Raw genomic sequence first — 115,343 nt, forward strand, 5'->3', positions numbered from 1 at the left:
GCGTATAACAATACTGATGGCTCTGTTTGTTGGTAGGCTACCTGAATAAAGGCTGCTTTACAGGCCGTCCGAAACTCCGTGGGCGTGTATCGGGCCGATAGGGCAGCTACATCGCTTGCCGAGCAACCAGCGTCTGCCAGGGTTAACAGCCGGTAGGGTGAAGACCAGTTGGCAGGCAGGTGATCAGGATCGTCGGCCAGACCGATTACAAACTGGCGGTCGGGATTATGCTGAGTGAAACTGGCCCCCAGCGTTAATGCCTGAGGTAATTGGGCGATGGTACAGACGGTAAGCAGCATTATTCTAAAAGATCGCCGGCGGCGGCTACGTAAGGTGCAAGCCGATTCGCATCTGCGTCGGCATAACGGTGATAACGTCCAGTAAGTAAATGTTGCATCACAGGCAACAGACGCAATAACCGGGCGTCGGGAAGCGCAGCCCGCATGGCCACGTGATTTATACGATGTTGAAGTTGTGGCAGTTCAATTGCCTGTGGACCAACGCGTGCAACGAGCATAGATAGCAACGTCTGCCAACAGGCCTGTTGCTGCTTGAAAGGCGCCAGTTTTAGTTGCCGATCCCGGTTGAAGCGGTCGCGTAACCGTACGGGCGGACCAGCATCGGGTGGGAGAACGCCAATCTGTTGGTGTGGATGAGTTCGGTAAAGCTGGAGTGGTTCAGCCACAAACCCGATCTGATTGGTAGCCGCAGCCACCAGTGCCAGCCAGCCATCATACACATAGCCCCCGGGTACGTTGGCCGGAATGGGCAGTGCCCGTGCCCTGAATGACTGTCTGAACGCCATAGCGCAGCCCATAACCCGGTTTCCGTTGAGCAATACGTGCAGGGCTTCACCGGCCTGCCATGCCTGTTGATCGTGATTGCTGAAGCGAACAACATCCCAAAACTGCCGGTTGGTGGGGGTGAGGTGGGCGTCGGCTACTGTGGCATTGCCAAATACAACGTCATGTTGTGGGTTATTGAGCAGGTAACTGGCCAGCGTGCGTGTTTTGTGGGGCAACCAGGCATCGTCCTGATCGCAGAGAAAAACAAGGTCGCCAGTGCAGGCCGCAATGGCTTTCTCGAAGTTGCCGTTATAACCCAGCGGCTTGTGATTGGTCAGACTGGTTACCCGAAATGGGGCTGTCTGACTTAGCTCCTGAAGTAAGGCGATGGTGCCATCCGTTGAGCCGTCATCGCTGACCACGACTTCGTCGGGAAGCCATTCCTGGGCCAGAAGACTAGCCCATTGCTCGCGCAGGTACGTTGCCCCATTGTAAGTACATAGGGCTACGGATAGGGTAGGGCGCTGGTCAGATGGTGTATCCATACTGCGCAAAGATAGGTCGCCAAAAATCGGTACCATGAATATCCCAGGCATGACAGCCAAAGGGGAGCTTTCCCTTATTGTAGACGGAAATGGCTCGTTCAGGATAGAATTCAACGGAGAACTGCATGGCCGTACGGAAGTCAGGTACGTTCAGATGAGGCCAGTACCGGTTTACTTCAACGCCCCAGAACACATCTTCGTTGAACTGATGCATGGTTACAGCCTCATACTTTGCCAAACGCGACTTCATCCGCCGCAACGTATGTAGCGAATGGTTGACATGGCGCAACGAGAGGCCACCATTGCCAACTCCGTTGAGCGTTACAATTTCGCGGGGTGTAATCCTGTCTTCTTTGCGAAGGTCCATCCAGATGGCTACCTGTTTTTTGGCGTTGAACCAGGCCTCTGCCCAGGGGCTGCTAAAGTCGCAGTCGCGTAGCCAGGGAGCGCCCACATAGTCGTATCCACGCTGGCACCAGTCGGCCAGTTCGTCGCGAAAAACGAAGGCATCCAACTGATAAATGAGTATGTACTCAAAGGCCGCGAAGGCTTCATAAAAAGCGGGCAGCAGCATAAGCCGGTTATAACTTAATACTGATGTAAAGTACTCGTTGCCAAAAGACTGCGTCTGAACGGAAGCTGGTACCGTCTGTAAAATTGGTGTCAGGTCGAGTGAGTCTGGCTTAACGAATGTGATGGGGTAGTGACCCAATACCCGCATGCATTGCGTTAGCGCGACGGTTTCGTAGGGAGTTAGCGTTGCTTTATAGACCGGAATGACAATACAAACGCTCACGAATTGATGGGTTATTTACCTGCAGGAGTAGACTCGATCGTGCTGATGAAGTCTGTTTCAGTAGTAAGACAAAGGTACAGACAGACGGCTTGCTCAGCTAATCCATTGGGTCAGCTTCTGAACAGGTATGTTCATAAGACGGCGTATGCTGGTGTAATAGAGTACCTGCGCCGGCTTGATGTATACGCACGGGTACGTTCGATAGGCATCGTTGCCGTTTTTAATCAGTTGATTGTGATAGAGTTGAAAAAGTGGTAGAACATCAGGTCGTTGATCAAACGTATAGCGGGTCTGGTATTTCGAGATGGCATCGGGCTTCTGAACCCCGTAGCCACTATAATGGAAAAACTGCAGCAGTACGGGTTCGCCGCCTTCTGGATTTTGTATGTACCAGTTATCGTTCTGCTTTACCACAATGCGTTCGTGGATATTCCAGTAGGCTACGTTGTACCCTTTGTGCTTCTCAATCAGAACGTTATCGTGGTAAACAGGCGCGAAATTAACCCAGTGCTGATCTACGAAGAGGCCTTCGCACAGGTCAATCCGGCATTCGTAGGTGAGCCGCTGTTTCCACCAGTCAACAAATTGCCGGGCGGTAGCGTCATTACGCAGGCCAATAAAACCAAGGTTGAAAATACCCGTGTTCAGGTGGTTTTGTTCATTCGGGGTTTCCCAATCCGGGGTGGGCGCAATCGTGTGTGGTGTCAGGACCAGACTGCTTGTTTTCAGACTATCCGCTAATCGGGTAAGTGGTTGAAAGACAATGATGTCGGGGTCGAAATAGATGACGGCCCCGGGGTTAGATTCACTGTTGAAGAAATAGTCGATGAAAAAGGGTTTCACCGCTGTGTTCAACTCGGTGATATCGTAGCGGGAACACATACCGGCAAAATCGGGTATGCCGATCGTGGCTACCTCCAGCATCGGATAATCCGGGAGCAGGTGAGCCGGCAGGTTGGCCGCTTTCAGGTCATCGACCAAGCCAATCACAAACTGCCAGTCGGGGTTGGTTTGCTTTAGTGAGTCGCCAAGCGTACGGGCCTGGGCGAGGTAGTTCACAGAGCAAATAGTAAATGCCAGTGTCATGATCAAATTTATTGGCTGTTGGTTAGGCGATGGTGTTTACTGACCAACGAACGGTATAATCCAGCTACTCTGTCTGTGGTAGTGGTTCGGGTTGTGTGGAAATCGAACTGACAAGCGCCAAAAACTGACTGGTGCTTTGCGCCAGATTATGGCGTTGCTGAATTTTTTGGCGAAGTGCTTTTCCCAGTTGCCGGCGTAGATCAGCGTCAACGACCAACCGCTGAACGGCCTGGGCCATTGAAAGCAAATCCAGGTAAGGTACTGCTATGCCTCCGTCGGTCTCCACCAATTCGGCCGCGCCGCCTGCTCCGTTGAAGCAGACCACCGGTACCCCCGACAAGCCTGCCTCCAGCATCACCAGTGGGTAAGGATCTTCGCGCGAACACAGTAAAAACAGGTCGAACCTGGCCATATACCGAAGTACGGCTGGTGTGGGGGCAACAAATCGTATCCTATCGCCAAGACCTGCTTTGGCGGCGTCGAGTGCCAGGTCGTTGTGTAGCTGTCCCGGTGGCAGGCCAACCCAGACAAAGTAAACGGCGGGTTGCCCGGCCCCTTTTGTGAGGTTGGTAAATAGCCGGGCCAGTGAGACAAACAAATCGGTTCCTTTACGCCACTCAGCGTTACCACAGCCACCTACAATAAGAGCATTGGCCGGAAGGTCGTCTAGCCCGGGTAGCGATCCGGCCTGATGATTGGCCGTATCCAGCGCCTGTTGGATGGCAGGAAGATCAATGTGTGTAAACAGCGTAATGCGGCTGGGCGAAACCTGCCAGGCGGTTTCATAATACTGGGCCGTAGCTCTGGAAACCGCCAGAATACGGGTCGCTCGCTGAAGGAGATACCGCAGGTCGTCGGGGTTGGTATACTGCTGAACCGACATAGCCAGTTCATGCACGAAGGCCAGTACAGGTACGTTGCTGCGTATTGGTAATTGCCGAAACATCTGCCCGCTGGTAACGGTGTTGACCAGAACCAGGTCAAGCGCATCGAGTTGTAATGCGCTATGCAATGCATTGCGTTGGCGAAGTTGCTGCTTGTCGGCCAGTTGTTGCCAAAGGCCGAGTTTGCCCAGTATTTTGTCGGCTGTTTGGCCAACTACATATTTTTCAGAATGGGGCCAGAGGGTAACGGTCGATAGCTGTTGGTAATCGGCCAGTAAAGGCCCGCCGTCGCCCAGGAGCAGATGGAGTGTGAAACCGTTTTCTTTCAGCTGTTGCATTAACTGAAGCAACACCAACTGAGCACCGGCCCGGTTTGCGTCGTGACCTATAAGGAGTATTGTCATGTACGTCGCGTCATGGGGTCATCAATAGTCAGGCACCTTCATGCGCCGACCTGGCGCTATAATTAACGCCTGTCTGGCAAGAGAGCAACTGCTACTTAATAGGTATCGTAGCTGGGTTGGGGTAGTTTTTTAGGCGGATTGCCGATATACACTCCCCACGGATCCGAATTCTTGTACAAGGCTGATGCCATACCCAGCAGCGTGCCTTCGGCCACCGTCAGGTAATCACGGATGGTACTGTTCACGCCGAAAAAGCAGTACGACTGAATATGACAATGCCCCGACATAACCACGTGAGACGTAAAAAAAACGTGATCGTCGATGCGGCCATGATGGCCAATGTGATTACCACTCCACATCACCACATTGTTGCCAATAGTGGTGAAAGGCTGAATGGTGTTGTCTTCCAGAATAAAGCAGTTTTCGCCAATCTGGTTGCCAAACGTAGTTGCCTTTGAGCTAACGTATGATATAAAGGTATACCCTTTTGCCTTGGCCGCCAGATACACTTTCTCGCGGTTGCGATTCATATTTCGCCCGGTCATTGGTGCGAAGAACTGGTAATCGGCGGGTGGAAACAGCGTCTCCACGTCTTCGAAAGCAACAACGGGTAACCCTTTGAACGTGTATTCTTTCAGATACTCCTGATCGACGGTGAACGCTACGACCGTGTGTTCAGAGTCGTTTGTGAGGTAGAAATGGGCTAGTTCAGCCGTATCAAGCACCCCGAAAATGATGATGTTAGCCATTGGTGAATGAGCGGATTAGTGACTGAGTGGATTAGTGGATGGCTGGATTTGACTAAATAGCTGTAATACGATTCTGCTATTTACGACGCGTTCGCTCAATTACTGATCCGCTCATTAGTAGTAAGGTCAAATTCTGTTAACAGGGGGCGGATCGTTTCTGCGTCTAGATTCATCAGCAGGTCTACGATTGACAACCAGGGAACAAATTCGCCGCCGCCGGTTTGTGGGTACGTTACCCGACGGGGCTGAATGAACCGCAACTCGCACCCGATTGGTTCAAACGCCGACTGGCTATACAACTCTGTACCCCCAATTGGGTTGATATACCGTTCGGCACCTTCCTGCCGACAAATATCGACAATTCGTTCCTGTGCTTTCAGGTGACCGTTTTCGTAAACGGTCGAAGAAGCTACTAACCGGGTAGTGATGCCGAGGTGGGTTGTCAATTCGGAGAAGCTATGAAAGATATAATCGGCAATGGTATCGGCCTGGAAATTGATGATTCGCTCGGCCATGGGCATGATTACACCATACTGTGGGGCTTTGCGGTAACTCTGTTCAATTGTTTTTAACAGTTTACCACGCCATTTAGGGTCATTGGCCAGTTCGATTTCACGAATCAACTTGTTCTGGCTCGCATCTTTCAGCGGAATGGTGAACAGATACTCGTTTCCATTGACCAACAGCCGGTTCCGGTTAACCCAGCCCCGGTTAATAAACGCTACATCGTCGTAGAATACGAATGTATCCACGGCGTTCAGCAGTTGTATGTAGCCGATATAGGGCAGCACATACGGCTGCATAATAGCTAGGGTCATGTTCTATGGTTGTTGGATCTCAGACGCCGGAAGAAGCGCAATTGCCAGAAAGGAATGCCGTTCGGGTCAGCGTCTGGCGTCTACAATCCGGTATGATTCATTTAAGCTTACGAAGGTAGTAATCCTCTCCCGGTACCACTACATACGGGGAATGTGCAGCAGCCGTATCAGTACCTAACCTGATATCGCCGGGGCGGGGAGGTATCACGTTTTTCGAGAAAAAGAGGTAAGTCGCTTCTTTCGGAATAGGTTGTACACCCTTCTCGAATGGATTGACGGGAATTAATCGCCGGGTCAGGTGCGCACCGTATAACGGGTATTCATAATCGTCGTTAATGGTGCCGAGGGCCACGGTAGCCGAATCGGGCACCAGTTCATCGAAGCGTTTATAAGGCAGGTACGTGTCGGGCCGACCCACGGTCATGACCCGCATACGATCGGCTTCAAATACGGAGGGGAATCGAGTCCCGTCGGGGGTAGTCCACGCAAAGGGAAGCGCACGAATATTCAGGAAGACGCAGCACAGGGCTGATACGGCACCAATACTCATTGCCAGTGCCACATAGCCTTTCAGCACAGGTTTACCCGCATTAGTCAGATTCAAGCGTGAATCCAAGAAGAGGAGTGGCAGGAAAAGAATGCCAAATAAGCCTGTTTCAGTGAAATACCGACCTTTGAAGGGGTCATAGGGGGCGGTGTAGGAAAGGGCAAGCAGGTGCAGTAGAATGGCTACTCCCAGGTAAACATGTGGGGTAGAGCGAACCACAAACAGCAGCGTCAGTACCAGCAATGGAATGATCAGGCCAAAACCAAGGATACCCCAGTATGGGTTGGCATTATAGAAGACAAACTTCCGTTCGAAGGTAAAGGGAACGATGGAAAAGTCAGTTTCCTCATCAAGGCGCATGTGAAGTTTGTCTTCAAGCCAGATGGCAGGCTTGCGCATGGTTCGGTTGATGCTTTCGCCAGTGGCTGTATTGCGCAGGCCGTCCAGGTTAATATGGTCGTAGGTGTATCGGATAACGTTTCGCGAACCTTGCTCGAACAGGTTGCGTAATGGTCCTGCCCGCTCAATTGATTGGTGGCGCAAGGCAGTGGGCGGGCCAATCGGGTGGCCAAATACTTCGATGTTCTTCAGATAGCCCGTTGGCAGCATCCAGAGGCATACACCTATGGCAATAGAAGCTGCCAGTTTCGCTGTTCGGGCGGCGGTTGTGGCAAAGGAGGATGACCAGAACACGGTATACACCATAATGACGAATACCGATGGGAGCAGCAGTGTAAACGTGACCTTATGGCCATAGGCAACCCCAAATGCGATACCCGCCAGATACAGATAGCGATTGTCTCGCCACGAGCTACGGGAATTTTGAGTTGTCGTTTCTGAGGTATTCTCAGAAGCGCGGTAGGCAAACAACATATACAGCAACACGCTCAGGTAAGCGGTCAGCACAATGTCGGTCTCTGTAGTGACGGCCTGCATCAGGAAATCAGGCAGTAGGCTCATGCCGAGGGCCGCCAGAAAACCAGCCGACAGGGCATTGGCCGACCCCGCCTGACCTCTCAGTTGGCTAATGCGTTGGGTAATACCAAATACCGCAACAATCGTAGTCCAGTAGGATAGATAATGAATGAGTTTAAAGCCATTCTCGAAGCGACCCGTCATCAGGTAGCCGTATATCTGGAGCGTACAGACACTTTTGGGGTACGTGTCGATATTCCAGTTGGTGCCTCCAAAATGGCGCATAGTACCGCGCTGCATGTACTGGACCACCCGGTTCAGGTGGCCAGTCATACTATCCCACTCGTTCGGAACAGTAAAGAGAACGATCGCCAGGTTCGTGATGGTCAGAACGAACAACGTTACGAAGAGGCCCGAAAACAGGAGTTTCAGGTACGTTGGCAGACCGCTAAACCATTGCTTGACCAACCGCCAACGCTCACTAACCAGAGCCAGGGGGCTATAGATAATGGGCTGATTGGCCAATGCTCGTAAGCTAAACCCAGTTACTGATGCGGTGATGAAAACGGCAAAGGCCCACACCCATTCGTGGTTGGTCTGATACAGGGCTGAAAGAACAAACCCAGTAAGAATGATGCTACTGGTGTAGATCAGGAATGAGACCAACAGCCACTCAATCAGTGAAGGGCGGGAGATACCGGCTGATAACCAGCCGGTATAGGCAATGAAGAGCAGAAGAAAAATAATCATATTATACTGCCTCAGCCAGTATGGCCTCATTAACAACCTGGCAAATCGTCTCTACATCGGCTGCTGCCAGACCCGGATATAAAGGCAGGCTAAGCACCCGGCTGGCAATGTCTTCGGAAACAGGGCAGGACTGGGCATTTTTTACAAACGGCAGCGTGTTCAGCGACGGGTAGAAATAGCGGCGCGGAACGATACCTTCGGGTGCCAGTGCGGCCACTACGTTCAGCAATGCCTGCTCAGATGATAGCACGATCGGATAATAGGCGTAGTTGTAGCGCGTCATTCCCGGCGAAAGGACAGGACGGCTAATGCGCGAAAAATCGAGCAGGCTGTTGTACTGCTCTGAAATAGTTTTTCGGGCTTCAATCAGGGCGTCTACCTTAGGCAGCACACATAACCCCATGGCTGCGTGAAACTCTGAGTTTTTAGCATTGATTCCCATGCTGTAATACTCGTCGCCATGATGGCCAAAGGTGCCGTAATGTTGCAACTTCGCTGCCAGCTCGCTATTGTGTGCGATCAGGCAACCTCCTTCTACCGTGTGAAATACTTTGGTGGCGTGGAAACTACACGTGCTGACATCACCATAGTCGAGCACTGCCCTTCCGTTATACTCGGCACCAAAGGCATGGGCTCCATCGTAAATCACTTTGAGATTATACTTCTGTGCCAGCGCCTCAATCTGCTCAATCCTACAGGCGTTTCCATATACGTGTGTGGCCAGAATTGCTTCGGTATTCTCCGTAATGAGGGGTTCTATCAGATCGGCATCGATGCAGAAATCATCGGCCCGGATATCAGCGAAAACAGGTGTGCATCCTTCCCAAAGGAGCACGTTGGTGGTGGCGCAATATGAGAATGGCGTGGTAATGACCTCTTTGGTAATGTTCAGCGCTTTCAGGGCCAACTGAATAACGATGGTGCCATTTGTGGAAAACTGCAGATTCTGAACGCCGAGATACGTCCGCATTTCGGCCTCCAGCCGCCGAACCAGCGGACCGTTGTTGGTTAAATGAACTCGTTCCCAAACACCTTCCAGGAGGCGTGTATACTCGGCAAGATCAGGTAAGTAAGATTTCGTGACATTGATCATCGGCATTGGGCGGCTAGAGACAGGCCATTGATATACGACCCGTATCGCCGTCAAAAGTACGGCGCAATCTGCGTAAAATGCTTACCGTACGTCAATGATCGGCTCCAGTGCCTGCACGCGGAAGGGGAATTGAGGCCGAACGTACCCAGGCCATTTGCCATACCAGGCTACTCCCTCGCGAAAGTCTTCAACATCGAAGGTGATACCTTCTTCCATGTTATAAAGGGGTGTGACGGTGTCCTTGACGATCATCACTGAAATGGTGTACGTGCCATCATTCAGGAAATAACCCGGAATGGTACACTCCCCCTGAATCAGCCCCTTACCGTATGCGGTTGATTCGCTGCCAACATTGAAGATGCATTCGCCAGTCAACGAGTACAGGTGCAGACTTAAATTCAAGTTAGCGCGGTCCATCATACTCCAGAACTCGAACTTAACCCGCATAGGCGTTCTAACGTCGATATGGGTTGTGCCGGCCGGGTAGTCCGGGATCAGTTCCATACGGTGCACTCTGACCAGGTCATTGCCAGGCGCTTCTTCGGGCGTATCCCACTCACGACGTAAGCGGGTGCGAGATACTTTGCTCAGATAGGAGGCCACTACCTGGTTGGTTTCACCCTGCTCAAGCAACTGGCCTTTCTCAAAATAGAGCGTTTTGTTGCATAATGCCTGAACGGCTGTCAGGTTATGGCTAACGAACAGGATCGTACGGCCACTCGCTGAACTATCGCGCATTTTGCCAAGGCTCTTCTTCTGAAAATCAGCATCGCCAACGGCCAGCACCTCATCCACGATCATGATCTCCGGATTCAAGTGGGCTGAGATGGCAAAGCCCAGACGAACGTACATTCCCGACGAATACCGCTTGACAGGTGTATCCAGGAACCGCTCAACACCGGCGAAGGAAACAATTTCGTCGAATGCTTTTCTGATTTCATCGCGCCGCATACCCAGCAGTGAACCATTCAGGTAGATGTTCTCGCGACCGGTCAGCTCCGGATGAAACCCTGTGCCTACTTCGAGCAGGCTGGCCACGCGACCTTTGATACGAACGGAGCCACTGGTGGGCTCAACAATTTTACTCAGGATTTTCAGGAGGGTAGACTTACCGGCACCGTTATGACCAACTATGCCGACCCGATCACCTTGTTCAACGGTGAAATTTACATCACGTAAGGCCCAGAACTCTTCATGCGTTACATCGTCAGTTGCTTCAGAAGAACCAAACCACCCTTTTACTGTACCAGTAATAGCGTCGCGCAGGCTGTTTGTGCCTTTGCCCCGCTTATGGTCAATGATGTAATGTTTACTTATGTTTTCTACCGTGATGACGGACATGACGTTGACAGTTAAATGTCGTCGACGAAAGTACTTTCCCGTTTACGAAAAAAGATGACTGATAAAAGTAGGCAGACTAGACTAATAGCTACCGAATATACTAAACTCTGTGGATTAAGGTGCGTTCTGCCTCCAAGTAGTGACCAGCGGAACCCATCGATAATGCCTACCATCGGGTTCATGATATAGTATTTTTCATACCACGTACCTGACACCTGCGCACTGCTGTAAGCAATTGGACAAGCATAAAAACCTACCTGAACCAGGAATGGAATTAGCTGAGCAACGTCTCGAAAACGAACATTGATAACCGCAAAAAACAGTCCGAAAGCGAAGGCGGCTAACAAGGCCAGCGCAACAAATAAAGGCATCAGCAGAATATGCCAGTCTGGAACGAACTTGTAGACGATGGCAATAACCACGAATAAGAACAGTGCAATCAGAAAATCGACCAGGCTGACGGCTACTGCGCTCAGCGGCATCAGTAAGCGCGGGAAATAGACTTTCGTGACCAGATTAGCGTTGGAGGTAATGCTTGAACTGATCTGCGTAAATGCATTGGAAAAAAACGTCCAGATAGTAATGCCCGCCAGCACCATCAACGAATACGGCACGCCCGGATCTGGCCTGAGCTTGGCCACTACGCTGAAAACGAATGCCATCACCAGCATAGTGGCCAACGGGCGAATCAGGCTCCACGAAGCGCCTAATGCCGTTTGCTTGTATCGAACAGATATGTCACGAACAGATAGTATGTATAGCAGTTCCCGGCTTTGCCAGAGATCCCGCCAGTAATACCGTTCCGGTCTACCTGCCTGAATAGTAACCTCGTGGATTCTCATTACTTAATTGGTCATCGCCGACTTTCGTAGCGTTTCACGGATAAAAATAATTACAATGCTCAATACCAGACCGATAGCGAAACCTGCCTGCATGGCTATTTTGGGTGGCGTTGTGCTATACAACGGCAGAATAACGGGCTCAATAATGGTGAACAGTGGTTGTTCACGAATTAATGACAGCTTCAGGTTATCCAGGCTGGTAACCGCCGTGTAGTACTGCTGATTCAGAAAGCCGGACGTACGGTTGAGGCGGGCTTGCCGTAGCTGACCCTCAGCCACAACCACCTGCTGGTTCTGGTTGATATAACTGGCCAACTGATCTTCGGTGCCACTCAGTCGTCTAAATAACGAATCAACGCGGTGCTCCAGAAACTTCTGCATTTCCTGCGTTTTCTTGGTCTGCTTCAGCCGGTAATCATCTTCGATAGTGACAATGTGGGTTTCAACGAAGGTTTTGGCCAGCGCTACATTTTCCATAGCCGCATTAAGTGCCATGAACGACGACTTACGTTCCAGGGGCTTAATGTACAACTCATCAACAAGCCGTCCATGAATGCCAGCCATCGCTGCAATCTCTAACTCATTATAGTCTTCCCGCTTCTTTGCCTGTTTGAATCTGAATCGGCGAAGTGGTTCGTTTTTCTCCCATTCTTTATCCAGAATGCCACTGTGTTCGATGTAATAATTCACCAATAAGGTTGGCTTTTTATTAATAACCACCGTTTTCATCAGTGTTTTTTCAATGACCGGCACCGACTTCGTGTATAACATGAAGTTTTCACCAGTGAACAGGTTCGCTTCCGGCGCTGCCTGTCCAAGACCGAACGCACTCGCCAGTGCACCTAAATCGGCCATTTGGCTACTGCCGCTTCCTCCGCCCAGATTGAAGACGATTTTGCCCACATAGACTGTCTTCTTTGTTGAGCTTTTATCAATCCAGTAACCAATAGCTCCACTGATAATAATAAGAGCGACGGCAATCTTCCAGTTGCGCTTGGCTATGTACTGAAACTTTTTTGCGCGGGCAATCACCTCGTTTGGTGAAAGCTGGTCGGGGGGGAGATTCGCCGACCCCACCTGCGAATTGATTTGATTTGGCGTGTTCATACGTTACGCTGTTTGATCACTTACCGGCTAGTAATTACCGACAAAGCAAGGAGAGTTGAAATGAGCCCTATCAATCCGCTGGCAATACCAGTCACCGTGCTGATCACCTGTTGAGGCGTCAGTGGGTTGGTCTTGCGCACCGGAATGATAACTTCGGCACCTGGCTCAACGCGAGGGTACACGTTGAAGAACATAAAGCGGCGAGTCCGGTCAACCGATCCATTGGCATACACGATAAATGCCCGTTTGCGCTGCGACCGCTCCGTGAAGCCACCTGACTGTGAAATGTAATCCTGGAACGTTTGGCCAGACCGGTATTTCACCGTTGTTGGTAGCAACACTTCGCCCTGAATACGAACTGTTTCCAGTTTTTTCGGAATTCGTAGTAAATCATCCTCTTGAAGCAGAATATCTTCCGATGAGCCCGGATTGGCCAGTATACGCTCTAGGTTGATACCAATAGACTCTTTCTTGTCAGGGTCAACCGCTTCGATTTCAACCGCTGATTTGCGGTTTACATCATCCGATAATTCGCTAACCGACCGCTGGCGTTGATCCAGTTCTTCAGGGCTAAGTTTTACCCGGCGAACCAGGGTAGCTCCTTTCACATAAGCCTGAGGTGTCAATCCGCCGGCACCAGCCACCAAATCGGAGACTTTCTGATCTTTCGTTCTGATAGGGTACTGACCTGGAAGGATTACCTCACCTTCTACAGTAGCGAACGTCTGAATTTGATAGTTTGGCGACCGACGAACGACAACCTGATCATACGGCTGTAAGTAAAACTTGCTTTCGTTGCTTAGCTCCAAATTACGGTCAATGCTAAAGCGGGAAACCTCGGCAATCTGAGCGGTAGCCGAAGTAGGATCAACGTCTTTCTTACGCCGTATAACCTCTATTTGTGCTACCGCAGCCGATTCGCGCAGACCCCCTACTTTAACTAAGGCATCTTCAAGCGTCATGTTCGAGACGTACCCAATGCTACCAGGTCTGTTCACTTCTCCCTGAATGGTGATATCACCATATTCGGCCAACTCAAACTTAGAGTTCAGAATAACCTGGTCTTCACGCTGAAGTGGCAAATCAGCGTCAGTTCCGTTGAGTATCTTGGTCAGATCAACCGTGATATTTTCGGTTGTCATGTCTTCACGAGTCCGAATGACGTTTACCCGGCCCATCAGCGCTTCACCTCGTGGACCTTCAGCGCTGGTTACCAACTCTTTCAGTGTTTTGTTCTGGTCGAGCGAATACACACCGGGACGGTAGATAGCGCCGCTGATGGTAACCTGGTTTTCGTACCGGTTCAACACCTGCTCGGCCGAAGCAATATCGCCATCCTGCATAACGAATGACTTATATTGGTCGGCCAATACATCGATTACCTTCAGCTCGCGGTTGGTCAGACGAGTAACTTTGATGCGGCTTTTATAGGCATTGGCCGTGAAACCGCCACCGTAGAAGAGTAGCTTGTCCATCGTCTCGCCGGGCAGCATCTCAAAGATGTTATTGCGGCGCGTGGTTCCCAGGAGCTCAACGTGCGATATGTAAGCTGGAATTCTGATGTTATCGTTGTCTTGCAGGCGAATGTTGTTCCGCAGTACACCCGTTAGTAGCAAATCGTATAAATCGATAGTAGCTATAACGCGGTTGTTACGAATCAGCTGAATGTTACGGAATGACCCTAACTCGCTTGGACCGCCCGACGAGTAGATCGCATTCATAGCTGACGATAACGACGAGACAGTATACGTACCTGGCTTGATAGCCTCACCCAGTACCGATACCCGTATGCTGCGTATGTTGCCAAGCGTAACTTCCAGGTACGTGTTCTTTGGTCCATAAGAGCTACTCTTGAGACCGACGTAGATCTTCGAGAGCCGCTCACTGATTCGGGCTTTTGCCGCGTCGATGGTCAGGCCGGCTACGTGAACAGGGCCGATTCCACTCGGCAGGTAGATATTTCCCTCCGGCGTTACAGTCTGCTTGATCGCATCCTGTGAATAACCATAGATATTTATATCCAACTGATCACTGGTACCCAGTACGTAATTGACCGGAGTAGCAATGTTGATATTTGGCTGAAACGTTGACGCTAACGCCGGGTTATTGAACAACTCATAGCCGTATAACTTCCGGCGGGCCGTAGCCCGTTCCTGCGCTTTGAGTGCTTCCTGATCAGATAGCACCTCGGCTTCTTTCTCTGTACCCTGCTCGTTGCTGTTGAGCGGAACATCACCCTGAATTGGCTGGCCGTTGGCATCAAGCGTTACCTGACCATTACCATTCTGGGCATCACCTGCCTGCTGACGGCCCGTGTTGCCAGTAGTGCCATTCGGATTTACATTCGCTCCCTGTTGTGAGGTACGTCCCTGCTGCGTGTTGCGGCCCGGAACCTGACCTCCGGTCTGGACCGTTCCGTTGGGGCCAACCTGCATGCCGTTTGGCAAGCGTGTGCCTGCAGGCACCTGGACCCCGGCGGGTAACTGAATAGTGCCTTGCGAACCTGAAGTTCCTTGTGAAGCGGCAGCGCCCGGGCGGCCTGTTGATACGGGTGCACTAGTGCCAGCTGCCGGAGCAACCTGAGATGAAGCAGTGGTGACCGATCCGAAAAATAACCCGATAAGCGCGATTGTGCGAGTTGTAGAACGAAGAGACTGGTCGGTAAGGCTGGCAAATAAAGAAACCCGGGAATGTTGGAATTTGGGCAATTTTTGCATATTTTTAAGATGTCAACCCCGTCATAATGGGGTTAGCTGGATGGTAATTAGTTAACGACGTTTCTTGTTTTTATGATATTTCAGCACAATCAGCGGGCAAAGTAAACGAACTTTTGCCGGATTCTAAATAGTTTTCTAGCAAGTGGAGGCCTGGACCCCTTTGGTAGCATGGGTATAATTTTTCCAATTTGCTGTAGACGGCCGCAAACCGGTTTACGGCCTGTTTTTTGAAGAACCCTCGATTTCGTTCATTATGGCAGAACAAACGCAGCCAACCGTACAGTACAACGAAGATAGTATCCGCTCGCTCGATTGGCGGGAGCATATCCGACTACGGCCGGGTATGTACATTGGTAAATTAGGCGATGGAGCCGCTGCCGATGATGGAATTTATGTGCTCCTGAAAGAAACGATCGACAATTCCATCGATGAACACGTAATGGGCAATGGTAAGGTTATCGATATCAAGGTAACCGATCATCGCATTGAGGTTCGCGATTACGGCCGGGGTATTCCACTCGGGAAAGTAGTTGAGGTAGTATCGAAAATAAATACCGGCGGCAAATATGATTCAGGGGCTTTTCAAAAGTCAGTTGGATTGAATGGCGTTGGTACGAAAGCAGTAAATGCCCTGTCAAGTTTTTTTCGGATTCAGTCGTTTCGGGAAGGGAAAACCGTTTGGGCTGAATTTGAGCGCGGCGTGCTGGTACGGCAGGGCGAAGAAGTAACGAATCAGCGTAACGGTACATTGTCGGTGTTTGAACCTGATGATACCGTATTTAAAAATTACCACTACCGCGGGCAGTTTGTTTCAGATATGCTCTGGAACTACTGTTACCTGAATGCGGGGCTGGTTATGAATTTCAACGGTCAGAAGTTCATCTCGCAAAATGGGCTGCTCGATCTGTTGCGTAGTAAGCACAAGGAAGACGATCTGCGGTACCCGATCATACACCTGAAAGGGAATGACATTGAACTGGCCGTTAGTCATGGCAGCCAGTATGGTGAAGAATACCACTCGTTCGTAAACGGGCAATACACCACTCAGGGCGGTACACACCAGAATGCCCTGAAGGAAGCCTTCGTGAAAACCATCCGCGATCACTTCGGTAAAGATTATGACGCGGCCGATATCCGGGCGAGTGTTGTCGCTGCCATCAGCATACGGGTGCAGGAGCCCGTTTTTGAGTCGCAAACGAAAACCAAACTGGGTTCTGTGAATATGGCCCCCGATGACAGCGCTCCATCGGTGCGTTCGTTCGTTATGGATTTCCTGAAAGAACGGCTCGATAACTTCCTGCATATGAATGCGGGGGTGAAAGATGCGCTTAAACGGCGGATCGAACAGTCGGAACGGGAGCGGAAAGAACTGGCAGGAATCAAGAAACTGGCTAATGAACGGGCTAAAAAAGCCAGCCTGCATAATAAAAAGCTGCGCGACTGCCGGGTGCATCTGCCCGATCTAAAATCGGAGGATCGTCTGAACACAACGCTGTTCATTACGGAAGGAGACTCGGCCAGTGGTTCGATCACCAAAAGCCGGAACGTACAAACACAGGCCGTGTTTAGTTTGCGTGGTAAACCGCTGAACTGCTTTGGCCTGACCAAAAAGGTCGTGTACGAAAATGAAGAGTTCAACCTGCTTCAACATGCGCTCGACATTGAAGAAGGGCTGGAAACGCTGCGTTACAGCCGCATTGTGATTGCTACCGACGCCGATGTGGATGGAATGCACATTCGGCTGCTGATGTTGACGTTCTTCCTGCAATTCTTCCCCGATCTGGTGCGGAATGGCCACCTGTATATTCTGGAAACGCCGTTGTTCCGGGTACGTAATCCAAAAAACCACAAAGAGACAGCCTATTGCTATTCGGAAGAAGAAAAGCAGACAGCCACGAATAAACTGACAAAAGGGGGCAAGAAAGTCGAGATCACGCGGTTCAAGGGCCTCGGCGAAATATCGCCCGATGAGTTCGGCCTGTTTATTGGCGAAGATATGCGTCTGGAGCCGGTGATTATGGAGAAAGATGCGTCGGTACCTAAACTGCTTAGCTACTACATGGGAAAAAACACGCCCGACCGCCAGCGCTTTATTATCGATAATCTCCGCGTTGAAAAAGATGTTGAAGATGTTGCGCTAGTGTAGAATTAGAAATTGGGAAGTAGGAAAGAGGCTCTGCTGAATACCAAATGGTGGTTGGCAGAGCCTCATTCTTAATTCCCAATTCTTAATTTTACGCCATGACCCTCGAATCACTCCGTACTGACATTGACGCCCTCGACGATCAGGTTCTGGCTTTGCTGAATCAGCGAATGGAACTGGTAAGGCACGTAGGCGAATTGAAACGCTCAACCAACTCGATCATTTATCGCCCCGAACGCGAACGCCAGATCATTGACCGGCTGGTGGCCCAAAACAGCGGCCCGTTGAACGAAGCCGCTATTGAAGCCATATTTCTGGAAGTATTTGCCGTTGCCCGTAATATGGAACTGCCCGAACGGGTGGCCTATCTGGGGCCGGAAGGGAGCTTTACACACCAGTGTGCCGAAGGCCGGTTTGGTGCGTTGAGTGCCTATACCGCTCTGCCAACCATTCGCTCGGTGTTTGAAAGCGTAGAGACTGGCCGGGCGCGGTTTGGCGTGGTGCCGATCGAGAATAACCAGGAAGGTGTCGTAAACGAAACCATCGACCTGCTTAATGAACGGGATATCAGCATTGCGGCAGAAGCCCACATCCCGGTTCATTTCACGTTTGCTACTCAAACAGAAGACCTGTCTGAACTGAAATATATTTACTCGAAAGACATTGCTTTCCGGCAGTGTAGTAAATTTTTGCAGGATACGTTCGACGGCATGAAAGTAGAGCTCGTGCCGGTCGAATCGACGTCGAAAGCGGCGAAGTTGGCAGCCCAGCAACCCCACTCGGCGGCTATTTGCTCACACATTGCCGCCAAACTGTTTGGTGTGCCGGTTTTGTTCGACAACATCGAAGACAGTGACCTGAACCGTACCCGCTTTCTCATTCTGGCCAAAAACTTCCAGAACCAACCGAGCGGTCAGGATAAGACCACGCTGATTGCCCGCCTGCCGGAGACCATGAAGCCGGGTGTGCTGGCTACGTTTCTGCAGGAGTTCAACGAGCGAAGCATCAACATCACCAAAATTGAAAGCAGACCATTACGCAATGGTGCCACGTTTCAGTACTGGTTTTTACTGGAATGCGAAGGACACGCACAGGAACCAGCGCTAAAAGAAATTTTGCGTAAACACGCCACTGAGCTAAAATGTCTGGGTAGCTACGTGCGCGTTTCGTAATGCTGGTAGGGAATAGCACCTTTGTAAAAGACATCGCCAATGGGTTTCATGTTGAAGCGCTCGTAGAACGCTGCCGCCGACAAGCGCGCGTCACAACAGATCGTTTCTGCACCTAACCGCTTCGCTTCCTCGAAGACATGCCGTAGTAGCAACGTACCCAGCCCCTTATTTTGGTGGTTGGGTTGGGTGGCGAACTTGCGAAAACGAGCAGCCGTTCCGGTAACGAAAAGCGAAATCACGGCAACCAGTTCATCGTCCAGGTACGTTCCGTAATGATGACCTGTTTCGTCATTGTCGATACGAACATAATCCAGGGGTTTCTCTGGCCAGAGAACCGAATGACGGAGTGGGTAGGTGTCGGCGGCCGTGATGGGGGAAATGCGACTAAACATTACTCAGAGATGTACTTGATCGTATGGCAAGTACGTTCACAATGGCCAACTAAAAAAGAATGGGGCTGTTAATCAACTATAGCACTTTATAACCTTCAACATGATTGCACTCATCACAGGCGCATCGTCGGGTATTGGCTGGGCCACAGCCGAAGCCCTTGCCAAACTCAAGTACAACCTCATTCTGTGCGGTCGTCGCCAGGAAAAACTTGACGAACTGGCTAAACAGCTATCCGTTGATACGCATACGCTTGTTTTTGATGTTCGCAACAATGAATCCGTAGCCACTGCCCTTACTTCGTTGCCCGAAAATTGGCAGTCGATTGATGTACTGGTCAACAACGCCGGGAATGCATACGGTATGTCGCCCATTCAGGATGGCGATGTGGCCGACTGGGATGCCATGATTGACGGAAATATACAGGGGCTTCTCTACGTATCGAAGGCTATAGTTCCGGGGATGGTGAGTCGCCAGCGGGGGCATATCGTGAATATGAGCAGTATTGCCGGCAAGCAGACCTATGCCAACGGGGCCGTTTATTGTGCCAGTAAGGCAGCAGTTGAAGCCATCAGCACAGGTATGCGGCTCGACCTTACCCAACACGGAATAAAAGTGACCAACATTGCGCCTGGTGCCGTAGAAACCGATTTCTCGACGGTTCGTTTCAAGGGCGATAAAGCCCGCGCTGCGCAGGTATACGCTGGTTTCGACGCCTTGCAGGCTGCCGATATTGCGGATACAGTTGCCTATGCCGTGTCGGCGCCGGCCCACGTAACCATTGCTGACATCACGATCTTAGCGGCTGCCCAATCGGCGGCTACAACCATTCACCGGAAATAGAAGGGTTTTAGCCCCACTAACCATGAATATCAACGGACCGGGTAAAGAACAGCATACGTACGATGCCATCGTTATTGGATCTGGTATCAGTGGAGGTTGGGCCGCTAAGGAACTAACGGGTAAAGGCCTGCGTACGCTTGTGCTGGAGCGGGGCCGCGAGGTGAAGCACATCGACGACTATCCGACGGCGCTGAACAATCCATGGGATTTTCCGCACCGTAACCGGATGCCGCTGGCGTTCGATGAACAAAACCCGATTGCCACAAAATGCTACGCGCTTGACGAAGGCACCCAGCACTTTTTTGTTAAAGACAACGAGCATCCGTATGTTCAGGAAAAGCCGTTCGATTGGATCAAAGGGTATCAGGTGGGTGGTAAATCGCTGATATGGGCCCGACAGACCCAACGCTGGAGTAAATACGATTTTGAAGCCAACGCCCGTGACGGCGCTGCTATTGACTGGCCTATCCGCTACGATGACATTGCCCCCTGGTATAGCCACGTAGAGCGATTTGCGGGAATCAGTGGTAACAAGGATGGCCTTGATACACTTCCTGACGGTGAATTTCTGAAACCCTGGGAGTTGAACTGTGTGGAGAAAGAGGTACAGAAAACGGTAGCGTCACTCTACAAAGACAGGTACGTTATCATTGGTCGTTGTGCGCACCTTACTGAACCACAACAAATTCATTTCGACCAGGGGAGGGCCCAGTGTCAGGCCCGTCATCTTTGCTATAGGGGGTGCCCTTTCGGCGGGTATTTTAGTAGTAATTCGTCAACACTGCCGTGGGCAGCAAAGACCGGTAAATTGACGTTGCGTCCCTTTTCAGTGGTTGAGTCAATCCTATATGATGAATCGAAAGGGAAAGCAACCGGTGTTCGGGTGGTTGACACCAATACAAAGCAGGTAACAGAATACTTTGCGCGTATCATCTTCGTGAATGCCGCTGCCCTCAATACGAATCTGATACTGCTCAACTCCCGATCGCACCGCTTTCCGAATGGCCTTGGCAACGATAATGGCCTGTTGGGTAGGTACGTTGCCTTTCACAATTATCGTGGCTCACTAAACGCCACGCACGAAGGTTTTGCAGACGGCTACTATTATGGTCGCCGGCCAACTACTGCCTTCATGCCGAATTTCCGGAATGTACATCGGCAGGAAACCGACTTCTTGCGGGGTTACATGGTGGCATTCAGCGCTAGTCGGGGGCAAGGTGTTGCAGGTGAGGCTAGTTTCGGAGCCGAGTTAAAGGAAAACATGACAAAGCCGGGTCCGTGGCACACCTACATGATGATGCAGGGCGAAACTGTGCCCCGCTACGATAACCACGTGCGGTTGAGCGCAGACAAAAAAGACCAATGGGGCATTCCGCAACTGGTAACGTCAATCGGGTACACAGAGAACGACGAGAAAATGCTGAACGACTTTCTCGAGCAGGGTACATATATGCTTGAGCAGTCAGGTCATGTGGCTATCCGGCCTTCCGACGACAAGCGAAATCCTGGCCTGGACATTCATGAAATGGGGGGCGTACGCATGGGTCACGATCCTAAAACGTCGCTGCTGAATGCTCATAATCAGCTACATACGGCCAGAAACGTGTTTGTGACCGATGGCGCGGCAATGACTAGTACAAGCACGCAGAACCCATCGATAACATTTATGGCATTAACGGCCCGTGCTGCCAATTTTGCCGTTGCTGAATTGAAGCGGAAGAATTTGTGATCAATCCAGTTTGGTCATGATTTTCGGGTACTCACCCCGATGGTGTTTCCAGCGCTTGTGCGACCAGAGCCAGTTAGATGGCTGTCGGCGGATGGTCTCGGTCAGTTTGTCGCGGTACCGTTCCAGAATCTCACCGTAGGGCAGGTCGGTGTAGGGCGGTGCTGCCAACAGAACAAATGTGGCTTTGTAATAGCCTCGTCTTTCCCGTACCAGATCCAGATAAAAAACGGGTAATTGCTGGCTGCGTGCCAGCCGCTCCGTACCCGGGAAAAAAGGCGTGTCGCGATTGAAAAAGTTGGTCCAGTAAGCCACTTCAGGGATGTTGGGCATCTGGTCAGCAACGAGCGCAATGATCCGTGGTATGCTCCGACGGGCAACCATCTCGCGCGGTAGCCGGTTCATCGGAATCAAATACGCCCCAAACTTGCCGCGAATTTGCTGCATCATCTGCTCTGAGGCGTGATTATGTAGAGGTTTATATACGCAATCAACGGCAATGCCATTAACAAGAGTAGCGGCAGGTACCCACTCCCAGTTACACTGGTGGCCTGCTGCGCCCAATAGGGTCTGTCCTTCTTTCAAATAGTTACGTACCTGCTCGCCATTGACCACCGTTACCCGTTTGCGCATTTCGTCGGCCGACATTGCAGGTAGCTTGATCGTTTCAACGATCAGGTCGCAAAAGTTACGATAAAAGCCCCGCGCCAGTCGACTTATATGGGCTTCCGATTCATCGGGAAATGCATGCCGAAGGTTATCAAGAATAACCCGCCGCCGGTAGCGTATGATGTATGCAGTCAGGATAAACAAGACATCTGACAGGCGATAAAGAATATAAAAAGGCAGGCGGGCAATAAGGTTCAAAATGATCATGATCAGCAAAGATAAGCAGGAGTGAAGCCATCATTGACTGGCAGCATTTAGCCCATCGACCACTTGCCATTAAATAAGTAATGCATATTTTAATGTTATTTTAATCTTTGAGCCAATAGTTATACTTGGGTATAAAATACTTTTGCTGGCTTTCATTTAAAGCTAAGGTTGATTCTACCGGTGTCAAAAAACTGGTCAGCCAGCCTTAAATGGTGTGGATATAGTCGGAAAGCTATTCAGGAATCCTGGGTAGCTTTTTTTAGCCGATCTATTGCTACAGTCTATAGAACAGGATACAGTCAAATTTTTACCGTTTACTCGCTTGAGTTTGTTCGATCCATATTTTTGATTCACTTTAAGTGCCGACTAAAAGCTGTTCTGCAATAAGAGAGCAATTTTTAAGTCCGCTCCAGCGTTAATCCAGTAGAATAGAAGACTAATAGCTGTTACGTTAGATGTCGGGTTCGCGATTGAACTGGTAGTCAGGCAGTTCTGATACTCGGGATGAGCATCATAAATCTGGCGTGGTATCCTTTGCGGCGTGGCTATGCTGAAGAGCAAGATTGCTTTCTGTTAGTCAAAAAAGCGTAGTAGCGATGCTCAGTCACAAATTGTCATACAGTAGGTAATCCTGTGTTAAGCCAGTTACCGATTATGTATATAGATCCTTTACAAAGGGAAGGTTGAACATCAGAGTAAGGTGCAGCGATGTACCTACTCTGTAATGGTGTGGATAGAAGCGGAAAGCCGGCGGAGTTTCTCCGACGGCTTTTTTGTGCCGCATAATCAGTGTGGGATTAAATCTAGAATAATTATAGACTTTGAGCTGTTTTCAACGAAACTATGTATTTTCGTTAGCTGTTTAAGTGTCAGTATACAACAAACCCGTTCTCATGTTTTTAATTACTAAACTTGGCCTCGGCCTCTTATTGTGTTTAGTTGTTACCACTGCCGGTCAGTCAACTGACGCGAGTGCTGACCGGATTTTGGGAAGATGGCTCTTCCCGAAGAAACAGACTTGTGTAGAAATTTACCGTGAGAATGGCCGCTACTTTGGCCGTATGGCTGCCATTAGTGCCAGCTGCGCCAACGATTATGGCAACATTAATAATCAGGTTGTACTGACCAACCTATCCTATGCTGGTAACGAGTGGAAAGGAGGAACTATGATTCATCCATCATCAGGGTCGAAGTTCGACGTGGAGATGCGAATGACCAACGCCAACACCCTGGTTGCTACCGTTTATAAAGGCGTACGCTTTATCAGTAAAGAACTGGTACTGACACGTCAGCAGGTTACTAACTAGGTTTAACCTCCTCTTAAGTTTTCTTCAACTGGTTTTTAACGGCTCGTAAGGGGTTAGTAGGGTAGTTTTGCGCCCTAATAAATTCGACCAGTTATGAAAACAGTTCTAGCTGTTGGGTTGAGTTGGCTGACAATCGCTGGCCGTGCTCAAACTGTACCTTCACCAGCTCTTTCAGCAACTACTGTTACAGACACGCTTCCCGCTCTGCGGGTAGCTCCAGGTCAGACATTACCAGCTGGTCCGAACGTCACAGACGATAAAATACCGAAGAAGCCTGCTGCTGACAAGAACGAGCTCAGGTATACTCTGAACGAGTCTGGCTCGCACTTCTTCAGAATTACGTTCCTGAATCAAACCTGGGTACGTTTCAATCAAAACAATCCCGGGTCAACGGTTATTCAGGACCCCGCTACTCAGACGGTTGATTTTGGTCTGCGCCGCACCCGAATGCAGTTATATGGGCAGATCAGCGACCGTGTATTCCTGTACTTTCAGTATGGAATGAATAACTTCAATTACCTGAATGGCTTCCCGGCTTTCAACACAACCGGAACGCCATCTAACCGGAAAATTGCTGCCTTTTTCCACGATGCACTGGGCGAATACCAGGTCGTGAAAAATAAAGACTACCTGAAAATAGGGGGAGGTCTAACAATCGTAAACGGTTTATCGCGGTTCACGCAGCCCAGCGTGGCTACCATCATGAGTATGGACGTACCTGTATTTGCACAGGCTACGGTTGACCAGACAGATGAGTTTGCGCGTAAGCTAACGGTCTATGCTCGTGGGCAGGTCGGCCAACTCGATTATCGGTTTGCCATCAGCGATCCTTTTCCTATCCAGACCAATGGCGCAGCACCGCCAGCACTAGGACCAAATGCCAGCTTTGCGCTCAAAGGCCACCACAAACAGTATCAGGCATTTTTAACCTACCAATTCCTGGATAAGGAACCGCATCAGGTGCCTGGGTATATGACGGGAACGTACCTGGGTAAGAAGCGGGTATTCAATCTGGAAGCCGGTTTGATCACGCAAAAAGGAGCAATCTGGCTTAAAGAAACGGGCTCAACGGATACCACGTATCAGACAATGAACCTCTGGTCTGTTGCTTCTTTCCTGGATATGCCCCTGAACACAACAACCGGCACGGCTATTAACGCTTATCTGGGTTACTTCCATACCGATTATGGCACGAACTACCTGCGTTTCAATGGGATCATGAATCCGGCCTCGGCTATTGCCAATTCATCAGCGCCGGGTGGAGGTAGTATCAGTGGTACGCAGGGTAATGCGTTCCCAATGTTTGGAACAGGTAGTGTTGTTTATGCACAGCTTGGGTACCTGATGAAGCAGGATTTATTTGGGGCAGGGAATGGTACGCTAATGCCATATGCTCAGGCTCAGATTGCCACCTACCAGCGTGTAAGCCAAACGCTGGGCGTCTATCATGTAGGTATAAACTACCTACTAAAAGGACACAACGGAAAATTTACACTTGATTACCAGAACCGACCCTATTATCAGTCGGCCCTCGAGAATACTAAAATTGTTCCTGTTGGCCGTTTGGGGCAGCTTACGCTCCAGTACCAGGTGTTCATTTAGGGCAAGTAGTTGGTTTATTGGCCGGAAGCAAATAGTATTTGTAAACAGTTCCCTTTTTTCTGTTTAAAAGAGCGTAATTAATTTTGCTTTTTCTGTTTTTTTAATGACGTTTTCTTGTGTAACCATTCGTAATTTAGTCAATTAATTCCAGAGAACTTACCCTAAGTAAAGTGCATATTGGTCTGTCAATTCAACCTGTCATTTACTCACTTCAGACTTGCTAATTGCCACTTTAGTAGAATGTACTCATCGGTATCTTTTGCCTTACCGTATATTTGTGCAAGCACTCGCATCATACATGACTAAATTGTACTTTACTAAGTTTTGGCTTTTTCTGCTTTTCCTGGCAATTACAAGCTTGACTGGTCATTCAGTAACTGCTCAGACGGCAACTTATGTTGTGAGTGGTACAGTTGTTGACGCCCGCTCAGGAGCGGGTATACCGTTTGCCAGTGTTGCGCTGGTTGGCCGTAATGCGGGTGTCACATCGGATGAGAACGGGCTTTTCACGCTGAAAACAATACGGTTAACTGATTCGATTTACGTAAGTTCGATGGGCTTTGGCGTGAAGCGGTTCTGGATCGACAAGACTAAACTGGTTCAGCAAGTACTGCTAAAGTTGCCTCCTGCTGGCAAAGTGTTGCAGGAGGTGGTAGTGCGTGCTGGCGAAAATCCTGCCTGGGGCATTCTGCGCAACGTCCGCAGGAATTTGGACAAAAATGACCGGAGCCGTATCAGAGCGTATGAATATGATAGCTACGCCAAAACCAGTATCTCGCTGACCCATATTTCTGATAAGCTTCGCAGTAATCCGCTGATTAAAAAGGTGCTGGCGGCAATGGATAAAAAAGATTCCGTTACCGACGACCTGGGGCGCAAAATGATGCCCCTGATGATGACCGAGTCTGTCAGTAAATATTACTACCGCGAATCGCCCGAGCGTCGGCATGAAGATATTCTGAAAACCCGTCTGAAGGGAATGGACGTGGTTGAGCCGGAAATTATTTCGCAATTTGTGGGCGGTAATGCACTCAGTTATAACTTTTACCAGAACTACATCCGTGTTCTGGGGAAAGATTTTGCCTCGCCCGTAGGTGCCGACTGGAAGGGGTGGTATTCAATGTATCTGGCCGACACAACTAAAGTTGGTGAGTTTATCTGCTACGAAATTCAGTTCGACCCGAAGAATAAACAGGATCTGCTTTTTACCGGTAAAATGTGGATCGACACGACCACATTCGCGTTAACGATGCTCGAAGCAAAGGTTGGCCCTGAGGCAAACCTAAACTATGTGCGGCGCCTGGAGATTGAGCAGGAACTGGAGCCTGCGCTTGATTCGGCTGGTAATAAAATTGGCTGGATGCCTGTAGCCATGCGAACGACTGCTGAGTTGTATGGGATCGGCAAAAACTCAATTGGTGCTATGGCCCAACAGGTAACGCGCAACGGCGGATTTGTACTCAACAAACCCAAGCCCCTCAGTTTCTACGATCGAACCGTTTCGGTGGCAGATACCGCGAAAACAAATACTGTTCCTATCGAGGAACTGGAAGGAGACGCGAAAGAGGATGCCATAGCCGAAGATCTGTACTGGACAAATGTTCGTAAGAACCTGGGCGCCGGCGATTCGCTGAGTACGGCCGACCGTAAAGTTCAGGAGTTGATCGATACCCTGCGGGCAGTACCGTTGGTACGAACAACCGAGATACTCACCCGGATTGCCACCACTGGCTGGTACCGCCGTGGGCCAATCGACTGGGGGCCCTATCCGTATGCGCTGGCGGTCAATAACATTGAAGGGCTGCGCTTACGAGCCGGCTTTCGTACTAACGGTAATTTCAGTAAATCGATGGTGTTGCGGGCTTATGCCGCCTATGGTACCGGCGATGCCCGGTTCAAGGGCGGAATAGAATATGATTACATCCTCTCGCGCCGGAAATGGACCGTCATTGGTGCCAAACTGGCCTATGACCTTGAACGGCTGGGTTTTACGCCTGAGTTGATCAATGGCAATAAGGTATTTTATGCATTTAGCCGGTTTGGTCAGTATCGGGGGGGCTATTATAGCAATAGCCAGGAGCTATATTTCCGTACTGAACCCCTGAAAGGAATGATGTTTACGGTTGCCATTGGTGATCGGACATTCATGCCGACCTTCCCATTCCATTACCGTACCCAGCCTGACCTGGATAATAACTCGCCTACCCGCCCCGACTTTAACGATTCGTACTGGTCGTTTGAAGCCCGTCTGGCCCGAAAGGAAACGTACATTATGGACGGAAATGAACGTATTCCGATTGCAACCAAACGTACCCCTGTTATCTGGTTGAAATATACGCGCGGGCACCGTGCATTTGGTGGTGACTTTAGCTACGATCGGTACTCTTTACGGGCGTTCCAGACACTGAAATTTGGTAAACTGGGCCGGTCATCGTATGTATTGCAGGCGGGTTACACACCGTCACGGCTACCCGCTCCATTGCTATTTACGCACACCGGTAACCCTACGTTTTTCTTTGCTCCGAATACCTTTAACCGGATGCAGTTCTACGAATTCGTTAGCGACCAGTTCGTAACACTGCATTGGCAGCATGGTTTTGATGGGTTTGTGTTCAACCGTATTCCGCTGATCAAAAAGCTGAACTGGCGTCTGTGGGCCAACACCGACATCCTTTGGGGGAGTCGGCGTGAGCCAAACCGGCGTGTCGATGCTCCGCAGGATGTTCGGCCTGGCGTGCGCCCAACCGTATTTGGCTCGCTGGACCCGAAAATCCCATATATCGAAGCTGGGTATGGCATTAGTAACATCTTCAAACTGTTCCGCATTCAGGTCGTTCATCGTCTAAACTACCTTGGCCCCGGTGTCGACCGCTTTGTTATCAAAGGCGGCATTGAATTTAGCTTCTAACTAGAACTACCCTTTCGCCCCGCTGTGAACTGTTGGTGTACACTCACTGACAGCGGGGCGAAAGAACGACTTATTGCGTATGTTCCCTCTGAAATACCCATTAGTGCTGGCGTCGGGTTCGCCCCGCCGTCGGCAGCTTTTGGCTGATACCGGTTTTGCCTTCACCGTTGAGACCCGCCCAACCGACGAAGCATTTCCCGCTGATATGCCCGTTGATGAAGTTGCCGAATTTTTGGCGCGTCAGAAAGCGGCAGAATTCACAGCCGATCTGGGGCAGCGGCTTGTGCTTTGCGCCGACACGGTAGTTATTCTCGACAACCAGATTCTGAATAAACCGGTTGATGCAGCAGATGCACACCGGATGTTGCGGAGCCTAAGCGGCAGAGCCCACCGGGTACGAACAGGTGTCTGTCTGCTCGCTCCTGAGGGTACAATATCCTTTACCGATGAGGCAACGGTTTATTTCACCGAATTGACGGATGAGGAGATTGACTACTACATCCGTGTTTGCAAGCCTTTCGACAAAGCAGGGGCGTATGGCGCTCAGGATTTTATCGGATTAGTGGGCGTACACCGGCTCGAAGGTTCGTTCTATACCGTGATGGGGCTACCTACACACCGTGTATACAAAGCGTTGCTCCCTTATCAGTTCGAACTGTAACGCGGATCGAAGCGCACACCGCCCGCCCGGACAACGTACCTGGAGCGGCTACTCTTTCTCTTCTGCGTTACCGAACAACTTCTGTTTCAGATCAAACGTGTGGCCGGCGAAGACCATCAGGATCTGGTTCCGGGTATACGCGTTTCGGATGGCCATAATTGCCTCGCTTTGCGCTGCCGCTGCGTTTGTCGTTAACGGATCGATCCAGAACCAGAGCATAAACTGAATATTGTTATCGCCGAAAGCACGGTAGTGAAGTTCTACCGATTGCCCCTTCACAATGAAGGGAAGCGCTTTTACGGCGTCCTGAGCGATGCGTTTGGCTTTCGCCAGATCATCCAGATACGAAACGCCGGCGGCTACCTCGATGCGTCGCAGTCCGTTCCGCGAATGGTTGATGATTGGTTTCTGAAAAACGTCTTTGCTGGGAATTTCTACAGTCTGTCCCTGTCCGTTATCGAGCAGGATAGAGCGGATCCTGACATACAGCACTTTGCCGGTAAACCCGTTGGTTTCAATGGTATCGCCCACCTGAATAGGGCGTGCCAGGGCGATCATCGTTCCCGAAATGAAGTTGGCGGTCAGGTCCTGAAAAGCAAAACCCACGGCCAGCGCAATAACGCCTGCCCCAGCCAGCAGCGACGTTACCGTTTTTTCTAACCCTAAAACGCCAAGGGCCATGAACAGGCCAACGGCCACGACAATAACCCGAACAACAGATCCGGTAAGGGTGGCCAATGACTCGTTTCTGCTTACCCGATTCAGGCCGGCACGTACCCAGCGGCTGACCCATCTGGCAATGATGACGGCTGCGATCAGGATAATCAGCGCCAGGGCCAGCCTGGGAATAAGACGGACGCCATACCTCGCCCAACCGGCCAATTCGGTGTAGAGTAATGAAATTATTTTTGAAAAGTCCATGCTGCAAAGGTCGGTACTTCAGGCCCAACTGACCTGGATGAGCCCAATTTCCGCCTAACCGGCCCTACTGCATCCTACGCTGTTAAGGCTCGATGAAACTGACAAATAGGACTTTTTTTATTCTGAATAGCAGGTTCTGTTTGTCTTGACAAGCTTGATAAACGGATTTTTATCAGCGGTTGCCCCAACTTTCTCTTGCTTGCAGTCAATTTTGGTGCGAAATTTGTAATCCGCGTTGTCAATACACATGCCGAATCGTCTGTTACATCGTTTCTTAACCCTCTCGTTAGCCGGGTTGCTTTTTCTGCTTCATAGCGGAATTGGCCCCTCGTTGCGTGCGGCCAGGCAACCAGTAAAAACGGCGGCCTCAGCTTCGAAACCACGGAAGGCAACCGAGCAGAAAGAAGAGACAATTGTTAAAGCGGCTCTTGATGAAGCGGTGGTGTCGCCTGCCTTATCGTTTGATTTCTCGCAGGTAACATACCTGCTGTTTGCCAATGACATCCGGCTCCTCACCCTCGATCGCCCTCTGTTGCGTCGGGTGTTTGATGTTCCTCAATACTACTCGTCGTATTTGCGGCAGGTCTTCGGCCACCTCATTGCGCCGAATGCACCCTAAGGAGTTTACAGTTTTCTGTTTACCCTCTTCTGTTGCGCTGCTAATACGAGAAACGTGATGTAGCCGCCCAACAGAAGAGGGTAAACAGAAAACTGTAAACTCCTTTTTCTTTCTTTTTCATCCAATTTCCAATTCGTAACATCATGCAAAACAGAACCGTCGTTTTGGTTCTGACGGGTATCATAGCGGTACTATGCCTCTATTACCTGTCGTTTACCTTCGTCTCGCGCAACATCAAGAAAGATGCCGAGCAGTATGCTACCAGCAAAGGCGAGGTAGATATCAAAAAGAAGCAACACTATATTGACTCACTCTGGAAGCAGCCTGTTTATCTGGGCAATACCCTCCAGGAAGTAACTGAGCGTGAATTAGGGCTGGGCCTTGATCTACAAGGTGGTATGCACGTGGTATTGGAGGTGTCGCCGGGTGAAGTACTGCGCGGGCTGGCCGGTAATACCCGCGATCCACAGTTCAACGAAGCCATCAAACGGGCAACCAAAGATCAGCAGACAAGCCAGTCGAGCTTTGTCGATCTGTTCGTAAACAACTACAAAGAGGTAGTGCCCGGTGCTAAACTGGCCAGCGTATTTGCAACGAGCGCTAACCGGGCCCGGATCAACTACCAAACGTCGGATGCTGAAGTGAAACGCTTCCTGAACGACGAAGTGAGCGGTGCCATTGACCGGTCGTTCCGGGTTATCCAGGCGCGGGTCGATAAATTCGGTGTAACAAACCCGAACGTACAACGCCTGCCAGGTACGGGCCGCATCCTGATTGAATTGCCTGGTGTTGATAATCCAGATCGGATTCGTCGCCTGCTGACAGGTGCTGCCAAGCTGGAGTTTACCGAAGTGTACAAATTGAACGAAATTTCGCCGGGTCTGGAAGCACTGGGAACGTACCTGGCCAAAGCCGAAGCGGAGCGTAAGCTGGCCGCTGCCAAAGCAAAACCATCGGCTACTGTATCTGGGACTGCCAGCACAGGCGATTTGGCTGCCCAATTGGGTGGTGCTAAAAAAGCCGCAACAGCCGACACGGCCAAAACACAGGCCGATTCGGCCCAGACGCAGGCTGCCCTGACTAACCTGTTTATTCCGATTTCGCAAGACCAACTGGCGGTTGATCTGAAAGACACGGCTCGCGCCAATGCCATTTTTAACGATCCGGAAGTGCGGGCCGTTTTCCCGAACGATCTTGTATTTGCCTGGGACCGAAAAGCCACCGAAATCGCTGCGCAGGGCAATAACCCACGCCGCGAACTGCTGCCCTTGTATTTCGTGAAAAAAACAGGTGGAAAAGCGCCCCTGGAAGGGAGTGTAATCTCTGACGCCGGTAACGATTATGATGAGCGCGGTCGGCCAGAAGTAACGATGCGTATGAATGCTGAGGGTGCGAAAAAATGGCGTGCTCTGACGGCTGCCAACGTGAACCGCCCCGTAGCTATCCTGCTCGACGGGCTGGTATATACAGCACCAAACGTACAGAACGAGATCCCGAACGGTAGCTCAAGCATCACGGGTAACTTCACCGTTGAAGAAACCAAGGATATGGCCAACGTACTGAAAGCTGGTAAGCTGGATGCGCCCGCCAACATCGTTGAAGAAAACATCGTAGGGGCTACCCTCGGTTCGCAAGCCATTCAGGCGGGTATTGTGTCGTCGTTGGTTGGTCTGCTGATCGTCCTGATTTTCGTAGCCATGTACTACAGCCGCGCCGGTCTGATCGCCGATATCACGCTGTTCGTCAACCTGTTCTTCCTGATGGGGGTAATGGCAGCGGTGCCTGGTACCGTGCTGACCATGCCCGGTATTGCCGGTATCGTCCTGACGATCGGTATGGCTGTAGATGCCAACGTACTGATCTACGAACGGATCAAAGAAGAACTAGAGTTGGGTAAGACCCTGCGGCAGGCGATCTCTGACGGTTTCAAAAACGCCCTGTCGTCAATCCTTGACTCGAACGTAACGACCTTCCTGACGGGTATCATTCTGTTCCTGTTCGGTACAGGTCTGATCAAAGGTTTCGCCACGACGTTGATCATCGGTATCCTGACGTCGCTGTTCGCCGCCCTGCTCATCACCCGTCTGATGATCGAATGGTACGTGAGCAGTGGTCGTACGCTGAGCTTCTCATCGCCCTGGTCGAAAAACCTGTTCAAAGGGTCTGATTTCGATTTCGTATCGCACCGTCGTACATATTACATTATCTCGTCGGCCATCATCATTGCCGGTATCGTATCGGTACTGTTCAAAGGCTTCGGTCTGGGAGTCGATTTCAAAGGTGGCCGGTCATACGTCATCAAGTTCGAACAGCCGATCACAACGGATCAGGTACGTGCCGCTGTGACACCGTCGCTGGGTGGTATCGAGCCGGAAGTGAAAACCTACGGTGGTGCCGGTATCAACGCCGACCAGGTGAAAATGACCACCAGTTATGATATCGACAATACCGCTCCCGACGCTGACAAGCAGGTTTCTCAAGCGGTACTGAAAGGTTTGTCGAGCATTAGCGGAAACAAAGCAACCATCGAGAGTTCGCAGAAAGTAGGCCCAACGATTGCCAAAGACCTGATCTATTCGGCTATCTGGTCGATCCTGCTGGCGGTAGCGGTGGTGTTCGGCTATATCCTGATTCGCTTCAAGCGGCTGGCCTTTGGGTATGGTGCGGTTGTGGCTCTGTTCCACGACGTACTGATCATCCTCGCGATCTTCTCGATCGGTAACGGCTGGTTGCCATTCTCGCTCGATATTGACCAGGCGTTTGTTGGCGCCCTGCTGACGATCATGGGTTACTCAATGAATGATACCGTGGTGGTATTTGACCGGGTTCGCGAATACCTGAATGAGAACAAAGGCAAAAAAGAAGATATTGCCACAATTATCAACAACGCCCTTAACAGCACACTGAGCCGTACGGCCGTAACGGGTCTGTCTACGATGCTGGTACTGCTGGTATTGTTTATTTTCGGTGGCGCAACCATCCGTGGTTTCTCGTTCGCCATGCTGATCGGTGTCATCGTAGGTACGTATTCGTCGCTGTTTGTAGCCACGCCTATCGTGGTTGATACGCTGAGCAAAGACACGCTCGACGCCGACAAGCCAGCTACTTCATTAGCTCCTAAAACAGGCTATAGCGCAATTCCTGCTGATTTTACGGACAAGGAAGCTGCTACGCCTGAGGAGTTCTCGCAAACGGCTGCTGCTAAAGAGAAGAAAGTGAAGACGCCGCTGATCAAGCCGTCGCAGAAATAAGTTGAATAGTACCCAAAAAGCCGAATGAGGACAGACCTCATTCGGCTTTTTACACGTAGTATGTGTAAAGTCGGTATATTTCTGCTAGAATTGCCAATTAATACTTCACAGAAAGCTTAAATCACCAAACTTTATTTTCCTGCATGGAAACAGAAACTAACTATTCCGATACCACCAGCGTCTGGCGCCGCAAGCCCATGTACCTCTATGAGCGGGACATGAAGAAAAGCGAACTGAAGCGGGTGCTGGGAAAATGGAGCCTAACGGCAATCGGTATCGGAGCTATTATCGGGGGCGGTATATTCGTATTGACCGGTACTGCTGCTCATTACCATGCTGGTCCGGCCCTGGCGCTTTCGTTCGTTATTGCGGGTATCGGCTGTATTTTCGCCGCCCTTTGTTACGCTGAATTTGCAGCCATGCTACCCGTTGAAGGTTCAGCATATGCCTATGCCTACGGTACCATCGGTGAATTGTTTGCCTGGGCTATCGGTTGGGGATTGATTCTCGAATACGCGATGGGCGCTATGACGGTAGCCGTTAGCTGGTCGGGTTATTTCAACAAGCTTGTCCATCTGTTTGGGTTCGATATCCCCTTCTGGCTTCGTAACGACCCCGTTTCAGCCGCTAAGTATGCTACTGATAATGGCTTGGCTGCACCAGGATTTGCCTTCAACCTGCCTGCTTTCATCATCGTTTGGGTAGTAACGGCCGTTCTTGTGCGTGGTATCAAAGAAGCAGCCGGTGCTAACAACGTAATCGTTCTGTTAAAAGTAGCAGCCGTTTTATTCGTGATCATCGTCGGCGTATTTTCGGTTGTTCCGGCCAACTGGGAGCCGTTTATTCCTGCCGAGCGCATGATTGTTGGCGAAACAGGCGCACCACATGCCGCTTACGGCTGGGGTGGTATCGTATCAGGCGCATCAGCGATTTTCTTCGCTTATATCGGTTTCGATGCGGTATCTACACAAGCGGGTGAAGCCATCAATCCACGGCGTGATATGCCCTTCGCGATTGTAACATCGCTGCTGGTGTGTACCATCCTGTACATCGCCGTGTCGTTGGTATTGACCGGGATGATCAACTACAACGAGATCGTTGGCGACGCACTCAAAGCACCGGTTGCGGCAGCTTTTGAAAAAGCAGGTAAGCCCTGGGCCGTGTTTATTATTACAGCCGCCGCTACAGCCGGTCTGATTTCGGTCATGCTGGTGATGATGCTGGGCCAGACCCGGATCTTCCTGGGAATGGCTAAAGATGGTCTGCTGCCTAATTTCTTCCGTGTGATTCACCCTACACTGAAAACGCCACACAAAAGCACCTTACTGGTGGGTCTGATCGTATCAGTAGTGGCTGCGTTCACGCCGATCAGTATCCTGGGCGACATGTGTTCATTCGGCACCCTGTTTGCCTTCGCCATGGTTTGCCTGGCCGTATTGCTGTTGCGTCGTCGCGAGCCTAACCGCGAGCGGCCATTCCGTGCGCCAGCTCTGAGTGTGATTGCGCCACTGGGCATGCTGATCAACCTGTATCTGATTGTGAACCTTAGCAAAGATGCGCAGGTAGCTGCATTTGTCTGGCTGTTGCTGGGTTTGGTCGTTTACTTCCTATACGGTCGTCGGAACAGTAACCTGAACGATCTGTAACGTACCTATTGTCAGAATATAAAGCGCAGGTTTGGGCCAAAAGCTCTGAACCTGCGCTTTTTTTTAGGCCAGCGTGTTATAAAGCCATGATCTTCACATCCATCAACCCGTACACTGCCGAGCCGCTTGCCCACTATCCGGCACACACAGAAGCGCAGACTGAAAAAAAGCTGCGCACAGCCGACCATGCGTTCGCCGATTGGTCTATGCGGCCGTTTGCCTACCGGGCCGATTGCTTTAAGCAACTGGCTGATGTGTTGCGGCAAAAACTAGATGAACTGGCTTTGCTGATGACCCATGAAATGGGGAAAACGCTGGCCGAATCGCGCGCTGAAATTGAGAAGTGCGCCGGGCAGTGTGTCTACTATGCTGATCGGGCCGAGGCGTTGCTTCAACCTGAAGACATACCTACTGAAGCGCAATACAGCGGGGTCGGTTACGAACCGGTGGGTATTGTGCTGGGGATCATGCCCTGGAATTTCCCGTTCTGGCAGTTCTTCCGTTATGCTGTGCCGGCCCTGATGGCGGGTAACGTGACAGTTTTGAAGCCTGCCCCGAACGTACCTGGCTGCGGGTTGGCCATTGAGCAGGCCTTTCGCGAAGCAGGTTTCCCCGATGGAATCATGACCTGCCTGCTCGTCGACGTACCTGAACTGAAAGCCATCATTGCTGACGAGCGGATTGGGATGATCACCCTCACTGGCAGCGAGCGGGCTGGCACATCGGTAGCGGCAATAGCTGGGGCAAACGTCAAAAAATGCGTGCTCGAACTAGGTGGTTCTGACCCGCTGATCGTCCTGGCTGACGCTGACCTGGACGCCGCCGCCAAAGCAGCTGTTGCGTCACGAATGGGCAACGCCGGGCAGGTTTGTATTGCCGCTAAACGCTGGCTGGTTGAAGCGGCAGTTGCAGCCGAATTTACCGGCCTTGTGGCAGACCTGATCCGGGCCATCAAGCAGGGAAACCCGCTGGACCCTAACGTGCAGATGGGCCCCATTGCCCGTCTCGATCTGGCTGATACGCTTCGGGAACAGGTCGCTACGGCCCAACAACAGGGTGCCTTGACACTCGTGGGCGGTCAAAGCAATGGCACCTCATTCACACCAACCCTGCTTACCAATGTACGTCCCGGTAATATTGTTTTTCAGCAAGAAACCTTTGGGCCGGTTGCGGCGCTCACGGTAGTACGTGATGCCAACGAAGCAATCCGGTACGCCAATGAATCGCGTTATGGCCTCAGCGCAGCGCTATGGACAACCGATACAGATCGGGCAACGTACCTGGCGTGTCAGCTAAGGGTGGGCAGCGTATTTATCAATGCCGTTGTGCGTTCCGACAGCCGGTTACCTATTGGTGGGGTAAAGAAGTCCGGTTTCGGACGCGAATTAAGTGCTGTAGGTATTCGTGAGTTCTGTACCACAAAAACGATTTATATCGCGTAGAAATAAGTAGTATTGTAGACAACTCGGACTACCTTATGCGCTTATCGCTACTCATCCTTCCTTTTTTTCTCTTTTTCGCCTTCGCAACGCCAACCAACGGGCAAAATGCCGATGCTACTGTGAAAGCCGGTTTAGATGCATTTGCGGGCGGATTATTCGCTGATTATTCGCCCATCAACGCCGTGTTGACTGCCAACGGCTATAACCCTCTGAAAAACAATAGCGCACGTTTTGGTGTAGGCGGTGCATTGTGTGGCCCGCTAACTGGAAAGTTTCCGGTTCGCGTTGGCTTGCAGGCCATGATGAATCAGAATGATAACATCGCGGGCAACAACCGGACCTCGATCAGTAGCCTGAACATGCAATTTTCCCTTGAAGTCGATGCTGTCAACAAAGGAGCTTTCCTGGCTGGGCCTATGATTGGCGTTGGCGTACTAACGTCTACAATCGATGCATCGAAGGATAATCAGGTGGGAAGTTTCAATGGATACGTCTCGGGAAATGCGCGGGCTATTTCCCTGAATCACCTCACGTTTCCGCTGATCTTCGGTGCCCGGATGTGGGTACGTATAAGGAATAGCACCACGAAGCAGTATAAACGGCAGGGCTTCGCGCTCTCGGGTGGGTATATGCTGCCGCTCGATGGGCAGAACTGGTACTGGGCTAATAACGTGGCCCTGCCAAACGGTCCTAACCAGAATATGGGAAGTTTCTTCGCTCAGATCGGCTTTGGTATTCGGTAACCAGAGCACATATGTGCTATTTGTCACAGAACAGTGTGGCGCTGCGGTGTAGTTTTGCAGAATAATGGCAGTACAGGAGCTTTTCGGATATGCAGCGGCAGTGCTGGTTGGGCTGGTAATTGGTCTGGCTGGTGGCGGCGGTAGTATTCTGACCGTGCCTATCTTCGTGTATATCTTCGGTATTCCAACCATGCTGGCCACGTCCTACTCGCTGTTTGTCGTAGGCACAACGTCGCTGGTTGGCTCTCTGAATCACATCTGGAAAAAGCGCGTCGATCTGCGGGTTACGGGTACGTTTGCTGCACCGTCATTTATTTCGGTGTATCTGAGTCGCCGCTATCTCGTTCCCGCGCTGCCCGATCCGTTGCTGCGCCTGGGCAATGTCAACATTCCCAAAAGTGATGCCATCCTTTTTTTCTTCGCTATGGTGATGATACTGGCTGCCCGCGCCATGATTCGCGACAAACGCCCCAGCGAAGGCATTGCCGCCGATGGTCGTCCGCGCTACGGAACGCTGGCGCTCGATGGGCTGGCCGTTGGGTTACTGACCGGTATCATCGGCGCGGGTGGCGGGTTTCTGATCGTGCCGATGCTCGTATTGCTGGCAGGTTTGCCCATTCAGCGGGCCGTTGCCACGTCGGTACTGATCATTGCCGTCAATTCGTTTATCGGCTTTCTGGGCGATGTGCAGCATATTCAGCTAAACTGGAATTTCCTGTTGCCCTTCACGGGTTTATCTATCAGTGGAATTTTCCTTGGCCTGTATCTGGCCAGGTACGTTCCCCCAAACGCGTTGCGTAAAGGGTTCGGCTGGTTCGTGCTGGCCGTCGCAACCTATATGATTGCGCGCGAGTTACTTTAAACTTATAGCCGAAAGCATATTGCCAACGGACCCTAAAGACCGTTCAGCCGTGTTTTGCGGCGGTTGGAGCATGTACGTTAAGCAGACTATTTATGATTGTTGAACAACTGTATACCGGTTGCCTGGCGCAGGGAGCCTATTACATCGAAAGCGAAGGCGAAGCGGCCATTATAGATCCGCTGCGCGAAACAACGCCCTACACGCGTAGAGCCGAAAAAGCCGGCGCGAAAATCAAATACATTTTTGAGACCCATTTCCACGCCGATTTCGTGTCGGGCCATCTCGACCTGGCGAAGAAAACGGGCGCCACCATCGTTTACGGACCCAATGCCAACACCGCCTACGAAGTGCACAAAGCTACCGATGGGGAAGTATTCAAGCTCGGTAATGTCTGGATCAAAGTGCTGCACACGCCCGGCCATACGCTCGAATCGGCCACCTACCTACTTGTTGATGAGACCGGAAAAGACCACGCCATTTTCACCGGCGATACGCTATTCATCGGCGATGTTGGCCGCCCCGATCTGGCCATAAAGGGCGACCTGACAGAAAGAGATCTGGCCGGAATGCTCTACGACAGCCTGCACACCAAGATTATGCCGCTTGCCGACGACGTAATCGTGTATCCGGCCCACGGAGCGGGCTCGGCCTGTGGAAAGAATATGAGCAAAGAGACTACCGACACGCTGGGCAATCAGAAAATGTTCAACTACGCGCTGCGGGCAAAATCGAAGGAAGAGTTTATTGAACAGGTACTGGAAGGCCTGAGTAAAGCTCCGGCCTATTTCGCCCAGAATGCGCGTCTCAATAAGGAAGGTTACGAGCCCATTGATCAGGTGATGCAGCGCGGAACGCAGGCCTTATCGCCGGGCGCGTTTGAAGCCGCCGTAAACGAAACCGGCGCCGTTATGCTCGATGTGCGCGAAGCGGCTGAGTTTGGCCAGGGCTTCATTCCAAACAGCATCAATATCGGGTTGAATGGCCAGTTTGCCCCCTGGGTAGGTGCCCTGATTCCCGATCTAAAGCAACCCATAGCCCTGATAACCCCGGCCGGTCTGGAGCGCGATACCATTGTTCGGTTGGCCCGCGTTGGCTACGATCAGTGCATTGGTTATCTGGAAGGCGGTTTTGATGCCTGGCTGCAGGCAGGTAACGAAACGGATTCGATCGGGTCGATCTCGGCCGATGCCTTTGCGGATGCCTTGAAAAAAGACCCCGATGCGTTCGTCGTTGATGTTCGGAAACCGATTGAATTTGAACCGGAACACGTTCAGGGGGCCGAAAACCTACCGCTGGATACTCTCAACGAGCATCTGGCCCAGATTCCCCGTAATCAAACCGTTTATGTACACTGCGCCGGAGGGTACCGGTCAATGGTGGCCAACTCCATTCTGAAAGCCCGCGGTTTCGATCAGATCGTGAATGTCGACGGTGGCATGGCGGCTATCAGGAAAACCGACGTACCCGTAGTGGCAACCCGCACAGCCGAGCCTTAATTGGGCACCGGGTTTTCGTCCATACCAAGTCGGGGGAGGGGTGGGTTCAGCAGTTTGGGCAACACCTTCACCCGAAAAACCCGGGTGCCTCCCACTTCGAAATCACAACTGTAATAGCCGCGCTCTTTCACGCCCCGGTACACGGCGGTGTAGTTCACTTTGGCTGGCCATCCGTTCATGGCCAGTTCGCCGGTAATGGCGTCAACGGCTTTGCGCAGGTTCGAGAAGAAGACCACTGTCGGCTCGCGTTGACGTACGGTATTGAGCGAACCGACCGGCAAAACGGTCACTTCATAAATCGTGAGGGCCTGACTGCGCATGGCAAGGGTGGAAATGGGTGAACGTTGAACAACTAAATTTTTTCGAAAAATAACTAATCCAAAAGTTAACCTGCAATGGCAGGACGTACCCAGGCCCGTCTATCACGTAGATAGACGGGCTTTTTGGTATGGCTACGCCATAAAGTCTTCTCTGCGGGTTAATAGTCAATACTTATCTGTCAGAAACTGATACCCGGTCGGTAATCGACAGTAATCTGCTTTGGCCTGCTTCTTTATGGAATAACCAACACGGCTAACCAACTGATCGGTATGGAACGACGAATAGCAGTTAAACAAATGGCGTTGCTCGCTGGCGGTTTGCTGGCCCTGCCAGCCTGGGCCAACGCCTGGACGAGGTCGACGGTAGCGGCCAATCACGCGCTACTGGACCCAACGCAGGCAGAAATTCTGACCGAACTAGTAGACACGCTGATTCCGGCGTCTGATACACCGGGGGCCAAAGCGCTGAACGTACCTGACTTTGTACAGAAAATGGTGATCGATTGCTACGAACCTGCTGTACAGCAACAGGTTAAAGACGGATTGCTGGCGGTTGATGCGGTAGCGAAGGTCAGCTTCGGTAGCTCGTTTTCCACCTGTGATACTCCGCAGCGCCTCGACGTACTGAAGCAACTTGAAGTTTCCCCTGACCAGAACCGAAAGGAGTTTTATGGTCTGATCAAGAATTTGACGATTCAGGGATATACGACCTCAGAGTACGTGATGACGAAGTATCTCAATTATAGCATGATACCCGGCCACTACTACGGCTGTGTATTGGCACCCCTGGCGGCTAAATAACTCGAGACCATGGCAAATTTTGCGATTGACGCCGCCCCCAGCATGACCTACGACGCCATTGTCATTGGGTCGGGCATAAGTGGAGGATGGGCGGCGAAAGAACTGACCGGGAAGGGCCTGAAAACACTGGTGCTTGAGCGCGGTCGGGATGTAAAACACGTGACCGACTACCCAACGGCCAATTTGAACCCCTGGGAGTTTGAACACCGAGGGCAGGTACCACTGGCCATTAAGGAGCAGTATGGCAACATCCGGTCGTTCATGCGCGAGGAAACCCTTCACTGGGCTATCAAACCCGATGAGCAGCCGTTCGTGGAAGAACAGCCCTTCACCTGGACACGCGGCTACCACGTTGGCGGAAAATCGCTGCTTTGGGCCCGGCAAACGCAGCGACTAAGCGATTTTGATTTCGACGGCCCCGCGCGGGATGGTTTTGCTGTTGACTGGCCTATCCGCTACGCCGACATTGCCCACTGGTATAGTTACGTTGAAAAGTTTGCGGGTATTTCGGGAAACAAAGATGGCCTGCCTCATCTGCCCGACGGTGAATTTCTACCACCGATCGAACTGAACTGCGTGGAGTCGCACTTGCAGGGCGTCATTGCTCAGAACTACAAAGACCGTCAGCTCATTCAGGGCCGGTGTGCGCATATCACCAAGCCGCAGCCCGTGCATACGGCACAGGGGCGGGCGCAGTGCCAGCATCGGAACCTGTGCGTTCGTGGCTGTCCGTTCGGAGGGTATTTCAGCAGCAATGCCTCAACATTGCCGTGGGCAGAGCGCACCGAAAACATGACGCTGCGCCCCCATTCGGTGGTTCATTCGATCATTTATGATGATAAGAAAGGCAGGGCCACTGGTGTGCGGGTTGTTGATGCGAACACGATGCAGATGATGGAGTTCTTCGCCAGGATCATCTTCGTGAACGGTTCGGCGCTGAACAGCAACCAGATTCTGCTCAACTCTATCTCAAGCCGTTTTCCGAATGGGCTTGGTAATGATAGCGGCCTGCTTGGTAAATACATTGCCTGGCACAACTACCGGGGCAAAATCTCGGCGCAGTATGATGGCTTTGCTGATAAAACAACCGACGGCAAAAATCCCAGCAACGGCTACATTCCCCGTTTCCGGAACGTGTACAAGCAGGAAACGAGCGGTCCGGCGTCGCGGTTTATGCGGGGCTATGCCACAGGCGTAGGTGGAGGTCGTGGATTTGCCCAAAACCGCGAAGGCATGGGCCTGGCTCTGAAAGAGCAACTGCTTCACCCGAAATTGGGGCCTTGGAACATAAGCGGCTGGATGATGGGTGAGACTATCCCCATTGAAGCCAACCACGTACGCCTCGACCCAACCCTGACAGATAAGTATGGAATTCCGCAGCTTATCACGTCGGCCAAATGGACGGAGAACGATGATAAGATGGTGGACGATTACATCGAGCAAATGACGGAGATGTTTACCCTGGCGGGCTTCAAGAACATCAACGCGGTGGATACCCATGCCAACCCAGGGTCAGATATTCATGAGATGGGCGGTGTCAGGATGGGGAAAGATCCGAAAACGTCGCTGCTTAACAAGTGGAATCAGCTGCACCACTGCAAAAATGTATTCGTAACTGATGGTGCCTGTATGACCTCGACAGCCACGCAAAATCCGTCGCTGACCTATATGGCGCTGACGGCACGCGCGGCCGATTATGCGGTAAAAGAACTTAAAAAGAAAAACCTTTAACGAATCCCATGTATCACAAAACCACATTCAGGCTCCTGGCAGCCGCTTTTTTGTCGCTTGGTCTTGCTTCCATCGAGGCTGGTCAGGCCGTTGCCCAATCGGGTAAACCGGTATACACGTTTCCGCTTGGCCTTCAGACCTATACGTACCGAAATAGCTTCCCGAAAGATGCGGTAGGTACGTTGGATCTGATCAAATCGCTGGGTTTTAAAGAGATTGAAGGCGGACCGCCAAAGGGAATGACGGCTGAAGAGTTTAAAAAACTGCTCGACGAGCGGGGCATCAAGGTTACCTCTACGGGGGCAGGTTATGAGCAGATCGTGAAAGACCCGGAGGCAACCATAAAGCAGGCCAAAGCGCTTGGGGCTTCGTTCGTGATGGTTGCCTGGATTCCTCATCAGAAAGGGAATTTCTCTCTCGAGAACGCCAAACAGGCTGTCGCCGATTTTAACCGGGTGGGTAAAGTGTTGAAAGACAACGGTATCACGTTCTGCTACCACAATCATGGCTACGAATTCCAGCCTTACGAAGACGGTACGCTGTTCGACTATATTGTGAAGAACACCAACCCAGATTATGTCTCGTTCGAAATGGATATTCTGTGGGCGCAACATGGTGGTGCTGACCCGGTAGCGTTACTGAAAAAATACGGCAGCCGTTGGAAATTGATGCACCTGAAAGACCTCAAAAAAGGTATCAAGGGTGATTTGACCGGCGGTACACCTCCTGAAAATGACGTCGTACTCGGCGAAGGGCAGATCGATATGCCAGCGGTGCTGAAACTTGCCAAGAAAGTAGGTGTGAAACACTACTATATCGAAGACGAAAGCAACCACGAAGACACGCAGGTGCCGCAAAGCATCGCGTATTTGAAAGGATTGAAGCAGTAATCGGTGTGTGTGGCTGACGCTCAATATTAAGAGTAACAACCTGGATTTTGTCATCCCGAAGCATGCGGGATCGTGGCGTTCCAGAAGAAGGCGCCAAGCACTTCGGCAAAGAATGCCACGATCCCGCATGCTTCGGGATGACAACCATAAAAATAGCCAGCCTGGAGATTCAGGCTGGCTATTTTTATGTAAAATCGATTATCGATTACTTCTTATACATCACCGTATCAACGGCTTCCAGCGTGCGTTTCAGGCTTGGCAGGATGGCTTCGATCAGCGTTGGTGCGTAGGGGAGGGGCAGGTCAAGGCTGTTGACCCGGATCACCGGCGAATCCAGATAATCGAAAGCGTTCCGTTGGATGTTGTAGGTCAACTCAGACGAGATGGCCGACAGTGGCCAGGCTTCTTCAACAATGACACAACGATTAGTTTTCTTCACCGAATTAATGATCGTGGCGTAGTCGATGGGGCGAACCGTGCGCAGGTCGATTACTTCGGCCGATACGCCTTTCTTCGCCAGCTCATCGGCAGCGGCTAAAGCCACTTTCATGATTTTACCGAATGAGACGATCGTGACATCGTTGCCTTCGCGTACGATCTTCGCCTGACCGATCGGAATCAGATACTCTTCTTCGGGAACCTGCCCTTTGTCGCCATACATCAATTCCGACTCCATGAAGATGACTGGGTCATTGTCGCGGATCGAGCTTTTTAGCAGGCCTTTGGCGTCGTATGGGTTCGAGGGAACCACCACTTTCAGGCCGGGCGTGTTGGCGAACCAGTTCTCAAAGTTCTGCGAGTGCTGGCTCGACAGCATCCCGGCGTTACCCGTTGGCCCACGGAATACGATCGGACATGAATATTGCCCGCCCGACATCGACATGATTTTGGCCGCTGAGTTAATGACCTGATCGATAGCCACTAACGAGAAGTTGAAGGTCATGAATTCGATGATTGGACGCAGCCCGTTGATGGCCGAACCAACCCCGATACCAGCGAAACCAAGCTCGGCAATGGGCGTATCGATCACCCGTTCCGCGCCGAACTCGTCCAGCATTCCCTGACTGACTTTATAGGCTCCGTTATACTCGGCCACTTCTTCGCCCATCAGGTAGACCTTCGGGTCAAGGCGCATTTCTTCCACCATAGCTTCCCGTAGGGCTTCGCGGAATTGTATTTCTCTCATGGATCAGTGCGTTGTAATCTTCTTACAAACCGAACGGCCAGGTAGCATCGGCCGTTCAGAAGAACGCGCAAAATTAGGCAAGGATAACCAGAGTGGCAATGCGTGAATGCAGGTACGTTCCAGCTACGTTGTTTCTGCCAACAAATGCATCACTTTTTCGGTAATCTGGCGATAAACCATCCCTGCCGAAACCGGGCTACACGACCGCCAGGAGCCGTTAATGTAACCTTGAACTTGCCCGTAACTGTTCTGGCAGCTGAATCAATCTTCATAATACGGACCCGGCCAGTTTGTGTAGGCTGTAAAAAATAGGGCTCCATCAGGGCCGACCCGTTTCCCAGTAAGGCGAAATTACCCTGGCTCGCCACAATGCCTCCGCACTGATTCAACTCGTTGATACGGTAACTGCCTTTTCGGGCTGGTATATTATAAAATGTCAATCGTTGCCTGGCCACAAATTCACCTGCCTGCAGAGCCATTTGTTGAGGTGACAGTCGTAGTTGATCACCAGGGTAGCCAACATTGGAATCGAGGAAGACCGTAAACCGTCCGGTGGCGCATGGGTTATTATTTAATGCGGCAGCCTCTGCCGCGTAAGCCCGGCCAAACCAGGTCGAGTCGTTCAGTAGGGCGGTTACGCCGTATGGGTTGTTGAACGTTGTGGGAGGTCGTGAACAGGCAAGGCAGGATGCAAGGGCGAACAGCAGGATAATTCCTTTCATAGAACGCTGTTGGGAACAGGTTGACGTCAACTTACATGATGCTCAACCGGCTTCTATTCCATAACCCTGGTTTTCCCGAAGCCTTAGTTCGGTATGCCTGGGTACAACGAGCCCGGTTTAAACAGCGAAAAAGCCAGGCCAATGCGGGTAAAGGCGGGTGAGTTCTTTTCCATGTGCGCCTCGGTTATGACCGCCCCATACTTCGGATTGGCGTACAACTTGCTTCAGGTTGCGCGGTTGTGGCAGGTTTCGCCAAATCCACACGGTTTCTGGGGCAGGATAGAAGCTATCGCGCTCAACAAAAGAAATAGTCTATGCTTAAGGGAAAGAACACGGCATTGAATTTGTTGATATATAGTCTTACTATATTATTTTTGACTTAACGTTATCTGTCTGTGAGTAACTTAGCGTCTGTAGTGCCTATCGGGCATACAGTTTGTGTTAAAAGCAGACAGGTGAATGATAAAACGGCGGTTTGATGAATACAAGTGTAATGAACCTGTCTACGAGTAAGTCTGTGACGCTTAACCCTGTCAGTAACGACAGCCGACTCTTGTTGTACGAACAGTATGGAGCGGTAGCGTACGGCGTGATTTTACAGATTATTCCGCAGCCGCAACAGGCTCAGGAGGTGCTTGTTGAACTATTTGCTTCGCCGGAATTGCAGGCTAAACTGTCGGCGTCAGCCAATACTACCTGCCTGATTGTCCGGCTGGCCCGGCTCAAAGCGCTGCACCACCGGCAACAACAACAACTGCCTGTTTCTGTACTGCCAGAGCCGGCTAAGCAATCTGAACTTATCTTTAACCTTTTATTTTATCAGAATCAGACGCCTGATGCGGTGGCAGATCGGTTACAGATTCAACGTTCGGCCGTGTTCGGTGCAGTTCGCGAGTTTTTTGCACATATCCTTCCGTCCTAACCATACTGATTGTGAAAAATTATCAATATCTGACTGATGGACTTCTGGAGTCGTATATGCTGGGGGTTTTATCTGACGACGATCGGAAAGAAGCCGAACATTTACTAACGACAGACCCGGATTTGGCGCTGCAATTAGAGGAGCTTGAAGTGGGTATGGAGCAGTACTTTCTGCAGAATGCCGTTCCACCCCCACCATCCATAAAAACCGCGCTGCAGCATCGGCTGGTGGGGGCTGAGATTCAGAAGTGGGAAGAGCAATCTATGCCGGAGCCGCCCCGCCCAGAACCTGCCCGCTCGAATGAGTTTGTTGATGTTGAAGTAGGTGACCCCTCCCACATTCGGGTGCACAAATACTGGCGGGCGGCCTTCATTGCCGTATTCGTGCTATCAAAGATTTTCCTGGCGTTTGGCCTGTATCAATACTTCAAATCGAACAGCCTGGAACAGGAAATAGAACGCCTGAAAGCCACGCAGCAAGTAACGTCACCGCTGCCACAAGGCAGATAAGACTAGAAATTAACCCATAAAAAAAACCGACCCATGAACAGGCGTCGGTTTTTTTATGGATTGCAACCAATGGGTTATTTGGTCTTGTCGGTCGAGAACGAATACGGAAAATCGCTGGTGGCTGTGCCTCGCTGTTTATTTGGCGTGGCCGACATGTTAACGTTGATCGTGGCACCCTGGAGGAGTTCCTGGTGGCTCAACCAGTTTTTGGTGTACGGTTTTTGGTTCACCTGCATTGTGTTGATGTACCGATTCTGCTCGCTGTTGTTGGGGGCATTGATAACAACCGTCTTTCCGTTCTCCAGCGTTGCCGTAACTTTTTTGAACAGTGGCGCGCCAACAACGTACTGATCGGTGGCCGGGCAAACCGGATAGAAGCCCATCGCCGTAAACACATACCAGGCCGAGGTTTGGCCGTTGTCTTCATCGCCGCAGTAGCCGTCGGGCGTGGGCAGATACATGCGGTTCAGTACTTCGCGGAGCCAGTACTGGGCTTTCCAGGGTTCACCAGCGAAATTGTAGAGGTAGATCATGTGCTGAATAGGCTGGTTGCCGTGGGCATACTGACCCATATTGGCGATCTGCATCTCCCTGATTTCGTGGATTACGCCGCCGTAATAGCTTTCGTCATAAACCGGCGCAATACTGAACACAGAATCCAGTTTGGCCACGAATTTCTGGCGGCCGCCCATCAGATCAACCAGACCCTGCACGTCGTGAAAGACCGACCAGGTATAGTGCCAGCTATTTCCCTCCGTGAAGGCATCACCCCATTTAAACGGGTTGAATGGTGTCTGAAATTGACCATCCTTATTCTTACCCCGCATCAGCCCGGTTTTGGGATCGAACAGGTTGCGGTAATTCTGGCTGCGTTTGGCGAAGCGGTCGATTTCGGCCTGTGGGCGCTTCAGGGCTTTAGCCAACTGGTAAATGGCGAAGTCGTCGTAAGCGTATTCCAGCGTTCGGGCGGCGTTTTCATTAATCTTTACGTCATACGGAACGTACCCAAGCTGGTTGTAATACGCCACTCCTTTCCGGCCAACGGCATCCATCGGTCCTTCATTTTCTGAGTTTTTCAGAACCGCTTCATATAATGTGTTTATGTCGTAACCACGGCCGCCTTTCAGGTATGCGTCGGCAATGACAGAGGCCGAGTTGGAGCCGACCATCACACTCCGCAAACCCGGACTGGCCCACTCGGGTAACCAGCCGCCTTCTTTATACGCATTGGCCAGCCCTTCCTGCATCTGTGCGTTCAACGACGGATACATCAGGTTCAGGAACGGAAACATCGACCGGAAGGTGTCCCAGAAACCGGTGTCGGTAAACATATAGCCAGGGAGCACCTTGCCATTATAAGGGCTGTAATGCACCACTTTCCTGGCAGCATCGAACTCGAAAAACTTCCGGGGAAAAAGCAGCGACCGGTACAGGCACGAATAAAACGTCTGCATCTGCGCCAGTGAGCCGCCTTCCACCTTAATCCGGCTCAGTTCTTTGTTCCAGGCGGTTTTTCCTTTCTCCTTTATTCTATTGAAGGAGTCGGTACCCAACTCGTTCAGGTTCAGTTCGGCCTGATCATAGCTGATAAACGACGAGGCAATGCGCACATGCACCTGCTCGCCTTTGGTGGTTTTAAAACCAACCGCTGCTCCGGCATGTGCCGCCTGTAGTTCAATCGTGTCTTTGGCAAATGTCTTTCCGTGCCAGGCCTGGGCCGTCGTGAATGGCTTGTCGAAATAGGCGACGAAATAGTTTTTGAAATTGGCCGGTACACCGCCGCTGTTACGGGTGGTGTACCCGATGATCTTCCGCTCTTTCGGGAAAATCTTTACGTACGACGCTTTGTCGAACGCATCGAGTACTACAAAGGAACTGTCGGTTTTGGGGAAGGTAAACCGGAATATGGCCGCCCGCTCGGTGGGGGCAATTTCAGTCGTTACGTTATGGTCGGCCAGGTAAACGCTGTAATAATACGGTTTGGCAATCTCTGCCTTGTGCGAATACCAACTGGCCCGTTCGTCTTCATCGATGCGCAGCTTGCCGGTCATAGGCATGAGCGAAAACTGGCCATAGTCGTTCATCCAGGGCGACGGCTGGTGTGTCTGTTTAAAGCCCCGGATCTTATCGGCCGAATAGGTGTAGGCCCATCCGTTGCCCATTTTTCCGGTTTGTGGCAGCCAGAAGTTCATACCCCAGGGCATAGCAATGGCTGGGTACGTATTACCGTTGGATAGGCTCGGTTTCGAATCGGTGCCAATCAGCGGATTAACCAGTTCAACAAGGTCAGGTACGTTACTGCGCGAAGCTGACTGAGCGTAACCGGTTGTGGTGAGACATACAGTTGCTGTCGCCAGCAATAGACTTAGTAATGGGTTTTTCATGCGTATAGGGTTGTGCCACCGGGCAATGAGTAACGTAGGTCAATACCAGTGAAAAGGAGTAAATAGCTTAAATTGACCTATACCTTACCAAACTTTTTGCAGCTAGTTGGCTGAATCGGCTGTTTGTACGGTTCCAGGGCTTAAAAACAAACGGCCTGCCGTTTGGCAAGCCGTTCATGATCAGTGTTATTGTTGATACGGGTACGTTAGTAAGCCCGCACTACTTTGCCTTCCATGAAATTGACAAAGGCTTTATTTACCACTTTATTACCGCCCGGGGTTGGGTAGTTACCCGTAAAGTACCAGTCGCCCGAATGGTTGGGGCAGGCAACGTGCAGGTTTTCTACAGTCTGGTAAATCACCGCTACTTCGGCGTTCAGATCAACCACGTCGTTGCGGCGGGGGGTGATGATATCGGCTACTTTGCGCGAAATTTCGTCGTGCGTAAAGGGCGCAAACAGGGCTTTCACGTAGTTTTCCTGTACTGCGTTACCTGACTCGATAGCTACGACTGCCTGGGCATACACTTCATCAGCAATGTGGTTCAGGCCACGCTCGTTAAGCAACTGCAATACCGCCCGGAACGCCACGAAATCCTTTACTTTCGACATATCGATGCCGTAACAGTCGGGAAAACGGATCTGCGGCGCCGACGAAACGATGACAATCTTCTTTGGTCCAAGCCGGTCGAGCATTCGTAGAATACTCTTTTCCAACGTTGTTCCGCGAACGATGGAATCATCAACAACAACGATCGTGTCAATACCTTTCCGGATTACTTCGTAGGTGGTATCGTATACATTGGCCACCATTTCGTCGCGGTGGGCGTCATCAGTGATAAACGTGCGGAGTTTAACGTCTTTCGATACCAGCTTTTCAATGCGCGGGCGGAAGGATAATACCTTGTCGAGGTCCTGCTCGAAGAGGATGCCCTCCATAATGGCTTTCTTTCGTTGTTTGGCCAGGTAATCTTCCAGCCCTTCAACCATACCGAAGAAGGCCGTTTCGGCTGTATTCGGAATATAGCTGAAGACCGTGTTTTCGAGGTCGTAGTTAACTTCTTTCAGAATCTGAGGCACCAGCAGGCGGCCCAGCATCTTCCGTTCGTTGTAAATATCGGGGTCGGTGGCGCGTGAGAAATAGATGCGCTCGAAGCTACACGACCGTTTTTCGATAGGCTGAATGAATTCGTATTCGCCGTACTCGCCGTATTTATCGATAATCAGCGCATGGCCGGGTTGAACTTCTTGAATCTGACTGTATTCAACGTTGAACGCTGTTTTGATGGCTGGCTTTTCAGAGGCGACAACCACTACTTCATCGTCGGCGTAATAATAAGCGGGACGAATACCGGCTGGGTCGCGTGCCACAAATGAAGCGCCGTAGCCAGTCATACCCACCATAGCGTACCCACCGTCGAAATCACGGCAGGAGCGGTACAGTACCCGTTGCAGATCGAGGTTATCTTCAATGATATCAGACAGGTCCGGGTTCTCGTAAATGCCCTTGAACCGGTCGAATACACGCTGATTTTCTTCGTCGAGAAAGTGGCCGATCTTTTCCATAACCGTCACTGTATCAACGAAATCTTTGGGATGTTGCCCCAGCGAAACCAGTTTGTTGAACAGTTGATCAACGTTGGTCATGTTGAAGTTGCCCGCCATCACCAGATTCCGGCTGCGCCAGTTACTTTGGCGGAGCATCGGGTGGCAATTCTCAATGTCGTTGTTGCCGTGGGTGCCGTACCGAAGGTGGCCCATCCAGACCTCACCGGTAAAGGCTACATTCTGCTGGAGCCAATCGGCATCGCGGGCTTTGTCTTTATTTTTCTTAAGCGCCTTGGCAAATTTCTTGTTGATCTTGCCAAACACGTCGGCCACGGGCTGTTGTTCTACGGAGCGATACCGGCTAATATAACGATGGCCCGGTGGAACATCGAGTTTGATGTTGGCTACCCCGGCCCCATCCTGACCCCGGTTCACCTGCTTTTCCATCAGCAAAAACAGTTTGTTGGCGGCGTAGAGGGGTGTGCCGTACTTGTCGATGTAGTATTGGTAGGGCTTACGAAGGCGTAGCAGCACAATGCCACATTCGTGTTTAATAGCGTCGCTCATGAGCAGCGTTTACCAGTTAAGCACCGGCAAGACCAGCGCGGTTGGAAGTGTATGCGTAACAACAGGCTAACGCAGGCATTGCGCTAAATCGTTCGTGACTGCGCCTGAACTGTTACGCTAAAGTAACGCCATTTGGGTAAACAGACGTACTGAATGCTTGCTTCATTCCCGATATATGACGTCTGGTAAACAAGTCTGGTAGGTTGATACAACAACAGATAAAAGAAGTACAAGCGTTTAGAAACGAGGGCCGTCTTACTTCCGTGTACGTAGAAAAGGCTACTAATCATACCCAACTGGGAGAGTAGTAGCCTTTTCTAATGCCGTGGCATTTTACTGGTTTCGCTAGATCAGATTGAATCGGTATTGCACCATTGTTTTGGCCAATAGCACCAGCTTTTGCGGGTCAGGCACACGTATACGCTCTTCCTGGATGCGGGAAGCAGGCATGTCTTTGATCTTGCAGAACAGCTTCAGGTAGTAAATGTAGGCCAAGTGAACACCCATCCGCGCGCCTTTGGGTAGGTTCAAAATGCCTTGATACGCATCGTCGAAGTCGCGTTGAATGTCTTCTTCGATCAGTTGCTTGGCATCGCGCGAGAAATCGGTGAAATCAACGCCGGGGAAGTAGGTACGTCCCCGTTCCTGATAATCGCTTTTGATGTCGCGCAGGAAATTCACTTTCTGGAACGCTGAACCGAGCTTGCGGGCCGGTTCGCGCAGGCGATCAAACTCTTTACAATCACCTTCGCAGAAAACACGCAGGCACATCAGCCCAACAACCTCGGCCGACCCGTAGATGTATTGCGAGTAGCCTGCTGCGTCGTAATCGTGCTGATGAAGATCCATCTCCATGCTCCGCAGAAAAGCGTCGATCAGATCGCGTTCAATATTGTATTGACGTACGATTAGCTGAAATGAATGGAGTACAGGATTCAGACTGATGCCCTCTTCAATAGCCAGGTACGTATCGGCCCGAAATCGGTCCAGGAGTGCCTGTTTATCGTAGTCATGAAACGTATCGACGATCTCATCAGCGTAGCGAACGAAGCCGTAAATAGCGTAGATTGGCAGGTGGTATTTCTTGTCTAACGTTTTGATTCCCAGCGTAAACGAGGTGCTGTAACGCTCTGTAATGAGTTTACTGCACTCCAGCGCAGTCTGATTGAAAAGGGACATCATAACCAAAAGGGTTTAGATACTGTCAGGGTTAGGAATCGGGTCGGTTAAACTACCGGGTACTCGTTGGCAACTTCGTCGGCTACTACTAAACCAGAAATCAGCGAGGGCGGAACCCCTGGTCCGGGAACCGTTAGCTGTCCAGTGTAGAACAGGTTCTGAACTTTTTTGTTTTTAAGCGACGGCTTCAGAATAGCGGTTTGCATGAGCGTATTGGCCAATCCATACGCGTTTCCTCTGAATGCGTTATAATCGGATTTGAAATCACGATGGGCGTAACTGCGTTTGTAAACTACACAATCGCGGACGGATTCACCTACGTATGCTTCTAAACGATCCATTAGTAGCTCATAATAATGTTCACGAGTGGCGTCATCGTCGGCAAGGTCAGGAGCAACCGGGATCAGCAGGAATAAATTCTCCGATCCTTCCGGGGCAACGCTCGGGTCGGTTTTCGATGGGGCCGACGCGTAGAAGAGGGGTTTACTGGGCCACTTTGGCGTTTCATAAATCTCCTGCGCATGTAGGCCGAAATCTTCATCAAAGAACAGATTATGATGTTCGAGTTTCGGAATCCGTTTATTAACGCCTAGGTAGAACAGCAGGGAAGACGGGGCCATCACCCGCTTGGCCCAGTAGGCATCGTTATAATTTCGATCGGCCGGGTTAACGAGGGCAGTTTCAATATGGTTGTAATCAGCACTACCTACAACTACGTCTGTTTCAAAAATTCCTTTATCGGTACGTACCCGCTTGACCGTGTTTTTTACTGTTTCAATGTGTTCAACGGTGTGGCCCAGCAGGATTTTCACTCCCTTCTCTCTGGCCAGTGTGACCATGCCTTCGATGATCTTGTGCATACCACCCATGGGATACCACGTACCCAGAGCCATCTCGGCATAGTTCATCAAACTATACATAGCTGGCGTGTTCTGCGGTGTAGCTCCCAGAAACAGAATCGGAAACTCGATTAGTTGCAGCAGGCGCGGGTGCGTAAAAAATTTCCGGGCATGACTGGCAAACGACTGGAACACATCGAGTCTGGTAACGTCATAAAGAAGCTTCAGGCTCATAAATTCCGATACCGACCGGCTTGGTTTCCAGACGAAGTTGTGAATGCCTACATCGTATTTATACGCGGCCTGCCTGAGAAACTCAGTTAATTGTGCCCCACTACCGGGTTCGATGCTGTCGAACAGCGCCGTCAGTTCATCCAGGTTGGCTGGTAAATCAACGGCTTCGGTAGGGCTGAATACTACTTTGTAGGAGGGGTCGAGGCGGACGAGATCATAATAGTCGCCTGGTTTCTTCCCAAATCGGGAAAAATACGTCTCGAATACGTCGGGCATCCAGTACCAGCTGGGGCCCATATCGAATGTAAACCCGTTGGCCTGAAACACACGCGCCCGTCCACCGGCCATGTCGTTTTTCTCAACAATCGTAACATCGTAGCCCTTTTGGGCTAAACTGGTCGCCACAGACAAGCCGGAAAAGCCGGCGCCGATGACAAGTACACGTGGGGGCATAATAACAGTTAAAAAGTTTACCGTTTACTGATGGCGGTTGTTTTGCCGGAATAGAAAAGACTACGCTGGTCAAAGCAACTGAAAACAGTAAACGGTAAACTGCAAACTTCTTCTGTAAAGCACAAAAAAAGTTAGATGCAATGCATCTAACTTTTCGGAACCTTCCTCTTTTTTAACCAAAAACTACTCAATCAATTTTAATCTTTGGGAAATGGAAACTACATTCCCTGATGATGAAATGGATTACGACACCTTACGACGCGAAGTGAGCGTAGACGTGCAGTTTGCTTTTCAGCTCCTTACGGGCAATGTGGATACGGTTCTTGACAGTTCCGATGGGGATGTCAAGTTTGGCCGCGATTTCGTGGTATTTGAAACCCCGGAAGTGCATCATAAATGGCGTCCGGTATGTATCATCAAGGTTGTTTACTGCCCGAGCGATGTCTTCCTGTGCAAATGATGAATAGGCAAGGTTGTCGGTGCTGCTGTCAGTTGAATTTATATAATGCAGATTATCTGTCGTATCGATGAACGTGTTCTTGCGAACCATACGCTGATAATTTGTGATAAACGTATTTTTCATGATCGTGTATAACCACGCCTTCAGGTTTGTACCATCTGTGTACTTGTCGCGATTGGTGTACGCTTTCAACAGCGTGTCCTGCAACAGATCATTTGCGTCTTCCGAGTCTTTCGTCAAACGGAGCGCGAAAGGGCGCAGTGATTTTGATACTTTGCCAATGTGATATGTGAATTCGAGCGCAGTCATGAGTACGAAAAGTTTTGTTGAATCAATCTTGCTTACCCTTAGACAAATTCTTGACCAAGTTTGACATGTGAATTGAAATTCAGTGGTTGGTTTGCATAACGAATTGATAGATAGGTACTTAAAACTAGTTGTAAGATCGTGCCAAAATAGTTTTATGCTAGTTCGACTTGGGGCGATGGGTATATAATTCCCCAGTTTGTGGAATCTCACCTGCTGATTTTGTTTAACAATTGTATGGCAAAGATTAAACAAAAAAAAGTTTCTGTGAAAAAAACGCGTAAAACCCGGCCTGTTGACTCAAAATAGCGTTATCTTTTTGTTGCAACTTTGTTGCGAAAAAGAATCGAGATGCTACGTCGTGTGTTGCGAGTTTTGTTTATTCCTCAGATATGGCTCATTATCAGCTTACTTCTGAGTGTAGTGGGTAATGCGTTCCCCATTCAAGTCCAACCCGTTTGTCTGTGCTTTGTGAAAGGTCAGGTGTTCGACCGCGAAACGCATCAGCCTATTCCCGGCGCCACTATTCTGATCAAAGAAACTGGACAGGGAATGACCACAAATACGGTGGGGCAATACCGGATAGATCGCCTTTGCGAAGGTACCTATACCCTGGTGGCGCGGATTGTTGGGTACCGCGAGGTGCAACAGACGCTTACACTTAAACACGATGTAGCCGAAGCCAGCCGGGATGTGCTGCTTTCAGAAGATGTTCACCATTTACAGAATGTAACAGTGACTGCGCAGAAAACGGATGCGCTTACCAGTCAATCGGTAATGGCGTTGCAGGGCCGTACTCTCGATCAAACCCGGGGCCTGACGTTGGGCGACGCACTGCGGAACGTACCTGGCGTTACGACGCTACAAACCGGTTCATCGGTGGTGAAACCGGTTATTCATGGTATGCACAGTAGCCGGGTGTTGATTCTGAATAACGGTATTCGGCAGGAGGGGCAGCAATGGGGATCTGAGCATGGGCCTGAGATTGACCCATTTGTGGCCACTCGATTATCGGTCATCAAAGGCGCAGCGGGTGTTCGGTATGGTTCTGATGCCATTGGAGGCGTTATTCTGGTTGAGCCGGCCCTGTTGCCAACAGCCGGAAAACTGCATGGACAGCTGAATCTGGCAGGTTTCAGCAACGGGCAGCAGGGTGTTGTATCGGCGCAAACCGAAGGCAGCGTTGGCCGGCAGCTTGCCTCAGGGGCCGCCCGCTTTGGCTGGCGGGTGCAGGGAACCGTGAAAACCGGCGGCAATATGAAAACGCCCACATACTTCCTGGATAATACCGGTGTTCGGGAACGAAACGGCTCTGCGGCTTTTATTTACCGAGGTGAGCGTTGGCACTCAGAGGTTTTTTATAGCCGATTCTCTTCTGAGATCGGTATTTTCTCCGGCTCCCATATCGGTAGTCTGACCGATCTGCAACAGGTGCTCGATAGTGGTGAACCGTTGGTTAAATCAGGCTTTAGCTATGCTATCGGGCGGCCGAGTCAGGCTATTGTACATGACCTGCTGAAATGGCGTACGGCCTATACCGCAATGACTGGCGCAAACTGGCATCTAACGCTGGCCCGGCAAACCGACGACCGGATGGAGTATGACCTGCATCTGCCGCGTAACGACTCACTGGCCTCACTGAATCGCCCGGAACTGCGCTTTCAGCTAACAACCTATAGCGCTGAATTGATTCGTGAAAGTCAGACCAGGACTAACCGTAGCAGCACGATGGGGGTCAGCGGATTATACCAGTATAATATCATGACGGGGCGGCCATTGATTCCGAACTTTCAACTGGCTACGCTGGGTACGTTCTGGATTGGTAAAGAACGACGGGGTTCCTGGGAATATGAGCTTGGTATGCGGATAGACTGGCGGCATCTGCAAATCTTCAGGTACGTTAACAGGGTCTACGATTCACCCACGTTCATCTATGCCAGCCCATCAGGTACGTTGGGAGCTACCCATTACCATAATGATCACTGGATCACCCGACTCAATCTGGGAACAGCCTGGCGCCCGCCCAATATCAGTGAACTTTTCAGTGATGGCGTTCACCACGGTGCTGCCGCCTATGAGCAGGGTGATGCAGGGCTACGGCCTGAAACCAATATCAGTTTGAACCTGGCTACCGAATGGCGAAGTGATCGGGTACAGGCAGAGGTAGAGCTATACTACAATCACATTCAGAATTACATCTACCTTCGGCCGCAGTCTGAGCCAATTTTAACGGTGCGTGGCGCGTTTCCCTACTTTAAATATACGCAGACCAATGCAATTTACACGGGTATCGATGCCACTGTCGACCTGAAACTGGGCGTCCGCTGGAATTGGACTACCAAGCCTTCATACTTGTATGTGCAGGATATGAAGGTCAATCAGCCTATAGTTATGATTCCACCCAACAGGTGGGATAACAGCCTTCGGTATACCCTTGTGCAGCCAAACAAAGCAGGGCGTTGGCGTGAGCCATACATCAGCGTTGGTAACCTACTGGTTGCCCGGCAGAACCGCGTGCCGGTGAACAGTGATTTTGCACCACCGCCACCGGCCTACAGTCTCTGGACCGCCGCCGTAGGTAGTACAATGGCTGTGTCTGATAAACAAAGCATTGACATTAGCCTAACAGCGACCAACCTATTTGATATACAGTACCGCGATTACCTGAATCGATTCCGTTATTACGCCAATGATATGGGGCGTAACGTGGCAATCCGACTTAAATGGGGATTCTGAGCAGATCGGCCTACCGCAGATCAACCACTTCAACCCCTGGATACTTCGATTTATCAAAAATGAAGTAGGAATCGGCCAGGTTAGGGTTAGGTGTAAACTTGCTGATTGTGTACGAGGTGCGTTTCCCGTTTTTGTCGGTAATCAACCAACTGCGCACTGACTTATCGGCCCGGTCAACACTGATCTGAACGTTTGCAATCTGCGTATTCTTCTTTTCAGGTTTTAACTCAATCACATCCAGTACTCGTCCTGCTGTTTTCTGCTCCCGAACATAGGTGTAATTAAAGCCCTTTTTGTACATCGAATAGATTTTGGTCGGGTTAAAATCGCCCGATGCGCTGGCGTCATAATCCTGAATGTTGACTTCATTCGATTCTTTGACGTAAGTCGACATCACTTTACCGTCGGTGAATACTTCCTGGCCAGCCGTTTTTAAGCGAAACATTTTCCCTTTCACGGCAATGTCACCTTTATACGTTTCGCGGTCCGCGCTATAACTAAAAGCGGCCTGATAGCTGGTCAGCGCTTTATATCTGGCGCTCATGGCGTCAAGTATGGTTTCGGCACGCTTATCTTTCTGAGCCATCAGCGATCCGATTGTTCCAAGCAGTAGGAGGCTGATAAGTGCTAATTGTTTCATTCGTTGGGGCGTCAATTCTAATTGGTTAAGCAAATAAATCACAAAGTTGATCAATCAATCTATTGATTAGACGTGCGAACCTACTTAAAAGTTTAATAGTGTCATGGATGAGCAGCCTCGGGTGTAGAGCCCCTTACCCTAATTAATCTCCTTACTCAGATCAAATAGATGCGTATATTAGCATTATTGAAATGTACCGTAACGACCTGAAAATTTTAGACGATGAAGGAGCCAGCAATTTTTCTGGTCGATGATGATGATGATGATGTTTACCTGGCCCGCCTGACTTTTTCAGCGCATTTTCCTGAGTGGACGCTTACCAGTTTTGAAGATGGGCAGGCCTTAATTGACCATTTGGCTACCCACCCTGAGAGCCCCTTGCCTGATCTGCTTATTCTGGACCTGAACATGCCCCGCTTAACCGGTTATGAAACGCTGACTATCCTTAAACGGCATAGCAAGTGGAAAAAAGTACCCGTTGTCATTCTGAGCACATCGAGTAACATTGACGACCAGACCCGTAGTGAGGCTATGGGGGCCTGTGCATTTTTGGTGAAGCCTCCGTCTGTTGATCAGCTGGCCCGGCTGATTTCAGAGGGGAAAACAACCTGTGATTCGGGGAGATAGTTGATTTTACTTGATAGTATATACTTAATATAGTCGAATCATTTTGTACTATTGGCCTGTTTAAGCTAATAGTATAAAATGATTCGACTAGATACGTGCGCAGATCGATTCGTATTGATCGCGCTGGGACTGCTTATTGCCTTGTCGGCGGCGGCCCAATCCCCATCCAACTTGACTGCAAACGCTCCATGGGATGAAGATGCCGGTACCGCTGGTCAGCAGATAACTTTTTCAGGGACAACGGCCATTCAAAACGCATTTACCAACGCCCGGCGGCAGGAAGAAATCCAGTTGGGGTTACCCACTAATGTGCTGGGTAATCTGGTATTGCCCAGTGGTTGGTCTGGTTATACAAACAATGAAAAAGCCTACACCTTGCTGAACGCCGAGCGCACTGCCCGGGCTGGTATTACCTATGCGTCTGGTACCGTGCTGGGTTTGCCTTTTGAAGCCAGCGATGTAAACCTGGGTGCTATTGCGCAAGCACACGCCAACTATCTGAAAACCAACAACCTGTTTACGCACACAGGCGCCGGTGGTACAACACCATTCGACCGGATCAAGGCCGTGTACCCACAGACAACACCAGCCTGTAGTGAATTCCTGTCAAGGGCTGAAAATATCGCTATCTTCGGTAGTAGTGGTTCGTCGGGTAATCCGATGATCATTGAACGGGCCGTTTACAACTGGATATACGATGACGCCAGTTCATCATGGGGGCATCGGGAGGCGTGTCTCTTGCAGGATAAAGATCTGGCCAACAACAACTCGCTCTACGGGTTCAAGAATAATTATGGCTCATCTGGCTCCGAAGGCTTCGTCAATATTGCCACAGCAGGGGCTACAGATGGAAGTTACCCGTACTTCGGAGCCGGATTTCCAAGCGTAGATGTTGTTGTATTGATGATCATGGACCCTGTATCAAGCGCAAATGCTACAGCTAACGGTTGCACGTACAATCTCTCATCACCGCCCTTACCTGTCGAACTACTTTCATTTAAGGTATCGCTGACCCCTTCCAGCCAGGTACGTATCGACTGGGAGACGGCATCTGAATTAAACAGCAGCCGTTTTACCATTGAACGAAGCAGGGATCTGATCAACATCGACGATGTGGCCGATGTAGATGCGTCGGGTACTATGCAAGGCCGAAAATCGTATGTTGCTTATGATAAAGCACCGTTGTCAGGTGTTTCCTATTACCGTATAAAGCAGATTGATCGAGACGGACAATCGGAAGTCTTTCGGTGGCTACCCATCACGTATATTCCCGATAATTTCGTGGCTGTTTTCCCGAATCCCGGGGCTGGTGATTATATACGTGTAGAACTGGCCGCGAGTGAACCCGCCAGTGTCCGCCTGTTCGATTTGCTGGGGCGGAATATTACGGTTACCAGCCATCAGACTGAACCTGCCAAGCTAACCGTACAGCCTGCCAGCGTATTGCCGGCCGGTAGCTACCTGTTATCAATTAATCAGAATGGTGTGTCGGTGGTGAAGCACATTGTTGTTCGATAAACAGAACGGGAGCCAATCCGCTGTTGGCTCCCGTTCTGCTAACCTAAGTGCTTCAATAATTCTTCGAGATGAACCATATCGTGAATGAGTACGTCACGGGCTTTACTTCCCTCAAAAGGACCAACAATACCCGCTTTCTCTAACTGATCGATGAGCCGGCCAGCACGGTTATAACCGAGTTTTAGGCGTCGTTGAATGAGCGACGTACTACCTTGCTGATGCGTTACGATCAGGCGGGCTGCCTCGTCGAACATAGCATCGCGGTTGGCCAGGTCGACGTCTTTGTCTTCGGTTGAACCGCCGCCATCTTCCCCGTAGAATTCAGGTAGTGGATAGGCATCATCGTAACCGTGCTGCCCACCCACAAATCCGCAGATTTCCTCAATTTCGTTGGTATCAACAAACGGACACTGTAACCGGATAATATCGGAATTCGACGACAGCAGCATGTCGCCCATGCCCACAAGCTGCTCGGCACCGCCTGCATCGAGAATGGTTCGGGAGTCAATTTTCGAGGTTACCTTAAATGATAACCGCGCCGGAAAGTTGGCTTTGATCAGGCCCGTAATCACGTTAACCGAAGGCCGTTGCGTAGCCACGACCAGGTGAATACCGATGGCCCGCGCCAATTGAGCCAGACGGGCAATGGGTTGTTCTACCTCCTTGCCGGCAGTCATCATCAGATCGGCCAACTCATCGATGATCAGCACGATATAGGGTAAATACCGGTGGCCTTTTTCGGGGTTCAACCGACGGTGCGTGAACTTGGTATTATATTCCTTGATGTTTCGCACTTCGGCATCCTTCAGCAGATCGTAGCGGTTGTCCATCTCGATACAGAGCGAATTGAGCGTGTTGACCACTTTCTTGGTATCAGTGATAATCGCCTCTTCCGCATCGGGGAGTTTAGCCAGAAAATGCCGTTCAATCTTATTGAACAAAGTCAGTTCTACTTTCTTCGGGTCAACCAGAACGAATTTGAGTTGGGCCGGGTGCTTCTTGTACAACAGGCTGGTCAGCAATACGTTTAGGCCAACCGATTTGCCCTGGCCTGTGGCACCGGCCATCAGCAAGTGGGGCATTTTGGCCAGATCGACCACCAGAATTTCGTTTGAGATGGTTTTCCCCAGTACAACGGGCAAATCCATGCTGGCTTTCTGAAATTTCTCCGACACCATCATTGACCGCATCGATACCATTTCGCGGTTCTTATTGGGCACTTCGATACCAATGGTGCCTTTACCGGGCATGGGGGCAATGATCCGAATGCCCAATGCGGCCAGGTTCAGGGCTATGTCGTCTTCCAGGCTTTTGATCTTCGAGATACGTACCCCATCGGCCGGAACAATTTCGTAGAGTGTTACCGTTGGGCCAATCGTGGCGTGAATCCGCTGAATACCGATATTAAACTTTGCCAGCGTATCAACAATACGGTCTTTATTGGCTTCCAGCTCATCGGCAGAGACCTGTGCTTTGCTATTTTCAGGGTAGTTTGTCAACAGATCAACCGTGGGATACTGGTAGTGCGGAAGGTCGAGCGTTGGGTCATACAGCCCATGTTTTGCCACCAGATCGCCATCTACAAACATATCAGGCTCGAAAGGTGGCGTTACCACGGGCGGGGCTTCGGCGAGTTCAGCTTCGGCCAGAGCGGCACTTTCGGCAACAGTCAGCACCAGACTCCCTGTACTAGTTCCTACGGCCGGCTTAGGGGTAGAATAAGGGGTCAGTAAATCCAGAGTAGCGGAGGGCAGATCGGTTGTTGGCGCATAGTCGGGCGTGAGTGAAAATGCAGGTTCATTCGCGCTATCGTCTGCTCTGGCAGATGTATACGATTTCTCTATCGGAGCCGGTTCGTCGTAGCCATCGGTTTCATGCCCATACGTACCTGACAGAGGTGATTGGGCCGTAGCCGTGTCAGGTTCATCATCACTCTGTTCAACACGATTAAAGACAGACAGACTCGTGATGTTGAAAAAGAACAGCGCAAAAACAAAGCCCAGAAAGCCGATCAGCACGATGCTGCCAAACCCCAGCAGGCCATATAACAGCCGGTTCATTTCATAGCCGAGGCCCCCGCACCAGACACTACCCGTACTGACGGTTCCGGTAGCCATAACAACGTACCCAAGCACCAGACTAAGCCAAACGGCCAGGAAAAGAGCGACCTGCGTAGTTCGTGCCAGGGAAAGTAACTCTCTGCCCGAAGTAAGCTTAAAGCCGGCAAGAAACACAACTACCGGAATTCCAAGCGCGCCAACACCGAACCAGCGGAACATAAATACATGGGCAATATGGGCGCCCAGTAACCCTACCCAGTTCTGTACATCTTTGCCCGCCTCTTTCACCGATTCGTCTGAACCGATCAAGCTCTGGTCTGCAGGGCCGCTGAACAGATACGATACAAAGGCCACCATTAACCCAACACTGAGCAACATCAACAAAACGCCAACCGCCAGATTGGTCCGGCCGTCGGCACGTACGCGCTCAAACGGTAATGTCCAGTTACGGCTGGGTACGTCAGCTGCTTTGTCTCGTTTAGAGGAACTGCGACGTGCTCCCTCGGTAGTACCTTCGGAGCGGCGGGTATTCTGGCGGGCTTGGGCGGTAGTGGATTGGGCCATTTTCTGCGAGGAGAACGTTGGGGTCGGCTATGTAAAAGTAACGTCTCTTAAGCCGTACAACGTCGACGTTGGCTAAAAATTTGCCTAAATCATTTCACCTTTACCAAACGTATCTACCACTCAATTACTTATGACTACCCTTACCTTATGGCAAATGAACCGACCTGTTCCGTTTATATTGAAGACAGTTTACGGAGAAACAGTCAGTTACGCATCGCTGGTGTTCATTCATGGAGGTACGTTATTATTGACAGGTTTGCTCTGGTGGTTTTTTCGTAACGACCCTATTCTGCAAGTCCCTGAGCTGGCGCAGGTGGTCATGTGGCTTCTGTGGGATATAGCGGGTGGAAGTCTGGCTCACCTTACGCGGGCTAATCACCAGTACTGGGCCCGGCTCCCGCTCGAAATGCGATTGATAGCCCTGGCTAGCATGGCCTGGCAACCCGTTGTTCTGGTGCTTGTCTTCAACCAGCCCATGTTATTGCTGGTGGAGCTTCACCTATTCGCCGGTATGGCCTTCTGGTTAGTCTCCCGTGTACCACTTTACCTCCCACTTGTGGTGGCAGTGATCGTGGCATCGGGGCTTTCCTACCAGTTAAGCCTGCCGCCCATTGTGGCGCTGCTTTCCCTGTTTTATTGCCTGAAAGCAGTCATCGCCTACCGCCCCGAACAGACGTTACCGGTTAATGCCAGAGCTAACCAGGAGGCTTAGTCATCAAGTGACCACCGGTCTCAGGCCGGGCTGTTAGCTAACTATTACTAATTGCTAGAGTCTGACAGGCGTTCCTGAGGTTGCGGAGCAAAACTAACCAGCCGGTAATCGGCCGGTCGGCATCAGAAAATGGCCATTTTGTTAAGATGCCTACTTGTTTCTTCGCATTTTCATAATCAGTCTGATTGGTCAGGAACGAGGGCGCTACCTCAATTTTGTGGGTCTAAACACGATCGTATGCCGACGATAATTGTCGTCATACGTTGTGTTACAGCGTCCATGTATGTTGAGATTTCTTTACTTTTTTCTATCCGGCTGTTTGCTGGCACTACCTGCCTCGGCTGGCACTATTCGGGGAAAAACCATCGACGCGACGACGGGCGAACAACTGATTGGTGCGGTAGTTCACCTTGAGAATACCAAATTCAACGCCGTATCCGAACTCGACGGGTCGTTTCAGTTTCGGAACGTACCTGAAGGGAGTTATCAACTGATTGTCAGTTATATCAGCTATAAGACAAGCACCCATACGGTGGTGGTGGGCGGCAACGAGCCCCTTACGCTTACGCTCGCGCTGGAATCAGACGATAAGCAGACGCTCAGCGAAATAGTGGTTACACAAAAACGGGACGGATTCAGCGATAACACCGCCCGGACCCTGGAGCGGAATGCGTTGCAGGTAACCAACATTGTTTCGGGGCGAACCATCGAGTTGTCGCCCGATCTGACCGTGGCCAACGTCATTCAGCGGGTTTCGGGTATATCGGTTGAACGGAACAGCAACGGCGACGGTCAGTATGCCATTGTACGGGGTATGGATAAGCGGTACAATTACACGCTGGTCAACGGGGTGAAGATCCCCAGCCCCGACAACCGGTACAGGTACGTTCCCCTCGATATTTTCCCGTCTGAATTACTGGAACGGCTTGAGGTCTACAAAGCCCTGTTGCCTAGCCAGGAAGGCGATGCGATTGGCGGTGCCGTGAACATGATTATGCGCGATGCACCGAGCCAGCGATACATGCAGGCGAACTTGGCAACGGGCTATTCCGGCCTGTTTATCAACCGTGACTTCACCAGCTTCGATACACGAAACATAGCCGCGCAATCGCCTTACGAGCGGCTGGGTAATCAGTACAGTGCCACGCCCAACGACTTCAACAAGGCATCGGCGACTTATACAACCGGTCATCCGGCGCCTAATCTGATTGGCGGATTTGCCATTGGTAACCGGTTTCTGAGTCAAAAGCTGGGCGTTATGCTGGCGGGTAGTTTTCAGAATACATATCGGGGAAGCAACAGCCTCTTTGCCGATGGCGATGTGGCCGACACCCTGCGTGGCCTTGTGTTGACGAAGCAAAGCGAACGCCTGTATTCAGAACAGCAAACGCGCTACGGCCTGCACAGCAAACTGGATTTTCGCCTGAATCCGCGCACCAAGCTGCAGTGGTACAATGCGTATATCAACCTGACCAATGCGCAGGTCCGAGAAACTAAAACCACCGAATTGGCCATTGGCGGCTACAACCCTGAGCTAGGCAACGCGTCGCTTACTTATGCAACCCGCACACGCCTGACGCAGCAGTCGATTTTTACCAGCACGCTACAGGGAACGCATAAGCTACCAGCTAGCCTGACCGTCAACTGGTCGGCGGTTTATTCCAATGCCACCAATGCCGTGCCCGACCAGACCAACATTCCGCTACTGGGTGTTCGGAAAGCGTTTGTCGACACCCGTACAACGGTGAATGACGGGTATCGGCGGTGGGAACACAATTCCGATCAGGATATGGCGGGCTACCTGAACGTAACCTGGAACCGCTCCATCGGAAATGTACCCGTCGAGTGGATGATCGGCGGCTTGTTTCGTGACAAAACCCGTACGAATTTTTATAACAACTACACCGTTCGCCCAGCCAATGTATTTGCCCAATACGGGGTCGACTTCACCAACTACAGCCAGATAAACTGGACTATTCAGAACCCGCTAGGCTCAGTAGCGTCGGCCCTGAATTATGATGCCACTGAGCAAACATCATCGGGTTATCTGCAATTCCGGACCACCGGCCAGCCACTCGAACTCGTTGGCGGTCTGCGGGTTGAACACACCGATCAGGGCTACACCATGAAGTTTCCGATTGGGGAAGATTACCCCGTTGGCAAACAGGTTTACACCGATTTTCTGCCCAGCCTGCACGCCCGGTTGCAACGGGGTAATGCCAACTGGCGAGCCTCGTATTTCCGGTCACTGAATCGCCCAGGCTTCTTCGAGATTGTTCCGTATCGCATTGTCAATGAAGAGTATCAGGAGCGGGGAAATCCGAATCTGAAACGGGCCATTGCCGATAACATTGACCTACGCTACGAGCTTTTCCCGCGCCCACTGGAGCAGTTCATGGTCGGGCTTTTTTACAAGCATATTCAGGACCCGATAGAATATACGCTTCAGAAAGACGCCATTCGGGGGCAGGACATCTACTACTCACCAGGCAATTTCGGAACCGCCCGCAACCTCGGCATTGAGGTCGACGCCATCAAATACATCCGAAAATGGGGGCTGAAGGCCAACTATACGTATACCAACTCACGCATTACTACGCCAAAGTCGAAGCGGATTCGAAACGCACAGGGCGATCTGGAGACGATTACCGTAAGCCAGACGCGGCCACTCTACGGGCAGTCGGCCCACGTTGGTAACGTGTCGCTGCTTTATAAAGACGGCGATCATGGGCTGGATGTGCAACTGGCCGCCAGCTATACCGGTGAGCGAATCAGTACGGTGGCTCAGTTCGTCGATAATGATTTGTGGCAGAAAGGCTTCGTGCAAATGGATGCATCGCTTGAAAAGCGGTTGGGTGCTTCCGGCTCCGGCAGCGCAACGGGCGGGTTCATTCTGTTCGCAAAAGCCAATAACCTGCTGAATACGCCAACCGAGATTTTCATCAAGAATACCAATTCCAAAAATGCAGGTGTACCCGGCCAAAATTTAGCCTCAGGCCAGACGCTGATCCGCCGAGATTATTATCAGCAGTCGTATCTGATCGGTCTTCGGTATAAGCTGTAACCGGCTAACTGACAGTAGTTTACTAACAAAAAAACACATGAAAAACGTATTCGTATTGGCCGCAGCACTGGCCACCGTAATGGTTGGCTGTAAGAAGTCGGACGATGGTTCTGTAACGCCCGTTGTTCCGCCCGTGGTGCAGGAAAACGTGGGGGGGGATGTGTCGGGTGTATGGACCAAAGGAGGCACGTACAAGATCACAAACCACCTTCAGATTTCGGAAGGAAAATCACTGACCATTCAGGAAGGGGCCACCGTTATTTTCAGCGACTCGACCGTGAAGCCTGAGTTTATCGTAAAAGGCAACCTGTATGTGCTGGGGACTGATCAAAATCCCGTCAAATTCACCGTTCCCGACGCCTGGAAAACGGTGAAGAATGAGTTTGGTAATCTGTGGGGCGGTATTATTGCCAGTCCTAAGTCAGAAGAACTGGTGCTGAAAAACGTCATTATGGAGTATGGTGGTGCCGTTACAACGGAGAGCTCACCATCCGTAAAAGCTGGTTTGTATAAAGCGGCTGCCGGCCAGCACGTACCTGCGGTTAATTTCACCAACGTAAACGGTAAGGTCGTGATCATCAACAGTCGGCTGAGCAATCAGAACGAAGACGGCATTTATCTGGAAGGCGGCAAGGTCATTATTGCCAATAATATGATCTACACGCAGGGCGTATCGGGCGGTGATGCTATCAATATTAAATCGGGCGTACAAGCCGACGTAGCCTATAACCTGGTTTACAGCCCCAATACCAACGCCATGAAACTGTCGAGCACGGGTGACCGCACACCACAGGCATATGTTGTTGCCTACAATAACACGATCGTGAATGCAGGCTGGCGCCGTCCGAGCATCAAGGGTGGTTCAATCTGGGTTGAGGCTGCCGTTCGGGCTACAATCTATAACAATCTGTTTGTCAATGACCGCTTTGGCGTTAAGCGCGATACCAAGCTTACCGAAGACGCCCGTAGCGTAATGGGCAATAACTACTATTATGGCTACACGCAGCAAGGGGTCGATCAATTTCAGCCATCAGCCGAGATTATTGCTGGCACTAGCGACGTCATTGCTAAAACGGCTGGAGCGAATGACCCGAAATTCGTAAACTTCCCGCTCGACAACCCATCGCTGAATCAGACGTTTAATACGGCCTGGAATTTTAAACTACAAGCTGGTTCGCCGGCGTTGGGTAAGGGCAACATCACGTTTACCCGCTTGTATGCCGATGGTATTACGGTTGGTGGTGTACTGTACCAATCGCCCGCCCCGGCTACCTACGTAGGCGCTTACGGAACCAACTAGTGTCTATGTATCGACTTTGCGTAACGCTGTTTATCGGATTAACCGCAGTGGCTTGTCAACAACCTGCGCATCGGATTGGGCAGGCTACTGCCGACACAACTCAGGTAGTACACCCCGTCGTTGTCACCGATTCTGTCCGGCACGATTCCGATGATCCGGCTGTATGGATCAATCCGGCCAATCCAGCCAAAAGCCTGGTCATCGGTACCGATAAAGATTCGGATGGTGGGCTGTATGTGTATGATTTAGCTGGTCATTTACAGGCCGACAAGACGGTATATGGCCTGAAACGACCTAACAACGTTGATGTAGAGTATGGCCTGATACTCAGCGGGAAGCCTACCGACATTGTGGTCACCACTGAACGAGAGACGCATAACCTTCGCATTTTTTCGCTACCCGATATGAAGCCTGTCGACGGCGGGGGTATTCCTGTGTTTGAAGGTGAAACCGGAACAGGTTATCGCGACCTGATGGGCATCGCCCTGTACAAAAATAAGGATGGTGCGATCGACGCAATCGTTGGCCGGAAAAGTGGACCAACCGATGGGACGTACCTGTGGCAGTATCGACTGGCCGATGCTGGCAACGGGCAGGTGAAAGCCACCTTGCTACGGAAGTTTGGTGAATACAGCGGCCGGAAAGAGATTGAATCGATTGCCGTTGATGACCAGCTTGGGTACGTTTACTATTCCGACGAGGGCATGGGTGTCCGCCAATATTTCGCTGATCCGGCGCGGGGAAATAAACAGCTGTCGCTATTTGCTACATCCGGTTTTGCTGAGGACCATGAAGGGATTTCGATTTATGCTACATCCGACAGCACGGGCTATCTGCTGGTGTCTGACCAGGGCGGCGACCGATTCCAGGTTTTCCGGCGCGAGGGGCAGGCGGGGCAGCCGTATGCGCATCGCTGGGTACGTACCATACGTGTGCTGGCACACCAGAGCGATGGCTCAGAAACCATTGCCCAGCCTCTGAACAAACAATTCAAGCATGGTTTGTTCATTGCCATGAGCGATAACCGAACTTTTCAGCTCTACCGCTGTGAAGATATTCTCGGCGATCTGATCAAGTAATGGACCCATCGCCTATCTACCTAAAAAGAGGCCCGTCAGTTATTGACGAGCCTCTTTTTATGCTAAGAAAGATTATCGAACTGTCAGCGGAAAGTTAAGGTTGACGTCATCTGAACCGGGCGTTACTGTGCCATTTTTAACGGCTACACCATTGATGGGTGGCTGATGCCGTAATCGTACGTTTAACAGTCCTGTTCCGGCCGAGCCTGTTGTGGCGGTGCCAGCCAAGCCAATGGGGAAGTTGCGGCTGTCTTTATCGCCGTAGGTATATGCCAGCAACGTACCCGGCGTAGCTGTGTAAACAAACAGGTGTTCATCCTGCTTGTCTTTGATCTCGTTCGTAATATTGTCAGTGGGTGTTTTGCTTTCATCCAGGACCTCAACCGTCAGGCTGTAGCTCTTATTGGCCGTCAGCGTTACCGAATCGAAGCGAGTCGGGGCAGCACCACCGTCGCCGTCTTTATCCTGGAAGGTGAATGCCTGCGTGTTGGTTGTACCTTGTTCTGTGAAGCGAAGTGTCACGGTGGTGATCAGTTCGTTTTCGTCGGCTGGTTGCGGCTCCGTTGCCTTATTACAACCGGCTAACATGAGTAGGCTACCTAGTGCCAGAACTGAACCTGTGTAGGCGATATGCCTCCTGTATGCGTGCTGCATCATAGTGCTGTTGAGTTTCATGCTACAAACATACCTAAACGCAACGTTGTTGCAAATTAATTTGCAACCTTATTGCATCTACGGGGGTTAACCTCTTACTTTTGCACTGCAGAATTTAAGTTAGTCATGAAGTTGGACGACGTTGTTGAGAAGAAAGCGGATTATATTGGTATTACGGGGTCGGTGCTTTGCCTGATTCATTGCCTGGCTGCACCCGTGCTGGTAATGACATCGAGTCTGTTTCGTGATGATACACTACGGGCCAGTTTTCTGGGCCTCGATTACGTATTTATCGCCGTCAATATCGTGGCCGTTTATTTTGCGGCTCGCAATCATACCTCATCCGCGATTCGTACGGCGCTTTGGAGCTTCCTGTTCCTATTCGCGGTGGGTCTTTTACTGGAAGATGTCAATCCTGTGTTTGAATACCTTGCCTATGCCGCCTCAACGGGGCTGGTAATTTCGCACCTGGTTAATCTACGGCATCATAGACTCGTTCATTCGCACTGACAGTCAGTTGAACACATCAAAAAGGGCGACCGTAACTGGTCGCCCTTTTTGATGCTAAATGGTTCTGCGCCTTGTCAGGGAAAATACCGCAATAAGCACCCAAACCACGTTGACCAACGCCGACGGATAAGCGCCGTGGTAGTACGTATTGACCACAAAAAACAGCCCGCCGATCAGATTAGCCCAGACATACCTGGGATCTTTGGCATCTAAACGCCCCTGAATATTAAGGAAATAAGCCCCGACGATCAGGACAGACGCGACCCAACCCAGGGTTTCGATAAAGTAATGGAGCATGGTCTAGCTTAAAAAGTGGCAATCAGCCGCATGATCAGATCGGGCTTGACAAACAGCAGCACCACGGGCGGCACAGTGATAGCCAGCGCAACCCACTGCGCTACGGTCAATCGTACAGGTACTACAGGTACGTTATCGGGTAGTGGTCGGAAGATCAGTAGGAACGGAATCCGGATGTAATAAAACAGGGAAACAACGGCATTGGCCAGTCCTAAACCAAATAGCCAGATCAGCCACGGATTATCCGTTGACTGGTATGCGTTGAACAGGGCCGAAAATGACAATACTTTCGCTGTAAAGCCAACGGTTGGCGGTAAGCCGGTGAGGGCTATCGCAACCACAACCAGGCAAACGGTGAGCAGGGGAGAGGCGCTCATTCGACCGGCAAAATCAGCGATTCGAAGGGAACCGGCCGGGGCCAGCGCATCGATGAGAAAGAAAGCCGCCAGTGAGATGAACAGGTACGTTGCCATATAGAATATAGCAGCCTGAAAGCCTGCATCTGATAACGCAACCACGCCGACCAGCAGAAAACCGGCTTGGGCAATAGTTGAATAGGCCAGAAGGCGTTTAGCGTCGGTCTGGCGAAGAGCCGATAGGTTCCCGATCAGAATACCCGCCATGGCCACAATGGCCAACGGCGTTTGCAACCCAGCTACCGGCATGGCCGATAGCAAACGCATGAGTACCAGTAACGCCGCTGCTTTGGGGCCGATCGAGAAAAAGGCGGCCACCGGGACTGGAGCCGCTTCGTAGGCATCGGGCGTCCAGATCTGGAACGGCACCGCCGACAGCTTAAAAAGCAACCCCGCCATGGTTAGCAGACCTGCCACCAGGGCAATGCTTCCGTTTTTTGCCAGTTCTATACCAAATACAGCGCTGGTAATATCCAGTGTTCCGGTCAGCCCGTAGAGCAACGACATGCCATAGAGCATAACGGCCGAGCTTACCGCCCCAAAGAGCAGGTATTTCAAGCCCCCTTCCGATGCCTTCCGATCACCAACGAGGCCGGTTAGCAGGTATGAGCTGATCGAAACGAGTTCGAGGCTCAGGTAAATCGATAGCAGGTTGACAGCCATCGATAGCAGGAACAGGCCCAGTACCAGCGCCATAAGCACGGCGTACCACTCGGTAGGTAATTGCCGTTTTGCTGTGGCCTGCTGCTGATCGTTGCCTTGCCAGATACCCGTTTCCCAGAGCACTACGGCAATGGCTCCTGCGGCAACAACGCCCTTGATCAGAATAGCCTGGTTGTCGAGGAACAGCAGGTTCAGGAACAGGGGCCCCCTGAACGGTTCACCTATCGTGATAACGCCGGCAATCAGTAACCCAAACACGGTTAGGCCCGTAAGCCAGGGGCGGGTCTGTTGTTCATTACCTCGCCGGAGTAATACTAACTCTGCAATCAGCAGGCCACAAAAAGCCAGCGCGAGCCAGCCTTCAGCGCCAACGCCGCTAAGGCTGTCAAGAATATTCTGTAGTTGATCGGTGAGCGGCAAGGGGTAGTTAGTTGATGAATTAAGCGTTAGGAATAGTGTTGCAAGTCTACGGATAGTCTCCAGCAACGCCATGCTTACTTCTTAACTGCAGCGGCGGACCGCTCTTGATTCATTAGATTAATCCTTCGCGCTCGGCTTGTTCTTCGTAGCCACGCATCTGAATTGGCTTCTGGTTTTTGCGAAGTTTGATGTTCAACACTTCAACCATCAGCGAGAAGGCAATGGCAAAATAGAGGTAGCCTTTCGGCACAGTGCCAACCGGCGAATTGAAAAACGATACCTCCGACAGGTGCGCCCCTTCGGCAATAAGCATAAAGCCGATCATGATCAGGAACGACAGGCCGAGCATCTGAATACTTGGGTGTTCGTTTACGAAACGACCAACAGGCCCAGAGAAAAACATCATGATCAGTACCGATAAGACAACGGCGATAATCATGACAGGTACGTTCTGCGTGAGGCCAACGGCCGTCAGGATAGAGTCGATAGAGAAGACCACATTGATAATGGCAATCTGCGTCACTACGCTAGACACGGTTGACTTGCCCGTTTTTTTATCATCAGGCCCCACTTCATCGCCCGTCGGATCGCCCTCCAGCTTGTGATGGATTTCAGATGTTGCTTTGTATAAAAGGAATAACCCACCTACCAGCAGAATAATGCTCTGACCGGTTGGCGCAGCCACGAGCCAGCCCGTATCAATGTGGGTAAATGGTTTGCTTAGTGAAATCAGGATTGAAATACCGAATAGTAAACCTACCCGGAAAATCATGGCCAGCAGTAAACCAATGTTACGGGCTTTGGGCTGGTCGGCGGGGGCCAGCTTATTGGCTGCAATAGAAATAAAGATGATATTGTCGATGCCCAGTACGATTTCCAGGAATGTAAGGGTAAGCAGGCTGACAATGGCTTCTGCTGTAAACAGTTGATCCATAAAGAGTGGTAGTATGAAGCCCCGAAGTTACCGGTGCCGCAGGAGTGGTGCAACCGAATTACAGAAATGAACCCCTACGCCTATGAAAGGTTTGTGAGGCGGATGGTAATGGGAGGGCATGAAAAAACCGCCTGTTGAGTCAACAAGCGGTCGTTTCGTCAATAAGTCTCTGAAATTATTCAGCAGCAACGGCTACCGGAGCTGCTACTTCGGCAGGAACGATGTTCACCATTGAACGGTCGGCCCGGCCTTTCGTGAAGAGAACCGTACCATCCACAAGTGCGAACAGCGTGTGGTCTTTGCCCATACCCACGTTTTTGCCGGGGTGGTGCTTGGTACCGCGCTGACGGATGATGATGTTACCAGCGATGGCCTTCTGACCACCGAATAATTTGACGCCCAGTCGCTTGCTGATGCTGTCACGGCCGTTCCTTGAACTACCGACGCCTTTCTTGTGTGCCATTTTTGTAAATGGTTTACAGTTTTCAGTTTGCTGTTTTCAGTTGCGCTGCTTGTCAGACCATAGAGTACAAAAGCGGAGCAACAGTAAACGGTAACCGGTAAACGGTAAACTGATTTAGACGGTGATGTCGTTGATTTGAACTTTGGTCAGATACTGACGGTGGCCGTTTTTCTTCTTATAGCCTTTCCGACGTTTCTTTTTGAAGACGATAACCTTTTCGCCTTTCAGGTGCTCGAGGATAGTTGCCGATACGGTTGCGCCTGCTACAGTAGGAGCGCCAACGGTAATAGCACCTTCGTTGTCAACCAGAAGAACTTTAATCTGGTCGGAGGCAAGTGCAGCGTCCACGTCACCACCCAGTCTGTGGGTATAGATGAAGCGGCCCTTCTCGATTTTAAATTGCTGCCCTGCGATCTCTACGATTGCGTACATGATCTTTGTGTATATTGAAAATGAGGGTGCAAAGGTAGTAAAAAGTAGCGGTTTATAGCAGCAGCGCACAGAAAAAGTGCACGGTACAGGCTGGATTCGCGCAAACTCAATTACAGTTTCACTGATGTCTGAATCAGATTAGTACTGCATTTGGCAATCAACTTACCTTCGGCATTAGTGATTTTGCCTGCCACATGAATAATGTTTCGACCCGCCCGGAGGATATGGGCTTCTGCTACGATCGTTTCACCAAGTCGGGCGGCATTCAGAAAGTCTACAGCCAGATTTACCGAGGTGTAGCCAAACTCGCGACCCATTGCAAAGACTGTCAGACCACATAGGTCATCTAAAATGGCCGAAGCTGTGCCTCCATGTAATACCTGCATTGGATTGACCATGTCGTCACGGACAACGTACCTGGCTACTGTTCGGCCTTCCTCAATTTCCAGCAAAATGCCGTCTAGCCACCGGCTAATTCCCGACAGACTTTGCGTCATTGGTTGCCCTATAAGTGATTGAAATGTGGCCAGTCTGGGGTTTATTTCCATGTCGCTAAAATAGCACTTAACTAAGCTGTACCGTCTAAAACGGCGCGTATTTGTGTGTTTAATTGTGAGTTTCTGGTAACCTTGCTACTTTTGCGCGACTTACGATAACATGTATCCGTACAAGCTAGAATGAATTATACGTTAACCCAGATCCCAGAACGCACGGCAAAACCACGTCACAGCGGTTTTACAATGGTTATGGACAAAGGCCTAAGCCTGCGCGAAGTAGAAGATATGCTGTCCATGTCGGCTGATTATATCGATATCGTTAAACTTGGCTGGGCCACTTCCTTCGTCACCCCTAATCTGCAACAGAAACTTGATGCCTACAAAGCAGCGGGTGTTCCCGTTTACTTCGGCGGTACGCTTTTCGAAGCTTTTGTGGTGCGAAACCAGTTTGACGATTACCGCAGGCTGCTCGATAAATATGACCTGAAATTCGCTGAAGTATCTGATGGTTCGCTGGAAATGGATCCCGATGAGAAATGCGAGTACATTCGCACCCTGGCTAAACAGGTGACGGTATTGTCGGAAGTGGGGTCGAAGGATGAAGCCAAGATTATCCCTCCCTACAAATGGATCAAACTGATGACTACCGAACTCGAAGCGGGTGCCTGGAAAGTGATTGGCGAAGCCCGTGAAGGAGGAACTGTTGGTCTGTTCCGCGCCAGTGGTGAAGTCCGCCAGGGCCTTGTTGAAGAAATCCTGACCCAAATCCCATCGGAAAAGATTATCTGGGAGGCACCACAAAAAGAACAACAGGTGTGGTTCGTGAAGCTGTTAGGGTCTAACGTCAACGTTGGCAACATTGCACCAAACGAAGTTATTCCGCTTGAAACCATCCGGTTAGGCCTTCGTGGTGATACGTTCAGCTTCTTCCTGGATAAGAAATAAACGGACTTCAGACTCCACTCCTTATGGAAATCATAAAATCGCTTCTCGACTTTCTGCTGCATCTCGACAAATTCCTCGATTTGTGGGCCAATGAGTATGGTGTACTGCTGTATGCCATTCTGTTTCTGATCGTTTTTACGGAAACGGGCCTGATCGTTATGCCGCTGCTGCCGGGCGATTCGCTGTTGTTTGCGGCTGGTGCACTGGCTGCCCGCGATACCAATGAACTGAGCGTAGCGGTCATTATCCCCCTGCTGATCGTAGCCGCCCTGCTGGGCGATAACGTCAACTACTTTGTGGGTCGCAAACTGGGCACGCAGATCAAATCGAGGGAGCGAATCTTGTTCTTCAAGCGCGAATACATTACCGAAACCGAGAAATTCTACGCCAAGCATGGCGGTCGTACCGTCATCATTGCCCGATTCATCCCGATCGTTCGTACGATAGCCCCATTCGTTGCCGGTGCCGGGAGCATGAATTACGCTACCTATATAAAGAACTGTATCATCGGAGCGGTTCTATGGGTGGTAAGCATTACGTTACTCGGCTACTTTTTTGGCAATCTGGAAATTGTGCAGAAGAACTTCGAGATCGTCGTGTTTGGTATCGTTGGCCTGTCACTACTGCCAATCGTTGTGCAGTTCGTTAAGCAGAAGCTGACAAGTAAGGCGGTATAGACGTAAATTCCTGAATTCACCTTCCCCAATTCGCAAACGATTCGTATCTTTGCGGCCTTGTTAGCGAATGACTGAGGTGAACGAACTGCGTCAATACGATATCAACATTGTTGGTCTGGAAGAAAAACGATATGCATTCGACTTTGAGTCGGGTGAATCGTTCTTCAAAGCGCTTGAGCAACAGTTGATTACGAAGGGTAATGTGAAAACACACTTGCTTCTCGACAAGTCGGAGACGATGATTCGTCTTGACTTCTCGATTGCCGGGTTGGTGGAACGTACCTGCGACCGTTGCCTTGATCTGTATGACGAACCGGTGGATACGCGCCAAACGCTCTTCCTCAAGTTCGCTGATCGTAACGAGGAATTGACCGATGAAATCGAATTGATCGAGCGTAATACGGCTACGATCAACGTGGCCCGCTACATATTCGATTACATTGTCTTATCGATGCCAATGAGAGGGCTTCACCCGCGTTTTCGCGATGAAGACGATGACGAACTGTCAGATGGCAAATTGATTTACTCATCAGATGCTGCTGAAAACGCACAGGCGGCTGATGAGGATACTGAAGAAAAACCCGCAGTGGATCCCCGATGGGAGGCCCTGCGTAAATTGAGTAATAACTAAATAAACTGTTTGGCGTTTGCCGGTCCGCCGGTGAGGTTCATCTTAGTGCTGCAAAGCAACCAGGAATACAACCGATGGAAACCCCAAACATCAACCGTCAAACTGATAACTAATTATGGCACACCCCAAACGCCGCCACTCGACCACCCGCCGCGATAAACGCCGGACGCATTACAAAGTAGAAGCCGTAACGCTGGCCACTGATTCAACAACGGGTGAAGTTCACGAACGTCACCACGCTCACGTATTCGAGGGGAACCTCTTCTACCGTGGTAAAATGATTATTGAAGGGTACAGACCAACGGTCTAAATACAGTTGGTTCCCGACTCTGCCGGGGAGGTTTCTTTGCCGAAAAAAGTACGTTCCTGCGGTACATTCATCAGATGAAGTAAAAGAGTATTTCGCCGACATCGGGTTTAAGATGAACGCGGAATACTTTTTTATTGCCCCCCGGCTACTAATTTTACGCGCCCAATACCGAAACTCTGCCGGTTGTTGGCTCATTAAGCTGCTCGATAAAATGAAGATTGCCGTGGATGCCCTTGGTGGCGATTTTGCACCAGAAGCGATTATCGAAGGCGTTGCCGCCGCTGTGAAAGCCGGTTTGCCCGAAGACGTCACCGTCGTGCTGATTGGTCCTGAGTCTGTACTAAGCACGCAATTAGTAGCGCAGGGTATTGCCGGACATGCTGCCATAGAGCTTGTTCATGCCGACGAAGTGATAGGAATGGGCGAACACCCTACCAAAGCACTGTCGCAAAAACCCAATTCAACCATCAGCGTTGGTTTCAAACTCCTGAAGGAACGTCAGATCGATGCGTTTTGCAGCGCCGGCAATACAGGGGCTATGCATGTAGGCGCCCTGTTTAGCATTAAGGCCATCGAAGGTGTCATCCGCCCATGCATTGCCGGGTTTGTGCCGCAACTGAATGGAGGTACGGCTATTATGCTGGATATAGGCGCCAATGCCGACTGTAAGCCCGAGATGCTGGCTCAGTTTGGTGAACTAGGCTCTATTTATGCCAAACACATGTTTGGTATCGACACGCCCCGCGTGGCCCTCATGAACATTGGCGAAGAAGAGCAGAAAGGCTCGTTGGTGGCGCAGGCCGCCCATCAATTGCTGAAAGATTCACGTCGAATCAACTTCGTTGGCAACATCGAGGGAAAAGATATGTTCATGAACCGGGCCGATGTGATCGTCACTGACGGTTTTACGGGAAATGCACTGTTTAAACTTGGGGAATCATTTTATGAAGTGGCTACACAACGTGGCCTGAAGGATGAGTTCTTCGATAAGACCAACTATGCATCCGTTGGTGGTAGCCCAATTATCGGTGTGAACGGAAACGTAATTATTGCCCACGGTATTTCGTCGGCTACAGCTATACAAAACATGCTCAATCTGGCCATCAGGCAGGTGCAGGCAGATGCCCACACTAAAATTGCCCAGGCGCTCAAGTGAGTATCCCGTAACAGAATTTATGATGAAAGCAGCAATTACCGGTGTTCACGGCTACGTACCTGATTACGTATTGACCAACGCTGAACTGGAGCGCATGGTTGATACCAATGACGAATGGATTACCTCGCGCACGGGCATCAAAGAACGGCACATACTGAAAGGCGAAGGCATGGGCAGTTCACACATGGGTGCCGAAGCCGTACGCGGGTTATTAGCTAAAACGAACACCGCTCCTGAAGAGATTGACCTGCTCATCTGCGCTACTGTTACCCCTGATTATGTATTTCCGGCTACAGCCAACCTCATCTGCGATATGGTGGGTATACGTAATGTGGGTAGTTTCGATATTCAGGCCGCCTGCTCAGGTTTTTTGTACGCGCTGACGGTAGGCACCCAGTTTATCGAAAGCGGCAAGTACAAGAAAGTAATCGTAGTTGGAGCCGATAAAATGTCGGCCATTACCGATTACACGGATCGGACAACCTGCGTTCTGTTTGGCGATGGGGCCGGCGCCGTCTTACTCGAAGCTGCCGAACCCGGTTTAGGCATTCTTGACTCAATCATCCGTTCTGACGGCGTAGGGCAGTACCATCTGTTTCAGAAAGCGGGTGGTAGCCGATACCCACCCAGCCACGAGACCGTTGAGAAACGCTGGCACTACGTTTATCAGGATGGCCCGTCGGTCTTTAAATTTGCCGTAAAAAATATGGCGGATGTGTCGGCTGAAATTATGCAGCGAAACCACCTGGATGGTGGCGATGTAGCGTGGTTAGTACCGCACCAGGCTAATAAACGGATCATCGATGCTACCGCCAACCGTATGGGAATTGGCTCGGATAAGGTGATGCTCAATATCCATAAATATGGTAATACCACTGCCGCAACGATTCCTCTCTGCCTGTTCGACTACGAATCGAGACTGAAGAAAGGCGATAATCTGGTGCTGGCAGCGTTCGGTGGCGGGTTCACTTGGGCAGCAGTATACGTGAAGTGGGCTTACTAAGGAGTTTGCAGTTGTCTGTTTACAGTCTTCAGTTGCGCTGCAAATTCATCTTTATTACATCAACAAACAGAAGACTGTAACCAGAAAACAGAAAACTATCAGAATGGCAACGACCGCAGACATTCGGAACGGCTTAGTTATCAATCACAACTACGACCTTTTTCAGATTGTTGAATTTCAACATGTTAAGCCCGGAAAAGGCGCAGCTTTCGTTCGGACGAAACTGAAAAGCCTGACCACTGGCCGGGTTATCGACAATACATTCAACTCAGGGGTAACTATTATTCCGGTTCGGGTTGAACGCCGGAAGTTCCAGTACCTCTATAAAGATGAGGCTGGCTACAATTTCATGGACCAGGAAACATTCGATCAGATCAACATCGACGGAAAAATTCTGGATCAGGCCGATTTGATGCGCGAAGGGCAGGAGGTAGAGATATTAATGAATGCCGAAAATGATACACCACTGACTTGTGAATTACCCGTTTCGGTTGAATTGGAAGTAACTTACGCCGAACCCGGCCTGAAAGGAGATACTTCAAGTGGCGCCAAGAAGCGTGTTGAAGTAGAATCGGGCGCAATGATCAACGTACCCCTTTTTATTAACCAAGGCGATAAAATTCGGGTTGATACACGTACCCGGGAATATCAGGAACGAGTGAAATAGAGAAAGTTTACAGTTTTCAGTTTGCCGTTTACAGTTGCTGCGCTAATATGCCAACTGGTTCACTAGCGCAGCAACTGTAAAACGGCAAACTGAAAACTGTAAACCCTTTTTTTAATATGAGCACACAAGACATTCAACAACTAATTGATTTTATCGCGAAATCGGGTCTCGATGAGGTGAAAATTGAGACCAGCGAGCTGAAAATCAACGTAAAACGTTCGGCAACGCAACCAGTTGTTGCAGCGGCTGCACCAGCGGCATCACCTGCTCCGGCACCTGTAGCCGCTCCCGTGGCCCAGCCAGCGGCTGCCCCGGCTATTTCTGCAGCACCCGCCGCAACTGCAGCGCCTGCTCCGGCCGCCAACCATATCACGATCAAGTCGCCAATGATTGGTACGTTCTACCGGTCGGCGAACCCCGAGTCGCCCATGTTTGCGGAGGTAGGTGACGAGATCAAGCCCGGCAAAGTGGTATGTATCATCGAAGCCATGAAGCTTTTCAACGAGATCGAAGCTGAGATATCGGGCCGGATTGTGAAAGTGCTTGTCGAAAACGCTACACCTGTCGAGTACGATCAGCCGTTGTTTATTGTCGAACCAATATAAAGAGTCGATAGTCGATAGTCTTTAGTCGATAGTGGGCTAATGCACGACTAGCTGACGCGGTAGCCCACTATCGACTAAAGACTATCGACTATCGACTTAACCTTATGTTCAAGAAAATCCTAATTGCTAACCGGGGCGAGATTGCGTTGCGGATCATACGTACCTGCCGCGAAATGGGCATTCGTACGGTGGCCGTTTACTCAACAGCCGACCGCGACAGCCTGCACGTTCGCTTTGCCGACGAGGCGGTCTGCATTGGCCCTCCGGCAAGTCGGCAGTCTTATCTGAATATTCCGAGCATTATTTCTGCCGCAGAAGTAACGGGGGCTGACGCTATTCACCCGGGTTACGGTTTCCTGTCGGAAAATGCAGAGTTCTCGCAAATCTGCGCTGATTATGGTATCAAGTTTATTGGTGCTACGGCCGAACAGATAAACAGCATGGGCGACAAGGCCACGGCAAAAGCCAGCATGCGTGCGGCTGGGGTGCCGGTAATTCCTGGCTCAGAGGGTCTGCTTGAATCCATTGAGCAGGGTAAAGAACTGGCAGCAGGAATGGGCTATCCGGTGATCATCAAGGCTACGGCTGGTGGTGGTGGCCGTGGCATGCGCATCATCAAATCCGAAGCTGACTTCGAAAAAGCCTGGAATGACGCCCGTACCGAAGCCGGTGCCGCTTTTGGCAATGATGGCCTCTATCTCGAAAAATTCGTTGAGGAGCCCCGCCACATTGAAATCCAGATTGTGGGAGATCAGTACGGTAAAGTGTGCCACTTATCAGAGCGCGACTGCTCGATTCAGCGTCGTCACCAGAAACTACTGGAAGAAACACCATCGCCAATCATGACCGACGACCTTCGGGCACGAATGGGCGAGGCAGCCATTCGTGGTGCTCAATCAATCGGGTACGAAGGTGCCGGAACGGTTGAGTTCCTGGTTGATAAACACGGCGAATTCTATTTCATGGAAATGAATACCCGGATTCAGGTCGAACACCCGATTACGGAAGAGGTAACCGATTTTGATCTGATCAAGGAGCAAATCAAAGTGGCGGCGGGCGTTCCGATCTCTGGAGCTAACTACACGCCAAAACTGTTTGCCCTTGAGTGCCGGATTAACGCCGAAGATCCAGCCAATAATTTCCGTCCGTCGCCGGGTAAGATCACCAACCTGCACTTTCCCGGTGGCCACGGCATCCGTATCGATAGCCACGTGTACACCGGGTACGTTATTCCGCCCAACTATGACTCGATGATCGCTAAGTTGATCGTGTCGGGCCAGTCGCGGGCTGAAGTACTGACGCGTATGAAGCGGGCCTTGCAGGAGTTCGTGATTGAAGGCATCAAAACCACGATTCCATTTCATATTAAGTTGATGGACGATCCCGGTTTCCAGTCGGGACATTTCACAACTGCTTTTCTGGAGACATTCGATTTCTCTGATTTATAGCCGGTCAAACGAGGGCATTAAAAAAGCCGCTTCTGAACGTCAGAAGCGGCTTTTTTAATGCCAGACTAGCGCTAGAGAAGGAACGTTAAGGGAGCTTAATCCCTGCCGTAACGCTGGCAATACCCAGAAATCCTTTGATGTTTGTGTCTTTGTAAACACCACCGGCCGGAACGGCGTAGCGAACGTCGAGATCCAGCCACTTGAGCGGTGATACGCCCAGACCCACTTCCAGCGCCCAGGTGAACCGTTTCACCTCCAGGTTTGCCGCGTCACGGCTACTCAGCAGGTTAGTGGTTTCTGGTGTGGCCGGAATAGCAACAGCGGCTGAAAAACCAATAGCCGGGTTCGGATTAACCTGCCCCTGCGTACTGCGAACCGCCTGTGATTTATTAACGAAGATAAGCGTTGGGCCCATGTAGGCGCGTAGCTTGTCTTTTATCAGCCGCCGACCGAAGAGGACAGGTACGTTGAACGACTCGATAGACGATTCTGACGTTATATCGACAGTAGCGTTCAGTAGGCCCGGTGCAAAACTGATCGGCAGCTGTGCCGCCAGATCCGGACTAGCATTCACATCGAGCGTCAGGTTTGTTTTCTGTTTCAGCAAGTACCGGTTGTACGTCAGTTCGATCTGTACATATCCTTTCCGACGGTAGTTGTTAAAACGCACGAAAGCACCACCTGTGTAGCCAACGCCTGTACCGTTTCGTTTGTTATCGATTTGCGGGACCGTTACGCCTGCAATGCCGGTTGGCTGAGCCGGAATAGTTGTGTAGCCATGCACAAAGGTAGGGCCACCTTTTACCCCCACCTCAATAGCCCGTATTGATGATGTAGTTGGAGATTGTGCCAGTGCCGCTGTTGAGGTCAATAGTAGGGCAGCAGCTATAGTGTATAATGGATATGTCATGTTGGTCAATAGATGTTGGACGTTGGATACTGGCTACTGGAGACAAAAGCTAATCTGTTGCCAACAGCCGATGTCTAACATCAATGCTTACGGTTGAACCAGAACTTTACGGTAGCGGGTAGCGTCGACCAGCGGAATAGTGGCGCTATACTTGGCGTTGATACTTTTGATGATCTCGTTGGCCAGCAGGGCATAGCCAGCGGGCGTAAAGTGAATACCATCCAGGCTCATCACGCCGCCAAGGATATAGCCCAGTGTGAATGTTACACCATTCTGCGCGACGCCGGTAGATGACAACTGGTTCGTCAGTGTACTTACGTCAACCCAGGCAAGGCCACGGGTGTCTGCCTGCGCTTTCATGATGCCATTGTATTCATCGATCTTCGCATTCAGGGCGGTGACTTCTTCGGCATCGAGTACCAGTTCATTGGCCAGCGGGTTTGTCAGCGACAGGCCATAAGGGCCAACTTTCGTGCCAACATCCGTACGACCGATGGTGCCGTAAGCTGCCTGCTGAGCCAGCAGCAGCAGATCACCTGCTTTAGTTGCCCGGATACCTCCGGCAGCCAGAGGTGATTGAATGACAAGAGCGGTAACGGCAGGAGCAGCTGGATTGGCCGCCCGAACAGCCGCCGTTACACTGGCCAGCACCTGTGTTAAGGTGATCGTCTGGAAGAAAGCAGCGGTGGTTACCTTAGGAATACCAATCACTACGCCTTTCCGGCCATTGGCATTCAGCGTGTTAAGCAGTGCCGTGTAGTTGGTCGTAAACAAGGCCGTTGACGTAAATGGTGTAACACCACCTGTGGTAGCATAGCCAAGTGCATCGTTGTTGCCCATGAAGCACGAGAAGAACGTAGCATCAGACACGTTATCAGTAACAAATTGCTGATACGTACGCAATGGCGTAACATCAGGGAGTAACCGTTCGAAGTAAGGGTTACCTGCGGCTGATCCGTAACCAGGCGTTTGCAAGTCGCTCATCCGGATACCAGGTACACCCAGATTATTGAGGGGACCAGTGTATTTGGTGAATAAAGGCCTTCCACTAACCAACCCGCGCACTGCCTGAGGAGCTACCTGAGCCGTAACAGGCAACCCACCAGAGGTAGTAGTAGGTAAGCTCGTGAGCTTAAGGTACCCTGTTCCGGCAGCTTGTTCCGGCGTGAACAGGGGCTGGATAAATGCACCGCCATACACGAGCCGAAACTGTTGCGCTAAAATGCTGGGATATGAGTTAAGTTGTCCTTCACGGTATAATCCGTTGTCGGCATATCCAGCCGTGAGCGAATTGCCAACGGCAACGTACTTGGTAAAGTTAGCTGTACCGGGAGACAGGGGATCAATAAGACCAGCCTGATCATTTTCATAGCACCCTGCCGTACTGACCATGAGGCCCACGAGGGCCATCCAGCGCAGGGGATGAGTAAAGCGAAATTGCATAAGCATTGTGATGATTATAGGAACTCACCTGGTTGGTGTTCACGCAAATATAATAGGCCTGCAGACCGTCTTAGGTGCGTTGAATAGTATTTACCCTGGTTTTTTTGGGAATCTGTTAATCTGACCGATGTGACATCCGAACAATAACTGCGTCTACGTGTTGGTTTGTTTAGCGAAAACGCGTTGTTTGTGCTTGTATTAAACCAATGTTTCACACTTAATCTTTTTGTACACACATGGGCCTATTAAGTTTCTTCAAAGGTGTTGGTGAAAAAGTCTTCGGTAAAAGCGAAGAAACACCCGCCGCAACTCCTGCCGCTGCTGATCCGGAACCACTGAAAGCTGGTGCGTTATTAAATCACGTTAAGCAGCTTGGTCTCGCTTATAAGACGCTGACAATCAAAACGAAAGGCGATACGGTGACCATCGAAGGCCAGGTAGCCAAGCAGGAAGATGCCGAGAAAATCGCATTGGCTGTTGGTAACGTTGAAGGGGTAACGGTCGTTGATAACCAGTTGGTTGTTGATAGCCCGGAGCCTGAGGCTAACTTCCACACGGTTGAAGAAGGTGATACGCTGTCGGCCATCTCTAAGAAAGTGTATGGTGACCCAATGAAATATGGCGTCATTTTCGAAGCAAATAAGCCGATGCTGAAAAGCCCCGATCTTATTTATCCTGGTCAGGTTCTGCGTATTCCGCAATTATAATCTGATTAGAACGTACCTGAAAAAGCCGGCTTCTGCTATAGAAGTCGGCTTTTTTGCATTGTAACGGTAGGGAGGAGGATGAAACTAAGTCTGGTGGCAGTAGGTACGTTTGTGTTGAATCTTCTTAAAAGCAACACATCGAGTTAGTTGTATGCTAAACCAAACTCACGTTTTCAATCACGTCAGTTACCTCTGGGACGAGGCAAAAGCTGCCGAATTAGCCACTGGTGAACCCCACGATCGTGAGGTGGCCTTGCTCATATATCGCTCAAACCTGCTGGGTGCCGATCTTCGGCTCACCAACTACGGTGGGGGGAATACATCGTGCAAAGCGATGGCCAACGATCCATTGACGGGCCAACCCACCGAAGTAATGTGGGTGAAAGGCTCAGGCGGTGATATTGGTACGCTTACCCGCTCCGGGCTGGCTGCACTGTACGTTGACCGTCTGCGCAGTCTGGAAGGTATCTACAAAGGCATTGAGCAGGAGGATGAAATGGTTGAGCTCTTCAACTATTGCCTCTATGACCTGGCCTCCAAAGCCCCCTCTATCGATACGCCGTTACACGGCTTCCTGCCGTTTGCCCACATCGATCACTTACATCCCGATGCGGCTATTGCCATTGCGGCAGCTAAAGACGGTAAACGGATCACGCAGGAACTCTTCAATGGCCAGATTGGCTGGGTAGACTGGCAGAAACCAGGTTTCGATCTGGGGCTGCAACTACGCAATTGCCTGGAAGAAAATGCCGCCAATGGCATTCAGCTACGGGGCATCATGCTAGGCTCACATGGCCTCTTCACCTGGGGCGATACGGCTTATGAGAGCTATATCAATACGCTCGAAGTAGTTGAACGCTGCGCCGAATACATTGAAGCAAATACGGGGAAAAAAGGACCGGTATTTGGCGGCCAACGCATTGAAAGCGCCGCGCCCGAGGCTCGTAAAGAACAGGCCGCTCAATTGGCACCTATTCTGCGTGGCCTGTGCAGCAGCGAACGCCACATGATCGGCCATTTTACTGATGATGAGCGCGTGCTGGCCTTTACCAATTCAAACGATCTGTCGCGTCTGGCACCACTGGGTACGTCCTGCCCTGACCACTTCCTCCGCACGAAGATCAGCCCCTTGGTGCTGGAACTGGCACCCGACGAAGACATAAGCGGTACGGCTGCCATTCAGGCCCGGCTTACGCCCGCATTCGACGCTTACCGGGCCATGTATCAGAACTACTACGACACCTGCAAACACCCGAATAGCCCAGCGATCCGTGATAAGAATCCGGTGGTGCTGCTATGGCCGGGGGTGGGTATGTTCACCTTTGCCAAAGACAAACAGACAGCCCGCGTAGCCGCCGAATTCTACATCAACGCTATCAACGTGATGCGTGGTGCCGAGGCCATTTCAGAATATACCTCATTGCCCCGCCAGGAGGCATTCAATATTGAATACTGGTTGCTGGAAGAAGCAAAACTCCAGCGGATGCCCAAGCCAAAGCCACTGTCGGGCAAAATTGCGCTTGTGACAGGTAGCGGCGGCGGTATCGGAAAAGCGATCGCCAAGAAATTTGCGCAGGAAGGCGCCTGTGTCATTCTGAACGATATTGACGAAGGCCGACTCGATTCATCGAAAGCGGAATTTGTGAAGGCGTTCGGGGCTGATGCTGTGGCGACAACAACGCTGAACGTAACAAATGCCGCCAGCATTAGCGACGCCTACAAAGCAGCTTGCCTGGCTTTTGGTGGCGTTGATATTGTGGTCAACAACGCGGGAATCAGCATTTCCCGGCCTATTGCCGAGCATACAATCGAAGAGTGGGACCGTCTGTATGATATTCTGGTGAAAGGCCAGTTTATGGTTACGCAGGCTGCTGTAACCGTAATGCGTAAGCAGAAACTGGGCGGCGATGTGATCAATATCGTGTCGAAAAACGCGCTGGTAGCTGGCCCGAATAACGCTGGTTATGGCTCAGCCAAGGCAGCGCAATTGCACCTGAGTCGCCTGAACGCAGCTGAATTGGGGGGCGATCATATCCGGGTGAATACCGTGAATCCCGACGCGGTTATTTCCGATTCAAACATCTGGGCCGGCGGTTGGGCCGAAGGCCGCGCCAAAGCCTATGGCATTACGGTAGCTGAATTACCTGCCTATTACGCCAAGCGTACCTTGCTGAACGAGATTATTCTGCCCGATGATATTGCCAATGCCTGTTTTGCCTTCGTGGGTGGCCTGCTTAGTAAATCAACCGGCAACGTGCTGAATGTCGACGGCGGCGTAGCAATGGCATTTGTACGGTAACACAATGAACAGTAATCGGTTATCACCTTTGTTCAGGTACGTTGCCCTCGCGCGGCTTTGTTCATTGATAACTGGTTACTGCTAACTGCCCCCTCTCCATGAACCTGAATCAGAACCAACTACAAAACCACAACGCCAGCCTGCTGGCCAGACACCAACGCAAACTGGCTCCCTGGACGGGTGAGCTGGAGAATGCGGAAGAAGTCATTCAAAAACTGGTCGATTTTCAGATTGCCATTCCCAGCTGGGCATTAGGCACGGGCGGAACGCGCTTTGGCCGTTTCCCCGGTGGCGGTGAACCCCGCTCGCTGGAAGAGAAAATGGACGATGTTGGTCTGCTGCATGCCCTAAACCGGAGTAGCGGCGCTATCTCGCTCCACATTCCGTGGGACGTACCCAGCGATGTGGCGGCTATTCAGCAACGGGCTTCTCAGCTTGGACTACGTTTCGACGCCGTAAACTCCAACACGTTTCAGGACCAGCCCGACCAAGCCCTTAGCTACAAATTTGGTTCATTGCAACACGCCGATGCGGCCGTTCGGCAACAGGCGATCGACCATAATATTGAGGTTATCAGGCACGGTGTAGCGCTTGGCTCAAAATCGCTGACGGTCTGGCTATCAGACGGATCCTGTTTTCCGGGTCAGCTTAATTTCCGCAAAGCGTTTTCGCGGACGCTCGAAAGTCTGCAAGCCATCTATGCGGCTCTGCCCGAGGATTGGAAGGTATTCGTTGAATACAAAGCGTTCGAGCCGAATTTCTATTCAATGACCGTTGGCGACTGGGGAAGCAGCTATCTGTACGCCAGTAAGCTAGGGCCGAAAGCTTATACACTTGTTGACCTGGGCCACCATCTGCCCAACGCCAACATCGAGCAGATCGTGGCTATTCTGCTGCAGGAAGGGAAACTCGGCGGTTTTCACTTCAACGACTCGAAATACGGTGACGATGACCTGACCGTGGGTAGCATTCGGCCATACCAGTTGTTCCTGATTTTCTGCGAACTGATCGAAGGAATGGATGCACGCGGTATGAACCACGCCGACGACCTCGGCTGGATGATCGACGCGAGCCACAATGTGAAAGACCCGCTCGAAGATCTGTTGCAGTCGGTAGAAGCCATTCAACTGGCCTACGCTCAGGCGCTGCTGGTTGACCGTGCGGCGCTCGAAGAAGCCCGCGAAGCCAACGATGTAGTACGCGCTCAGGAAATTCTTCAGGACGCCTTCCGTACCGATGTTCGTCCGCTGGTAGCCGAAGCGCGTTTGCGGGCCGGTGGTGCGCTGAATCCGCTGGCGCTATTCCGCCAACTTGACGTGCGTGGCCAGCTCATTGGCGAACGCGGCTTGAAAACCGTAGCAACAGGACTATAAAGGAGTTAAAAGTTACTAGTTAAGAGTTGCTCCGCTGTGGTTACCATACGGGACTTCAGCGGAGCAACTCTTAACTAGTAACTCTCAATGCTTAACTTTTTATCTCTTTCATTCTTTGAAAACGCCCGTAATTGCTATCGTTGATGTTGGCAAAACAAACAAGAAGGTGTTCCTTTTTGATCGCCATTATCAACTTGTCTGGGAGAAATCAGCGCAATTGCCTGAGACTGTTGACGAAGACGGCGATCCCTGCGAAGACCTGGAACTGCTGATCGAATGGGCATCAGGTACTGTAGAGGATGTGATGAAACTGCCTGACTATGACGTAAAAGCGCTGAATTTCACAACCTACGGGGCCAGTTTTGTTTACGTCGATAAAGATGGTAGGCCCGTAGGTTGTCTGACTAATTACCTTAAGCCATACCCGGACGATCTGCGCGAGCAGTTCTATGATCAGTATGGCCCGTCAGATCGGCTCTCGGTTGGAACCGCCTCGCCTGCCCTCGATAGCCTGAACTCCGGGCTGCAACTCTACCGCCTCAAACATGAGCGGGCCGATTTGTTTGCCCAGGTGGCCTACGCGCTGCATCTCCCGCAGTACATGAGCTACCTGATCACCCGCAAGCCCGTTGCCGAAATGACCAGCCTAGGCTGCCATACCATGCTCTGGGATTTCCAGCGTGCCGAATACCATGACTGGGTAAAACAGGAGCAGTTAGACTCGTGTCTGTCTGTGCTTGCCCCGTCCGACAGCGTCAAAACTGTCTCGGTGGGTGGAAAGGAACTGAAGGTCGGTGTGGGTCTCCACGATTCATCATCGGCTCTGATTCCGTATCTGGCCTCATTTCGTGAGCCATTCGTGCTGATATCTACGGGCACCTGGTGCATCAGTATGAATCCGTTCAACAATGACCCGCTGACGGCTGAAGAGTTACAATACGATTGCCTGTGCTACCTGACCTACAAAGGACAACCCGTTAAAGCATCGCGGCTTTTCGCCGGAAACGAGCACGAGCAGCAGATAAAACGGTTGGCAGCTCACTTCAACGTACCTGAGTCGTACTATAAACGGGTACAATATGACGCTGATATCATTGCTAAATTGCAACGTACCCAGCCGGTTGATCATGAAGCAGTCGGTGACTGGCTGGGCATGACCCCACCGGCAACCATTCCGCCCTTTACGCAATCAGCTTTTGTGCGGCGCGATCTGACTGAGTTTGATGATTACGAAACGGCCTACCACCAATTGATGCTCGATCTGATGGCGCAGCAATTGATTTCAACGGCGCTGGTTATTCCGGGTAACTCAGTTGGCCCGATTAGCCGTATTTTCGTGGATGGCGGGTTTAGCCACAACTCAATTTACATGAATCTGCTGGCCGCGGCTTTCCCCGAAATCGATATATGGGCGGCTTCGGTTGCGCAGGCAACAGCATTGGGGGCGGCCCTGGCTATTCATGAACACTGGAATCCAGAACCGATTTCCGCTGATTTGATCGACTTAACGTATTATCCGGCTCCACAGATCGAGCCCGAGAGTTAACATACCCTTTTGGTAGGGACTCACATGAAGATAGGCTTATTTATCCCCTGTTACGTTGATCAGTTCTATCCGCAGGTAGCCAAAGCAACACTGACGCTGCTCGAACAACTGGGCTGTACCGTTGATTATCCGCTCAATCAAACCTGCTGCGGACAGCCGATGGCCAACTCCGGTTACGCTCATCTGGCCGGGGGCTGCGACGATAATTTCATTCGCAACTTTGCCGGGTACGACTATGTCGTGTCGCCATCGGGCAGTTGCACGCTGCACATTAAACAGCATTTGCACGGCCACAATGCGGCTACTGACAATGACGCATCAGCTATTCGCGGCCGGGTATACGAACTGACCGAGTTCATTACTGACGTGCTGAAGGTGGAATCGTTACCGGCTAAAAATCAGGTACATCCACACCGGGTACGTCCGTTGCGTGTAGGTCTGCACCAGAGTTGCCACGGGCAGCGCGGACTGCATCTCTCGCCTATGTCTGAACTGGTCGGGAACCAGGGTGTTTCTAAACCAGCCCGGCTTCTGAAGATGGTGAATGGGGTGGAATTAGTGGACCTCGATCGCCGCGATGAGTGTTGTGGCTTTGGTGGCACTTTCTGCGTCACCGAAGAAGCCATTTCGGCCAAGATGGGGAAAGACCGGGTTGCCGATCACCTGCGGCACAACGTAGACGTCATTACGGGCGTAGATGTATCGTGTCTGATGCACATGCAGGGAATTCTGCGCCGTCAGGAAAGTAAAGTCGAAGTAAAGCACATCTCAGAGTTGTTAGTAAACTAAGTATGAGCAACCTATCGCACGCTGAGGCGGCGGCTGTCTTCAATAAAGACGAGGCCCGAGTTGACTGGCATGACGAAACCCTTTGGTTTGTGCGGAGTAAACGCGACCGAGCCGCGCAGTCGATACCCGAGTGGGAGGGGTTGCGCGAAGCCGCCTCGCAGATAAAGAATCATGTGCTCTCCAACATGCACGACCTGCTGACGCAGTTTGAGCAAAAGGCCATTGCAAACGGCATCATGGTGCATTGGGCTGCCGATGCCGCCGAGCATAACGCCATTATCCGTCAGATTCTGGCTGATAATAAAGTGAATCAGCTGGTGAAATCGAAGTCGATGCTGACGGAAGAATGCCACCTGAACGAATACCTGAAAGAGCACGGCGTTGACGTAATTGACTCTGATCTCGGCGAGCGGATCGTGCAGATGCGCGGCGAGGCGCCCAGCCATATTGTGTTGCCCGCCATTCACCTGAAGCGGGGCGATGTGGGCGATACCTTCCACAAACACCTGGGCACTGATGCGGGCGCAACTGACCCGCAATACCTGACCGAAGCCGCCCGCCAACACCTGCGCGACACGTTTCTGACGCGTAAAGTGGCCCTCACCGGGGTGAACTTCGCCATTGCCGAAACGGGTGGTTTTGTAGTTTGCACCAATGAAGGCAACGCCGATATGGGCGTGCACCTGGCCGATGTGCACATCGCCTGTATGGGCTTTGAAAAAGTTATTCCTCGTGCAGAACATCTTGGTGTGTTTCTACGACTGCTGGCCCGTTCGGCCACTGGTCAGCCCATTACCACGTTTTCGAGCCATTTTCACAAACCCAGAAAAGGGCAACAGATGCACCTGGTCATTGTTGATAATGGCCGAAGCCGTCAGTTGGGTCGCGCTGACTTCCGAAATTCCTTGAAGTGCATCCGATGTGCAGCCTGTTTCAACACCTGTCCGGTATACCGTCGGAGTGGCGGACATAGTTACCACACGGCCATTGCCGGTCCGATCGGGTCTATCCTGGCCCCTAATCTGGATATGCGCCAGAATGTTGATTTGCCTTTTGCCAGTACCCTTTGCGGCTCATGCAGTAATGTTTGTCCGGTGAAAATTGACATCCACGAACAATTGTACAAGTGGCGGCAGGTATTAATGCAGGAAGGGCATGGACCAACAGCTAAAACGCTGGCGATGAAGACCATGGCCAGTGTACTGGAATCGCCCCGGTTATACCGGATGGCTGGAAAGGTGGGGCGCGGCGTGTTACGATTTGCCCCCGTCGTAGCCGAAAATGGACTGAATCCCTGGTATACTCACCGCGAAATGCCCGAGCCACCAGCAGAAAGCTTTCGGGATTGGTACATAAATAATAAACAGTAAATAGCCATCAAGTACCAGCGCTGCTTATATGTATAGCCCATTCGCCGGGAAGGGCTCTCATAAGCAGCGCTGGTACTTGGTAGCTGTTCACTGATCACTGAAAAATGACTTCACGCGACACCATATTGGCCGCTATTCGGGCTAATCAGCCGGATCGGTTGCCGCTGCCAGAGCAGTTTACTTTTGAGACAACCTACCCGGACCTGGCCGCTCAGTTTGCCGAGGTACTGGCGTTTGTTGGGGGACAGGCGGTGAACGTACCTGACTATGCGGCTATTGCCACGTACCTGCGCCAGACCTACGCCGATGTGCTGAGCATTGGTACGACCATTCCTGAACTGGCCGACGTGGCTGATCTTGATTTAACCCTGATCACGGTCCCGCACGATCTGGTCGGGCTCAATCTGGCTATCATCGGTGGCCAATTGGGCGTAGCTGAAAATGCGGCTATCTGGGTTGATGAGCAGCATATCCCGTCGCATTTCCGGGCAATGCCCATGATCACGCAGTATCTGGCAATAATTATCCGCGAGGTCGATCTGGTATCAAACATGCACGAGGCTTACCGCCGTATTGATGTGGCAGCAACAGGGTTTGGTACATTTATTTCCGGCCCCTCCAAAACCGCTGATATTGAGCAGAGTCTGGTGATTGGCGCCCACGGCGCACGCGGCCTGACTGTGTTTATACTAAAGGAATAATGCACCGGTTCGCCGGGGTACGTGATCAATACGGTACTTTTGTGGTCTGGCCGAAGCGAAAGCTTTGGCAACTGCGCTTACTACCTATTCATTTGACCGAAACTGGATTGGAAACGCCCGCCCGGTTCGGCATTACGGCCCCAATGCTTCAGCAAATAGCGATCAACGACTTTTCGAGTACGCCCAAGTACCTTCAGATTTACAATTCCATCACTGAAGGTATTCGGAACAAGGATATTCTGCCGGGCGATAAACTGCCGTCAATTTTCGAGGTATGTGCTGAATTCGACGTCTCGAAGCGAACGGTAGAGCGGGCCTATGATCTGCTGAAAGAAAAGAAAGTAATTGAGTCGACGAAGGGTAAAGGCTCGTATATCAGCGATCTGGAAATAAACCGGGCGTTGAAGGTTTTTCTGCTGTTCAATAAACTCAGCGCCCATAAAAAAATCATCTACGACGCCTTCACCGACGAACTAGGCCCTGACGTGCCTATCGATTTTTTTATCTACAACAACGATTTCCGGCTGTTTAAAACCATTCTGCCAAACCACGCCCACGGCTACACGCACTACGTAATCATTCCGCATTTTTATGAAGGCGGTGAGCGGGCTGTTGATCTGATCAACACGTTGCCAAAGCATAAACTCGTGGTAATGGACAAGCTCATTAACGGCCTGACAGGCAAGTATTCGGCTGTTTATCAGGATTTTGAAAATGACCTTGTGCAGGCGCTGGTAAGTGCATTGCCGTTACTGCGAAAGTATGCTACCCTGAATCTACTGTTCCCCGAATACACCTATCATCCCGAAGGAATAGTAGCCGGCTTTCACCGGTTCTGCACGGATTATGGATTTAAGGCGCTTGTAACGCCCGACATTACATCGGCCGATATCCTGCCTGATTGCGCGTATATCAATCTGATGGAAGAGGATCTGGTCACGCTGATCAAGAAGATAAAAGAAACGCCGTATCAGGTAGGGCGGGAAGTCGGGATTCTATCCTACAACGAAACCCCATTGAAAGAACTGCTACTCGATGGCATTACGGTAATCTCAACCGATTTCGCCCAAATGGGCCGCACTGCCGCTCAACTGGTAACCGGAAAAGTGAACGGACAGATCAAAAACCCGTTCCAGCTCACCGTTCGTAAATCGCTGTAGGTACGTTGCTACCGCACGGGCAACGTACCTACACATGAGGTATAATTCCGAGGCAAATAATGGTAGTCCTTCAAAGTGCCTCAGTAGTTGCTCCCCGTTTGCTTTTTGAGTGCTGCCTGAATATCAATTGGCAAGTTTGTGAAGAAACGAAACCCGGTTCGTTGCTCCAATTCGTCAACCGACAGACGATAGCTTTCCCACTTGCGCTCAGCTGCCGATTGCTGATTGGGAATATATACGGCTATCACCTGTGTATTGGGGCCAATGCGATTCAGGTCATCGGTACCGTTTGGCAACACCAGCAGCACCTTCCACATCGCAGCAGGGACCGTAATTTTCCCGGCGGCTAAGCTCTTGGCTTCCCCCTGTTCGCCGGTGCCTCCCGAGCCCCCGGTTCCTGCCACCAAATACACTTCGTTGCCGTTGTCGACCAGCTTGCGGGCATATTCTTCCAGGTACTTCCACGTTTCGCGGTTGAATTTTGGTGCTTGCGGCACGACGTTTGATAGGACGAACGTGGCAGCGTTGTCGGTGGGGTTACTGTCCCGGTCTTCCGATGGGCACAAATGACCCCGATCGAAACCGGTCTTCTCATAATCGCTCGATCTGATCGTTGAATAACCAGCGGGTAGGTCCGGGTCGGGGCGGAAGGTCTTGGTTCTGGCGGCATCTCCCCGCCATTCCGGGCTCAGGTGCCAGCTTACCCAGTTGGCAATGCCCCGGCTGCGGTTGAAACTGAGCGAAAACTGATGCTTTTCGATCAGGTAATTGTCGGGATCGATCGTTGTGGCCAGGCTCGGATTACCCAGCGTTAGGTGTTCACTGGTTGGCTGCGCTGGTCTACTACCCGGTTTAGGACCTTGGGGAACGGGCAGACAGCCGTTGAGCGTGAACAATAAACTACTGATAAACAGATTTGTCAGTAGTCGATTTGGCAGGAACGTTGATTTTGTTAGCATACTTGCGGAACTTTACTTGACTAAGCTACCAGTAAACTCAGGTTTGCTGAAAACAGACCAGAAACCACAATTTAGCCTGTTTTAGGGCATTTTTAGTATCATAACCCATACGTATGAGTAAAAAGAAACCGGCCGTACCGCAACGTACCGGCTATGCAGCCCCACAGGCTGCCGCACCCCGCCCGGCGGTGGCTGCTTCACCGCGACCGCAACCCGTAGCGGCACCGCGTCCGTCAACACCAACTGTCTCTGACTTACCGATTGAACGCAGCCCCGTGGTATGGTGGCCCATGTTGGCACTGGCTGCCATCGGCGTGTTGCTGTATGCCAACACGTTCGGCCACCAGTATGCGCTCGATGATATTGCCGCTATTGGCCAAAACCTGTTCGTAAAACAGGGGCTAAAAGGATTACCCGACCTGATGCGGACAGAATTCTGGCACTTTAGCAATATCTCGCTGGGGTACTACCGGCCGCTGTCGCTGATTACGTTTGCGCTCGAACAGGAATTTTTCGGCGATAAGCATCCTGAATATAGCCACATGATCAACGCCGGCTTATATGGACTTACCGGACTAAGCATTGGTGTGCTGCTCCAGAAATGGCTGCCTGGTAAAACGATCGTCGCTTTCCTGATTGGTCTGGTTTTTATTACACACCCGCTTCATACCGAGATTGTTGCCAACATTAAAGGCCGCGATGAACTGCTGAGTTTCCTGTTCATTTCGCTGATGCTGCTGACCTACTGGAAGCACCTTGAAGCCAAAACGTCATTCTGGTATCAGGGCCCTGCTGCCGATATTGCGCTGGGTGGTTTGCTTACGGTATTCTCAGTAGTAGCGGGTTGGGTAATCGGTAGCAGTTTGCTGGTCAACGCGTTTGGTGCCACGGCTGGTGGTATCATCGGCGTGGTGATCATGGGCGCTTTGTCGACAAGCTGGGTTGGTCTGGCCTGTGCCTCACTCTACTTCGCGTTCCTGTCAAAAGAATCGTCGATCGTTAGCCTTGCGCTGATTCCGGCCATGCAATACTGGTTTGCCCGTCGTAACGTGTTCAACTCGATGATCAGCCTGTGGCCGTTCCTGATTGTTTCGGCCTTGTTCTTCTACCAGAAACAGAAGATGATCGGTACCCTCGCCGGTACCCCACCTGTCGACTGGGCCAACTATCCGTACGCGATTCTGAACACGAAGACGTCGACCATGTTCAAGTTCTTCATGTATTACCTGAAACTGCTGGTGTTGCCGCATCCGCTGGTATACGATTATTCGTTCAACGTGATTCCGACGGGCGGTAAAGGCGATATCATGTCGTGGCTGGGCTTTTTCTCGATGGTGGGGATGATTGTTTTAACCTGGATCGGTTTCCGTCGGCGCACACTCTGGGGTTTTGGCCTGTTCTGGTTCTTCGTTACCATGATGCCAGGTCTGGGCTTTATCTACAGTCGGGGTGGTATTCTGGCCGAACGTTTCCTGTATGCCGCCGTAATGGGCTTCGCTTTTGTGCTGGTTTGGGCTGTTCAGGCTGCAGTGGCCCGGTTTGGGCTGGATAAAGCCAAAACGAACGTACCTGAAGAGGCCGCCGTCTCGGATAGCCAGTCGGTGATTGATTCGTTCCGTTCACCGAAGCCCGCCCTGGCGCAGATGGCTATCAACTACCTGCCGCTGGCTGTGGTGGTTGGGCTCGCCTGTGGCCTGTACTCGTTCAAAACCATTACGCGTAACCCCGATTGGGAAAACAATTTTGTGCTGTTCAACTCGGCGCTGCCCTATGCGCCAACCAGTTGCCAGGTGCAACGCCACGTAGCCAACGAATGGATCGAAAAGGGCCTGAAAGAACGTGCCAAGATCGATTCGGCCAACGTGCGGATGATGCGCTACAAAACCAAAGCCGATTCGATCAAGAAGTATCAGGCCATGTTGCCCGAATACAACAAAGAAGCTGGCAAGTATGCTCGCCTGGCACTCGACCATCTGCAGGAGTCATGTAAGATTTACCCGAATTTCGGTGAATCGTACTTCTCAATGGCCTATGTATTTCAGCGGATTACGCCCAATGTCGACTCGGCTAAGCATTACTACAAGCAGACGATCCGGGCGGCTTCATCATATGCACCAGCTTATAATAATCTGGGTGTGATTTACCAGAACGAGGGTAAATACCAGCTCGCGTCGTACTACTACAATAAGTCGATGGAAGTAAACCCGGCTTATCAGGATGGCAAAAATAACTATGCAGCCCTGAAGAAAGCCACCGGGCTGGATGTCCGTTTCCTGCCCGATTCGGTGATAACCCGGAACTAGGAACAGGTAGTCAAAAAACAAAATTGGCGTAGAGCCGGGGCAAACCGCTTATCTGGTTTGGCCCGGCTCTACGCCAATTTTGTTTTTAGCCGATACTGATTTTTTACACGCTCATCGTGAGTCAGGCGTTATGGATATATATACGTCGTACGGGTACAAATTCAGTACCTTCATGGCCTATCCACCTTAACGCTACATAGCCACCTTCCGTTTACCTTATCAACTATGCCTGTTTTTCCACAAAAGTCAACAGCATCCGCAGACCAGAGCACCGTTCCAGCAGAGCCTGAACTAACCTTGCGCGAGAAATTACTCCTGCGCGAAGCCCAGTTAAGTCAGGCACAACGAATGGCAGGAATGGCTAGTTGGGAATGGTATTTCGGGGGAACTGAAATTCGATGGAGCCCTGAAATGTACCGATTCTGGGGTTATCAGCCCGATGAAGTAAGCGTTGATTTAGACAGCGTAGCCAAATCAACCCATGTAGATGACCTGCCTATTCTGGAAACGGCAGTAAGTCGGCTACTTCAGGGTGATGATGTGGAGATGGAATACCGGCGATACGACAGACTGGGCCGCGAGATTTATATCTACACCAACGGACAGATCATTCGGAACGAGGCGGGTGAAGCAATTGGCGTGTTCGGGATCGATATGGATATTACCAGGAGAAAACAGCAGGAGCAACACCTGCTTGACCTGAACCGGCAACTCGAAGAGAAAAATCAGAAACTGGAGCAACTGGTAGCCGAGTCAAGTGCATTCACCTACATTGCGAGCCATGATTTACAGGAGCCATTGCGCAAAATAAAGAGCTTCAACCAGCTCATTCTTGAAAAAGAAGCTGACCGATTGTCGGAGCAGGGTAAAGAGTTTTTTCGCCGATCCAATGCCGCTGCGGTCCGAATGCAGCAACTTATTCGAGATCTGGTCACTTACTCACAGATAAACTCAACTGAACCGGAAACTGAACCCGTTGACCTAAATGAACTGGCCGATCAGGTGTGTCAGGACCACTACGATGTAATTACTGCCAGGCGGGCCGAGATCAACGTGGAGCCATTACCTGTGGTGCAAGTAGCCAGATTTGCCTTCCGGCAACTCATTGATAATTTGATTAGTAACGCACTGAAATACTGTCGGCCCGATTGCCCGCCTCACATTACAATCAGCTATCAGCGGAACGTACCTGAGCAGCATCAACTGACAATCGCCGACCGGGGAATCGGCTTCGAACCTGTGTACAGCGAACGCATTTTTAAGCTATTTCAACGATTACATAGTCACCACCAGTATATAGGCACTGGTATTGGGCTGGCCATTTGCAACCGCGTAATGCAAAACCTTGGCGGCACCATCGAGGCCGTTGGCAAACCTGGCGAAGGAGCCACGTTCATCATGCGCTGGCCAGTGATCGAGTAGACACTACTAGTTGCCACGGCTGACCTCAATAGCCCGTTCCAGTACCTCGTCACGCCCTGCGCGGATACCGTCAATCGTGGGCTGCACCAAAACATCAGGCACGATGCCAACGCGCTGCGTTTCCCGGCCGTCGGGGTAGAAAACGCCAATTCCGCTGAAAGCAGTTCGATAGCCTCCCGGCAACGGCACCCATGATATATTACCGTCAGCTCCGGCGGTTGCGCTGCCAACAAGAACGACATTGGGAACTGTACGGAAAGCCATCGCCGTATATTCCGCATGACTTTGCGTTTCTTCATCGATTAGAACGATGACTTTACCAGTGTATAAACTCCTTTTGAAGCGTGGTAGCCAGGCTGAGCTAATTCCTTTAAACGTACCCGGGAATCGCATATCTGGCCCTGTAAACCGGGCAAATGGTACCCAATTGTGAGTGAGGTAACGCCCAATAAGCCAAAAAGTACCCTGCGGATAGTTGCGCAAATCGAAGATAAGAGCCTTTGCCGTTATCAGCGGCACCAGCACGCTATCTACCTGACGGGAAGTAAGATGCCCCAGATTGACGTAACCAATACTGTCGGTCAGCCATTTACTGACTGGGTACCGTGCATTAATTGATTGGGAGGCGGTGCTGCGAAACGAATGGTAAGGGTAGCGCGATGTCAGTACGGTTTCGTTTTGCCCCTGTCGGTCAATCGTTAATGTCGCCTGCTTTTCCGAGCTTACGCCAATAAGGCCCCGAACATCGCGGAGCATATCCGCTTCGCTGGAAGCAGAAACGTAAGGCCGAATTCGATCAACATGAGACCGAATGGATTGCCCGTCGATGGCGCTGATCACGGTACCAATCGGCAACGTACCTGAGTTGATGAGCGAGTCGTTGTAAATCCGGGTTATAACGGCTTTGTCGTCGATGAGCTTAAGCTCCAGAGGAAGCCACAACGTACCCAGGTCGCAGCGCAGACAGCGCGATTTATCGGTTGAGGTTAGAAAACCATGACTGTCTTTGATGCTCGCAACCAGCTGAAAAAGTGCTTTCTGATAGGTTTCCGGGCTTTTTGCCTGTTGAAAAACAGGGATCATGGTACGTATTACCTCATCCCAACTGCCATCAATGGCATATTTGTACGGGAAGAAATAATGAATGATGTTCCAGTACCGGAATAGCGCTAAAAGTCGATAAGACTCGTCTGGAATTGGCATATCGGCGTAGAGCTTTTCGTTGTCATATACTGTGTTACCAATTTCATTTGGTTGCTGTACATAATAATTGCTGCCCTGATGTCGGTTGTCTTTCAGGTACGTTAATCTGCGTTGAACGTCTTCCGTAAACAGCAGAGAATCGGTCAGAAAAGACAGGTCCAGATTATGCCGCCCAAGCGTTGGAGAAGTCGCTGACTGCTGGCATGTTTTACAGCGCCTGACCGTCCCCAGACTATCAATCAACCGGGTGTAAATCGCATTGAGCTGTTGCTTATCCCTGGCTTGCTGTACAACAGGAAGTAGTTGGATCAACCGCTGATCCCAGTCCTGTTTGCCCGACGCTACGCTGGGATGATAATATTTCAGAAAACCCCAGACCTTACAGAGCGACGTTAGCTTCTGGGTTTCGGTTACAGGTTGGGCCAGTGAAGTGGCGGCGGTTAAACACAGTAGAATAATGTAGCGCATGGGGAAGAAAGTCGAGATTCACTATAAAGACCAAAGCCACTGACCAGGGGTTGGCAGTGGCTTCTCCTAAAAAGTCTTAACGTAGGTAGATTGATTCGCTGCTCAACTACCCGAAACGCCTGGCCCCATCAGTTCAGCCAGGATTTTCTGGGCGGCGATGGAGATGATAGTGCCGGGGCCAAAAACGCCTCTGCTAGAGAAGTGGCATCAGGGTTGCAAAATAAGAGAGTGTGAGACAGTTAACTTTTGGGAAATCCATTGACTTAAGCACGTCGAAGTGATGGTCATTCGTAATGATAAAATCAGCTCCGGACGATAGTGCGCAATCGACGAATTTATTGTCATCGTAATCGGCGGCGATTAGGTCCCATCGGTAAAAGATTTCGGTTCTAACCGTGTTAGCCTGCCTGTCAATCAGCTCAAGTAGGTTTTCTGCAATAGCGGGTGTCATACGAGACCCGAAAATCTCAGTATATTCTTCCAAAACCTCAGTACTGACAGCCAGTTCAAACGTTCCTGCACGATAGGCATCAAAAACAGAACGGTATGGGGATAGCTTTGGAATAATCGCCAGAAAACAGTTTGTATCAATGACAATGCGCATCAATTGTGGGTGTATGGAGTACGGTTATGCTCCTGAGCCCAGTTTTCAATGGTGCTCACATCCCATCCCTTTTCTATAAACAGAGCATCAACGTCATCCTCTACTTTCCGAGCAAAGTAATCGGCTAGCAATTGCTTGATCTCCCGAACTTGTTCATCAGGAATTGGCCGTGAAAACGTTTTAAGCAGTTCTAATTGCAATGGAGTCAGCATAGTTATGTCGATTTGTTGTACCAACTCAACTCTTCGTCATCCGGGTACGTTCCAAAAATCAAATCATGTTGAGCTTACTTTTAATCAGGTAGTTGAGGCGTTGGCCCCATCAGTTCGACCAGGATTTTCTGGGCGGCGATGGAGATGATAGTGCCGGGGCCAAAAACGCCTTTTACGCCCGCGTCGTAGAGGAACTGATAGTCGCCAGCGGGTATAACGCCCCCGGCAATGACCATAATATCATCGCGGTCAATGGCTTTCAATTCGTTGATCAATTGCGGAACCAGCGTTTTGTGTCCTGCCGCCAGACTCGATACCCCCACGATATGAACGTCGTTTTCGGCAGCCTGGCGCGCCACTTCGGCAGGCGTCTGGAAGAGGGGCCCCATGTCTACGTCGAAGCCCAGGTCGGCAAAGCTGGTAGCGATGATCTTGGCACCCCGGTCGTGCCCATCCTGCCCCATTTTGGCTACCAGAATGCGCGGACGGCGACCTTCCTCAGTGGCAAACTGATTGGTCATTTCCCGCGCCAGCCTGAAGTTTTCGTCGTCAGACACCTCTGCCGAATATACACCCGATACCGACCGGATCGTGGCCTTGTGGCGACCGAATACTTTTTCGAGGGCGTCCGAAATTTCGCCCAGCGTTGCCCGGTGCCGGGCCGCATTGACCGCCAGCGCAAGCAGGTTTTCGTTACCGCTGGCCGCCGCTGTCAGTTGCGCCAGGGCTTCGTCTACCTTCGCCTGATCGCGCTCGGCACGTACCTGCGCCAGCCGCGCCAGCTGCGATCCGCGCACGGCCTGATTGTCGATGTCCAGTAACTCGATGACCGTATCGGTGGCGGGTTTGTAACGGTTCACGCCTACGATCACGTCTTTTCCAGCATCGATGCGGGCCTGTTTGCGGGCGGCGGCCTCTTCGATGCGCAGTTTGGGTAGGCCTGTTTCAATGGCTTTGGTCATACCGCCAAGCTGCTCCACTTCGTCGATCAATACCCGTGCTTTCTCAACGAGTTCATTGGTTAGGTATTCGACGTAATAGGAGCCGCCCCAGGGGTCAACGGCGCGGGTGATATCGGTTTCATGTTGCAGGTAGAGCTGCGTATTCCGGGCAATGCGTGCCGAGAAATCGGTGGGGAGCGCAATGGCTTCGTCGAGCGAGTTGGTATGCAGGCTCTGCGTGCCACCCAGCACCGCCGCCAGGGCTTCAATGGCCGTTCGGGCTACGTTGTTGAAGGGGTCTTGTTCGGTAAGGCTGTAGCCCGACGTTTGGCAGTGGGTACGTAGCGCCAGCGATTTAGCATTTTTGGGGCCAAACTGGTTCACGAGCGTAGCCCAGAGCAACCGGCCAGCCCGGAGTTTGGCAATCTCCATGAAGTGGTTCATGCCGATTCCCCAGAAAAACGACAGGCGCGGTGCAAACTGATCGATGCCCATGCCCGCCGCCAGACCGGTGCGGATGTATTCCAGCCCGTCGGCCAGAGTATAGGCCAGTTCGAGGTGAGCCGGTGCACCCGCTTCGTGCATATGGTAGCCGCTGATACTGATGGAATTGAACTTCGGCATATGCTGGCTGGTATACGAGAAAATATCGCCAATCAGCCGCATCGACGGGGCAGGGGGGTAGATGTAGGTGTTCCGAACCATGAACTCCTTCAGGATGTCGTTCTGAATGGTGCCCGACAACTGCTCCGGCAATACACCCTGCTCTTCGGCGGCCACGATAAAAAACGCCATAATGGGCAATACAGCCCCGTTCATGGTCATCGAGACCGACATCTGATCGAGCGGAATCTGGTCGAAGAGAATTTTCATGTCTTCGACCGAATCGATGGCCACCCCCGCCTTGCCCACGTCGCCCACGACGCGCGGATGGTCAGAATCGTAGCCGCGGTGGGTAGCCAGATCAAACGCTACCGACAAGCCTTTTTGCCCCCCAGCCAGGTTGCGCCGATAGAATGCATTCGACGCCTCGGCGGTTGAAAAGCCCGCGTACTGGCGAATCGTCCAGGGTTGCCGAACATACATACTGCTGTATGGCCCCCGCAAAAAGGGAGGAATACCCGCCTGCCAGTTGGCAGCACTGGCAGGAACGTCTGCCAACGTGAATCGCGGTTTTAGCTTGATGCCTTCAGACGTGGTATACACTTGACCAGTAGAAGCCGTAGTGTCGGTTTTTGCTTTATTGGATGAAGTTGGTTGCATGGATCGTTAACGGTTTTCGTACGGGGTACTGCTATTCAAAGGCCGAGGCCAATCGCCGATTTGTTAACCCTGGAGCGTCTTCTTCTGGCTTAGGGCTGATGTCTGCCCCCTCTTCATCATGCCTGAACTTAGTCACGCCAACGAGTACTCGACCGTCACGAACAGCTTCTACTTTAGCATTATACGACGTTGTTAGCGCCTGTTGAACGTACCCGGCTTCGGTTGCCTTCGCGAAACCACCCATCTCCTGAACCTCTTGAAACAACGTCCAGGCGGCCTCTGCCAGTTGCTGCGTCAGGTTCTCGATGTAATAACTACCTGCGGCCGGATCGGCCACTTTGTCGAGGTAGCTTTCTGCTTTCAGCATCGTCGATACGTTGCGGGCGATGCGCTCGCTGAATTCGGTCGACGTACCCGAACGCGGGACCGCCAGTACGGCGTCGTATGGCCGAACCGTCAGCACATCAGCCCCGCCAATAACAGCAGCCATCGCCTCGGTAGTCGCTCTGAGCAGATTCGTGTAAGGCGTTGCCGTTGATTCATAGAAGGTAGAGGTCTGGCAATGTAACAAGATAGACTGGCCGGCTGCCACCGTATACAAACGGGCAACCAGCACCCGCAATGCCCGAAGCTTGGCCATTTCGATGAAATAACTGGTGCCGACAGAAACTGAAAGCATGGTCTTCGCTATAAGTTGCTCAACGGTCAGACCGGTTTCTTTGAGTTGATTGCACGTTTCCGCTAATCGGGCCAGTGTGAAAGCGAGTTCCTGAGTGGCCGTGGCCCCGGCAGTGTGAACGTCGTGACTGCTGATACCGATAGTACGGAAATTAGGCGATTCGCTATGTTGACCGATCAGATCAGTGAGCGTAGCCACTGGTAACGTACCTGAGTCTGATAAAATGCCGCCACGCAGTTGGTAGGGGGCTACCTGCCGCAACAGTTGTACAAAATGCGACGCATCTACGTCTGTGGCCAGTTGAAAAAAAACAGGTGTATTGCTCAACTTGATGCCATCGAGCAGTCGCGGCAACGCAATTTCACCGACAGTTACGTTCAGCACCAGCGCCTCTGCACCGTTTGTAATGGCATCACGCAACGAGGCATTCAGCGCTTTTTCGTGGCCGGTCGTAAAAAAATAGGCCGGCGCATTTAGCCAGCCGGGCACTATTTTTTGCGCCTGCTGAAGTGAGGCCGCCGTAGTTGCCTCCAGCTGGTCGGCCGTATAATAAGGTTCAACGGTGAATCCTTCGGGCGATGGCCAGCGCAATCCTTCGTATACGTTACTGTCTTTCAGGTCTTTTTGTACCTGAGAGAGCCAGTCTGCGCGCGTCGCAGGGGGGAAGGGGGGCGAAAATGAAGTGGGCATAGGCGTTAACTGAGTCACAGAACAGGCTAAAGGTACGCACTGTTTTTTCTCAGTCCGTAATTCGTAAATTGTGCTACTTTTGTCTCCCTTTTGGCGACCGTAACCGCCGCACCACTTAACGTTCATTCAGTGACCCACCCCGTACCACCCGGATCCATGCAACGCGAAGTACAAATTGTCTGGAACAATTGTCTGCGTGTTATTCAGGAAATTGTGCCCGAACCAAGCTTCAAAACCTGGTTTGAGCCGATCGTGCCTGTACGGCTCAACGGGAAGGTGCTGACGATCCAGGTGCCAAGCGAATTCTTTTACGAGTGGCTGGAAGAAAACTTCATTCACGCCCTCAGAAAGGCCCTCGATTATGCCATCGGGCGCGACGGGCAGCTTGAATACTCCATTGTGGTTGACCAGGGCGACGCGCAGAACCGGCCCATTGCGGTGAACATGCCGACAACCAAAAGCCCACAGTCGGCCAAGCCCGACAACGTGAGCCCGGTACTTCGGTCACCCTTTGCCCTGAAAGACCTTGACTCGCTCACCCTCGATTCGTACCTAAACCCCACCTACACGTTTGATAACTACGTGGAAGGCGATTGCAACCGGCTGGCCCGGAATGCTGGTTTCGCCGTGGCATCACGGCCAGGTGTTACCTCGTTCAACCCGCTGATGATCTACGGTGGCGTGGGACTAGGTAAAACACACCTGGTGCAGGCTATTGGTAACTTTATCAAGAATAACAACCAGGATAAATTCGTCCTGTACGTCACCTCCGAGAAGTTCACGAATCAGTTCCTGAACGCCATCCGAACCGATGGTATCCGCGATTTCACCAGTTTCTACATGCAGGTGGATGTGCTGGTGATCGATGACGTTCAGTTTTTGCAGAAGAAAGAGAAAACGCAGGAAATATTCTTCCACATCTTCAACCACCTGCACCAATCGGGCAAGCAGATCATCATGACGTCTGACCGGTCGCCGCGCGCCCTCGACGGGCTGGAAGATCGCCTGCTGTCGCGCTTCAAATGGGGCCTGACTACTGACCTGCAAACGCCTGACCTGGAGACGCGCATCGCCATTATTCAGAAAAAACTGCAGGCCGAAGGCGTTTACATCGACGACGGTGTGATCGAATACCTGGCTCACAGCATCAACACCAACGTTCGCGAGCTCGAAGGCGTGGTGGTCTCGCTGATGGCGCAGGCGTCGCTGAACCGGCGTGAGATTGACCTTGATCTGGCCAAAGCCACATTGCGTAATATTGTTGTCAACGACGAGAAAGAGATCAACATCGATACGGTGCAGGAACTGGTCGCCGATTTCTACAACACCACCATCGCCGATCTGAAATCGAAGAGCCGTAAGCGCGAGATCGTCTATCCACGTCAGATAGCGATGTATCTGGCTAAAGAGCTGACCGAACTCTCACTGAAATCCATTGGCTACCATTTCGGCGGACGCGATCATAGCACCGTCATCCACGCCATTCAACTCGTCAACGATCTGCTGAAGGAGAACCCCGAAACCAAAGAACAGGTAGCCAAGCTAAAGGGGTATTTCAAATAGCATTGCATTCTTGTAAAAAACAGAACCAGACGTTGTCGGCCCATCGGGCCATAACATGGGCAGCGCATGTAACAAGCCGCTAAAAAGACGCCCCGTCAGGGACACAACATTGGTACATGAGCAAGCTAAAACCGATGTTGTGTCCCTGACGGGGCGTAAACTGCCTGCTGCGCCTACCGTTTCTACCCATGTTATGGCCCGATGAGCCGCTCCAGTTTTGGTAAGAAAGCCCTGGTTCAAGTTGTTTCTGCCTGCCAACTGGGGTTGGTAACGTACCTGCTTAGTTCACGCTGCGCTAAAAGTTCGTACTATTGCGTACACTGACATCCGTTCGTTATACTCAAACGCGTCTCCATCCAAAATTTCAAAAGCCTGAAAGACGTAATGCTCGATTTACAGAAAGTCAATCTGCAAATCGGTCCGAATAATTCAGGGAAAGTAATTTTCTGAAGGCGTTGGAGTATATGACTAAATTTAACGCGAACACTGTCGAGTTAGATTATAAAAATTTGTTTTTTTAATTAAGATAAATTTTAGGAAATAAGAATAGAGTTGGTTGAAGAAAGTTAGCCTATTAATCAAAAAAATATTTCTTGTGTACAATAAAGTTCCCTTGATCCAATTCCAGCTAATGGTATTGAAAGTAGGCCGCAGACCGAGCTAAAAAAGTTTTTATATCGGGGAAAAGAAGATGAGTTTACGATGGAAAAAGTAGCGAAAGAAATTGCGGAGCAAGCTGATTTTGACGAACTGGCCAAACAGTCGCGTAGCTTCTGTCATTTCCATGAGCAGGTAACGGCATTCTTGACCTCCTATTCGCAATAGCCTTTGCTTCGCTTTCTAACCCGCCGCCAGATCGATGATGTTGCCTGGAATCAGTGCGTGTCAACGGCGCATAATGCGTTGCTATATGGGCATACGTGGTATCTGGATGCCGTAACCAACGTACCTGACTGGAGATGGGAAGGGCTTGTGCTGGGCAACGTCCCTGAACCAGTTGTGGGTTATGAAAGAACGGGTCAATACAAGGCCGTATTGCCCATTCCGCTCCGACGCCGTTGGGGCCGTTGGGTTGTGTATCAGCCGCTTTTCTGCCAGTTTCTGGCCATTTTCTCGCCGCAACCGGTCGATGCAGAACCGTTTCTGCGAGCCGTTTTTGACCGCTACAACCACGCTTCGACCTGGAATTTGCTGCTGGAAAAACCAGCGTTTGGTTTGCCCGATCAGGTACGTCAGCAGGTGCGATACACCCATGTGTTGCCATTCCGAAAAGGTACGAACGCCTATACGGCTGACCGGCGGATGAATTTGCGCCGCGCAGCCCGCCGAATCGGGAACGTACCTGACTGGCAGCTACGCCGATCAACAGATATTGAGCCGTTGCTTGCTCTTTTCCGGGAAAATCACGCCACCGAAATTGGGGTAGGGGAGTGGGCATACGACCTGTTTCGGGGCGTTTTTACCGTTATTCGGCAGCAGGGGCTGGGTACGTTGCACTATGCCTATGTGGCGGGCCAACTTGTGGCAGGGGCGCTATTCGTAGAGCAGCATGGCCGGATCATTTATCTGTTCAATGCCGCCAATGCCGAAGGGCGCCAACTCAATGCCCGGTCGATACTGCTCGACAGGCTGATTCGGGACGAACAAAAAAAAGCAACCATGTCTGCACAGTTGCTTGATTTTGAAAGCCCCGCCAAACCGGGGGTCGTCTCGTTCTATGAAAGTTTCGGGGCCGAGCCACAACCGTATATCACCCTAACGTGGAGCCGGTTAGGCTGGCTGGAGCGAGCCGCGCTGACTGGCTTGAAACAGCTCAAACGGCTTATTTCCTGAAAGCAAGTGGCTGCTTCAGGCCAGAAAATGACTTAATGTCCATATCGAGCGAACCGATGGCTAGCTCAACTTCAACTTTCACCGGCACCTTGTTCGCGTCATCAGAGACCCACATCAGCAGCGCATCTTCACCCTTGAAGAAACCATTTGACGACAGAATAGGGCTTAGTTTGATGACGTTGATCATGCCGAATTTGGTTTTGATCGCTTCTTTTCCCCGGTACTTAACCTTCATGTTATACACCGTGTCGTCGTAAAAAGCAGGGAGTTCGATCACGGTGCCAACGCCAAGCCGGTTGAAATCGATTGTGCGGAGGAAATAATAGCTGCTGACCACATCGTGCACATTATCAGGTACTTTGAAGAGGTCTTTCTCTTTTCGCTCTTCTGCCTTGACCGTGTTGGCCGCATGGTTGAACGTCATGTTCTCTTCTTTTCGGTAGCTGTTCTCCTGAATGTTGGTGTAAAACTTCTGGGGGAGAATCGCCGCCGTATCGATATACGAACGCCATGTATCGCGCACCTTCGTGACCAGGTCAAACGCGCCGGTGGTGCGGCCAAACACATTCACTTGATAGCAGGGCCTACCGTTCACTGCATACAGCGACTGAGCTACGTCGACCCGTGCTTCGGCGGCGTTGATGATGCCGTAATGAACCCGGTACTCAATATGTTCGCCTGGCCCGAAGCTTGTATTCACGACGCGCCGATAGGTATTGGCAGCTGTAAAAGCTGCCGTCAGAATGACCAGGATGCCCAGCGTTATACCTGTTTTCTTCATGGCAATCTGTCCTTTATAATGACGGATAGGTTTTTTTAAGGTGTGTTAAATAACGCTTAAAATCGCTATTAAATTGAATAACAAACTCTGTTTTGAACCGGTTCTGTTGCTTCCGATACGTTAGAAACCCTACAAAGTACGCATTGTTGGGTAAGTCAGTTTTCAACCAGACCCGCCTTTTCCCGGAATGGTTTAAGCGGCCATCGGTGATCGTATCTGTCGAGGTCATGACCGTTTCAATCGTTTGCCACTTCATTGCTTCTTTGATGGCTGCAGCTGTTGATGGTTTAAGCAATCGGTACACACTATCGAGTTTTTGAGTACCCCGCAGGATGTGGTCGGTGAAGCGCTCATAGTAGGCATTGGTTGCCACATAGTTTAGGTAGGGGAGCGAATCTCGCCCGTATTTCTGCGCCATATACCGTTCTGCCCCATATTCGCCCACAAAATCGGCCAGGTTTTCGTTGTATTCAAGCTGGTCTTTAACAAACAGCGTGCCGTGGGTCAGCTCATGAATGATCAGTTCGGCCAGGCTACCCTCGGTTCGCTTCAGCATACTCGACAGAATCGGGTCTTTGAAAAAACCCAGGGTTGAATACGCGGCTACTTCGTTGATACGAGTATCGTAGCCCTGCCGTTGCAACAGGCTGTCGGCTTGCAGCAGTCGTTCACGATCGAAATAGCCCTTATAAGAAAATGTACCCAGCAGCGGAATATCATACGAAACCGGCTTCAGCGCGTATCGATCTGCCCCAACAAGCACCCACATCAGCGGTTTTCCCTGTTGATCGTGGAAGGTGGTAAAATTATCAGACGGATCGAGGCCCAGCGAATCCTGTGCGAATTGCTTGATGTCCTGAATAAGCCGAATCTTGGCCTTGAGCGAATCTGGATAGGTTGGGTCGGTCAGTACCTCGGCTATGGGGCGGGTGTTGAGCATGATATGTAACTGACCCTTCGCCTGCATGTACCCGTAACTCACCCATTCACGTTGCCAAACACCTAGGGCCAGCAGAATGACTAAAAAACCCAGAAAAATACGCCGTTTCATAGGGCAAAGGTAAAGAGCGAACGAATGAAAGGGCGAACGAGTAATCACGCCGATGCCTCCACGAATCCCGGTTTAGCACCACTTGTCACTCTTTCGCTCAGAATCTCTTTCACTCGTTGATTTAAAGCGGTACGTTCGTGCTTCACTAAACAACGCAAAACAATGGCAGTGAACGCAAAACATCTGGCTACATTCATTCTTGGTGCCGCCGCGGGCGTAGCGCTCAATAAATACCTGCAAACTGAAGATGGCGAGAAAATGATGGCCGATCTGAAAGAGAAGGGCACTCAACTGAAATCAGAAGCTGAAGGCGCGATCGACAATGCCCCCGAGTATTTCGAGAAACTGAAAAGCCAACTGTCTGAGCTTCTGAAAACGAATTTCCCCAACGCTGAACAGGCCATCGACGACGTACTGGGCAAAAAGCCCGAAACAGACTTGCCAGCTTAGAGTCAACGTACCTACGCACAAGAAAGGCCACCGGTGACTAACCGGTGGCCTTTCTTGTGCGTAGGTACGTTGGCAGTCGAGCGATAGGGCGTCCGGGAAATACACCCCGTCCTGTCTTTACCAACCGAGTTGGCCGAAACTATGCTCTCTTGATACTAACCAGTGAGTTGGTCTACTGCTGATGGCGAATCGGTCCGGAAGTCCAGTTCAAAGACAGCATTGGCCTGGGCAAAACCTGAAGCTTCCTGTCTTCACTAGCTAAATTGGACAGACTTTCCATTGTCACATTGACTGGCATGCGCGGATCGTCGTCTGAGATGCTGGTTACGCCAACGCCAACCACGCCAATGTTGCATGTGTTTGTCAGCGGGTCGAGACGAACGGTGAAGATATGATACTTGTCGAAGTTAATTCGGCCTATCAGTTTGGGATAGTTCTCGTAGTCGACCAAATCAGTAGCCGCTCTTATTTCGCCGTTTTTCAGCAGAGTCAGGCGGGAAATGTAATTTCCGTATCCATCTGAGATGAATAATAACAGATCGTTTGTGCCCCGGCTCAATTTAGCCGTCCATGCAACTAATATGGGTTTATCCGGGTCAGTCTCGACGCCTACAAATGACAACCAGTCTTTATGCATGCCACGTGTGGCTGTCGCTTCGTCTGAGAAAGACAGTGCTCTGCTGGTGCCATCCTGAATGACTTTTAGCTTAGGGGTAATGGCTGAGTCATACGTCAATGTGTCGCCAATAGGCGCGCCGGGTATGTCGTGGGGTGGTAAGTTCGATACGACTTCGCCCGAAAAGTTGTCGAACAGGAGCGTAGATCCGCAGGAGAATGAAGCCATTGATACCATACACAGCAGTATCAGCGAAAGAGGATGCTTATACATGATCAGAAGTTTTTGATAACTGGTGCATAGTAGATTGCCCCGGAAGCCCCTATAACGTAGGCCCGCAATTTCTTGTAAATCGCTTTAGTCGAATTGCCATTGGTAACGGTTAGTCCCGAATCTGAGCCGGTGGGGTTGGCATCAGTTCCTCCTTTTCTAACGAACAAGTGTAGTTCCAGCGCCTGATTGGCATTTAAACTGTTCCGTTCGGTGGCATTAATGTCGCGCTGGGCTTTGTAGAAGAAGCTACTGACATTTTCAATGGCAGGGTCGGGCATGTTCTTGTCAGTACTATTATTCTCGACTACCCCATAAGTATTGATCAACTCGATATTTGATCCAACCCCGAATTTGAAAATGACTTCCATCTCAGAGTTATGCCATTGGGCGGCGTTCGTTGTGAATACAGGCGGTGTATAGGGCCTGGTGGTGAGTGTTTTCGCCTCGCCGTAACCCGTGCCTGCGCTGTTGATAGCATACGCCCGTTAATAGTAAGTGGTGCCCGCTTTGAGGTTAGGCATACTGGCAATAAAATAGGTTGGGGCTGAAGCTGGTCCGCGATCGTCTTTGCTGTCGGTGTGGCGTGGCGTTAATGGCATCGCCGGCCTTGAACTCCCACTTTTTTGCACCAGTTGCGGCATCGATAGCTACCAGTAAACCGTCTAGGTTTCCGACATATACCAACCCGTTATGCACTGATTGTGCTACGGTCATTGTAGCCGTATACGCCTGTGTGGTGCCATCTTCGGCTGTAACGGTATAGATGACCGGCTTGCTGAAATCCTGCGCTACGCCCGATGCGGGCGAAACAGTGGCCTTGTCAGACACCACAATGGTCGGTGCCAGGCTGCTCAGGCTTGTACCGAGCGGCAACGTACCTATGATGGTATTGCCACTTACGGTGGCCACCACGTCGGGGCTAACCGAGCCAAACGTAAACGAGGTAATGGCTTTGGCCGAACTTCTGGGTACCGTATCAGTGTCTTTTTTGCAGGCAGCAACCAGCGCGATGAGCAGGGCCATGCTGACGCTCAGCAGGAAGCGGGTGTTGAAGGTAGTTTTCATATGGTGTGGATAGAGTAAAGAACTTTTCCGCTGAATTACAGCTACGTGTGAATCGATAGGGGCAAAGTTGGCAGGTACGTAGAGGGCAGGCAATCACATAAAGAGGGGATGCGAAGGAGCCTGTTCCCAGAGCTGCCCGGCTATTGGCCGGTTCATAACTGGCTAAATCTGATCCGGAGAGGCCTATTAATCGGTAGCTTTCTGTTTCTACAGGTAAGCATACTATCTATGAAAGGGACCCTGCTTCTTTCTACGGTGATCGGGCTATTCGTTGCCTGCGCCAAACCCGTTACGTTGCCGATAAACATGACCGGAACGTACCTGACCGAACCGCCGGTCGACAGCCCCCACATTGCGTGGGACTATACTACGTTGCGGAAAATTGCGCCCTTGCCCGGCCAGGCGGCTGGGTACTGTGGCTATGCCCGACTCATACAACGTGCGGATCATACGCTGCTCTGTGTGTATGAAGCCAGTGGAAGCGTGGAACTTGTACGCAGTACTGATGGGGGCAATACGTGGTCGGGTAGGGTGGTGGTGGCAGCCAGAGAACCGGGCGTCAGTATGGCGGTTCCTGAGATTGTGGAACTGGCCGACCAGTCGTTGCTGGTTTCGTATAACCCCCGCCCGGGCCGTACCGCAACGGGCAAACGCTTCGGTATTCGCACCATAAAGAGCTACGACGGTGGCGCTAGCTGGACAGATAGGCGGCTGGTTTACGAAGCAGGTGTCAGTTTCGACAATGGTTGCTGGGAACCTGTAGCCATGCAACTGCCTTCGGGAGAGGTTCAGCTTTACTTTTCTGATGAAGGTGTTTATACCACTTCCAACGAGCAGAATATTTCATTGATGCGCTCTGCCGACGGTGGCCTGACGTGGACAGCCAGACCTGAGATTGTCTCGTTTCGGGCTGGAAAACGCGATGGAATGCCCGTTCCGATTGTGCTGAACGGGACCGACGTAGCCTTCTCCATTGAAGATAATGTTCAAACAGCATTTAAGCCCTATATAATAAGGAACAGCATTGCCGACAACTGGCAAAGCGGACCTGTTGGCGGCGATAACCCAAACCGGACCTACGCGCTGAGCCAGCCGTTGAGTGAAACGGTTTATGCGGGTGCTCCGTATCTGCGCCAGTTGCAGTCGGGCGCAACGATCCTTGGCGTTCAGAGCACCGAAAATCGGATTAATAATCGACTGGCGGTATCGAGGCTGGTTGTTTACGTGGGCGACCGCGACGCCCGGAATTTCAAGCAGCCGACAGAGCCATTTCTCATTCAGCCTACGCACAGTGGGCTATGGAATTCGTTGAGTGTACTACGTGGCGATACGGTTGTTGCGCTGACCAGTACCAAGTCGTATGGGGGGGCTAACCCCGAGGTCTGGATGATTAAAGGCTACGTTATTCCCGAGCAGGTAGCCTCGTTTTCGAGCGTTACCGTTGATGGTGAATTGGGTCGGGCTGAGTGGCCGGCAACCCTTCCCATTTTTATTGGCCACCGGGGGCCTGCTCAACTTCGGGCTGGCTTTGCGTATACTGATACCTACCTATTTGTGGGTGTGCAGGTGGCTGACAGGCTGCTAAAAACCGACTCGCCTACTCCACTCGACGACGATGGCATCTGGTTGGGTCTAGACGTAATCAATACGTTGACTACAGCGTCCGGGAGTCAAAAAATTCAGTTACTAATCTCGGCCGATGGGCGGCTGCTCGTTCGGAAAGGGGCCGTTACCGACTGGGTACCTTATGCTGGATTGGGTAGGGAGATCAGACTTGTGCTGAGAAAAACGAGTGCTGGGTACGTTGCCGAACTGGCTGTTCCCTGGACACTGGTCGGTGGCAAACCAACTAGCCGTTCGGCTATACGCTACACCCTGGGCCTGCTGAATGACGATGACGGAGCCGCCATTGATTATACCGACAATTTAGGAGAACGTGTTAATAATGAAGAAATCATTTGGCAAGCGTTGAGGCTTGCTGATAAGTGATACGTGTGTAGCTTTTCTGAAAAATAGGCGATACTACGGGTTGAGCATCCCGGGATAGCTACTGTTCCAAATCAGGTTTGTAGGGTCAACAAGCCATTGAGCAGCTTGTTGTGCAACTCTGTATATGGTTCTATTAGCCAGGTACGCAGTATCTGGCATAGAAATCTGGCTCATTTTGAGGGATTGTTTAGATAGACAATAATTATGCCTAAATGCGCTGAGCTGCTGACAAACGAAATGACCTCTGGCTAACTTTTTAGTTTAATTGAATATATGTTGTATTTATACTTTAATAGATTAGTAAATTTACCTTATACTTGTACGTATGATAATAAGTATTAACTCTCCAAGTATATAGATTTTATAAACATGGCATAGTTTTGGCAAGTGCTCAGTCGCACGATCTATTCAGCGGCTGCATATGAAATACTTCTTCCTGCCAACATTTTCGAGGGGCGCATACCGGTTTACACAACGACCAATGGCTTCTTTTTTAGTTAAAGCGTTGTATCCAACATTACTAGGCGTACTGCTTTTACTAAGCACTTCTGTGCAGGCTCAGATTTCGGGAACTGTTTTCCGGGATTTCAACGCCAATGGCACCTTTGATACGGC

At 51.1% G+C, this 115,343-nt stretch carries 100 protein-coding genes (2 of these 100 only partly in view); 54 read left to right on the forward strand and 46 right to left on the reverse strand.

Going from position 1 to position 115,343, the window contains the following annotated elements; translation table 11 throughout:
• The 13 genes from J2I46_RS27775 to J2I46_RS27835 all read right to left on the reverse strand — a co-directional run.
• Window positions 1-299 carry the start of a hypothetical protein gene (locus J2I46_RS27775; RefSeq protein ID WP_207332365.1) on the reverse strand. Its footprint begins 703 nt before the window's first position, so only the first 299 of its 1,002 coding nucleotides appear in the window; it begins with the start codon at window positions 297-299; its stop codon lies beyond the left edge, outside the window.
• Entirely contained in the window at window positions 299-1,330 is a 1,032-nt protein-coding gene (locus J2I46_RS27780) for a glycosyltransferase family 2 protein (RefSeq protein ID WP_207332366.1), read from the reverse strand. The genes J2I46_RS27775 and J2I46_RS27780 overlap by 1 nt, the downstream gene beginning before the upstream one ends.
• A complete protein-coding gene (locus J2I46_RS27785; RefSeq protein WP_310589092.1) occupies window positions 1,314-2,126 on the reverse strand; it encodes a DUF5672 family protein in 813 nt (270 codons plus the stop codon). Before J2I46_RS27785 ends, J2I46_RS27780 begins: the two co-directional genes overlap by 17 nt.
• Before the next feature lie 93 nt (window positions 2,127-2,219).
• Window positions 2,220-3,212, reverse strand: coding sequence for a glycosyl transferase (locus J2I46_RS27790; RefSeq protein ID WP_207332367.1), 993 nt, complete (start codon window positions 3,210-3,212; stop codon window positions 2,220-2,222).
• 64 nt (window positions 3,213-3,276) lie between these two features.
• A complete protein-coding gene (locus J2I46_RS27795; protein ID WP_207332368.1) occupies window positions 3,277-4,500 on the reverse strand; it encodes a glycosyltransferase family 4 protein in 1,224 nt (407 codons plus the stop codon).
• 95 nt (window positions 4,501-4,595) lie between these two features.
• Entirely contained in the window at window positions 4,596-5,249 is a 654-nt protein-coding gene (locus J2I46_RS27800) for an acetyltransferase (RefSeq protein WP_207332369.1), read from the reverse strand.
• A 95-nt stretch (window positions 5,250-5,344) separates the two neighbouring features.
• Window positions 5,345-6,067 carry a WbqC family protein gene (locus tag J2I46_RS27805; protein ID WP_207332370.1) on the reverse strand — a complete coding sequence of 241 codons (723 nt, stop codon included), beginning with the start codon at window positions 6,065-6,067 and terminating at the stop codon, window positions 5,345-5,347.
• Window positions 6,068-6,164: 97 nt separating this feature from the next.
• The gene (locus J2I46_RS27810) at window positions 6,165-8,279 is read right to left on the reverse strand and encodes a protein O-mannosyl-transferase family (RefSeq protein WP_207332371.1); all 2,115 of its coding nucleotides are present in this window, start codon (window positions 8,277-8,279) and stop codon (window positions 6,165-6,167) included.
• Between the two features lies 1 nt (window position 8,280).
• Window positions 8,281-9,372, reverse strand: coding sequence for a DegT/DnrJ/EryC1/StrS family aminotransferase (locus J2I46_RS27815; protein WP_207332372.1), 1,092 nt, complete (start codon window positions 9,370-9,372; stop codon window positions 8,281-8,283).
• An 81-nt stretch (window positions 9,373-9,453) separates the two neighbouring features.
• Window positions 9,454-10,713, reverse strand: a complete 1,260-nt coding sequence (locus tag J2I46_RS27820) for an ABC transporter ATP-binding protein (protein ID WP_207332373.1) — start codon at window positions 10,711-10,713, stop codon at window positions 9,454-9,456.
• An 11-nt stretch (window positions 10,714-10,724) separates the two neighbouring features.
• Window positions 10,725-11,555: an ABC transporter permease gene (locus J2I46_RS27825; protein WP_207332374.1), complete on the reverse strand. Its 831-nt coding sequence runs from the start codon at window positions 11,553-11,555 to the stop codon at window positions 10,725-10,727.
• Window positions 11,556-11,558: 3 nt separating this feature from the next.
• Window positions 11,559-12,662: a GumC domain-containing protein gene (locus J2I46_RS27830; RefSeq protein ID WP_207332375.1), complete on the reverse strand. Its 1,104-nt coding sequence runs from the start codon at window positions 12,660-12,662 to the stop codon at window positions 11,559-11,561.
• A 20-nt stretch (window positions 12,663-12,682) separates the two neighbouring features.
• Window positions 12,683-15,379: a polysaccharide biosynthesis/export family protein gene (locus J2I46_RS27835; protein ID WP_207332376.1), complete on the reverse strand. Its 2,697-nt coding sequence runs from the start codon at window positions 15,377-15,379 to the stop codon at window positions 12,683-12,685.
• Window positions 15,380-15,632: 253 nt separating this feature from the next.
• Between J2I46_RS27835 and J2I46_RS27840 the strand changes: the two genes are divergently transcribed.
• A complete protein-coding gene (locus J2I46_RS27840) occupies window positions 15,633-17,525 on the forward strand; it encodes a DNA topoisomerase IV subunit B (protein ID WP_207332377.1) in 1,893 nt (630 codons plus the stop codon).
• Between the two features lie 95 nt (window positions 17,526-17,620).
• Window positions 17,621-18,694, forward strand: coding sequence for a prephenate dehydratase (gene pheA / locus J2I46_RS27845; protein WP_207332378.1), 1,074 nt, complete (start codon window positions 17,621-17,623; stop codon window positions 18,692-18,694).
• On the opposite strand, the gene J2I46_RS27850 is transcribed toward pheA, so the two are convergent.
• Window positions 18,676-19,086: a GNAT family N-acetyltransferase gene (locus J2I46_RS27850; protein ID WP_207332379.1), complete on the reverse strand. Its 411-nt coding sequence runs from the start codon at window positions 19,084-19,086 to the stop codon at window positions 18,676-18,678. The two genes, pheA and J2I46_RS27850, sit on opposite strands and share 19 nt — an antisense overlap.
• A 100-nt stretch (window positions 19,087-19,186) precedes the next feature.
• Between J2I46_RS27850 and J2I46_RS27855 the strand changes: the two genes are divergently transcribed.
• Together J2I46_RS27855 and J2I46_RS27860 are read left to right on the forward strand one after the other, a co-directional pair.
• Window positions 19,187-19,927 carry an SDR family NAD(P)-dependent oxidoreductase gene (locus J2I46_RS27855; RefSeq protein WP_207332380.1) on the forward strand — a complete coding sequence of 247 codons (741 nt, stop codon included), beginning with the start codon at window positions 19,187-19,189 and terminating at the stop codon, window positions 19,925-19,927.
• A 22-nt stretch (window positions 19,928-19,949) separates the two neighbouring features.
• Entirely contained in the window at window positions 19,950-21,656 is a 1,707-nt protein-coding gene (locus J2I46_RS27860; RefSeq protein WP_207332381.1) for a GMC oxidoreductase, read from the forward strand.
• Here the strand turns inward: J2I46_RS27860 and J2I46_RS27865 are convergent, their stop codons facing one another.
• A complete protein-coding gene (locus J2I46_RS27865) occupies window positions 21,657-22,529 on the reverse strand; it encodes a lysophospholipid acyltransferase family protein (RefSeq protein ID WP_207332382.1) in 873 nt (290 codons plus the stop codon).
• Between the two features lie 893 nt (window positions 22,530-23,422).
• On the opposite strand from J2I46_RS27865, the gene J2I46_RS27870 reads away from it, so the two are divergent.
• From J2I46_RS27870 to J2I46_RS27885, 4 genes are all read left to right on the forward strand, one after another.
• Entirely contained in the window at window positions 23,423-23,836 is a 414-nt protein-coding gene (locus J2I46_RS27870) for a DUF2147 domain-containing protein (protein WP_207332383.1), read from the forward strand.
• Window positions 23,837-23,929: 93 nt separating this feature from the next.
• The gene (locus J2I46_RS27875; RefSeq protein ID WP_229379983.1) at window positions 23,930-25,438 is read left to right on the forward strand and encodes a hypothetical protein; all 1,509 of its coding nucleotides are present in this window, start codon (window positions 23,930-23,932) and stop codon (window positions 25,436-25,438) included.
• 400 nt (window positions 25,439-25,838) lie between these two features.
• Window positions 25,839-28,346 (forward strand): DUF5686 family protein, encoded by a 2,508-nt coding sequence (locus J2I46_RS27880; protein ID WP_310589093.1) that lies wholly within the window; start codon window positions 25,839-25,841, stop codon window positions 28,344-28,346.
• A gap of 79 nt (window positions 28,347-28,425) precedes the next feature.
• Window positions 28,426-29,007, forward strand: coding sequence for a Maf family protein (locus tag J2I46_RS27885; RefSeq protein ID WP_207332385.1), 582 nt, complete (start codon window positions 28,426-28,428; stop codon window positions 29,005-29,007).
• A 48-nt stretch (window positions 29,008-29,055) separates the two neighbouring features.
• On the opposite strand, the gene J2I46_RS27890 is transcribed toward J2I46_RS27885, so the two are convergent.
• A complete protein-coding gene (locus tag J2I46_RS27890) occupies window positions 29,056-29,928 on the reverse strand; it encodes a mechanosensitive ion channel family protein (RefSeq protein ID WP_207332386.1) in 873 nt (290 codons plus the stop codon).
• Window positions 29,929-30,175: 247 nt separating this feature from the next.
• Between J2I46_RS27890 and J2I46_RS27895 the strand changes: the two genes are divergently transcribed.
• The 7 genes from J2I46_RS27895 (at window position 30,176) to J2I46_RS27925 (ending at window position 39,987) form a co-directional block, all read left to right on the forward strand.
• Window positions 30,176-30,547, forward strand: a complete 372-nt coding sequence (locus J2I46_RS27895) for a hypothetical protein (protein ID WP_207332387.1) — start codon at window positions 30,176-30,178, stop codon at window positions 30,545-30,547.
• Window positions 30,548-30,690: 143 nt separating this feature from the next.
• Window positions 30,691-33,798 (forward strand): protein translocase subunit SecDF, encoded by a 3,108-nt coding sequence (gene secDF / locus J2I46_RS27900; protein WP_207332388.1) that lies wholly within the window; start codon window positions 30,691-30,693, stop codon window positions 33,796-33,798.
• Between the two features lie 143 nt (window positions 33,799-33,941).
• Window positions 33,942-35,444 (forward strand): APC family permease, encoded by a 1,503-nt coding sequence (locus J2I46_RS27905; RefSeq protein ID WP_207332389.1) that lies wholly within the window; start codon window positions 33,942-33,944, stop codon window positions 35,442-35,444.
• Between the two features lie 86 nt (window positions 35,445-35,530).
• A complete protein-coding gene (locus tag J2I46_RS27910) occupies window positions 35,531-36,886 on the forward strand; it encodes an aldehyde dehydrogenase family protein (protein ID WP_207332390.1) in 1,356 nt (451 codons plus the stop codon).
• Between the two features lie 35 nt (window positions 36,887-36,921).
• A complete protein-coding gene (locus J2I46_RS27915; RefSeq protein WP_207332391.1) occupies window positions 36,922-37,629 on the forward strand; it encodes a hypothetical protein in 708 nt (235 codons plus the stop codon).
• 64 nt (window positions 37,630-37,693) lie between these two features.
• The gene (locus J2I46_RS27920) at window positions 37,694-38,491 is read left to right on the forward strand and encodes a sulfite exporter TauE/SafE family protein (protein WP_207332392.1); all 798 of its coding nucleotides are present in this window, start codon (window positions 37,694-37,696) and stop codon (window positions 38,489-38,491) included.
• Between the two features lie 92 nt (window positions 38,492-38,583).
• On the forward strand, window positions 38,584-39,987 hold the full coding sequence (locus tag J2I46_RS27925) for an MBL fold metallo-hydrolase (RefSeq protein WP_207332393.1): 1,404 nt from the start codon (window positions 38,584-38,586) through the stop codon (window positions 39,985-39,987).
• Here the strand turns inward: J2I46_RS27925 and J2I46_RS27930 are convergent.
• Window positions 39,984-40,307, reverse strand: coding sequence for a hypothetical protein (locus J2I46_RS27930; RefSeq protein WP_207332394.1), 324 nt, complete (start codon window positions 40,305-40,307; stop codon window positions 39,984-39,986). The genes J2I46_RS27925 and J2I46_RS27930 overlap by 4 nt on opposite strands.
• A gap of 270 nt (window positions 40,308-40,577) precedes the next feature.
• Between J2I46_RS27930 and J2I46_RS27935 the strand changes: the two genes are divergently transcribed.
• From J2I46_RS27935 to J2I46_RS27945, 3 genes are read left to right on the forward strand one after another with little or no spacing between them, the layout of a single operon-like run.
• Complete coding sequence (locus tag J2I46_RS27935; protein ID WP_229379984.1) at window positions 40,578-41,108, forward strand: gluconate 2-dehydrogenase subunit 3 family protein; 531 nt, start codon at window positions 40,578-40,580, stop codon at window positions 41,106-41,108.
• Between the two features lie 9 nt (window positions 41,109-41,117).
• On the forward strand, window positions 41,118-42,839 hold the full coding sequence (locus J2I46_RS27940) for a GMC oxidoreductase (protein ID WP_207332395.1): 1,722 nt from the start codon (window positions 41,118-41,120) through the stop codon (window positions 42,837-42,839).
• Window positions 42,840-42,847: 8 nt separating this feature from the next.
• Window positions 42,848-43,729 (forward strand): sugar phosphate isomerase/epimerase family protein, encoded by an 882-nt coding sequence (locus J2I46_RS27945; RefSeq protein ID WP_207332396.1) that lies wholly within the window; start codon window positions 42,848-42,850, stop codon window positions 43,727-43,729.
• Between the two features lie 205 nt (window positions 43,730-43,934).
• On the opposite strand, the gene J2I46_RS27950 is transcribed toward J2I46_RS27945, so the two are convergent.
• Both J2I46_RS27950 and J2I46_RS27955 read right to left on the reverse strand, forming a co-directional pair.
• On the reverse strand, window positions 43,935-44,915 hold the full coding sequence (locus tag J2I46_RS27950; RefSeq protein ID WP_207332397.1) for a pyruvate dehydrogenase complex E1 component subunit beta: 981 nt from the start codon (window positions 44,913-44,915) through the stop codon (window positions 43,935-43,937).
• 149 nt (window positions 44,916-45,064) lie between these two features.
• Window positions 45,065-45,637, reverse strand: coding sequence for a hypothetical protein (locus J2I46_RS27955; protein ID WP_207332398.1), 573 nt, complete (start codon window positions 45,635-45,637; stop codon window positions 45,065-45,067).
• Window positions 45,638-46,115: 478 nt separating this feature from the next.
• Here J2I46_RS27955 and J2I46_RS27960 point away from each other — a divergent pair, with 478 nt between their 5' ends.
• Together J2I46_RS27960 and J2I46_RS27965 are read left to right on the forward strand one after the other, a co-directional pair.
• Complete coding sequence (locus J2I46_RS27960) at window positions 46,116-46,559, forward strand: hypothetical protein (protein WP_207332399.1); 444 nt, start codon at window positions 46,116-46,118, stop codon at window positions 46,557-46,559.
• Between the two features lie 11 nt (window positions 46,560-46,570).
• Window positions 46,571-47,068, forward strand: a complete 498-nt coding sequence (locus tag J2I46_RS27965) for a hypothetical protein (RefSeq protein ID WP_310589094.1) — start codon at window positions 46,571-46,573, stop codon at window positions 47,066-47,068.
• 74 nt (window positions 47,069-47,142) lie between these two features.
• Here the strand turns inward: J2I46_RS27965 and J2I46_RS27970 are convergent, their stop codons facing one another.
• From J2I46_RS27970 to J2I46_RS27990, 5 genes are all read right to left on the reverse strand, one after another.
• Entirely contained in the window at window positions 47,143-49,452 is a 2,310-nt protein-coding gene (locus J2I46_RS27970) for a GH92 family glycosyl hydrolase (protein WP_207332400.1), read from the reverse strand.
• A gap of 206 nt (window positions 49,453-49,658) precedes the next feature.
• The gene (locus J2I46_RS27975; RefSeq protein WP_207332401.1) at window positions 49,659-51,566 is read right to left on the reverse strand and encodes an amidophosphoribosyltransferase; all 1,908 of its coding nucleotides are present in this window, start codon (window positions 51,564-51,566) and stop codon (window positions 49,659-49,661) included.
• A gap of 345 nt (window positions 51,567-51,911) precedes the next feature.
• Window positions 51,912-52,748 (reverse strand): phytoene/squalene synthase family protein, encoded by an 837-nt coding sequence (locus J2I46_RS27980; RefSeq protein WP_207332402.1) that lies wholly within the window; start codon window positions 52,746-52,748, stop codon window positions 51,912-51,914.
• Between the two features lie 44 nt (window positions 52,749-52,792).
• The gene (crtID, locus tag J2I46_RS27985) at window positions 52,793-54,271 is read right to left on the reverse strand and encodes a bifunctional phytoene desaturase/3,4-desaturase (protein WP_207332403.1); all 1,479 of its coding nucleotides are present in this window, start codon (window positions 54,269-54,271) and stop codon (window positions 52,793-52,795) included.
• 253 nt (window positions 54,272-54,524) lie between these two features.
• Window positions 54,525-55,040, reverse strand: a complete 516-nt coding sequence (locus tag J2I46_RS27990; protein ID WP_085412864.1) for an RNA polymerase sigma factor — start codon at window positions 55,038-55,040, stop codon at window positions 54,525-54,527.
• A gap of 360 nt (window positions 55,041-55,400) precedes the next feature.
• Between J2I46_RS27990 and J2I46_RS27995 the strand changes: the two genes are divergently transcribed.
• Window positions 55,401-57,773: a TonB-dependent receptor gene (locus J2I46_RS27995; RefSeq protein ID WP_310589095.1), complete on the forward strand. Its 2,373-nt coding sequence runs from the start codon at window positions 55,401-55,403 to the stop codon at window positions 57,771-57,773.
• A 10-nt stretch (window positions 57,774-57,783) separates the two neighbouring features.
• Here J2I46_RS27995 and lolA1 read toward each other — a convergent pair whose 3' ends face one another.
• A complete protein-coding gene (gene lolA1, locus J2I46_RS28000; protein ID WP_207332405.1) occupies window positions 57,784-58,413 on the reverse strand; it encodes an outer membrane lipoprotein periplasmic chaperone LolA1 in 630 nt (209 codons plus the stop codon).
• Between the two features lie 222 nt (window positions 58,414-58,635).
• Between lolA1 and J2I46_RS28005 the strand changes: the two genes are divergently transcribed.
• Window positions 58,636-59,040, forward strand: coding sequence for a response regulator (locus J2I46_RS28005; RefSeq protein ID WP_207332406.1), 405 nt, complete (start codon window positions 58,636-58,638; stop codon window positions 59,038-59,040).
• A 78-nt stretch (window positions 59,041-59,118) separates the two neighbouring features.
• Window positions 59,119-60,558 (forward strand): T9SS type A sorting domain-containing protein, encoded by a 1,440-nt coding sequence (locus tag J2I46_RS28010; protein ID WP_207332407.1) that lies wholly within the window; start codon window positions 59,119-59,121, stop codon window positions 60,556-60,558.
• 38 nt (window positions 60,559-60,596) lie between these two features.
• Here J2I46_RS28010 and J2I46_RS28015 read toward each other — a convergent pair whose 3' ends face one another.
• Window positions 60,597-63,182 (reverse strand): FtsK/SpoIIIE family DNA translocase, encoded by a 2,586-nt coding sequence (locus tag J2I46_RS28015; RefSeq protein ID WP_207332408.1) that lies wholly within the window; start codon window positions 63,180-63,182, stop codon window positions 60,597-60,599.
• 130 nt (window positions 63,183-63,312) lie between these two features.
• Between J2I46_RS28015 and J2I46_RS28020 the strand changes: the two genes are divergently transcribed.
• The 4 genes from J2I46_RS28020 (at window position 63,313) to J2I46_RS28035 (ending at window position 69,337) form a co-directional block, all read left to right on the forward strand.
• Window positions 63,313-63,894 carry a hypothetical protein gene (locus tag J2I46_RS28020; protein ID WP_207332409.1) on the forward strand — a complete coding sequence of 194 codons (582 nt, stop codon included), beginning with the start codon at window positions 63,313-63,315 and terminating at the stop codon, window positions 63,892-63,894.
• 283 nt (window positions 63,895-64,177) lie between these two features.
• Window positions 64,178-66,958, forward strand: a complete 2,781-nt coding sequence (locus J2I46_RS28025) for a TonB-dependent receptor (protein WP_207332410.1) — start codon at window positions 64,178-64,180, stop codon at window positions 66,956-66,958.
• Window positions 66,959-66,995: 37 nt separating this feature from the next.
• Window positions 66,996-68,258 (forward strand): right-handed parallel beta-helix repeat-containing protein, encoded by a 1,263-nt coding sequence (locus J2I46_RS28030; RefSeq protein WP_207332411.1) that lies wholly within the window; start codon window positions 66,996-66,998, stop codon window positions 68,256-68,258.
• A gap of 5 nt (window positions 68,259-68,263) precedes the next feature.
• Complete coding sequence (locus J2I46_RS28035; protein ID WP_207332412.1) at window positions 68,264-69,337, forward strand: phytase; 1,074 nt, start codon at window positions 68,264-68,266, stop codon at window positions 69,335-69,337.
• A 72-nt stretch (window positions 69,338-69,409) separates the two neighbouring features.
• Here J2I46_RS28035 and J2I46_RS28040 read toward each other — a convergent pair whose 3' ends face one another.
• Complete coding sequence (locus tag J2I46_RS28040) at window positions 69,410-69,994, reverse strand: hypothetical protein (protein WP_229379985.1); 585 nt, start codon at window positions 69,992-69,994, stop codon at window positions 69,410-69,412.
• A 123-nt stretch (window positions 69,995-70,117) separates the two neighbouring features.
• Between J2I46_RS28040 and J2I46_RS28045 the strand changes: the two genes are divergently transcribed.
• Complete coding sequence (locus tag J2I46_RS28045) at window positions 70,118-70,501, forward strand: MerC domain-containing protein (protein WP_207332413.1); 384 nt, start codon at window positions 70,118-70,120, stop codon at window positions 70,499-70,501.
• A 54-nt stretch (window positions 70,502-70,555) separates the two neighbouring features.
• On the opposite strand, the gene J2I46_RS28050 is transcribed toward J2I46_RS28045, so the two are convergent.
• From J2I46_RS28050 to J2I46_RS28075, 6 genes are all read right to left on the reverse strand, one after another.
• Window positions 70,556-70,798, reverse strand: a complete 243-nt coding sequence (locus J2I46_RS28050; protein WP_207332414.1) for a CBU_0592 family membrane protein — start codon at window positions 70,796-70,798, stop codon at window positions 70,556-70,558.
• Window positions 70,799-70,806: 8 nt separating this feature from the next.
• The gene (locus J2I46_RS28055) at window positions 70,807-72,297 is read right to left on the reverse strand and encodes an NADH-quinone oxidoreductase subunit N (RefSeq protein ID WP_207332415.1); all 1,491 of its coding nucleotides are present in this window, start codon (window positions 72,295-72,297) and stop codon (window positions 70,807-70,809) included.
• Between the two features lie 112 nt (window positions 72,298-72,409).
• Window positions 72,410-73,231, reverse strand: coding sequence for a TerC family protein (locus J2I46_RS28060; RefSeq protein WP_207332416.1), 822 nt, complete (start codon window positions 73,229-73,231; stop codon window positions 72,410-72,412).
• A 175-nt stretch (window positions 73,232-73,406) separates the two neighbouring features.
• Window positions 73,407-73,694: a 50S ribosomal protein L27 gene (rpmA, locus tag J2I46_RS28065; RefSeq protein WP_207332417.1), complete on the reverse strand. Its 288-nt coding sequence runs from the start codon at window positions 73,692-73,694 to the stop codon at window positions 73,407-73,409.
• Window positions 73,695-73,808: 114 nt separating this feature from the next.
• Window positions 73,809-74,126, reverse strand: a complete 318-nt coding sequence (gene rplU, locus J2I46_RS28070) for a 50S ribosomal protein L21 (RefSeq protein WP_207332418.1) — start codon at window positions 74,124-74,126, stop codon at window positions 73,809-73,811.
• A 110-nt stretch (window positions 74,127-74,236) separates the two neighbouring features.
• On the reverse strand, window positions 74,237-74,623 hold the full coding sequence (locus J2I46_RS28075) for a PaaI family thioesterase (protein ID WP_229379986.1): 387 nt from the start codon (window positions 74,621-74,623) through the stop codon (window positions 74,237-74,239).
• Between the two features lie 180 nt (window positions 74,624-74,803).
• Here J2I46_RS28075 and J2I46_RS28080 point away from each other — a divergent pair, with 180 nt between their 5' ends.
• The 9 genes from J2I46_RS28080 (at window position 74,804) to accC (ending at window position 82,065) form a co-directional block, all read left to right on the forward strand.
• Complete coding sequence (locus J2I46_RS28080; protein ID WP_207332420.1) at window positions 74,804-75,568, forward strand: phosphosulfolactate synthase; 765 nt, start codon at window positions 74,804-74,806, stop codon at window positions 75,566-75,568.
• Window positions 75,569-75,591: 23 nt separating this feature from the next.
• On the forward strand, window positions 75,592-76,245 hold the full coding sequence (locus tag J2I46_RS28085; RefSeq protein ID WP_207332421.1) for a DedA family protein: 654 nt from the start codon (window positions 75,592-75,594) through the stop codon (window positions 76,243-76,245).
• A 76-nt stretch (window positions 76,246-76,321) separates the two neighbouring features.
• Complete coding sequence (locus J2I46_RS28090; RefSeq protein ID WP_207332464.1) at window positions 76,322-76,876, forward strand: YceD family protein; 555 nt, start codon at window positions 76,322-76,324, stop codon at window positions 76,874-76,876.
• Window positions 76,877-76,991: 115 nt separating this feature from the next.
• Window positions 76,992-77,186 (forward strand): 50S ribosomal protein L32, encoded by a 195-nt coding sequence (gene rpmF / locus J2I46_RS28095; protein ID WP_207332422.1) that lies wholly within the window; start codon window positions 76,992-76,994, stop codon window positions 77,184-77,186.
• A 211-nt stretch (window positions 77,187-77,397) separates the two neighbouring features.
• A complete protein-coding gene (plsX, locus tag J2I46_RS28100; RefSeq protein ID WP_207332465.1) occupies window positions 77,398-78,342 on the forward strand; it encodes a phosphate acyltransferase PlsX in 945 nt (314 codons plus the stop codon).
• A gap of 19 nt (window positions 78,343-78,361) precedes the next feature.
• Entirely contained in the window at window positions 78,362-79,345 is a 984-nt protein-coding gene (locus tag J2I46_RS28105) for a beta-ketoacyl-ACP synthase III (RefSeq protein WP_207332423.1), read from the forward strand.
• Between the two features lie 103 nt (window positions 79,346-79,448).
• Window positions 79,449-80,012, forward strand: coding sequence for an elongation factor P (gene efp, locus J2I46_RS28110; protein ID WP_207332424.1), 564 nt, complete (start codon window positions 79,449-79,451; stop codon window positions 80,010-80,012).
• A 116-nt stretch (window positions 80,013-80,128) separates the two neighbouring features.
• Window positions 80,129-80,617, forward strand: a complete 489-nt coding sequence (gene accB / locus J2I46_RS28115; protein WP_207332425.1) for an acetyl-CoA carboxylase biotin carboxyl carrier protein — start codon at window positions 80,129-80,131, stop codon at window positions 80,615-80,617.
• Between the two features lie 104 nt (window positions 80,618-80,721).
• Complete coding sequence (accC, locus tag J2I46_RS28120; protein ID WP_207332426.1) at window positions 80,722-82,065, forward strand: acetyl-CoA carboxylase biotin carboxylase subunit; 1,344 nt, start codon at window positions 80,722-80,724, stop codon at window positions 82,063-82,065.
• Between the two features lie 85 nt (window positions 82,066-82,150).
• Here the strand turns inward: accC and J2I46_RS28125 are convergent, their stop codons facing one another.
• On the reverse strand, window positions 82,151-82,975 hold the full coding sequence (locus J2I46_RS28125) for an outer membrane beta-barrel protein (protein WP_207332427.1): 825 nt from the start codon (window positions 82,973-82,975) through the stop codon (window positions 82,151-82,153).
• An 87-nt stretch (window positions 82,976-83,062) separates the two neighbouring features.
• Window positions 83,063-84,418 carry an SGNH/GDSL hydrolase family protein gene (locus tag J2I46_RS28130; protein ID WP_207332428.1) on the reverse strand — a complete coding sequence of 452 codons (1,356 nt, stop codon included), beginning with the start codon at window positions 84,416-84,418 and terminating at the stop codon, window positions 83,063-83,065.
• A 236-nt stretch (window positions 84,419-84,654) separates the two neighbouring features.
• On the opposite strand from J2I46_RS28130, the gene lysM reads away from it, so the two are divergent.
• The 8 genes from lysM (at window position 84,655) to J2I46_RS28170 (ending at window position 94,363) form a co-directional block, all read left to right on the forward strand.
• Window positions 84,655-85,125, forward strand: a complete 471-nt coding sequence (gene lysM, locus J2I46_RS28135; protein ID WP_207332429.1) for a peptidoglycan-binding protein LysM — start codon at window positions 84,655-84,657, stop codon at window positions 85,123-85,125.
• Between the two features lie 151 nt (window positions 85,126-85,276).
• The gene (locus tag J2I46_RS28140) at window positions 85,277-87,424 is read left to right on the forward strand and encodes a bifunctional aldolase/short-chain dehydrogenase (protein ID WP_207332430.1); all 2,148 of its coding nucleotides are present in this window, start codon (window positions 85,277-85,279) and stop codon (window positions 87,422-87,424) included.
• A 98-nt stretch (window positions 87,425-87,522) separates the two neighbouring features.
• Window positions 87,523-88,797 carry a sugar isomerase gene (locus tag J2I46_RS28145; RefSeq protein ID WP_207332431.1) on the forward strand — a complete coding sequence of 425 codons (1,275 nt, stop codon included), beginning with the start codon at window positions 87,523-87,525 and terminating at the stop codon, window positions 88,795-88,797.
• Window positions 88,798-88,912: 115 nt separating this feature from the next.
• Complete coding sequence (locus J2I46_RS28150; protein ID WP_207332432.1) at window positions 88,913-90,343, forward strand: FGGY-family carbohydrate kinase; 1,431 nt, start codon at window positions 88,913-88,915, stop codon at window positions 90,341-90,343.
• A 24-nt stretch (window positions 90,344-90,367) separates the two neighbouring features.
• On the forward strand, window positions 90,368-91,132 hold the full coding sequence (locus tag J2I46_RS28155) for a (Fe-S)-binding protein (protein ID WP_207332433.1): 765 nt from the start codon (window positions 90,368-90,370) through the stop codon (window positions 91,130-91,132).
• Window positions 91,133-91,134: 2 nt separating this feature from the next.
• On the forward strand, window positions 91,135-92,502 hold the full coding sequence (locus J2I46_RS28160; RefSeq protein WP_207332434.1) for a lactate utilization protein B: 1,368 nt from the start codon (window positions 91,135-91,137) through the stop codon (window positions 92,500-92,502).
• A gap of 104 nt (window positions 92,503-92,606) precedes the next feature.
• Complete coding sequence (locus J2I46_RS28165) at window positions 92,607-93,203, forward strand: LutC/YkgG family protein (RefSeq protein WP_207332435.1); 597 nt, start codon at window positions 92,607-92,609, stop codon at window positions 93,201-93,203.
• A complete protein-coding gene (locus J2I46_RS28170) occupies window positions 93,203-94,363 on the forward strand; it encodes a GntR family transcriptional regulator (protein ID WP_229379988.1) in 1,161 nt (386 codons plus the stop codon). The genes J2I46_RS28165 and J2I46_RS28170 overlap by 1 nt, the downstream gene beginning before the upstream one ends.
• Window positions 94,364-94,443: 80 nt before the next feature.
• Here J2I46_RS28170 and J2I46_RS28175 read toward each other — a convergent pair whose 3' ends face one another.
• The gene (locus J2I46_RS28175) at window positions 94,444-95,322 is read right to left on the reverse strand and encodes a DNA/RNA non-specific endonuclease (RefSeq protein ID WP_207332436.1); all 879 of its coding nucleotides are present in this window, start codon (window positions 95,320-95,322) and stop codon (window positions 94,444-94,446) included.
• A 113-nt stretch (window positions 95,323-95,435) separates the two neighbouring features.
• Between J2I46_RS28175 and J2I46_RS28180 the strand changes: the two genes are divergently transcribed.
• The gene (locus tag J2I46_RS28180) at window positions 95,436-97,625 is read left to right on the forward strand and encodes a tetratricopeptide repeat protein (protein ID WP_207332437.1); all 2,190 of its coding nucleotides are present in this window, start codon (window positions 95,436-95,438) and stop codon (window positions 97,623-97,625) included.
• A gap of 225 nt (window positions 97,626-97,850) precedes the next feature.
• Complete coding sequence (locus J2I46_RS28185; protein ID WP_207332438.1) at window positions 97,851-99,047, forward strand: sensor histidine kinase; 1,197 nt, start codon at window positions 97,851-97,853, stop codon at window positions 99,045-99,047.
• A 6-nt stretch (window positions 99,048-99,053) separates the two neighbouring features.
• On the opposite strand, the gene J2I46_RS28190 is transcribed toward J2I46_RS28185, so the two are convergent.
• From J2I46_RS28190 to J2I46_RS28210, 5 genes are all read right to left on the reverse strand, one after another.
• Window positions 99,054-100,718, reverse strand: a complete 1,665-nt coding sequence (locus tag J2I46_RS28190; protein ID WP_207332439.1) for a S41 family peptidase — start codon at window positions 100,716-100,718, stop codon at window positions 99,054-99,056.
• A 193-nt stretch (window positions 100,719-100,911) separates the two neighbouring features.
• Entirely contained in the window at window positions 100,912-101,322 is a 411-nt protein-coding gene (locus J2I46_RS28195; protein WP_207332440.1) for a putative toxin-antitoxin system toxin component, PIN family, read from the reverse strand.
• Window positions 101,322-101,534: a DUF8507 family protein gene (locus J2I46_RS28200; protein WP_207332441.1), complete on the reverse strand. Its 213-nt coding sequence runs from the start codon at window positions 101,532-101,534 to the stop codon at window positions 101,322-101,324. Before J2I46_RS28200 ends, J2I46_RS28195 begins: the two co-directional genes overlap by 1 nt.
• An 80-nt stretch (window positions 101,535-101,614) precedes the next feature.
• Entirely contained in the window at window positions 101,615-103,738 is a 2,124-nt protein-coding gene (scpA, locus tag J2I46_RS28205; protein ID WP_207332442.1) for a methylmalonyl-CoA mutase, read from the reverse strand.
• 31 nt (window positions 103,739-103,769) lie between these two features.
• Window positions 103,770-105,107 (reverse strand): methylmalonyl-CoA mutase family protein, encoded by a 1,338-nt coding sequence (locus tag J2I46_RS28210; protein ID WP_207332443.1) that lies wholly within the window; start codon window positions 105,105-105,107, stop codon window positions 103,770-103,772.
• Between the two features lie 156 nt (window positions 105,108-105,263).
• Between J2I46_RS28210 and dnaA the strand changes: the two genes are divergently transcribed.
• The 4 genes from dnaA (at window position 105,264) to J2I46_RS28225 (ending at window position 108,503) form a co-directional block, all read left to right on the forward strand.
• Window positions 105,264-106,670 (forward strand): chromosomal replication initiator protein DnaA, encoded by a 1,407-nt coding sequence (gene dnaA / locus J2I46_RS28215; RefSeq protein WP_207332444.1) that lies wholly within the window; start codon window positions 105,264-105,266, stop codon window positions 106,668-106,670.
• A gap of 384 nt (window positions 106,671-107,054) precedes the next feature.
• Window positions 107,055-107,120, forward strand: a complete 66-nt coding sequence (locus J2I46_RS32980; RefSeq protein ID WP_229379996.1) for a hypothetical protein — start codon at window positions 107,055-107,057, stop codon at window positions 107,118-107,120.
• A 252-nt stretch (window positions 107,121-107,372) separates the two neighbouring features.
• Entirely contained in the window at window positions 107,373-107,495 is a 123-nt protein-coding gene (locus J2I46_RS33215; protein WP_262898063.1) for a hypothetical protein, read from the forward strand.
• Window positions 107,496-107,498: 3 nt separating this feature from the next.
• Complete coding sequence (locus J2I46_RS28225; protein WP_207332445.1) at window positions 107,499-108,503, forward strand: GNAT family N-acetyltransferase; 1,005 nt, start codon at window positions 107,499-107,501, stop codon at window positions 108,501-108,503.
• On the opposite strand, the gene J2I46_RS28230 is transcribed toward J2I46_RS28225, so the two are convergent.
• The gene (locus J2I46_RS28230; protein ID WP_207332446.1) at window positions 108,493-109,284 is read right to left on the reverse strand and encodes a DUF3108 domain-containing protein; all 792 of its coding nucleotides are present in this window, start codon (window positions 109,282-109,284) and stop codon (window positions 108,493-108,495) included. The genes J2I46_RS28225 and J2I46_RS28230 overlap by 11 nt on opposite strands.
• Before the next feature lie 13 nt (window positions 109,285-109,297).
• Entirely contained in the window at window positions 109,298-110,335 is a 1,038-nt protein-coding gene (locus tag J2I46_RS28235) for an aminopeptidase (RefSeq protein ID WP_207332447.1), read from the reverse strand.
• Between the two features lie 162 nt (window positions 110,336-110,497).
• Here J2I46_RS28235 and J2I46_RS28240 point away from each other — a divergent pair, with 162 nt between their 5' ends.
• Window positions 110,498-110,785, forward strand: coding sequence for a YtxH domain-containing protein (locus J2I46_RS28240; RefSeq protein WP_207332448.1), 288 nt, complete (start codon window positions 110,498-110,500; stop codon window positions 110,783-110,785).
• A gap of 172 nt (window positions 110,786-110,957) precedes the next feature.
• Here J2I46_RS28240 and J2I46_RS28245 read toward each other — a convergent pair whose 3' ends face one another.
• The 3 genes from J2I46_RS28245 to J2I46_RS28255 form a co-directional block, all read right to left on the reverse strand.
• The gene (locus tag J2I46_RS28245) at window positions 110,958-111,674 is read right to left on the reverse strand and encodes a hypothetical protein (RefSeq protein WP_207332449.1); all 717 of its coding nucleotides are present in this window, start codon (window positions 111,672-111,674) and stop codon (window positions 110,958-110,960) included.
• A 2-nt stretch (window positions 111,675-111,676) separates the two neighbouring features.
• Window positions 111,677-112,042, reverse strand: a complete 366-nt coding sequence (locus J2I46_RS28250; RefSeq protein WP_207332450.1) for a hypothetical protein — start codon at window positions 112,040-112,042, stop codon at window positions 111,677-111,679.
• Window positions 112,043-112,187: 145 nt separating this feature from the next.
• Window positions 112,188-112,739, reverse strand: coding sequence for an SGBP N-terminal domain-containing protein (locus J2I46_RS28255; RefSeq protein ID WP_207332451.1), 552 nt, complete (start codon window positions 112,737-112,739; stop codon window positions 112,188-112,190).
• Window positions 112,740-112,967: 228 nt separating this feature from the next.
• Between J2I46_RS28255 and J2I46_RS28260 the strand changes: the two genes are divergently transcribed.
• Both J2I46_RS28260 and J2I46_RS28265 read left to right on the forward strand, forming a co-directional pair.
• Window positions 112,968-114,728, forward strand: a complete 1,761-nt coding sequence (locus J2I46_RS28260; RefSeq protein WP_207332452.1) for a sugar-binding protein — start codon at window positions 112,968-112,970, stop codon at window positions 114,726-114,728.
• A gap of 481 nt (window positions 114,729-115,209) precedes the next feature.
• The coding region annotated (locus tag J2I46_RS28265) for an SdrD B-like domain-containing protein (RefSeq protein WP_207332453.1) crosses the window boundary (this coding region is incomplete at its 3' end): on the forward strand, window positions 115,210-115,343 show 134 of its 3,525 nt. 3,391 nt of the annotated region lie beyond the right edge of the window.

The sequence above is a fragment of the Fibrella forsythiae genome (assembly GCF_017353175.1).
Taxonomy (GTDB): Bacteria; Bacteroidota; Bacteroidia; order Cytophagales; family Spirosomataceae; genus Fibrella; species Fibrella forsythiae.

Bases quoted from the DNA above. Each gene is read 5' to 3' on its own strand.
- J2I46_RS28190 (WP_207332439.1), bottom strand. From the start codon at position 100,718: ATGCGCTACATTATTCTACTGTGTTTAACCGCCGCCACTTCACTGGCC.
- J2I46_RS27990 (WP_085412864.1), bottom strand. From the start codon at position 55,040: ATGACTGCGCTCGAATTCACATATCACATTGGCAAAGTATCAAAATCA.
- J2I46_RS28020 (WP_207332409.1), top strand. From the start codon at position 63,313: ATGACTACCCTTACCTTATGGCAAATGAACCGACCTGTTCCGTTTATA.
- J2I46_RS27835 (WP_207332376.1), bottom strand. From the start codon at position 15,379: ATGCAAAAATTGCCCAAATTCCAACATTCCCGGGTTTCTTTATTTGCC.
- J2I46_RS28155 (WP_207332433.1), top strand. From the start codon at position 90,368: ATGAAGATAGGCTTATTTATCCCCTGTTACGTTGATCAGTTCTATCCG.
- J2I46_RS28125 (WP_207332427.1), bottom strand. From the start codon at position 82,975: ATGACATATCCATTATACACTATAGCTGCTGCCCTACTATTGACCTCA.
- J2I46_RS27955 (WP_207332398.1), bottom strand. From the start codon at position 45,637: ATGAAAGGAATTATCCTGCTGTTCGCCCTTGCATCCTGCCTTGCCTGT.
- J2I46_RS27870 (WP_207332383.1), top strand. From the start codon at position 23,423: ATGTTTTTAATTACTAAACTTGGCCTCGGCCTCTTATTGTGTTTAGTT.
- J2I46_RS27960 (WP_207332399.1), top strand. From the start codon at position 46,116: ATGAATACAAGTGTAATGAACCTGTCTACGAGTAAGTCTGTGACGCTT.
- lysM (WP_207332429.1), top strand. From the start codon at position 84,655: ATGGGCCTATTAAGTTTCTTCAAAGGTGTTGGTGAAAAAGTCTTCGGT.
- J2I46_RS27910 (WP_207332390.1), top strand. From the start codon at position 35,531: ATGATCTTCACATCCATCAACCCGTACACTGCCGAGCCGCTTGCCCAC.
- J2I46_RS27980 (WP_207332402.1), bottom strand. From the start codon at position 52,748: ATGATGTCCCTTTTCAATCAGACTGCGCTGGAGTGCAGTAAACTCATT.
- pheA (WP_207332378.1), top strand. From the start codon at position 17,621: ATGACCCTCGAATCACTCCGTACTGACATTGACGCCCTCGACGATCAG.
- J2I46_RS28035 (WP_207332412.1), top strand. From the start codon at position 68,264: ATGTATCGACTTTGCGTAACGCTGTTTATCGGATTAACCGCAGTGGCT.
- J2I46_RS27830 (WP_207332375.1), bottom strand. From the start codon at position 12,662: ATGAACACGCCAAATCAAATCAATTCGCAGGTGGGGTCGGCGAATCTC.
- rplU (WP_207332418.1), bottom strand. From the start codon at position 74,126: ATGTACGCAATCGTAGAGATCGCAGGGCAGCAATTTAAAATCGAGAAG.
- J2I46_RS27945 (WP_207332396.1), top strand. From the start codon at position 42,848: ATGTATCACAAAACCACATTCAGGCTCCTGGCAGCCGCTTTTTTGTCG.
- secDF (WP_207332388.1), top strand. From the start codon at position 30,691: ATGCAAAACAGAACCGTCGTTTTGGTTCTGACGGGTATCATAGCGGTA.
- J2I46_RS27905 (WP_207332389.1), top strand. From the start codon at position 33,942: ATGGAAACAGAAACTAACTATTCCGATACCACCAGCGTCTGGCGCCGC.
- J2I46_RS27805 (WP_207332370.1), bottom strand. From the start codon at position 6,067: ATGACCCTAGCTATTATGCAGCCGTATGTGCTGCCCTATATCGGCTAC.
- J2I46_RS28025 (WP_207332410.1), top strand. From the start codon at position 64,178: ATGTTGAGATTTCTTTACTTTTTTCTATCCGGCTGTTTGCTGGCACTA.
- J2I46_RS27935 (WP_229379984.1), top strand. From the start codon at position 40,578: ATGGAACGACGAATAGCAGTTAAACAAATGGCGTTGCTCGCTGGCGGT.
- J2I46_RS28075 (WP_229379986.1), bottom strand. From the start codon at position 74,623: ATGACGCAAAGTCTGTCGGGAATTAGCCGGTGGCTAGACGGCATTTTG.
- J2I46_RS27850 (WP_207332379.1), bottom strand. From the start codon at position 19,086: ATGTTTAGTCGCATTTCCCCCATCACGGCCGCCGACACCTACCCACTC.
- J2I46_RS28160 (WP_207332434.1), top strand. From the start codon at position 91,135: ATGAGCAACCTATCGCACGCTGAGGCGGCGGCTGTCTTCAATAAAGAC.
- J2I46_RS28185 (WP_207332438.1), top strand. From the start codon at position 97,851: ATGCCTGTTTTTCCACAAAAGTCAACAGCATCCGCAGACCAGAGCACC.
- J2I46_RS28080 (WP_207332420.1), top strand. From the start codon at position 74,804: ATGAATTATACGTTAACCCAGATCCCAGAACGCACGGCAAAACCACGT.
- J2I46_RS28200 (WP_207332441.1), bottom strand. From the start codon at position 101,534: ATGCTGACTCCATTGCAATTAGAACTGCTTAAAACGTTTTCACGGCCA.
- J2I46_RS27840 (WP_207332377.1), top strand. From the start codon at position 15,633: ATGGCAGAACAAACGCAGCCAACCGTACAGTACAACGAAGATAGTATC.
- J2I46_RS28175 (WP_207332436.1), bottom strand. From the start codon at position 95,322: ATGCTAACAAAATCAACGTTCCTGCCAAATCGACTACTGACAAATCTG.
- J2I46_RS27820 (WP_207332373.1), bottom strand. From the start codon at position 10,713: ATGTCCGTCATCACGGTAGAAAACATAAGTAAACATTACATCATTGAC.
- lolA1 (WP_207332405.1), bottom strand. From the start codon at position 58,413: ATGAAACAATTAGCACTTATCAGCCTCCTACTGCTTGGAACAATCGGA.
- J2I46_RS28140 (WP_207332430.1), top strand. From the start codon at position 85,277: ATGCTAAACCAAACTCACGTTTTCAATCACGTCAGTTACCTCTGGGAC.
- J2I46_RS27940 (WP_207332395.1), top strand. From the start codon at position 41,118: ATGGCAAATTTTGCGATTGACGCCGCCCCCAGCATGACCTACGACGCC.
- J2I46_RS27920 (WP_207332392.1), top strand. From the start codon at position 37,694: ATGGCAGTACAGGAGCTTTTCGGATATGCAGCGGCAGTGCTGGTTGGG.
- J2I46_RS27925 (WP_207332393.1), top strand. From the start codon at position 38,584: ATGATTGTTGAACAACTGTATACCGGTTGCCTGGCGCAGGGAGCCTAT.
- J2I46_RS28240 (WP_207332448.1), top strand. From the start codon at position 110,498: ATGGCAGTGAACGCAAAACATCTGGCTACATTCATTCTTGGTGCCGCC.
- scpA (WP_207332442.1), bottom strand. From the start codon at position 103,738: ATGCAACCAACTTCATCCAATAAAGCAAAAACCGACACTACGGCTTCT.
- J2I46_RS28060 (WP_207332416.1), bottom strand. From the start codon at position 73,231: ATGGATCAACTGTTTACAGCAGAAGCCATTGTCAGCCTGCTTACCCTT.
- J2I46_RS27975 (WP_207332401.1), bottom strand. From the start codon at position 51,566: ATGAGCGACGCTATTAAACACGAATGTGGCATTGTGCTGCTACGCCTT.
- J2I46_RS27810 (WP_207332371.1), bottom strand. From the start codon at position 8,279: ATGATTATTTTTCTTCTGCTCTTCATTGCCTATACCGGCTGGTTATCA.
- J2I46_RS28045 (WP_207332413.1), top strand. From the start codon at position 70,118: ATGAAGTTGGACGACGTTGTTGAGAAGAAAGCGGATTATATTGGTATT.
- J2I46_RS28255 (WP_207332451.1), bottom strand. From the start codon at position 112,739: ATGAAAACTACCTTCAACACCCGCTTCCTGCTGAGCGTCAGCATGGCC.
- J2I46_RS28040 (WP_229379985.1), bottom strand. From the start codon at position 69,994: ATGATGCAGCACGCATACAGGAGGCATATCGCCTACACAGGTTCAGTT.
- J2I46_RS27950 (WP_207332397.1), bottom strand. From the start codon at position 44,915: ATGAGAGAAATACAATTCCGCGAAGCCCTACGGGAAGCTATGGTGGAA.
- efp (WP_207332424.1), top strand. From the start codon at position 79,449: ATGGCAACGACCGCAGACATTCGGAACGGCTTAGTTATCAATCACAAC.
- accB (WP_207332425.1), top strand. From the start codon at position 80,129: ATGAGCACACAAGACATTCAACAACTAATTGATTTTATCGCGAAATCG.
- J2I46_RS27825 (WP_207332374.1), bottom strand. From the start codon at position 11,555: ATGAGAATCCACGAGGTTACTATTCAGGCAGGTAGACCGGAACGGTAT.
- J2I46_RS28030 (WP_207332411.1), top strand. From the start codon at position 66,996: ATGAAAAACGTATTCGTATTGGCCGCAGCACTGGCCACCGTAATGGTT.
- J2I46_RS28130 (WP_207332428.1), bottom strand. From the start codon at position 84,418: ATGCAATTTCGCTTTACTCATCCCCTGCGCTGGATGGCCCTCGTGGGC.
- J2I46_RS27795 (WP_207332368.1), bottom strand. From the start codon at position 4,500: ATGACAATACTCCTTATAGGTCACGACGCAAACCGGGCCGGTGCTCAG.
- J2I46_RS28165 (WP_207332435.1), top strand. From the start codon at position 92,607: ATGACTTCACGCGACACCATATTGGCCGCTATTCGGGCTAATCAGCCG.
- rpmF (WP_207332422.1), top strand. From the start codon at position 76,992: ATGGCACACCCCAAACGCCGCCACTCGACCACCCGCCGCGATAAACGC.
- J2I46_RS28145 (WP_207332431.1), top strand. From the start codon at position 87,523: ATGAACCTGAATCAGAACCAACTACAAAACCACAACGCCAGCCTGCTG.
- dnaA (WP_207332444.1), top strand. From the start codon at position 105,264: ATGCAACGCGAAGTACAAATTGTCTGGAACAATTGTCTGCGTGTTATT.
- J2I46_RS28230 (WP_207332446.1), bottom strand. From the start codon at position 109,284: ATGAAGAAAACAGGTATAACGCTGGGCATCCTGGTCATTCTGACGGCA.
- J2I46_RS27970 (WP_207332400.1), bottom strand. From the start codon at position 49,452: ATGAAAAACCCATTACTAAGTCTATTGCTGGCGACAGCAACTGTATGT.
- J2I46_RS28015 (WP_207332408.1), bottom strand. From the start codon at position 63,182: ATGGCCCAATCCACTACCGCCCAAGCCCGCCAGAATACCCGCCGCTCC.
- rpmA (WP_207332417.1), bottom strand. From the start codon at position 73,694: ATGGCACACAAGAAAGGCGTCGGTAGTTCAAGGAACGGCCGTGACAGC.
- accC (WP_207332426.1), top strand. From the start codon at position 80,722: ATGTTCAAGAAAATCCTAATTGCTAACCGGGGCGAGATTGCGTTGCGG.
- J2I46_RS28085 (WP_207332421.1), top strand. From the start codon at position 75,592: ATGGAAATCATAAAATCGCTTCTCGACTTTCTGCTGCATCTCGACAAA.
- J2I46_RS28180 (WP_207332437.1), top strand. From the start codon at position 95,436: ATGAGTAAAAAGAAACCGGCCGTACCGCAACGTACCGGCTATGCAGCC.
- J2I46_RS27865 (WP_207332382.1), bottom strand. From the start codon at position 22,529: ATGATCATTTTGAACCTTATTGCCCGCCTGCCTTTTTATATTCTTTAT.
- J2I46_RS27855 (WP_207332380.1), top strand. From the start codon at position 19,187: ATGATTGCACTCATCACAGGCGCATCGTCGGGTATTGGCTGGGCCACA.
- J2I46_RS28210 (WP_207332443.1), bottom strand. From the start codon at position 105,107: ATGCCCACTTCATTTTCGCCCCCCTTCCCCCCTGCGACGCGCGCAGAC.
- J2I46_RS28050 (WP_207332414.1), bottom strand. From the start codon at position 70,798: ATGCTCCATTACTTTATCGAAACCCTGGGTTGGGTCGCGTCTGTCCTG.
- plsX (WP_207332465.1), top strand. From the start codon at position 77,398: ATGAAGATTGCCGTGGATGCCCTTGGTGGCGATTTTGCACCAGAAGCG.
- J2I46_RS28170 (WP_229379988.1), top strand. From the start codon at position 93,203: ATGCACCGGTTCGCCGGGGTACGTGATCAATACGGTACTTTTGTGGTC.
- J2I46_RS28250 (WP_207332450.1), bottom strand. From the start codon at position 112,042: ATGGAAGTCATTTTCAAATTCGGGGTTGGATCAAATATCGAGTTGATC.
- J2I46_RS28235 (WP_207332447.1), bottom strand. From the start codon at position 110,335: ATGAAACGGCGTATTTTTCTGGGTTTTTTAGTCATTCTGCTGGCCCTA.
- J2I46_RS28245 (WP_207332449.1), bottom strand. From the start codon at position 111,674: ATGTATAAGCATCCTCTTTCGCTGATACTGCTGTGTATGGTATCAATG.
- J2I46_RS27815 (WP_207332372.1), bottom strand. From the start codon at position 9,372: ATGATCAATGTCACGAAATCTTACTTACCTGATCTTGCCGAGTATACA.
- J2I46_RS27800 (WP_207332369.1), bottom strand. From the start codon at position 5,249: ATGGCTAACATCATCATTTTCGGGGTGCTTGATACGGCTGAACTAGCC.
- J2I46_RS27780 (WP_207332366.1), bottom strand. From the start codon at position 1,330: ATGGATACACCATCTGACCAGCGCCCTACCCTATCCGTAGCCCTATGT.
- J2I46_RS28195 (WP_207332440.1), bottom strand. From the start codon at position 101,322: ATGCGCATTGTCATTGATACAAACTGTTTTCTGGCGATTATTCCAAAG.
- J2I46_RS27860 (WP_207332381.1), top strand. From the start codon at position 19,950: ATGAATATCAACGGACCGGGTAAAGAACAGCATACGTACGATGCCATC.
- J2I46_RS27875 (WP_229379983.1), top strand. From the start codon at position 23,930: ATGAAAACAGTTCTAGCTGTTGGGTTGAGTTGGCTGACAATCGCTGGC.
- J2I46_RS33215 (WP_262898063.1), top strand. From the start codon at position 107,373: ATGGAAAAAGTAGCGAAAGAAATTGCGGAGCAAGCTGATTTTGACGAA.
- J2I46_RS28005 (WP_207332406.1), top strand. From the start codon at position 58,636: ATGAAGGAGCCAGCAATTTTTCTGGTCGATGATGATGATGATGATGTT.
- crtID (WP_207332403.1), bottom strand. From the start codon at position 54,271: ATGCCCCCACGTGTACTTGTCATCGGCGCCGGCTTTTCCGGCTTGTCT.
- J2I46_RS27790 (WP_207332367.1), bottom strand. From the start codon at position 3,212: ATGACACTGGCATTTACTATTTGCTCTGTGAACTACCTCGCCCAGGCC.
- J2I46_RS27895 (WP_207332387.1), top strand. From the start codon at position 30,176: ATGCCGAATCGTCTGTTACATCGTTTCTTAACCCTCTCGTTAGCCGGG.
- J2I46_RS27915 (WP_207332391.1), top strand. From the start codon at position 36,922: ATGCGCTTATCGCTACTCATCCTTCCTTTTTTTCTCTTTTTCGCCTTC.
- J2I46_RS28260 (WP_207332452.1), top strand. From the start codon at position 112,968: ATGAAAGGGACCCTGCTTCTTTCTACGGTGATCGGGCTATTCGTTGCC.
- J2I46_RS28010 (WP_207332407.1), top strand. From the start codon at position 59,119: ATGATTCGACTAGATACGTGCGCAGATCGATTCGTATTGATCGCGCTG.
- J2I46_RS27930 (WP_207332394.1), bottom strand. From the start codon at position 40,307: ATGCGCAGTCAGGCCCTCACGATTTATGAAGTGACCGTTTTGCCGGTC.
- J2I46_RS27890 (WP_207332386.1), bottom strand. From the start codon at position 29,928: ATGGACTTTTCAAAAATAATTTCATTACTCTACACCGAATTGGCCGGT.
- J2I46_RS28105 (WP_207332423.1), top strand. From the start codon at position 78,362: ATGATGAAAGCAGCAATTACCGGTGTTCACGGCTACGTACCTGATTAC.
- J2I46_RS27885 (WP_207332385.1), top strand. From the start codon at position 28,426: ATGTTCCCTCTGAAATACCCATTAGTGCTGGCGTCGGGTTCGCCCCGC.